Annotated in this window: 85 protein-coding genes and 3 tRNA genes (1 of these 88 cut by a window edge); 44 read left to right on the forward strand and 44 right to left on the reverse strand. The window is 66.2% G+C overall.

The features are described 5' to 3' along the window. Window positions 1-50: the 3' end of a hypothetical protein gene (locus tag SSA01S_RS20130; RefSeq protein ID WP_272867540.1), read on the forward strand. It extends 85 nt beyond the left edge of the window; the window shows 50 of its 135 coding nt (coding positions 86-135); its start codon lies off the left edge, out of view; its stop codon occupies window positions 48-50. A 61-nt stretch (window positions 51-111) separates the two neighbouring features. Here the strand turns inward: SSA01S_RS20130 and dnaE are convergent, their stop codons facing one another. Continuing rightward, window positions 112-3,600, reverse strand: a complete 3,489-nt coding sequence (gene dnaE, locus SSA01S_RS02300; protein ID WP_061779026.1) for a DNA polymerase III subunit alpha — start codon at window positions 3,598-3,600, stop codon at window positions 112-114. 103 nt (window positions 3,601-3,703) lie between these two features. Here dnaE and SSA01S_RS02305 point away from each other — a divergent pair, with 103 nt between their 5' ends. Continuing rightward, window positions 3,704-4,270, forward strand: coding sequence for an HdeD family acid-resistance protein (locus SSA01S_RS02305; protein ID WP_061779027.1), 567 nt, complete (start codon window positions 3,704-3,706; stop codon window positions 4,268-4,270). 58 nt (window positions 4,271-4,328) lie between these two features. On the opposite strand, the gene SSA01S_RS02310 is transcribed toward SSA01S_RS02305, so the two are convergent. From SSA01S_RS02310 to SSA01S_RS02330, 5 genes are all read right to left on the reverse strand, one after another. Then, window positions 4,329-4,808 carry a glutathione peroxidase gene (locus tag SSA01S_RS02310; protein WP_061779028.1) on the reverse strand — a complete coding sequence of 160 codons (480 nt, stop codon included), beginning with the start codon at window positions 4,806-4,808 and terminating at the stop codon, window positions 4,329-4,331. After that, window positions 4,805-5,398 carry a GNAT family N-acetyltransferase gene (locus SSA01S_RS02315; RefSeq protein WP_061779029.1) on the reverse strand — a complete coding sequence of 198 codons (594 nt, stop codon included), beginning with the start codon at window positions 5,396-5,398 and terminating at the stop codon, window positions 4,805-4,807. Before SSA01S_RS02315 ends, SSA01S_RS02310 begins: the two co-directional genes overlap by 4 nt. Further along, the gene (locus SSA01S_RS02320; RefSeq protein WP_061779106.1) at window positions 5,395-6,096 is read right to left on the reverse strand and encodes an ABC transporter ATP-binding protein; all 702 of its coding nucleotides are present in this window, start codon (window positions 6,094-6,096) and stop codon (window positions 5,395-5,397) included. The genes SSA01S_RS02315 and SSA01S_RS02320 overlap by 4 nt, the downstream gene beginning before the upstream one ends. A gap of 25 nt (window positions 6,097-6,121) precedes the next feature. Continuing rightward, window positions 6,122-7,372, reverse strand: a complete 1,251-nt coding sequence (locus SSA01S_RS02325) for a lipoprotein-releasing ABC transporter permease subunit (RefSeq protein WP_058732087.1) — start codon at window positions 7,370-7,372, stop codon at window positions 6,122-6,124. A gap of 530 nt (window positions 7,373-7,902) precedes the next feature. After that, window positions 7,903-10,347 (reverse strand): TonB-dependent receptor, encoded by a 2,445-nt coding sequence (locus SSA01S_RS02330; protein ID WP_061779030.1) that lies wholly within the window; start codon window positions 10,345-10,347, stop codon window positions 7,903-7,905. 246 nt (window positions 10,348-10,593) lie between these two features. Between SSA01S_RS02330 and SSA01S_RS02335 the strand changes: the two genes are divergently transcribed. Next, on the forward strand, window positions 10,594-11,070 hold the full coding sequence (locus tag SSA01S_RS02335; RefSeq protein ID WP_061779031.1) for an Hsp20 family protein: 477 nt from the start codon (window positions 10,594-10,596) through the stop codon (window positions 11,068-11,070). A gap of 307 nt (window positions 11,071-11,377) precedes the next feature. Here SSA01S_RS02335 and pyrG read toward each other — a convergent pair whose 3' ends face one another. Both pyrG and secG read right to left on the reverse strand, forming a co-directional pair. Beyond that, window positions 11,378-13,027 (reverse strand): CTP synthase, encoded by a 1,650-nt coding sequence (gene pyrG / locus SSA01S_RS02340; protein ID WP_058732089.1) that lies wholly within the window; start codon window positions 13,025-13,027, stop codon window positions 11,378-11,380. 106 nt (window positions 13,028-13,133) lie between these two features. Next, on the reverse strand, window positions 13,134-13,508 hold the full coding sequence (gene secG / locus SSA01S_RS02345) for a preprotein translocase subunit SecG (RefSeq protein ID WP_058716762.1): 375 nt from the start codon (window positions 13,506-13,508) through the stop codon (window positions 13,134-13,136). Between the two features lie 255 nt (window positions 13,509-13,763). Between secG and SSA01S_RS02350 the strand changes: the two genes are divergently transcribed. The 8 genes from SSA01S_RS02350 (at window position 13,764) to eda (ending at window position 21,001) form a co-directional block, all read left to right on the forward strand. After that, entirely contained in the window at window positions 13,764-14,084 is a 321-nt protein-coding gene (locus SSA01S_RS02350) for a MarR family transcriptional regulator (protein ID WP_058732142.1), read from the forward strand. Continuing rightward, on the forward strand, window positions 14,020-14,394 hold the full coding sequence (locus SSA01S_RS02355) for an SH3 domain-containing protein (RefSeq protein ID WP_327556018.1): 375 nt from the start codon (window positions 14,020-14,022) through the stop codon (window positions 14,392-14,394). Before SSA01S_RS02350 ends, SSA01S_RS02355 begins: the two co-directional genes overlap by 65 nt. Further along, entirely contained in the window at window positions 14,391-15,317 is a 927-nt protein-coding gene (gene argC / locus SSA01S_RS02360) for an N-acetyl-gamma-glutamyl-phosphate reductase (protein ID WP_061779032.1), read from the forward strand. The genes SSA01S_RS02355 and argC overlap by 4 nt, the downstream gene beginning before the upstream one ends. A gap of 9 nt (window positions 15,318-15,326) precedes the next feature. After that, on the forward strand, window positions 15,327-16,790 hold the full coding sequence (zwf, locus tag SSA01S_RS02365; protein ID WP_061779033.1) for a glucose-6-phosphate dehydrogenase: 1,464 nt from the start codon (window positions 15,327-15,329) through the stop codon (window positions 16,788-16,790). A gap of 96 nt (window positions 16,791-16,886) precedes the next feature. Beyond that, window positions 16,887-17,597, forward strand: coding sequence for a 6-phosphogluconolactonase (gene pgl / locus SSA01S_RS02370; protein WP_058716759.1), 711 nt, complete (start codon window positions 16,887-16,889; stop codon window positions 17,595-17,597). After that, on the forward strand, window positions 17,594-19,411 hold the full coding sequence (gene edd, locus SSA01S_RS02375; RefSeq protein WP_061779034.1) for a phosphogluconate dehydratase: 1,818 nt from the start codon (window positions 17,594-17,596) through the stop codon (window positions 19,409-19,411). The genes pgl and edd overlap by 4 nt, the downstream gene beginning before the upstream one ends. A gap of 22 nt (window positions 19,412-19,433) precedes the next feature. Further along, entirely contained in the window at window positions 19,434-20,399 is a 966-nt protein-coding gene (gene glk / locus SSA01S_RS02380) for a glucokinase (RefSeq protein ID WP_061779035.1), read from the forward strand. Continuing rightward, on the forward strand, window positions 20,396-21,001 hold the full coding sequence (gene eda / locus SSA01S_RS02385; RefSeq protein WP_042482810.1) for a bifunctional 4-hydroxy-2-oxoglutarate aldolase/2-dehydro-3-deoxy-phosphogluconate aldolase: 606 nt from the start codon (window positions 20,396-20,398) through the stop codon (window positions 20,999-21,001). The genes glk and eda overlap by 4 nt, the downstream gene beginning before the upstream one ends. A gap of 123 nt (window positions 21,002-21,124) precedes the next feature. Here the strand turns inward: eda and SSA01S_RS02390 are convergent, their stop codons facing one another. Continuing rightward, entirely contained in the window at window positions 21,125-21,994 is an 870-nt protein-coding gene (locus SSA01S_RS02390) for a LysR family transcriptional regulator (RefSeq protein WP_061779036.1), read from the reverse strand. Window positions 21,995-22,089: 95 nt separating this feature from the next. On the opposite strand from SSA01S_RS02390, the gene bla reads away from it, so the two are divergent. Continuing rightward, window positions 22,090-22,953, forward strand: coding sequence for a subclass B3 metallo-beta-lactamase (gene bla, locus SSA01S_RS02395; protein WP_061779037.1), 864 nt, complete (start codon window positions 22,090-22,092; stop codon window positions 22,951-22,953). Window positions 22,954-22,956: 3 nt separating this feature from the next. On the opposite strand, the gene mltG is transcribed toward bla, so the two are convergent. From mltG to fabD, 6 genes are all read right to left on the reverse strand, one after another. Next, window positions 22,957-23,925, reverse strand: a complete 969-nt coding sequence (gene mltG / locus SSA01S_RS02400) for an endolytic transglycosylase MltG (RefSeq protein WP_061779038.1) — start codon at window positions 23,923-23,925, stop codon at window positions 22,957-22,959. A 253-nt stretch (window positions 23,926-24,178) separates the two neighbouring features. After that, window positions 24,179-25,435 (reverse strand): beta-ketoacyl-ACP synthase II, encoded by a 1,257-nt coding sequence (fabF, locus tag SSA01S_RS02405; protein ID WP_061779108.1) that lies wholly within the window; start codon window positions 25,433-25,435, stop codon window positions 24,179-24,181. A 122-nt stretch (window positions 25,436-25,557) separates the two neighbouring features. After that, a complete protein-coding gene (locus SSA01S_RS02410; RefSeq protein WP_007403554.1) occupies window positions 25,558-25,794 on the reverse strand; it encodes an acyl carrier protein in 237 nt (78 codons plus the stop codon). 143 nt (window positions 25,795-25,937) lie between these two features. Further along, window positions 25,938-26,678: a 3-oxoacyl-[acyl-carrier-protein] reductase gene (fabG, locus tag SSA01S_RS02415; protein WP_058732098.1), complete on the reverse strand. Its 741-nt coding sequence runs from the start codon at window positions 26,676-26,678 to the stop codon at window positions 25,938-25,940. A gap of 12 nt (window positions 26,679-26,690) precedes the next feature. Then, entirely contained in the window at window positions 26,691-27,113 is a 423-nt protein-coding gene (locus tag SSA01S_RS18985) for a GxxExxY protein (protein WP_082794887.1), read from the reverse strand. Between the two features lie 45 nt (window positions 27,114-27,158). Next, entirely contained in the window at window positions 27,159-28,118 is a 960-nt protein-coding gene (fabD, locus tag SSA01S_RS02425; protein ID WP_061779040.1) for an ACP S-malonyltransferase, read from the reverse strand. Between the two features lie 256 nt (window positions 28,119-28,374). Between fabD and rpsF the strand changes: the two genes are divergently transcribed. Genes rpsF through rplI form a run of 3 tightly spaced genes read left to right on the forward strand, consistent with a single transcriptional unit; the run spans window position 28,375 to window position 29,618 of the window. Continuing rightward, window positions 28,375-28,785: a 30S ribosomal protein S6 gene (rpsF, locus tag SSA01S_RS02430; protein ID WP_037567458.1), complete on the forward strand. Its 411-nt coding sequence runs from the start codon at window positions 28,375-28,377 to the stop codon at window positions 28,783-28,785. After that, window positions 28,785-29,009 carry a 30S ribosomal protein S18 gene (gene rpsR, locus SSA01S_RS02435; protein WP_061779041.1) on the forward strand — a complete coding sequence of 75 codons (225 nt, stop codon included), beginning with the start codon at window positions 28,785-28,787 and terminating at the stop codon, window positions 29,007-29,009. Before rpsF ends, rpsR begins: the two co-directional genes overlap by 1 nt. Before the next feature lie 12 nt (window positions 29,010-29,021). After that, complete coding sequence (gene rplI / locus SSA01S_RS02440) at window positions 29,022-29,618, forward strand: 50S ribosomal protein L9 (protein WP_058717660.1); 597 nt, start codon at window positions 29,022-29,024, stop codon at window positions 29,616-29,618. Between the two features lie 384 nt (window positions 29,619-30,002). Here rplI and SSA01S_RS19410 read toward each other — a convergent pair whose 3' ends face one another. Genes SSA01S_RS19410 through mutL form a run of 3 tightly spaced genes read right to left on the reverse strand, consistent with a single transcriptional unit; the run spans window position 30,003 to window position 32,719 of the window. Further along, window positions 30,003-30,344, reverse strand: a complete 342-nt coding sequence (locus tag SSA01S_RS19410) for a hypothetical protein (RefSeq protein ID WP_156477632.1) — start codon at window positions 30,342-30,344, stop codon at window positions 30,003-30,005. Between the two features lie 45 nt (window positions 30,345-30,389). Continuing rightward, window positions 30,390-30,878, reverse strand: a complete 489-nt coding sequence (locus tag SSA01S_RS02445) for a hypothetical protein (RefSeq protein WP_061779042.1) — start codon at window positions 30,876-30,878, stop codon at window positions 30,390-30,392. Between the two features lie 53 nt (window positions 30,879-30,931). Further along, window positions 30,932-32,719, reverse strand: a complete 1,788-nt coding sequence (gene mutL / locus SSA01S_RS02450) for a DNA mismatch repair endonuclease MutL (RefSeq protein ID WP_061779043.1) — start codon at window positions 32,717-32,719, stop codon at window positions 30,932-30,934. A 134-nt stretch (window positions 32,720-32,853) separates the two neighbouring features. Here mutL and SSA01S_RS02455 point away from each other — a divergent pair, with 134 nt between their 5' ends. The 8 genes from SSA01S_RS02455 to SSA01S_RS02490 all read left to right on the forward strand — a co-directional run bounded on the left by SSA01S_RS02455 (window position 32,854) and on the right by SSA01S_RS02490 (window position 40,867). Next, complete coding sequence (locus SSA01S_RS02455; protein ID WP_042482832.1) at window positions 32,854-33,894, forward strand: rod shape-determining protein; 1,041 nt, start codon at window positions 32,854-32,856, stop codon at window positions 33,892-33,894. A gap of 24 nt (window positions 33,895-33,918) precedes the next feature. After that, the gene (locus SSA01S_RS02460) at window positions 33,919-34,788 is read left to right on the forward strand and encodes a rod shape-determining protein MreC (RefSeq protein ID WP_061779044.1); all 870 of its coding nucleotides are present in this window, start codon (window positions 33,919-33,921) and stop codon (window positions 34,786-34,788) included. Continuing rightward, window positions 34,785-35,309 carry a rod shape-determining protein MreD gene (gene mreD, locus SSA01S_RS02465; protein WP_058732103.1) on the forward strand — a complete coding sequence of 175 codons (525 nt, stop codon included), beginning with the start codon at window positions 34,785-34,787 and terminating at the stop codon, window positions 35,307-35,309. The genes SSA01S_RS02460 and mreD overlap by 4 nt, the downstream gene beginning before the upstream one ends. 2 nt (window positions 35,310-35,311) lie before the next feature. After that, on the forward strand, window positions 35,312-37,390 hold the full coding sequence (gene mrdA / locus SSA01S_RS02470; RefSeq protein ID WP_061779045.1) for a penicillin-binding protein 2: 2,079 nt from the start codon (window positions 35,312-35,314) through the stop codon (window positions 37,388-37,390). Next, window positions 37,387-38,499 carry a rod shape-determining protein RodA gene (rodA, locus tag SSA01S_RS02475; RefSeq protein WP_058717655.1) on the forward strand — a complete coding sequence of 371 codons (1,113 nt, stop codon included), beginning with the start codon at window positions 37,387-37,389 and terminating at the stop codon, window positions 38,497-38,499. The genes mrdA and rodA overlap by 4 nt, the downstream gene beginning before the upstream one ends. A gap of 114 nt (window positions 38,500-38,613) precedes the next feature. After that, window positions 38,614-38,689, forward strand: a tRNA-Lys gene (locus SSA01S_RS02480). A gap of 145 nt (window positions 38,690-38,834) precedes the next feature. After that, window positions 38,835-39,515 carry a response regulator transcription factor gene (locus SSA01S_RS02485; protein WP_061779046.1) on the forward strand — a complete coding sequence of 227 codons (681 nt, stop codon included), beginning with the start codon at window positions 38,835-38,837 and terminating at the stop codon, window positions 39,513-39,515. After that, entirely contained in the window at window positions 39,506-40,867 is a 1,362-nt protein-coding gene (locus tag SSA01S_RS02490; protein ID WP_061779047.1) for a sensor histidine kinase, read from the forward strand. Before SSA01S_RS02485 ends, SSA01S_RS02490 begins: the two co-directional genes overlap by 10 nt. Here the strand turns inward: SSA01S_RS02490 and SSA01S_RS02495 are convergent. Next, on the reverse strand, window positions 40,827-41,159 hold the full coding sequence (locus SSA01S_RS02495) for a hypothetical protein (protein ID WP_061779109.1): 333 nt from the start codon (window positions 41,157-41,159) through the stop codon (window positions 40,827-40,829). The two genes, SSA01S_RS02490 and SSA01S_RS02495, sit on opposite strands and share 41 nt — an antisense overlap. 232 nt (window positions 41,160-41,391) lie before the next feature. On the opposite strand from SSA01S_RS02495, the gene SSA01S_RS02500 reads away from it, so the two are divergent. From SSA01S_RS02500 to SSA01S_RS02515, 4 genes are all read left to right on the forward strand, one after another. After that, window positions 41,392-42,072, forward strand: coding sequence for a phosphatase PAP2 family protein (locus SSA01S_RS02500; protein ID WP_244885529.1), 681 nt, complete (start codon window positions 41,392-41,394; stop codon window positions 42,070-42,072). A gap of 31 nt (window positions 42,073-42,103) precedes the next feature. Next, the gene (locus SSA01S_RS02505) at window positions 42,104-44,635 is read left to right on the forward strand and encodes a TonB-dependent receptor (protein ID WP_419836490.1); all 2,532 of its coding nucleotides are present in this window, start codon (window positions 42,104-42,106) and stop codon (window positions 44,633-44,635) included. Window positions 44,636-44,837: 202 nt separating this feature from the next. Beyond that, on the forward strand, window positions 44,838-45,200 hold the full coding sequence (locus SSA01S_RS02510; protein ID WP_061779050.1) for a DUF6481 family protein: 363 nt from the start codon (window positions 44,838-44,840) through the stop codon (window positions 45,198-45,200). After that, window positions 45,197-45,868: a spermidine synthase gene (locus tag SSA01S_RS02515; protein ID WP_061779051.1), complete on the forward strand. Its 672-nt coding sequence runs from the start codon at window positions 45,197-45,199 to the stop codon at window positions 45,866-45,868. Before SSA01S_RS02510 ends, SSA01S_RS02515 begins: the two co-directional genes overlap by 4 nt. 114 nt (window positions 45,869-45,982) lie before the next feature. Here the strand turns inward: SSA01S_RS02515 and SSA01S_RS18990 are convergent, their stop codons facing one another. The 6 genes from SSA01S_RS18990 to SSA01S_RS02540 form a co-directional block, all read right to left on the reverse strand. After that, window positions 45,983-46,159 carry a DUF4169 family protein gene (locus SSA01S_RS18990; protein ID WP_082794888.1) on the reverse strand — a complete coding sequence of 59 codons (177 nt, stop codon included), beginning with the start codon at window positions 46,157-46,159 and terminating at the stop codon, window positions 45,983-45,985. Continuing rightward, a complete protein-coding gene (locus tag SSA01S_RS02520) occupies window positions 46,159-47,613 on the reverse strand; it encodes a phospholipase D-like domain-containing protein (protein WP_439951128.1) in 1,455 nt (484 codons plus the stop codon). The genes SSA01S_RS18990 and SSA01S_RS02520 overlap by 1 nt, the downstream gene beginning before the upstream one ends. 80 nt (window positions 47,614-47,693) lie before the next feature. After that, window positions 47,694-48,728, reverse strand: coding sequence for a sulfate/molybdate ABC transporter ATP-binding protein (locus SSA01S_RS02525; RefSeq protein WP_061779052.1), 1,035 nt, complete (start codon window positions 48,726-48,728; stop codon window positions 47,694-47,696). Further along, a complete protein-coding gene (cysW, locus tag SSA01S_RS02530) occupies window positions 48,725-49,570 on the reverse strand; it encodes a sulfate ABC transporter permease subunit CysW (RefSeq protein WP_061779111.1) in 846 nt (281 codons plus the stop codon). Before cysW ends, SSA01S_RS02525 begins: the two co-directional genes overlap by 4 nt. After that, window positions 49,567-50,397 carry a sulfate ABC transporter permease subunit CysT gene (cysT, locus tag SSA01S_RS02535; protein ID WP_156477634.1) on the reverse strand — a complete coding sequence of 277 codons (831 nt, stop codon included), beginning with the start codon at window positions 50,395-50,397 and terminating at the stop codon, window positions 49,567-49,569. The genes cysW and cysT overlap by 4 nt, the downstream gene beginning before the upstream one ends. A 5-nt stretch (window positions 50,398-50,402) precedes the next feature. Next, window positions 50,403-51,395: a sulfate ABC transporter substrate-binding protein gene (locus SSA01S_RS02540; RefSeq protein ID WP_061779112.1), complete on the reverse strand. Its 993-nt coding sequence runs from the start codon at window positions 51,393-51,395 to the stop codon at window positions 50,403-50,405. 241 nt (window positions 51,396-51,636) lie between these two features. Here SSA01S_RS02540 and SSA01S_RS02545 point away from each other — a divergent pair, with 241 nt between their 5' ends. Continuing rightward, the gene (locus SSA01S_RS02545) at window positions 51,637-53,076 is read left to right on the forward strand and encodes an NAD-dependent succinate-semialdehyde dehydrogenase (RefSeq protein WP_061779054.1); all 1,440 of its coding nucleotides are present in this window, start codon (window positions 51,637-51,639) and stop codon (window positions 53,074-53,076) included. A 35-nt stretch (window positions 53,077-53,111) separates the two neighbouring features. Here SSA01S_RS02545 and SSA01S_RS02550 read toward each other — a convergent pair whose 3' ends face one another. Continuing rightward, the gene (locus SSA01S_RS02550; RefSeq protein WP_061779055.1) at window positions 53,112-53,471 is read right to left on the reverse strand and encodes a winged helix-turn-helix transcriptional regulator; all 360 of its coding nucleotides are present in this window, start codon (window positions 53,469-53,471) and stop codon (window positions 53,112-53,114) included. A gap of 104 nt (window positions 53,472-53,575) precedes the next feature. Here SSA01S_RS02550 and SSA01S_RS02555 point away from each other — a divergent pair, with 104 nt between their 5' ends. Both SSA01S_RS02555 and SSA01S_RS02560 read left to right on the forward strand, forming a co-directional pair. Further along, the gene (locus tag SSA01S_RS02555) at window positions 53,576-54,184 is read left to right on the forward strand and encodes an NAD(P)-dependent oxidoreductase (RefSeq protein ID WP_061779056.1); all 609 of its coding nucleotides are present in this window, start codon (window positions 53,576-53,578) and stop codon (window positions 54,182-54,184) included. A gap of 142 nt (window positions 54,185-54,326) precedes the next feature. Continuing rightward, window positions 54,327-54,402, forward strand: a tRNA-Lys gene (locus SSA01S_RS02560). A 43-nt stretch (window positions 54,403-54,445) separates the two neighbouring features. On the opposite strand, the gene SSA01S_RS19415 is transcribed toward SSA01S_RS02560, so the two are convergent. The 3 genes from SSA01S_RS19415 to SSA01S_RS02570 form a co-directional block, all read right to left on the reverse strand. Continuing rightward, window positions 54,446-54,877, reverse strand: coding sequence for a hypothetical protein (locus SSA01S_RS19415; RefSeq protein ID WP_156477636.1), 432 nt, complete (start codon window positions 54,875-54,877; stop codon window positions 54,446-54,448). 83 nt (window positions 54,878-54,960) lie between these two features. Then, window positions 54,961-56,565, reverse strand: a complete 1,605-nt coding sequence (locus SSA01S_RS02565) for a S10 family peptidase (RefSeq protein WP_061779057.1) — start codon at window positions 56,563-56,565, stop codon at window positions 54,961-54,963. Window positions 56,566-56,966: 401 nt separating this feature from the next. Continuing rightward, window positions 56,967-59,552 carry a M1 family metallopeptidase gene (locus SSA01S_RS02570; protein WP_061779058.1) on the reverse strand — a complete coding sequence of 862 codons (2,586 nt, stop codon included), beginning with the start codon at window positions 59,550-59,552 and terminating at the stop codon, window positions 56,967-56,969. A gap of 142 nt (window positions 59,553-59,694) precedes the next feature. On the opposite strand from SSA01S_RS02570, the gene SSA01S_RS02575 reads away from it, so the two are divergent. Next, the gene (locus tag SSA01S_RS02575; protein ID WP_061779059.1) at window positions 59,695-60,669 is read left to right on the forward strand and encodes an NAD(P)H-dependent flavin oxidoreductase; all 975 of its coding nucleotides are present in this window, start codon (window positions 59,695-59,697) and stop codon (window positions 60,667-60,669) included. A gap of 3 nt (window positions 60,670-60,672) precedes the next feature. Here the strand turns inward: SSA01S_RS02575 and SSA01S_RS02580 are convergent, their stop codons facing one another. Together SSA01S_RS02580 and SSA01S_RS02585 are read right to left on the reverse strand one after the other, a co-directional pair. Then, window positions 60,673-61,134, reverse strand: a complete 462-nt coding sequence (locus SSA01S_RS02580; RefSeq protein ID WP_061779113.1) for a DUF1465 family protein — start codon at window positions 61,132-61,134, stop codon at window positions 60,673-60,675. A gap of 76 nt (window positions 61,135-61,210) precedes the next feature. Then, window positions 61,211-61,408, reverse strand: a complete 198-nt coding sequence (locus tag SSA01S_RS02585) for a YdcH family protein (protein WP_058717638.1) — start codon at window positions 61,406-61,408, stop codon at window positions 61,211-61,213. A gap of 217 nt (window positions 61,409-61,625) precedes the next feature. Here SSA01S_RS02585 and SSA01S_RS18995 point away from each other — a divergent pair, with 217 nt between their 5' ends. Continuing rightward, window positions 61,626-61,781 (forward strand): DUF465 domain-containing protein, encoded by a 156-nt coding sequence (locus SSA01S_RS18995; RefSeq protein ID WP_082670152.1) that lies wholly within the window; start codon window positions 61,626-61,628, stop codon window positions 61,779-61,781. A gap of 137 nt (window positions 61,782-61,918) precedes the next feature. Here the strand turns inward: SSA01S_RS18995 and SSA01S_RS02590 are convergent, their stop codons facing one another. The 5 genes from SSA01S_RS02590 to SSA01S_RS02610 form a co-directional block, all read right to left on the reverse strand. Further along, window positions 61,919-62,323, reverse strand: coding sequence for a PilZ domain-containing protein (locus tag SSA01S_RS02590; RefSeq protein ID WP_082794892.1), 405 nt, complete (start codon window positions 62,321-62,323; stop codon window positions 61,919-61,921). Window positions 62,324-62,502: 179 nt separating this feature from the next. Next, on the reverse strand, window positions 62,503-62,964 hold the full coding sequence (gene dksA, locus SSA01S_RS02595; RefSeq protein WP_061779060.1) for an RNA polymerase-binding protein DksA: 462 nt from the start codon (window positions 62,962-62,964) through the stop codon (window positions 62,503-62,505). A 733-nt stretch (window positions 62,965-63,697) separates the two neighbouring features. After that, window positions 63,698-64,144: a hypothetical protein gene (locus SSA01S_RS02600; RefSeq protein WP_061779061.1), complete on the reverse strand. Its 447-nt coding sequence runs from the start codon at window positions 64,142-64,144 to the stop codon at window positions 63,698-63,700. A 30-nt stretch (window positions 64,145-64,174) separates the two neighbouring features. Beyond that, complete coding sequence (locus SSA01S_RS02605; RefSeq protein WP_061779062.1) at window positions 64,175-64,360, reverse strand: hypothetical protein; 186 nt, start codon at window positions 64,358-64,360, stop codon at window positions 64,175-64,177. A gap of 67 nt (window positions 64,361-64,427) precedes the next feature. Continuing rightward, window positions 64,428-64,859, reverse strand: a complete 432-nt coding sequence (locus SSA01S_RS02610; RefSeq protein WP_061779063.1) for a host attachment family protein — start codon at window positions 64,857-64,859, stop codon at window positions 64,428-64,430. 89 nt (window positions 64,860-64,948) lie between these two features. Between SSA01S_RS02610 and serS the strand changes: the two genes are divergently transcribed. From serS to tyrS, 5 genes are all read left to right on the forward strand, one after another. Then, window positions 64,949-66,226 (forward strand): serine--tRNA ligase, encoded by a 1,278-nt coding sequence (gene serS, locus SSA01S_RS02615; RefSeq protein WP_061779064.1) that lies wholly within the window; start codon window positions 64,949-64,951, stop codon window positions 66,224-66,226. Next, window positions 66,226-66,990, forward strand: coding sequence for a 5'/3'-nucleotidase SurE (surE, locus tag SSA01S_RS02620; protein ID WP_061779065.1), 765 nt, complete (start codon window positions 66,226-66,228; stop codon window positions 66,988-66,990). Before serS ends, surE begins: the two co-directional genes overlap by 1 nt. A 108-nt stretch (window positions 66,991-67,098) precedes the next feature. Next, a complete protein-coding gene (locus tag SSA01S_RS02625) occupies window positions 67,099-68,250 on the forward strand; it encodes a M23 family metallopeptidase (RefSeq protein ID WP_240954553.1) in 1,152 nt (383 codons plus the stop codon). 99 nt (window positions 68,251-68,349) lie between these two features. Beyond that, entirely contained in the window at window positions 68,350-68,796 is a 447-nt protein-coding gene (locus SSA01S_RS19940; protein ID WP_176573038.1) for a hypothetical protein, read from the forward strand. A 93-nt stretch (window positions 68,797-68,889) separates the two neighbouring features. Next, window positions 68,890-70,116, forward strand: a complete 1,227-nt coding sequence (gene tyrS, locus SSA01S_RS02635; RefSeq protein ID WP_061779066.1) for a tyrosine--tRNA ligase — start codon at window positions 68,890-68,892, stop codon at window positions 70,114-70,116. A 225-nt stretch (window positions 70,117-70,341) separates the two neighbouring features. On the opposite strand, the gene SSA01S_RS02640 is transcribed toward tyrS, so the two are convergent. Continuing rightward, complete coding sequence (locus SSA01S_RS02640; protein ID WP_061779067.1) at window positions 70,342-70,782, reverse strand: DMT family transporter; 441 nt, start codon at window positions 70,780-70,782, stop codon at window positions 70,342-70,344. Window positions 70,783-70,812: 30 nt separating this feature from the next. Continuing rightward, window positions 70,813-72,867 carry an ATP-dependent DNA helicase RecG gene (recG, locus tag SSA01S_RS02645; RefSeq protein ID WP_061779068.1) on the reverse strand — a complete coding sequence of 685 codons (2,055 nt, stop codon included), beginning with the start codon at window positions 72,865-72,867 and terminating at the stop codon, window positions 70,813-70,815. Window positions 72,868-72,948: 81 nt separating this feature from the next. On the opposite strand from recG, the gene SSA01S_RS02650 reads away from it, so the two are divergent. Beyond that, entirely contained in the window at window positions 72,949-73,215 is a 267-nt protein-coding gene (locus SSA01S_RS02650) for an FAD assembly factor SdhE (protein ID WP_061779069.1), read from the forward strand. A 55-nt stretch (window positions 73,216-73,270) separates the two neighbouring features. Beyond that, complete coding sequence (gene mfd / locus SSA01S_RS02655; protein ID WP_061779070.1) at window positions 73,271-76,738, forward strand: transcription-repair coupling factor; 3,468 nt, start codon at window positions 73,271-73,273, stop codon at window positions 76,736-76,738. Window positions 76,739-76,753: 15 nt separating this feature from the next. Here the strand turns inward: mfd and SSA01S_RS02660 are convergent, their stop codons facing one another. Further along, window positions 76,754-77,173 (reverse strand): YybH family protein, encoded by a 420-nt coding sequence (locus SSA01S_RS02660; protein ID WP_061779071.1) that lies wholly within the window; start codon window positions 77,171-77,173, stop codon window positions 76,754-76,756. Next, window positions 77,161-78,870, reverse strand: a complete 1,710-nt coding sequence (locus SSA01S_RS02665; RefSeq protein ID WP_156477639.1) for a putative bifunctional diguanylate cyclase/phosphodiesterase — start codon at window positions 78,868-78,870, stop codon at window positions 77,161-77,163. The genes SSA01S_RS02660 and SSA01S_RS02665 overlap by 13 nt, the downstream gene beginning before the upstream one ends. 83 nt (window positions 78,871-78,953) lie before the next feature. On the opposite strand from SSA01S_RS02665, the gene moaA reads away from it, so the two are divergent. The 3 genes from moaA to SSA01S_RS02680 all read left to right on the forward strand — a co-directional run bounded on the left by moaA (window position 78,954) and on the right by SSA01S_RS02680 (window position 80,972). Further along, the gene (moaA, locus tag SSA01S_RS02670; RefSeq protein ID WP_061779116.1) at window positions 78,954-79,967 is read left to right on the forward strand and encodes a GTP 3',8-cyclase MoaA; all 1,014 of its coding nucleotides are present in this window, start codon (window positions 78,954-78,956) and stop codon (window positions 79,965-79,967) included. Next, the gene (locus tag SSA01S_RS02675; RefSeq protein ID WP_061779073.1) at window positions 79,964-80,743 is read left to right on the forward strand and encodes an NAD kinase; all 780 of its coding nucleotides are present in this window, start codon (window positions 79,964-79,966) and stop codon (window positions 80,741-80,743) included. The genes moaA and SSA01S_RS02675 overlap by 4 nt, the downstream gene beginning before the upstream one ends. 154 nt (window positions 80,744-80,897) lie before the next feature. Then, a tRNA-Asn gene (locus SSA01S_RS02680) sits at window positions 80,898-80,972 on the forward strand. A gap of 40 nt (window positions 80,973-81,012) precedes the next feature. On the opposite strand, the gene SSA01S_RS02685 is transcribed toward SSA01S_RS02680, so the two are convergent. The 3 genes from SSA01S_RS02685 to SSA01S_RS02695 form a co-directional block, all read right to left on the reverse strand. Beyond that, window positions 81,013-82,161, reverse strand: coding sequence for a glutathionylspermidine synthase family protein (locus SSA01S_RS02685; RefSeq protein WP_061779074.1), 1,149 nt, complete (start codon window positions 82,159-82,161; stop codon window positions 81,013-81,015). Further along, a complete protein-coding gene (locus tag SSA01S_RS02690) occupies window positions 82,158-82,505 on the reverse strand; it encodes a hypothetical protein (protein WP_244885531.1) in 348 nt (115 codons plus the stop codon). The genes SSA01S_RS02685 and SSA01S_RS02690 overlap by 4 nt, the downstream gene beginning before the upstream one ends. Window positions 82,506-82,635: 130 nt before the next feature. Further along, a complete protein-coding gene (locus SSA01S_RS02695) occupies window positions 82,636-83,004 on the reverse strand; it encodes a glycine zipper 2TM domain-containing protein (protein WP_058716452.1) in 369 nt (122 codons plus the stop codon). Between the two features lie 114 nt (window positions 83,005-83,118). Between SSA01S_RS02695 and SSA01S_RS02700 the strand changes: the two genes are divergently transcribed. After that, complete coding sequence (locus tag SSA01S_RS02700) at window positions 83,119-83,538, forward strand: secondary thiamine-phosphate synthase enzyme YjbQ (RefSeq protein ID WP_061779075.1); 420 nt, start codon at window positions 83,119-83,121, stop codon at window positions 83,536-83,538. Between the two features lie 125 nt (window positions 83,539-83,663). After that, a complete protein-coding gene (locus SSA01S_RS02705) occupies window positions 83,664-84,245 on the forward strand; it encodes a CC0125/CC1285 family lipoprotein (RefSeq protein WP_058751374.1) in 582 nt (193 codons plus the stop codon). A gap of 65 nt (window positions 84,246-84,310) precedes the next feature. Here the strand turns inward: SSA01S_RS02705 and SSA01S_RS02710 are convergent, their stop codons facing one another. Further along, complete coding sequence (locus SSA01S_RS02710) at window positions 84,311-84,664, reverse strand: hypothetical protein (protein ID WP_061779076.1); 354 nt, start codon at window positions 84,662-84,664, stop codon at window positions 84,311-84,313. Window positions 84,665-84,810: the final 146 nt, after the last annotated feature.

The following is an 84,810-nucleotide window of genomic DNA, read 5'->3' on the forward strand; positions in this document are numbered from 1 at the left end:
ACGGCGAGGCCGGTGAGGAAGAGCAGGACCGACGCGAAGTCGGGGGCTGACCCGGCGCAGCCCTATTCTCCGACCCGCAAAGGCCGGGGCGGAGAATAGGGCGATAAGACCTTAGCCGACCAGCGCCAGTCGCGCCTCGGACGACTTCATCGCCACCGCCTTCACGCCCGGCAAGTCCTCGATATGGCTGGCGAGTTCGGCATCGAGCAGGAAGTTGCGACCCAGCGTCAGCAAGGTGTCACCGCCCTCCCCCTCGATCCGCGCACGGACTTCACCACGTCCATTGCGCAAGGGGTCGAGCATGGCGTGCAGCGCCTTGAACGCCACCTTGTCGGTCACCGTCACCTCGACCACGAATTTGGCGGTGCTGGCGAGACCGTCGAACAACTGCACCCGCTTGATGCTGACGCGCGGCGCTTCTTCGCCGGGGCGGCGGTCCAGCTCGACGGTGATGAGCGCGCAATCGCCTTCCTTCGCCGCCTTTTCCAGATCGGCCGCGACCGAATCGTCGAAGCAGGTCGCCAGGAACTGCCCGGTCGCATCCGACAGCTGCGCCATCATGTAACGCTTGCCCCGCGCCGAGGTGCGCCAGCGCGCATCCTCGACCAGCGCCGCCATGGTCGCGCCGATCCGCGCGCCGTCGTCGGGAATGATAAGCTCGGTCAGCGAGGTATAGGTCCGCGCGCCGTGCATCTTGGCGATATGCGCGTGGCGATCGACGGGATGCGCCGAGAAATAGAAACCGAACGCCTCCTTCTCCTGCTCCATCCGCTGCGACAGGGTCCAGCGGGTGCCGGTTGGCAGCTTGATCGCGTCGCCCGCCACCTCGGTTTCGCCGAACAGGCCGCCCTGCCCGCTGGTCCGCCCCTCATGGGTGCGCGCGGCGATGGCGAGGACGGTTTCGGCCACCGCATGGACACCCGCGCGGTTGGGCTCGATCCCGTCGAACGCGCCCGCCGAGGCCAGCGTTTCCAGCTGGCGCTTGTTCATCAGCCGGGGGTCGACCCGCTTGGCCAGCGCATCGAGCGAGGCGAAGGGACCACCCGCCTCTCGTTCGACGACCAGCTTCTCCATCGCGCCCTCGCCCACCGACTTCAGCGCGCCCAGCGCATAGCGGACGGCCAGGCCATCCTCATGCGCCTCGACATCGAACTCGGCCTGGCTGGCATTGATACACGGCGGCAGCATCGTCACGCCCATGCGCCGCGCATCGTCGACGAAGATCGCCAGCTTGTCGGTCAGCGCCATGTCGTAGCACATCGACGCCGCATAGAATTCATGCGGGTGATGCGCCTTCAGCCATGCGGTCTGATAGGCGAGCAGCGCATAGGCCGCGGCGTGGCTCTTGTTGAAGCCATAGCCGGCGAACTTGTCGATCAAGTCGAACAGCTCATTCGCCTTTTGCGCGGGGATGTTGTTCACCTCCGCGCAGCCCTTCACGAAGATGGCGCGCTGCGCGTCCATCTCCGCCTTCACCTTCTTACCCATGGCGCGGCGGAGAAGATCGGCGCCGCCCAGGGAATAGCCCGCCAGGATCTGGGCGGCCTGCATCACCTGTTCCTGATAGACGAAGATGCCATAGGTCTCGGACAGGATCTGTTCGAGCAGGGCGTGCGGGTAGATGATCTCCTCGGTGCCCTGCTTGCGGCGACCGAAGCTGGGGATATTGTCCATCGGGCCCGGCCGATAGAGCGACACGAGCGCGATGATGTCGCCGAAATTGGTCGGGCGGACGGCGGACAGGGTGCGCCGCATCCCTTCCGATTCCAGCTGGAACACGCCGACCGTGTCGCCCTTCTGGAGCAGGCCATAGGTCGCCTCGTCATCCCAGGCGAGCGCGCCCAGATCGACCTCGACCCCGCGCTTGGCGAGCAGCTGCACCGCCTTTTGCAGGACGGACAGCGTCTTCAGGCCGAGGAAGTCAAACTTCACCAGCCCCGCGCCCTCGACGAACTTCATGTCGAACTGCGTGACCGGCATGTCCGAGCGCGGATCGCGATAGAGCGGCACCAGCTGCGCCAGCGGCCGGTCGCCGATCACCACACCGGCCGCGTGGGTCGAGCTGTGGCGCGGCAGGCCCTCCAGCTTGGTGGCGAGGTCGAGCAGGCGGCGGACCTGGTTGTCGTTGGCGTACTCCTTCGCCAACTCGGGCACGCCGTTCAGCGCGCGCTTCAGGTCCCAGGGATCGGTCGGATGGTTGGGCACCAGCTTGGCGAGGCGGTCGACCTGGCCATAGCTCATCTGGAGCACGCGGCCGGTGTCCTTGAGCACGGCCCGCGCCTTCAGCTTACCGAAGGTGATGATCTGCGCGACCTGATCGCGGCCGTACTTCTCCTGAACGTAGCGGATGACCTCACCACGCCGGGTTTCGCAAAAGTCGATGTCGAAGTCGGGCATCGACACGCGTTCCGGGTTCAGGAAGCGCTCGAACAGCAGGCCCAGCTTCAGCGGATCGAGATCGGTGATGGTCAGCGCCCAGGCAACGACCGAGCCCGCGCCCGAGCCACGGCCCGGACCAACGGGAATATCGTGATCCTTGGCCCATTTGATGAAGTCGGCGACGATCAGGAAGTATCCTGGGAAGCCCATCTGGATAATGATGTCGACCTCGAACTTGAGCCGTTCGTGATAGGCCTCGCGCCAGCCGGGTTCGCCCTCTCCCTCCAGCTCGGCGATGCGGTCGAGCCGCGCGTTCAGACCGGCGGTCGCGTCGCGGCGGAGCATCGCCGCCTCGCCCTCGCGGTCGCCCGCGAGGCTAGGGAGGATGGGCTTGCGCCACGGCGCCATGACGGCGCAGCGCTGGGCGACGACCAGCGTGTTCTCGATCGCCTCGGGCAAGTCGGCGAACAGCTGCTTCATCAACTCGGCGGGCTTGAGCCACGCCTCGGGACAGCTCTTCGGACGGTCGTCCATTTCGACATAGGTCGAATTGGCGATGCACAGCATGGCGTCATGCGCGTCACGGAAACCGCTATCGGTAAAACAGCAGGGGTTGGTCGCGACCAGGGGCAGGTCGCGATCATAGGCCAGGTCGATCAACTCCTGCTCGGCCGCCATTTCGATCGCATCGTCGCGGCGCGCCAGTTCGACATAGAGCCGGTCGCCGAAAATCGCCTGAAGCCGGTCGGCATAGGTTTTCGCCCGGTCGGGCTGCCCTTCCGCGAATAGCCGGGCGATACCGCCCTCCCCCCCAGCGGTCAGCACGATCAGGCCCTTGCTGAACGCCTCCAGCGTGTCGAACCCGACATGCGCGGCGAGTTCGATCGGGCGATCGAGATGCGCCGCCGACACCAGCGCGCACAGATTGTCATAACCGGTCATGTCCTGCGCATAGAGCGCGATCCAGTCGACCATCGGCGCGACATTGTCCGGCATGTCCGGCCGCGCGACGCCCAGCATCGTGCCGATGATCGGCTGCACCCCTGCCTTCTTCGCCGCGTCCGAAAAGGCCATCGCGGCATAGAGCCCGTTGCGGTCGGTCAGCCCGGCGGCGGGAAAGGCATTCGCCTTGGCCTGCGCCGCAATCGCCTTGGGATCGATCGCGCCGTCGAGCATCGTGAAGGAGGAAAAGATGCGAAGCGGCACATATCCAGAATGCATGGCATACCCCTAGCCGAGCCCGCGTGATTCGACCAGCGCGGAACCCCGCCATGGGCAAACCGTTACGCCAACAGAAGGACTTTGAACGAAGGGCGCGTAGACCATGACCGATACCGATCGTTCTTTCGCCACCTCAATCCGGCCCGGCGCGGGTTGGGGCTGGATTCTCGCTTACGGTGTTTTGTCGGCGCTGCTTGGGCTGGCCGCGTTCCTGTTCCCGGTGCCCGCAACCCTGGCCGCGACACTGGTCATCGGGGCCTTTTTCCTGGCGGCCGGGATCGTGTCGATCGCTGCGGGGATTTTCGGCAAAGGACATGAAGGGCGCGGCTATGCCATCGGTTTCGGTCTCGTCTCGCTGATCATCGGCCTGATCATGGCGTTCGAGCCTGCGACGGGGGCGATCTCGATCACGCTGCTCGTCGCGGTGTGGTTGGGCCTGCGCGGCGCGCTCGAAATCGGACTGGGCGCGCGGATGCGGCGGCGGCGCGGGCTGATGATCGCGCTGGGGGTGGTGAACATCCTGCTGGCGCTGTTCGTCCTGGCCACCCTACCGCTGAGCGCCATGACCCTGCCGGGCTATATTCTGGGCCTCAGCTTCCTGTTCGGCGGCATCACGGCCATCGCCTCGGCACTGGATCACAAAAAGGGTGCGAGCGCCTTTGCACTCTGACGTCGTCGGAGTGGGGAGCATGCTCCCCACCTTCGCCGAAATCACCCCATGAGGAACGCTAAAGAAGTCCCTCGATGTCCTTGGCCAGGTCCTCGGGTTTCGCAGTGGGTGCATAGCGATCCACCACCTGCCCATCCCGGTTCAGCAGGAACTTGGTGAAGTTCCACTTGATCGCTTTCGTCCCCAGAATACCCGGAGCCTCCGCTTTCAGCCACTGGAACAGCGGCTCCGCGTGATCGCCATTGACGTCGACCTTGCCCATTACGGGGAAGGTCACGTCATAGGTCAGCGAACAGAAATTGGCGATCTCCGCCGCATCGCCGGGTTCTTGCTCACCGAACTGGTTGCAGGGGAAGCCGAGCACGGTCAGCCCTTGCTCCTCATAGCGGCGGTGCAACGTCTCCAGCCCTTCATATTGCGGGGTAAAGCCGCATTTCGACGCGGTGTTGACGATCAGCAGAACGCGTCCCGCATAGCGCGACAGGTCGACGGCCGAGCCGTCCGCCGCCTTGACCGTGAAATCCGTTATACCGCTCATCGGTGCTTCCCCAGCAGATAGTCGAGATTGGCGCGGACGCCTGGCCATTCATGGCGAAGGATCGAATAGACCACGGTGTCGCGAACCCGATCTTCGGCCGTCACCTGATGCCCGCGCAGCACGCCGTCCCGTTTCGCGCCCAGGCGTTCGATCGCCGCCTGGCTGCGCTTGTTGAGCGCATCGGTGCGGATTTGGATGGCTTGGCACTCCATCACGTCGAAGGCGTGGGTCAGCAGCATCCGCTTCGCCTCGGTATTCACGCCGGTGCGCTGGACGCGGGTGGCGTAGAAGGTGCCGCCGATCTCCAGCCGCCGGTGCTGCGGCGCCATCCGCATGTAGCGCGTGGTGCCGACGACATCGCCCTCCGGCGTCTCGACCGTGAACAGCAGGGCCCGTCCGACATCCCGCTCCTTGATCGCCGCCGCCAGCCAGCGGTCCGGCGTCTTCATCATCGAGACATTGGCGTAGAAGATGTTCCACAGCTCCCCCTCGCGCGCGGCGTCGATCAGCGCGGGCATATCGGCTTCGACGAAGGGGCGGAGCGTGACATGGCGACCGGTCAGCGTGGGCGTCTCGGTCCAGACGGTCATTGCAGGCGTCCTTCGTGCAGGCGGACGATCCGGTCCATCTTCAGCGCCAGCCGTTCGTTATGCGTGGCGACCAGCGCCGCCGACCCCTCGCCGCGCACCAGCCGTAGGAACTCGGCCAGCACGACTTGGGACGTATGCTCGTCGAGATTGCCGGTCGGCTCGTCCGCCAGCACCAAAGGCGGCTGATTGGCGAGTGCACGGGCGACCGCCACGCGCTGCTGCTCGCCGCCCGACAGCTGGCTGGGCCGATGGGTCAGGCGATGGCCCAGGCCCAAGGCCGTCAGCAGCCCCTTGGCGCGCGCATCGGCGGCGGCGGGTAGCTTGCCCTGCACCAGCTGCGGCAGGACGACATTCTCGATCGCGTTGAAGTCGGGCAGCAGATGGTGGAACTGATAGACGAAACCCAGATAGTCGCGCCGCGCGATGGTGCGGCCATGCGAGTCGAGCTTCGACACCTCTTCGCCCGCAATGCGGATCGAGCCCGAAAAGCCGCCCTCCAGCAGTCCGACTGCCTGAAGCAGGGTCGACTTGCCGGAACCCGAGGGGCCGAGCAGCGCGACGATCTCGCCGGGCGCGATGGCCAGGTCGACGCCGCGGAGCACCTCGATGGTCTGGCCGCCCTGCGTGAAGCTGCGCGACAGGCCGGTCGTCTCCAGAACCGGCTCGGCGGCGCGGGGCTCGACAGTGCCCGAGGCCATCGCACTGCCCATGCGGATGATGGGATCATTCATAACGCAGCACCTGAACCGGATCCGTGCTCGCCGCCTTCCAGGCAGGGTAGAGCGTGGCGAGGAAGGAAAAGACGAGCGCCATCGACGCGATCACCACGATCTCGACGGGATCGGGCTTGGACGGCAGCTCGGTGAGATAGCGGATCGACGGGTCCCAGAGGTTCTGACCGGTCACGAACTGGACGAAATTCACCACCGCCTGCCGGTAGAACAGGAACAGCGCGCCCAGCCCCAGTCCGGCGACCGTGCCCAGCGCGCCGATGATGGTGCCCACCGTCATGAAGATGCGCATCAGGCCGCCGCGCGTCGCCCCCATCGTCCGCAGGATCGCGATGTCGCGCGTCTTGGCGCGGACCAGCATAATCAGCGAGGACAGGATGTTGAACACCGCCACCAGGATGATGATCGACAGCACGGTGAACATCGCCACTCGCTCGACCGCCAGCGCCTCGAACAGCTGCGCGTTCATCGACCGCCAGTCGGCGATCACCGCACGACCGCCGAGCTTGTCCGCCAGCGGCGCGAGGATCTGGCCTACCCGGTCGGCGTCGACCGTCTGGATCTCGACCATGCCCACCGTGTCGCCCATCAGGAGCAGCGTCTGCGCATCCTGGATCGGCATGATGATATAGGCCTTGTCATAGTCGTATACGCCGATCTCGAAGATAGCGCCGACCGTATAGCTGACGATGCGCGGGACCGTACCGAACGGCGTCGTCTGCCCCTGCGGACTGATCAGCGAAATTTCGGAGCCGACGCTTGCCCCCAGCGCCTCGGCCAGGCGGCTGCCGATCGCGATACGGCCGCTGCCCGGCGTGACGCTGGCCAGGCTGCCCATCACGATCTTGGAGCGGATCGCCGAGTTGCCGCGCATGTCGGCGACACGCATGCCGCGCACCAGCACCGCCTCGACCCGTCCATTATAGCTGGACATCAAAGGCTGCTCGATCATCGGCACCGCGCTGGTGACGCCCGGCGTCGCCTTGGCCTCGCGCACGATATCGCGCCAGTCGGGCAGGCGACCGCCCACCCCCTGGACCACCGCATGGCCGTTCAGCCCGACGATCTTGTCGAACAGCTCGGCGCGGAAACCGTTCATCACGCTCATGACGATGACGAGCGCGGCGACGCCCAGCATGACCGCGACCAGACTGATCGAGGCAACGAGGAAGATGAACGCCTCTCCCTTACCCGGCAGCAGATAGCGCCGCGCGATCATCCGTTCGTAACGAGACAGGATCATTGAGGTCCGATCGATCCATGAAGAAAGCGAATTGCCGAGAGGCTGTAGGAGCGGCGCCGGGTGCTGGCAATGCCACGCCCGGCCCGGCGGACAAAACCGGCGACTCCGGTAATTGTTGCGCCAGCGCCACACAGCCGCGCCAATCGTAGCGCGGATGCCGCAAGAGGGATGACAAGCCGCCCTGCCGTACCGTAACACACTCTTACTGAGACACAGGCAGCAACGGCCGTGGTTCGGGGATTGCTCCAACGCTCACCCAACGAGGTTGATGCGGGAGCGGAAAAAGGGGGCTGACGAGCGATCGTCACGCAGGCGCCCGGATCGGAGACGGTCCGGGCGTTTGTCATTTCGGCCACAGCGCCACGCATCCCCTCAGGAAAAGCCGCCGGAACCGACGAGGAAACGGGGAGCTTCCAGACTCCGTCCCCAGATGCCGGCCCGGCGCCCGTTCACGGGACCTTGGCTATAGCAGATCAAGATGAACCGAATGTGGACGAATCCTGTGATTCGCCCACACCGGCGGCGTGGCCTTAGAACGATTTGGAGATGGTGAACCCATAGGTCCGCGGATCGCCCGGCTGTCCGACGATCAAGCCTGTCGAACCCGACTGGGTGGCGAGCAGCTCGTAATAATCGTGATCGAACAGGTTGCGCACCCAGACAAAGGCGTTCCAGCTGCCCGGTGCCTTGAACCCGGCGCGTATGTTGGACAGGCTGTAACCGTTGATATCGGTATAGGCCGAACGCGACGGATTGGACGAGAATTTGGACCGGTAGCTGCCGTCATAGCCCAGATAGAATTGCCCCTCGGTCCCCGCCACGGTCGCGGGCAGGTCATACTCCGCACCATAGGAAAAGGCCCAGCGCGACACGCCCGGCAGCCACTGGCCCGAGATGTTGCAATAAGGCAGCGACGCCCCCGGCGTGCCCGCGGCCGCCGGGGTCCCGACGATCTGGCCGTTGACGACCGGGAGCGCGGTTCCGCCGGACAGCTCGGGCGGGCAAGGTGCGTTGGTGAAGCGGGTGTAGCGCGCGTCGGTGAAGGCGCCATTGGCATAGACGTTGAATCGCTGCGTCGGGCGGAATGCGGAGTCGATCTCGATCCCGCGCGTCCGCACCCGACCCGCATTGGCGAGGTAACCGCGCAGGACGTTGACCTGCAGGTTGTTCACCGTCGCCTGATAATCGCCGATCTCGGTCCAGAAGCCCGCGATGTTCACGGTGGCGCGGCGGTCGGCGAACTGGGTCTTCAGCCCCAGCTCGAAATGATTGACCTTTTCCGGGCGGACGGTCTGCGTCGCCAGGATCGGATTGTTCTGTCCGTCGAGCGGCAGGCCCGACAGGTTGATACCACCCGACTTATAGCTGCGTGCATAGGTCGCGTAATAATGGACGTTGGGGTTGAACTCGTAGGCGATGGTCAAGTCGCCCGACAGGTTCCAGTTGGTGAAGGACGGCGTGTAGTTCTGCGGCGCGAGCACCCCGCGCTGGTCGCTGGTCAGGGTCGTCGAACCCGCCCCATTGGTCACGGTCGAGACATAGGAGCCGTCCTTGCGGTCATAGTTCAGGCGCAGGCCCGGCGACACCGACAGGCGATCGTTGACATGCCAGGTCAGCTTGCCGAACAGCGCCGCCGAGGTATTGGTGAAGCCGATCCTATTGCGCGAGGTCAGGCCGTTCAGCGTCGCCGGATTGCGCCCGCCCGCGCTCGTGGGATTGAGCAGGAAGGCGCTGGCCGCCGGACCCTGCACCTGCAACCCCTGCGTATCGATCGACTGCCAGAAGTAGAAGGCACCCAGAACATAATCGAGCGTCCGCTTGCCGTTGGAGGCGATGCGAATCTCCTGCGTCACCTGGCTCTGCTGCGACGGGTTGGCCGAGACGGTGGTGATGGGCAGGCCGATAAAGTCACGGTCGTTGGACGGGTCCCAATGCCAGAAGCGCCAGGCCGACACGCTGGTCAGCGTCGCCTCGCCCACATCCCAGTTCGCGACCAGCGACAGGCCGCCCAGTTCCTGCTTGGCGCGCAGATCGGTATCGACGTCGGTCACCCGGTCGAAGGCGTTGGTCGAGGGCACGCTGTAGCCCTGAGCCGCCGCCAGCGCGGCATATTGCCGGTTGATCGGCCGCTGCCTCGCACCGACGCGCGCATAATATTGGACGCAGCAATTGGGATTCTGCCGCGCGTAATCGCCCGACAGGGTCAGGTCGAGGTTCGGCGTCGCATGCCAGAGGAACTGGCTGCGCAGCGACAAATTGTCCTGGCTGTTCTGCCACTCCTGCTGGCGCGTGTTCCAGATGGTGCCGCGCCGCGAGGTGATCGAGGTCGACAGCCGCACTGCCACCTTGTCGTCGACCAGCGGGCCGGACACCGACGCCTTGGCCTGGAAGAAGTCGTAATTGCCCGCGCTCAGCTCGACCCGCGCCTCGGGGCTGAAGCTGGGGGCGCGGGTGATGATGTTGATCGCGCCCGCCGTCGTGTTCTTGCCATAGAGCGTGCCCTGCGGGCCCCGCAGCACCTCGATCCGCTCGGTATCGGTGAAGTCGAACGTCGCCGAAGCGATGCGGCTGTAATAGACCTGATCGACATAGATGCCGACGCCCTGCTCGATCCCGTCATTGGTCAGCCCGAAGGGCGCGCCCAGCCCGCGAATGTTCGCCGCCGAGTTGCGCGGGTTGGTCGAATAGAATTGCAGCGTCGGCTGGATCTGGGTCAGCCGGTTGACATTATAGGTCCCCGTCTCGGCCAGCGCGGTGCCGCCAATCACCGACATGGCGATGGGCACGCTCTGGATCGTCTCGGCGCGGCGGCGCGCGGTGACGACGACATCCCCCCCGCCCTGCTGCGCGGTGCCGAGCCGCCCTTCATCGCGGCGTGCCTCGCTGGCGGGCGCGGTGACCACGGAGGTATCCTGCGGATCGCTGGCAGGCGTCGTGGCTTGCGCCGCCAGGATGAGTGCGAGGGTCAAGGACATGGAAGCTCCCCTTATGATTTCATCCCCCATTCACACATCGTTTTAATAGGCATTCAAGCCAGCCATGGCTTGGGCCGTCGGAAGATTTGCTTTTCGATCCGAAAAGGCTCTTGAAGCCCATTTATGGCGAACCATATCGGTTCGCGTGCGGTGCCTATCATGGGCCGCACGGATGGGCCCTCACCGCCCCGCGCTGGGGTGGACGGGCCGATCCCGTTTCAATTCGCTTCTGATGGAGGTTTTGACATGCGTATCGATCTGACCCCGTATCGCCGTTCGACCATTGGTTTCGACCGGCTGTTCGATCTGCTGGAGGCCAATTCGCGGGCCAATTCGGCGGAGAATTATCCCCCCTTCAACCTCGAGCGTCTGGCCGAGGACCGGTATCGCATCACCCTGGCGGTGGCCGGTTTTTCGCGCGACGAGATCGAGATCACCGCGCAGCAGAACATGCTGCTGGTCACCGGCAAGAAGGATGACAAGGCGAACTCGCCCAACTTCCTGCATGTCGGCATCGCCAATCGCTCGTTCGAGCGTCGCTTCGAGCTGGCGGACTTCGTGTTCGTCGAGGATGCGCGCCTGAACGACGGCCTGCTCGTCGTCGACCTCGTTCGCGAGGTGCCCGAAGCGATGAAGCCCAAGACGATCGCGATCAAGACGGGCCAGCCGCTCGCCGCGGTGGAGCATAACACCGGTGAGGCCGACGAGGCCAAGGCGGCGTAAGCAAGCTCGACGTCTTTCCCTCCCTGAAGACGTCGCGGGGCGTCCGGGCCGACGGGTCCGGGCGCCTTTATCTTTTTCAGGTCGTATCGAATATGATCTTATTCCTCCCCTGTAAGGGGAGGTGGCAGGCCGTCAGGCCTGACGGAGAGGTGTCCCGTTATCGAGAGGGGTGACACCCCTCCACCAGCTTCGCTGGTCCCCCTCCTCTTTTAGGGGAGGAATGGGAGCGAGACGGCATCCACGTTACAGTCAGCCGCCGCCATGATGAAAACCCCGCCTCCATCGTCTGGAGGCGGGGTTTCCGAAATCACACCAACCGGCTCTGCTTCACCGCCGCTTCGACGAAGCTGGCGAAGAGCGGGTGCGGGTCGAAGGGCTTGGACTTGAGTTCCGGGTGGAACTGCACGCCGACGAACCAGGGATGGTCGGGCCGCTCGACGATTTCGGGCAGCGTGCCGTCGGGCGACATGCCGCTGAACACCAGGCCGCCCTTTTCCAGCGCGTCCTTATAGGTGGTGTTCACCTCATAGCGGTGGCGATGACGCTCCGAGATATCCTCGCTGCCATAGATGGACGCGACGACGCTGTTGCCCGCCAGCTTCGCCTGATAGGCGCCCAGCCGCATCGTGCCGCCAAGGTCGCCGCTGGCCTCGCGCTTCTCCAGGCCATCGCGGCCCATCCACTCGGTGATGAGACCGACGATCGGCTCGGAGGTCGGACCGAACTCGGTCGAGGAGGCGTCGGCGATACCCGCCAGGTTCCGCGCACCCTCGACACAGGCCATCTGCATGCCGAAGCAGATACCGAAATAGGGCACACGGCGTTCACGGGCGAAGCGGACCGCCTCGATCTTGCCCTGCGCACCGCGCTCGCCGAACGCACCGGGGACCAGGATGGCGTGGCAGGGTTCGAGCTGCTGCGCGATCTCGCTCTCATCACCCTCGAACAGTTCGGCATCGATCCAGCGGATGCGGACCTTCACCTTGTTCGCGATGCCGCCATGCACCAGCGCCTCATTGAGCGACTTGTACGCGTCCTGCAGGCCGACATATTTGCCGACCACGCCGATCGTGACCTCGCCTTCCGGGTTGAACAGGCGGTCGACGATCTCGGTCCAACGCGACAGGTTGGGTGCGCCCTCTGGCTCGATGCCGAACGCGCGCAGCACTTCCGAATCGAGACCCTCGGCATGATATTGCAACGGCACCGCATAGATGCTCGCCGCGTCCAGCGCCGGGATGACCGCCGAGGGCGGCACGTTGCAGAACAGGCCGATCTTGGCCCGGTCCGACGCGGGCAGCGGATGCTCGCAACGGCAGACCAGCACGTCGGGGGCCACGCCCAGCGCGGCGATCTCGCGCACCGAATGCTGGGTCGGCTTGGTCTTCAGCTCGCCCGCCGCCGCGATGTAGGGCACCAGCGTGACATGGATGCTGATCGACTTGCCGCGGCCCAGCTCGTTCTTCAGCTGGCGGATCGCCTCGATGAAGGGCAGCGATTCGATGTCGCCGACCGTCCCGCCGATCTCGCAGAGAACGAAGTCCAGGTCCTCGCCATTTTCGTCCACCGTATCGGCGCGCGCAAAGGCCTTGATCGCGTCGGTGACGTGCGGGATCACCTGGACGGTCGCGCCCAGATAGTCGCCGCGCCGCTCGCGCTCGATGATCGTCTTGTAGATGCGGCCTGAGGTGACGTTGTCCGACTGGCGCGAGGCCACGCCGGTGAAACGCTCATAGTGACCCAGGTCGAGATCGGTCTCTGCCCCGTCGTCGGTCACATAGACCTCACCGTGCTGATACGGGCTCATCGTGCCCGGATCGACGTTGAGATAGGGATCGAACTTGCGGATGCGCACGCGGTAGCCGCGCGCCTGCAAAAGAGCCGCAAGAGAGGCCGCCATGAGGCCTTTGCCGAGCGACGAAACCACGCCGCCGGTGATGAAGATATACCGCGCCATGGGAAGAATCGCCTAGCTTGGATGGGGTGGATACGACAACAGCAAAGATGCGCGCCGCCGTCATTTTGCGGCGGCACGTTGGCCTAAGCTATGGGAAAAGCCCGGTTTAGCGGGCGAGCGGAACCGCCGAATTGTCGGCCGGAGCCGATGGGGCGGGGGCCGCCGCGTTGCCCGACGGAACCGGAGCGGGCGCAGGCTGGGTGATCGGCGCCTGAGTCGCGGGCGTGCGGGCCAGCGAGGTATCGATGGTCGGCGCGCTGCGGGTCGCGGCCATGACCGCCAGCAGGATCGAGAAGCCGACGAACAGCGTCGCCAGCACCGCGGTCGCCCGGCTGAGGAAGTCCGCCGCGCCGCGCGCCGACATCAGCCCCGACGGGCTGCCCCCCATGCCCAGACCGCCGCCTTCCGACCGCTGCATGAGGATCACCGTGACCAGGGTCGCGGCGATGATGGCGTGGATGACGAGCAGGAATGCGAACATGAGGCGCGTGTGATCCCGATGGAGGGTGTGCGAAAGCGCGCACATAGGCGAGCAAGCCGCGCCGATCAACCTCGGCGGCTTCGCGCCCCCCGCCCCCGCGCCTCGAAAAGATGTGCATCAAAGCGGAACATCCGTGGAAACCAGCACGGTTAAAGGGCGTTATGACCTCGAAACAACGCCCGGCAAAGCCCGGCCCAGCCATTGGAACCGCCACCCGTGTCCAATCCACACGACCCGCAGTCGCTGTTCGCCTGGATGAGCGCTCTTGTCGATTATGTCCGTTCGGGCGAGCCCGACCTGACCAACCGGCAGATGGCCTTGCTGCTCGTCGTTTACCTGCGTCCGGGGCCCCATACGGTGCGCGGTTTGGCGCGCGCTTTGAACGTCTCGAAACCTGTCGTCACCCGCGCCTTGAATAGACTGGGAACGCTGGGCTATCTGCGCCGCCAACGCGATGATAGCGACAAGCGTAACATCTTTGTCGCCAGGACACCTGAAGGGGCGGACTTTCTTGAAGAATTCGGACATTTCATCGGCGCTGGCGACGCCCCTGCCCTCCAGCGAGCCAGCGCGTAAGAGCTTTGCGCTCCAGGGGCGGACCGTCGGTCTCGACCCCCGCACCCATGCGGTCCGGCCCGACCTGGCCGATGTCCGGCTCGCTGAATACGTATTCGCCCCGCATTATGCCGCGCCCCTGCCCTATAGGACGCAGAGCGCCGTGACCTTGCGCGAGGGCCGCCCCCTGGGCAGTGCGGTACTGGCCGAACTGGCGCCGGGCGAGACGTTCGAGGTGCTGGAACTGGCCGGTGGGCACGCATGGGGCATCGCGCCGCATCTGGGCCTGGTCGGCTATTGCGATGCGGGTCTGTTGGAGCGGGTGCAGTGACCAAGACGGTGTTCATCGACGGCGGCGCAGGCACCACCGGCCTGGAGATCGCCGACCGGCTGGCCGGGCGTCCCGACCTGTCGATCCTGACCCTGCCCGATGATCGCCGTAAGGATGCTGGCGCGCGGCGCGAAGCGATCAACGACGCCGATTTCGTCATCCTCTGCCTGCCCGATGATGCGGCGCGTGAAGCTGTCTCGCTGATCGCCAACGACCGGACGCGGGTGGTCGACGCCTCGACCGCGCATCGCACCGCAGCGGGATGGGTCTATGGTTTCGCCGAGCTGGAGCCGGAGCAGCGGGACCAGATCGCTGCGGCGCGTTTCGTGTCCAATCCCGGTTGCTACCCGACCGGCTTTCTCGCGCTCGTTCGCCCGCTCGTACGCGCCGGGATCATCCCCGCGGACTTCCCGGTGACGGTCAACGCCGCCTCGGGTTATTCGGGTGGTGGCAAGGCGATGATCTCCGAATATGAGACCGCGACCGACCGCGCCTTCCGCCCCTATGGCCTCAGCCTCGCGCACAAGCATGCGCCGGAGATGCAGCGTCACTCGGGCCTGGCCCATGCGCCGATCTTCGCGCCTGCCGTGGTCGATACCTATCGCGGCATGGTCGTCGAGGTGCCGCTGCCTCTCTACGCCCTGCCGGGCGCGCCCTCGCTCGATCGCGTGACGGATGTGCTGGCCCAGGCCTATGCCGACAGCCGCATCGTGCGTTTTTCGTCCGATGCCGTAGCGGCGGTGAATATCGAGGAAAATGCCGGAACCGACCGGATGACCTTGCGCGTCTGCGGCAATGCGGCCACGGGACAGGCGCGACTGATCGCCACGCTCGACAATCTGGGCAAGGGTGCCGGGGGTGCGGCGGTCCAGAATTTGAACATCATGGCCGGGCTCGATCCGACCGCCGGCCTCGTGCTCTAAGGAGACGTCATGACGCGCAATCCCGTTAGCAAGCTGCTGCTGTTCGGCGCGACCGGCGACCTGTCGCAGCGGATGCTGCTACCCTCGCTGTTCAACCTGCATTCGGACGGGCTGCTGCCCGAGGGGCTGACGATCACCGGCACCGCCCGGTCGGACCATGACGATGCCAGCTTCCGCGAATTCGCGGCCAAGGCTCTGGACACCTTCCTGCCGGACGACCGCAAGGACACCGACAAGATCGCCAGCTTCCTGGAGCGGGTGCAGTATCAGTCGCTCGACGCCTCATCGACGGACGGCTTCCCGGCGCTGGCGGAGAAGGTCGGCGATGTGTCGAACGGTCTCGCCATCTATCTGTCGACCGCGCCCAGCCTGTTCGAGTCGACCATCAAGGGCCTCGAATCGGTCGGCCTGGCGGGCGAGACGGTGCGGATCGGCCTGGAAAAGCCGCTCGGTTACGACTTGGCTTCGTCCAAGGAGATCAACGACGCGGTGGCGTTCGGCTTCCCCGAGGAGCGGACCTTCCGCATCGACCATTATCTGGGCAAGGAAACCGTCCAGAACATCCTGGCGCTGCGCTTCGGCAATTTCTTCTTCGAGCCGATCTGGAACGCGCACGGCATCGACAATGTGCAGATCACCATCGCCGAAACGGTCGGGCTTGAGGATCGCGCAGGCTATTACGAGGGCGCAGGCGCGCTGCGCGACATGGTGCAGAACCATATCCTGCAGCTGCTCGCGCTCGTCGCGATGGAGCCGCCCGCCCGCTATGACGGCACCGCAATCCGTGACGAAAAGGCCAAGGTCTTCCGTTCGCTGCGCCTGATGACGCCCGAGGAAGTCCCCAACAACACCGTCACCGGGCAGTATTCGGACGGCGCGGTCGGGGGCAAGATCGTCGGTTCCTATGCCGACGAGCTGGGCAAGCCGTCCAAGACCGAGACCTTCGTCGCAATCAAGGCACATGTCGACAATTGGCGCTGGCAGGGCGTGCCCTTCTACCTGCGTACCGGCAAGCGCATGGCCGCGCGCCGCTCGGAAATCGCCATCCAGTTCAAGCCGGTGCCGCACTCGATGTTCGCCGGGCGCGGCGGCCTGCTCCAGCCCAACACGCTGGTCATCCGCTTGCAGCCCGAGGAATATATCCAGCTGCTGGTGATGGCGAAGGAGCCGGGCCTCGACCGCGACGGCATCCGCCTGCGCGAAGTGCCGCTGAACCTGTCGCTTGACGCGGAGTTTGCGGGCACCCGTCGCCGCATCGCTTATGAACGGCTGCTGCTCGACCTGATCGAGGGCGACCAGACGCTGTTCGTCCGCCGTGACGAGGTGGAGGCGCAGTGGACCTGGATCGACGCGATCCGCGCCGGTTGGGACGCCAATGACGTCAAGCCCAAGACCTATCCGAGCGGCAGCTGGGGCCCCTCCTCCGCCATCGCGCTGACCGAGCGCGACGGGGTGCACTGGCAGGACGACTGATCCCCCGCCTCCCACGCGGAGGCGAACGACATCGACGCGGAGCGCGGCACGAAGGCTAGCCTGCTTCGCGCAGAGACTATCTAGGACGTAAGTGACATGACCGACGAAATCGAATGGTGGGATTACGAAGATACCACCGAGATGGCGAACGCGCTGGCGGGCGACATCCAGTTCATCATCGAAAGCGCGATCGAAGCACGCGGCGCGGCGGTGATCGCGCTGTCGGGCGGCAAGACGCCGATCCCGGTCTATGAAAAGCTGGCCCAGGCCAAGCTCGACTGGAAGCGCGTGACCATCGTCCCCGCCGACGAGCGTATCGTGCCGCTGGGCGATCCGCTGTCCAACGTGACGATGATCGGTAAGATCTTCCTGCCCAAGGGTGCGCGCGTCATGCCGATCGTGCCGCAGGCGACGTCCGACTATAAGGCCGCAGGGCGCTCGGCCGATGCGCTGATGCAGGAACTGCACTGGCCGCTGGACCTGGTGCTGCTGGGCATGGGCGCGGACGGGCATACCGCCTCTATCTTCCCCGGCCCAGACTATGACGAAGCGCTCAATGGGCCGAAGGAACGCCGCGCTCTGGGCCTGATGCCTGATCCGCTGCCGCCCGAGGCACCAGTCGCCCGCGTGACGCTCAGCCGTGCCGGGATCGTCTCGGCCCGCTCGATCATGTTCGCCATCTCGGGCCCCGCGAAGAAGAAGGTGCTCGAAGACGCGATTAAGGAAGGCGCATCCTCGCCCTATCCGGTCGGCCGCGTGCTGGCCGAGGTCGAGCTGCCGATCGACATCCACTGGAGCGAGCAATGAGCCTCAACGCCGCCGTCTCTGCCGTCACCGACCGGGTCATCGAACGCTCGCGTCCGGGCCGCCAGGCCTATCTCGACCTGATCGCGCACGAGGCCGAGACGGCGGTGCGCCGCCCCAATCTGGGTTGCGCCAACCTCGCCCACGCCTATGCCGGGACCGAGGAAGACCGCGACGCCATGAAGGCGGATCGCGGCATGAATATCGGCATCGTGTCGGCCTATAACGACATGCTGTCGGCCCATGCCGTCTATTATCGCTATCCCGAACTGATGAAGGTCTGGGCGCGCGAAGTCGGCGCGACGGCGCAGGTGGCGGGTGGCGTGCCCGCCATGTGCGACGGCGTGACGCAGGGTTATGCGGGCATGGAGTTGTCGCTGTTCAGCCGCGACACCATCGCGCTGTCGACGGCGGTCGCGCTGAGCCACGGCACCTTCGAGGGTGCAGCCCTGCTCGGCATCTGTGACAAGATCGTGCCCGGCCTGCTGATGGGCGCGCTGCGCTTCGGCCATCTGCCGATGATCCTGGTCCCCGGCGGCCCGATGCCGACCGGCCTGCCCAACAAGCAGAAGGCCGCCGTCCGCGAAGCCTTTGCCGAGGGCAAGGCTGGCCGCGACGAACTGTTGGACGCCGAGATCGCGGCCTATCATTCGAAGGGCACCTGCACCTTCTACGGCACCGCCAACACAAACCAGATGATGATGGAGGTGATGGGCCTGCATATGCCGGGCGCCGCCTTCGTCAATCCGGGCACCAAGCTGCGCCAGGAACTCAGCCGCGCCGCCGTCCATCGCCTCGCCGCGATCGGCCAGCGTGGCGACGATTATCGCCCGCTGGGGGCTTGCGTCGATGAGAAGGCGATCGTCAACGCGGCGGTCGGTCTGCTGGCGACCGGCGGCTCGACCAATCACCTGATCCACCTGCCCGCCATCGCGCGCGCGGCGGGGATCATCATCGACTGGGAGGATATGGACCGGCTCTCGGCCGCCGTGCCGCTGATCGCGCGGGTCTATCCCAACGGCTCGGCCGATGTGAACGGGTTCGAGGCGGCGGGCGGTATGCCCTATGTCATCCGCGAACTCCTGTCCGCCGGGCTGCTCCATCGCGACATCATGACCGTCGCGGGCAAGGACCTGTCCGATTACGGCCAGACGGCGGTCATCGCCGAGGACAAGCTCAGCTGGACCCCGGTCGGCGACAGCGGCGACGAGACGATCCTGCGCCCCGCCGCCGCCCCCTTCTCCGCCGATGGCGGCATGCGCATCCTGTCGGGCAATCTCGGCCGCGCCTGCATCAAGGTGTCGGCGGTCGAGCGCGAACGCTGGATCATCGAGGCGCCGGCGCGCGTCTTCTCCGATCAGTCCGAGGTGCAGGCCGCGTTCAAGGCGGGCGAGCTGGAGCGCGACGTGGTCGTCGTGGTCCGCTTCCAGGGCCCGAAAGCGAATGGCATGCCCGAGTTGCACAAGCTGACCCCGCCGCTGGGCGTGCTCCAGAACCGGGGCTTCAAGGTCGCGCTCGTCACCGACGGCCGCATGTCGGGCGCGAGTGGCAAGGTGCCCTGCGCCATCCATCTCAGCCCCGAGGCGATCGGCGGCGGCGCGATCGGCCTGATCCGCGACGGCGATATCGTCCGTTTGGACGCGGTCGAGGGCACACTGAACGCGCTGGTCGATCCGACCGAATGGGCCGCCCGCGAGCAGGCAGCGACGCCCGCTCCTGCCCAGGGCATGGGCCGCGAGCTGTTCGCGCTGTTCCGCCAGGCCGCCGACGAAGCCGAGAAGGGCGCATCGCCCATTCTCGCGGGCGCGGGCCTGTAAGAAGACAAGGGGGGAGGACATTATGGAAATCGTAGCCGTCGACATCGGGGGCACCCATGCGCGCTTCGCCATCGCCGAGGTCGAGGACGGTCGCGTCGTCAAGCTGGGCGAGCCGTGCACGCAGAAGACCGCCGAGCACGCCTCGCTCCAGACCGCGTGGCAGGCGTTCGAGGCGCATCTGGGCCGCCCGCTGCCCAAAGCCGCCTCGCTCGCCATCGCCTCGCCGATCACCGGCGACGTGATCCGCATGACCAACAACCCCTGGGTCATCCGCCCCTCCCTCATCCCCGAGCGGCTGGGTGCGGACGTCTACACGGTCATCAACGATTTCGGCGCGGTCGGCCATGCTGTCGCGCAGGTGCCGGAAGAGGACTTCCTCCATATCTGCGGCCCCGAAGAACCGATGCCTGAACAGGGCGTCGTCACCGTCTGCGGTCCCGGCACCGGCCTGGGCGTCGCGCAGGTGCTGATGACCCCCAACCGCTACCACGTCATCGAGACCGAGGGCGGGCATATGGACTATGCCCCGCTCGACGGCATCGAGGATGCGATCCTGAAGCGCCTGCGCCGCACCTATACCCGCGTGTCGTGCGAGCGGATTTGCTCCGGCCCCGGCATCGTCGCCATCTATGAGACGCTGGCTACGCTCGAAGGCCGTGCGGTCCCCAGCCGCGACGACCGCGAAATCTGGACCGAGGCGCTCGAGGGCACCGATTCGATCGCGCTCGCCGCGCTCGACCGTTTCTGTCTCGCGCTTGGCGCGGTGGCGGGCGATTTCGCATTGGCGCAGGGGGCCAAGACCGTGGTGATTGCAGGCGGTCTCGGCTACCGAATCAAGGACAAGCTGCTGCGTTCGGGCTTCGACCAGCGCTTCGTCGCCAAGGGACGGTTCCAGTCGCTGATGGCGCGCATCCCCGTCAAGCTCATCACCCATCCCCAGCCCGGCCTGTTCGGTGCAGCCGCGGCCTTTGCCCAGGAGCATTCATGACCGACATCGCCACCATCATGCGCACCAGCGCGGTCATCCCCGTGCTGGTCATCGACGACGCCGCCACCGCCAAGCCGCTGGCCGAGGCGCTGGTCGCGGGCGGGCTCAAGGTGCTGGAGGTGACGCTGCGCACCCCCGCCGCGCTGGAGGCGATGGCCGAGATGAAGAAGGTCCCCGGGGCAATCGTCGGGGCCGGCACCGTGGTCAACGAACAGCAGCTGCGCGACGTGGCCGATGCGGGCGCGGAGTTCATCGTCTCGCCCGGCCTGACCGACCGTCTGGGCGCGGCGGTGATCGAGAGCGGCATTCCCTATCTGCCCGGTATCGCCAATGCGGGCGACATCATGCGCGGGCTGGACCTGGGCCTGACCCATTTCAAGTTCTTCCCCGCCGAGACGAGCGGCGGGCTGAAGGCGCTGAAGGCGCTGGCCGCCCCCTTCTACCAAGCACGCTTCTGCCCGACCGGCGGCATCACCGAAGCGAGCGCCCCCGACTGGCTGGCCTTCGACCGCGTGCTGTGCGTCGGCGGCAGCTGGGTGACGGGCGGATCGATGGCCGATGTCGAGGCCAAGGCGCGCGCGGCGGCTGCGCTGCGGGGCTGATCAAGGACGAACACCCTCACCCTTCCCACCCGCTATCGCGGGCGGGCCCCTTCCCTCTCCCATTGGGAGAGGGAGGGAGGCGCAACGCGCCGGAAGGGTGAGGGTGTTCGGTTGCTGGCAAGCTCAGGCGCTAATGGCCCCCATCAGCCACTGGCGAAACGCCTTCATCGCCAGTCCTTCCTTGCGCGACAATAACCGCGTCAGCCAATAACGCCCGGCATCGATCTCGACGGCAAAGGGCTGGACCAGCCGTTCCGTCGTGAGTTCATGGCCGAACATCGCCTTGGGCGCGAGCGCCACGCCGAGCCCCGCCATCGCCGCGCCGACCATCAGCGCCGAGCTATCGAACATCGGCCCGCGCAGGTTGGGCGGCAGGATACCCACCGCCGCGAACCAGCTTTCCCATTCGCTGACCCGGTAGGATCGCAGCAACCGCTCCCGCACCAGATCGCCTGGCCCCTGCAACCGCGCGGCGACCAACGGCGCGCAGAGCGGTGTCAGCGGCGCGGCCATCAGCGGTTCGGCATGCGTCCCATGCCACGCGCCGTCGCCGAAGCGTATCGCGCAGTCCAGCCCCTCACCCGCCAGGTCGACCCGGTTGTTGTTGATCGACACGCGCAAGTCGATGTGCGGATGGGTCGCCGCGAAATCATCCAGCCGCGCCAGCAGCCAGCCGGTGGCAAAGGTCCCCACAACCCCGATATTGACCACATGCTGGAAACGCCCATCGGCAAACCGGTCCAGCGTCGCCCCGATCCGGTCGAACGTTTCGGCCAGCACCGGCACCAGTGCCTGGCCGTCATCGGTCAGCGCCAGCCCGCGCGGCAGACGGTGAAACAGCCGCGCGCCCAGCCTCTTCTCCAGCGCCGCGACCTGATGGCTGACCGCACCCTGGCTGACGCACAGCTCGATCGCGGCACGGGTAAAGTTCAAATGCCGTGCCGCCGCCTCGAAGGCGCGCAGGGCATTGAGGGGAAGTTGGGCGCGGTCCATGCCCCCATCATGAAATCGGCTCATGGCTCTGTCGAGGGAAGATGCTTTGTGGTGCGAGACAAAGCCATCCATCTTGCCGGGCGAGGAGACACGCCATGCTCGCCAGACCGACCCTGCTCTCGTTGATCGCCATCGTCACTGCGCCCGCCACCCCGCAGACACCCGACCCGCTGACCAAGCCGATCATGACCGAACATACGGCCGAATGGCTCGCCCCGCGCCCGCCGATGAAGGTCTTCGGCACCACCTATCTGGTCGGTTTCGGCGGGCTGAACGTCGCGCTGATCGATACGGGTAAGGGCCTGATCCTGATCGACGGCGCGCTACCGCAAGCCGCGCCCGCCATCCTGGCCAATGTCGCCAAGCTCGGCTTTCGGCCCCGCGACATCAAATATATTCTCAGCACCGAGCCGCATTTCGACCATGCGGGCGGCCTTGCCGCGCTGGCCCGCGATACCGGCGCGACGGTTGTCGCCAGCCCTCGGGGCGCGGAAGGTCTCCGCACCGGACGGTTGGCAGTCGATGATCCGCAGCGTGGTTATGACAGCCGCTTCCCCGCCGTCCGGTCCGTCCGCGTCATCCGCGACGGAGAAAGGCTGACGCTCGGCAATACCGTCGTCACAGCGCGCGCAACGCCGGGCCACACCATGGGCAGCATGAGTTGGAGTTGGCGCGCCTGCGAAGGCCAGCGGTGCAAGGCGATCGTCTTCGCCGCCAGCCTGAACCCCGTGTCAACCGACGATTATCGCTTCTCGGCCCCCTCGCACAAAGCCGTCGTGGCCGCCTTCGCACGCGGGCAGGCGGCGATGCGCGCCCTGCCCTGCGACATCCTGATCACCGCCCACGCCGATCAGGACGGCGCGACCGAGCGGTTTCTGACGACGCCCGGCGCTTGTCGCGCCTATGCGGCATCATCGCAGCGGAAACTCTCGCAACGCCTCATGCAGGATGCGCGCTGATCGTCACATTTCCCCGCGCTGGCGACGGATCGCGTACCATTTCTGCACATTGGCGTTATGTTCCGCCAGCGTGTCGGCAAACACATGGCCACCCGATCCGTCCGCCACGAAATACAGCGCCTTGCTGTCGGCCGGGTTCAGCACTGCGTCGATCGAGGCCCGGCCCGGATTGGCGATCGGCCCGACCGGCAGGCCGGGGCTGGCATAGGTGTTGTAGCCGTTCTTCGCATGAAGCTCCGAACGCAGAATACGGCGGCCGAGCGGACGCCCCTTGGTGATCGGATAGATCACGGTCGGATCGGCTTGGAGCGGCATGCCGATACGCAGACGGTTGCCATAGACCGCCGCGACGGTGCGGCGCTCGGAGGGCTTGCCGGTTTCCTTCTCGACGATCGAGGCCAGGATGATCGCCTCTTGCGGCGACTTGACGGCAATACCCGGCTTCCGGTCGACCCAGGCCTGGGCGAGATAGTCTTTCATCGCCTTCTGCATCCGCGCGACCACCGAGGCGCGGGTGTCGCCCTTCTGATAGGCATAGCTATCCGGCAGGACCGACCCTTCCGCCGGGACGGGCACATCGCCGGTCAGCCCGTCGGCACGCATCAGGGCATCGTGGACGAGGACCGAGGGATAACCCTCTGGCACCGGCACCAGCCGCTGGCGGACCTTGCCCTCTTGCAACAGGGTCAGGACATCATGCGCGCTGGCATGTTCGGGGATGGCGTATTCGCCCGCCTTGATCGCCCCGCCGTCACCGAAGACCCGGGCGTACAGGCGGAAGCGACCGGCCGAGCGAATCGCGCCCGCCTTTTGTAGTTCGTTGGCGGCGCGCGCCAAACTCGCCCCCTCGGGTACGACGACCGCAAGCGGTTTGTCCGCAGGCCCGCTGCCCGCCCAGTCATGCGCGACCCAGGCGAAGACGGCGATGCCGATCAGCCCCAGCAGCAACCCGATACAGCCGACCTTGCGCATATCTCACCCGGTTATGACGAGGGCGCTGGGCCCCGGACAGGAAACAACCCCGGCGATGATCCGGGCCCGTTTGCCATTCCGCCCGATGACGCGAGCCGAATGAATTTGCAACCGGACCCGGCCATCACCGGGGTTGGAATTTTGCTCTGCCACCCACTCCGTTCGCAAGAAGCGAAGCCGAAATGGGTGCCTGGGCCTCCCCTCAAATCCCGTGGCCTGCGCCTTCACGCAGGCCGAACGGGTATCGAGGGGTTTAGATCGCCTTCATGACCAGCGAGGCATTGGTGCCGCCGAAGCCGAACGAATTGTTCAGCACCGCCTTCACTTCCCGCTTCTTGGCCGTGTGCGGCACCAGGTCGACGCCCTCGGTGCCCTCATCGGGGTTGTCGAGGTTCAGTGTCGGCGGAACGATCTGGTCTCGCAGCGCGAGGATGCAGAAGATGCTCTCAACCGCCCCGGCCCCGCCCAGCAAATGGCCGATCGCCGACTTGGTGCTCGACATCGACGCACCCGACAGATCATCGCCGAACACGCGCTTGGCCGCAGCCAACTCGATCGTGTCGGCCATGGTCGAGGTGCCATGGGCGTTGATATAATCGATGTCCGACGGCTCCATGCCTGCCTTGCGCAGCGCCATGCGCATCGCATTTTCGGCGCCCTTGCCCTCGGGATGCGGCGCGGTGACATGATAGGCGTCGCCGGACAGACCGTAACCGACGACCTCGGCATAGATCTTCGCGCCGCGTGCCTTGGCGTGTTCATACTCTTCCAGCACGACAACGCCCGCGCCCTCGCCCATCACGAAGCCGTCGCGGCCCTTGTCATAAGGACGGCTCGCCTCGGTCGGACGGTCGTTCATGCTCATGTTGAGCGCGCGCGCCTGGGCGAAGCCCGCCACGCCGAGCGGATTGATCGTGCTTTCCGCACCGCCCGCCAGCATGATGTCGGCATCGTCGTCGCGGATCATCCGCGCCGCGTCACCGATCGAGTGCGCGCCGGTCGAGCAGGCGGTGACGACCGCGTGGTTCGGGCCCATCAGGCCATATTTGATGCTGACCTGACCCGAGATCAGATTGATCAGGCGGCCATGGACGAAGTGCGGGCTGACCCGGCCGGGGCCACGCTCGTGCAGGTTGACCGATTCGATCTCGATGCCCGGCAGACCGCCGATGCCCGAGCCGATCGACACGCCCGCGCGCAGCTTCGTCGCCTCGTCCATCTCGGTCAGACCGGCATCTTCCAGCGCCTGTCCGGCGGCGTCGATGCCATAGACGATGAACGGATCGACCTGGCGCTGGACCTTGTGGTCGACGCGCTTGTCGGGATCGAAGCCATATTCATGGTCCTTGGGCTTCACCTCACACGCGATGGTGCATTTCTGCCCCGTCGTATCGAAGCGGGTGATCGTCCCCGCGCCCGACTTGCCAGCAATCAGATTGGCCCAGGCGGTTTCGACGTCCGCGCCCAGTGGCGTGACAAGACCCAGACCGGTGACGACGACGCGCCGCATATTCCACTCCATTCCCAAACGAAAACGGCTCCCCGCCCGCTATGTCGGGGTCGGGGAGCCGCTTGAATCCTGGCCTTGGCGGCCCGTTCGGCCCGCATCACCTGCGGGCCGAGGCCCCGGAATTAGGCCTTGTTCTCGTCGATATAGGTGATCGCGTCCTTGACGGTCGTGATCTTCTCGGCGGCATCGTCCGGGATTTCGACACCGAACTCTTCCTCGAACGCCATGACGAGCTCGACGATGTCGAGGCTGTCGGCACCGAGGTCGTCGATGAAGCTCGCGTCCTCGGTCACCTTGTCGGCTTCGACGCCGAGATGCTCGACGACGATCTTCTTCACGCGGTCGGCGGTCTCGCTCATGGTAATCCCTTCTCGTAATTCATCGGGGGTTGATACTTCCTGAACGCACGTAGAACGCGCGTCCAAGTCTGGCAAGCCCGTCCAGCGACGGACTTACCGACAGATCGGATCATTCGTGCGAATTAAGCCCTTTACAGGCCCGGTTACAGCATCGCCATGCCGCCATTGACGTGCAGCGTCTGGCCGGTGACATAGCCCGCTTCCTTCGAGGCCAGATAGACGACGGCGGCACCGATATCCTCGCCCTTGCCCAGGTCGCCCGCCGGGATTTTGCCCAGCAGCGCGGCCTTCTGCGCCTCGGGCAGAACGTCGGTCATCGCCGAGCGCATGAAGCCGGGCGCGACGCAGTTGACCGTGACGTTGCGGCTGGCGAGCTCCTGCGCCACCGCCTTCGACATGCCGACGATGCCCGCCTTGGACGCGGCATAGTTCGCCTGGCCGGGATTGCCGGTCGCGCCGACGATCGAGGTGATCGAGATGATCCGGCCGAAGCGCGCCTTCATCATCGGCTTGGCGGCGGCACGGATCAGGCGAAAGGTCGCCTCGAGGTTCACGCTGATGACCTGATCCCACTCCTCATCCTTCATCCGCATGGTCAGGTTGTCGCGCGTAACACCGGCATTGTTGACCAAGATGTCGAGCTTGCCGCCCAGCGCCTCGACCGCCTGCGGGATCAGCGCATCGACGGCGGCGGGGTCGGATAGGTTGCACGGCACCGCGACATGATCGCCGCCCAGCTCGGCGCGAAATGCCTCCAGCTTGTCGATATTGGAGCCGGACAGCGCCAGCTTCGCCCCCTGCGCCGCCAACGCCTTGGCCACCGCCGAGCCGAGGCCACCGGACGCGCCGGTCACGAGGGCGGTCATTCCAGTCAGGTCGAACATTTGAGAAACTCCCTAGAATTTTTGTTCGCGCAGAGGCGCGGAGGACGCAGAGGGGTTATGGTTGTTGACGAGGCGACGTATGCCCTCGCGCAGCGTCTCCCCTCCGAAGTTGATCAGCAGCCCAACGGGCTGACCAGTAAGACGCAGATACGTCAGAAGTTGTTTGGCGTGAACCGGGGCCAAGCGTTCCACCGATTTGATTTCGACCACAAGACGCTCGTCGACCAGAAGGTCGATCTTAAAGGCTCCTTCAATACGCACATCTTCAAAGTCGATGTCTATGCTGCGCTGACGCGCGACGGAGTAGCCCATGGCCGCCAATCTGGCGGCCAGGACAATCTCATAGACGCTTTCGAGTAGGCCGGGACCGAGCTCATGATGCAATCGCAATGCGACATCGATCACATCCCCACTCACGAGATCGATATCCCGCATGGCCCCCAATACCCCTCTGCGTCCTCCGCGCCTCTGCGCGCAAAATCAGAGCTTGGCGAGAAGCCCCTCGATATCGTCCATCGTCACGACGCTGACCGCATCGACGTCGGGGGCTATGCGCTTGACCATCGGACCCAGCACCTTACCACCGAACTCGACGCACTGCGTCACGCCCGCGTCCTCCATCGCCAGCACCGATTCGCGCCAGCGGACCATGCCGGTCACCTGCGCGACCAGAAGCGCGCGGATCGCGCCCGGGTCGGCAACCGGCGCAGCCTCGACATTGGCATAGACCGGCACCAGCGGCGCGCGGATCGTCGCCTTAGCCAGCGCGGCGTCCATCGCATCGGCGGCGGGCTGCATCAGCGGGCAGTGGAACGGCGCCGACACAGGCAGCAGGACCGCGCGCTTCGCGCCCAGGTCCTTGGCCAGCGCCACCGCCTTCTCGATCGCCGCGCGGTGGCCGGAGATCACGACCTGGCTCGGGTCATTGTCATTGGCGACCGTGCAGACCAGTTCCTCACCGCCCTCCGCCAGGATCGCATCGACCGCCGCACCCGCGATCGTCTTCGCCTTTTCCAGGTCCGCACCGAGCAAGGCGGCCATCGCCCCCTCGCCCACCGGCACCGCCGCCTGCATCGCCCGGCCGCGCAGCTTCAGCAGGCGCGCCGTCGTCGGCAGGTCGATCGCATCGGCCGCACACAGCGCGGTATACTCGCCCAGCGAGTGGCCCGCGACGAAATCCGCCTTTTCCGACAGACGGACGCCGCCTTCCTTCTCCAGCACGCGCAGGGTCGCGATGGCATTAGCCATGATCGCGGGTTGCGCATTCTCGGTCAGGGTCAGTTCGTCGGCGGGTCCCTCGACCATCAGGCGATAGAGATGCTGGCCCAGCGCCTCGTCGACCTCCTGGAATACCTCGCGGGCGACGGGGCTCGCCTCGGCCAGCGCCTTGCCCATGCCGACGGCCTGGCTGCCCTGGCCCGGAAAGATGAATGCACGCATGTCGGTTCTGCCATCAAACAGTAATAGGATGGCCCGCGCGGTAGAAAGGTCGCCCGCCGCTGGCAAGTCCGGGGCCCTTCCCCGCTTGCCTTTTGGCCGCAATCCGCTATGAGGCAGCGCACCATTGGGCGGGAAGCACCTGCTTCACCCGCCCTCATGCCATTTTTGGCGTGAAGGTATTGAAGTATGGAAGACAGCCGGAGGGGCGTCCCACATGGGGTGGGCGTCAGCGATCGGCCAACATAAGGTAAGCTGCATGGCTCTTTACGAGCACGTGTTCCTTGCGCGCCAGGATCTGGCACAGGCGCAGGTGGACGCGCTGGCGGAAGCCGCCACGAAGATCGTCGAGGACAATCAGGGCAAGGTCGTGAAGACCGAGACCTGGGGCTTGCGTTCGCTGGCGTACAAGATCGCCAAGAACCGCAAGGCGCATTACGTCATGCTCGAAATCGACGCCCCCGCCGGTGTCGTCGCCGAGCTGGAGCGCCAGACCCAGATCAACGAAGACGTGATCCGCTACATGACCGTCAAGGTTGACGGCCATGAAGAAGGTCCGTCGGTGATGATGCGCAAGCAGGAGCGCGACCGCGAGCGTCGTGCCGATCGTGGCGAACGCCCCGACCGCGCTGACCGCCCCCGTCGTGATCGTGAAGAGGAAGCCGCATAATGGCCCGCCCGTTTTTCCGTCGCCGCAAGAGCTGCCCCTTCTCCGCGAAGAACGCGCCCCGGATCGACTATAAGGACGTCCGTCTGCTCCAGGGCTTCGTGTCCGAGCGCGGCAAGATCGTGCCGTCGCGCATCACCAGCGTGTCGGCCAAGAAGCAGCGCGAGCTCGCCCAGGCGATCAAGCGCGCGCGTCATCTGGGCCTCCTGCCCTACGTCGTGAAGTAAGGGGTCTTACAGATGAACGTTATTCTGCTTGAGCGCGTCGAGAAGCTCGGCGCCATTGGCGACGTGGTCACGGTGAAGGACGGCTATGCCCGTAACTTCCTGCTGCCGCGCAAGAAGGCGCTGCGCGCCAACGAAGCCAACAAGAAGGTGTTCGAGGCCAACCGCGCCCGCATCGAAGCCGAGAACGCGAACCGTCGCGCCGAGGCCGAGGTCGAGTCGAAGACCTTCGAGAACGCCACCGTCACCCTGATCCGTCAGGCGTCGAACGTCGGCCAGCTGTACGGCTCGGTCGCGGTGCGTGACCTGGTCGAGGCGCTGGTCGCCGACGGCCACAAGGTGAACAAGAGCCAGATCGTGCTCGACCGTCCGATCAAGGCGATCGGCCTGTACGACGTGCGTGTCGCGCTTCACCCGGAAGTGGCCGTGACCGTCAAGGTCAACGTCGCCCGCTCGCCGGAAGAAGCCGAGATGCAGGCACAGGGCGTCGACGTCATGGCCTCGATGTTCGAGCGTGACGAAGCCGGCTTCACCGAGGATTACGATCCCAACGCAGAGCCCGGCGCCACCGCCGAGGTTCAGCCGGAGCAGGAAGAAGAAGCGCAGGGTTAAGCCCAAGCGCTTCGGCCTTCCGCCGAAACAAGAAGGGCCGCCCGGCATGTCCGGGCGGCCCTTTTTTGCGTCTTGGAAAACGGAAAAGAAAAGCGCGCATTCATCAGCGCACGAGAATCTTCAGGGGCAAGTGACGCAGGCGCCGACGACCGCCGCCAGGGGGATCAGGGCGAAGAAGAGCGGCATGATATGTTTCATGATCAAAACTGCCAAAGCCTATCAATGGCCATTTAATACACGGCCAAGTGCAAAAGTTTCGTTACGATGAACGCACGAACGCGAAATTTTTCAACTCATCGCTCTATGGGCTCGGTTCACCGGCAAAACAAGGGCTGCTTAGCCTGGATCAAGCGCTTTCTTGTGCAGTGCGGCATCCATCGTCGGTTAGGACAAGAGTTCGCAAGCCGCTGCGTCGAACACGAAACTCGCACTTTTTCGCAGCAGGTGCGGCGTGTGACGCCGCCACCACGCCGCAGCATCTGGCCGATGACCTTCAAGACAGTCCACGGCGATCCGCGCATTTACGACAAAGCCATCCACATTGACGGTTCGTCCCCGCAGCAGGGCCCAAATTTGCGGCAAGACGCCACGAGGTCCGGTCAGTACACCGAAGCCTCGCACCATTCGACGGCTTGGAATAAGAAGCGGTATCGACACGCCGATCCAGGCATCCCTGACCCATTCGGGTGCTTCGCCATTCGGGCGCCTGACAATCATGATCCGCATAACGAGATCGTGTCCTCCGACCGGCCTCACCGCAAGCTACGACGACTAATGGAAAGACCGGTTGCCTCGCACAAATGACAGCCAACCTTTCATTCGTTCGCCGATCGACGCTCTCGCATTTCGCACGATCAAACGATGCACGTGGCGCCGACTAATCCCCAGCAGATGAGCCATCTCATCCTCGCTAATATCATGGCGCTCGCGGCGAAGGTCGTCCACCGGACAGAGAAGCGACCAAGCCATGGGGTCGAGAAATTGCCCGGGATGTGAAAGCGTCTGAGCGATGGTCAGGACCGACTCATAGGTGCTGAACGTATCCGGCCATTTCCCAGCATAGAGAACCGCATCCGCGCGCTCCTGCGATATCTTGACCAGAAGATGCTCATCGTAAATCCGCTCTTCTTGCGCCACCAGCCAATTCTGCTGGCATGACCCACACTGGCATAGATAGAGCCACCATCGTGGCTCGCCCGCGTTTCGCAAAACCTTCACTGTTTCAAGGAACTGCTCGTCGCCCCCGCGATGATCACCCATCGGAATATGGGCGAGGTCGGGTAACGATGGGCAAAGACAGTCGGACACGATCGTCACTTCCGCCCGAACAGCTTCTCGATATCGCCATGCTGCAACTTCATCCAGGTCGGGCGGCCATGGTTGCACTGGCCGGAGTGCGGCGTGACCTCCATTTCCCGCAGCAGCGCATTCATCTCGGCGACCGACAGGATACGGCCGGCGCGGACCGAGCCGTGGCACGCCATGGTCGCCGCGACATGGTCCAGCCGCTCGCGCAACGACAGCGCCTGGTCGAACGCCGCGAGTTCATCGGCCAGGTCGCTGACCAGTCCCTTGGGATCGCTCTGTCCCAGCAGCGCGGGCGTCGAGCGGACCAGCATTGCGGTCGGGCCGAAGCGTTCGAGGTCGAGGCCGAACTCGGCCAGTTCCTCGGCGCGCGCTTCCAGCCGGTCGCAGGCGGGCTCGTCCAGCTCGACCACTTCGGGGATCAGCATCGCCTGCGACGCCACCCGCCCGCCGGTCAGTGCGGCACGCATCCGCTCCAGCACCAGCCGTTCGTGCGCGGCGTGCTGGTCGACCAGGACCAGCCCGTCCTCGGCCTCGGCGACGATATAGGTCTTGGCGACCTGTCCGCGTGCCACGCCCATCGGATATTGGCGCACCTCCGGCGGGGGCGCGAAGGCAGCCTCGGCGCGGGCGAGCGGCGGGGGAGCGGCAAAGCCGGGTCGCGGCGCGAACAGCGATTGGCGCTCCATCACCCGCGCCTCCGGGGCGGCATGGCTCCAGTCTTCCGCCACAGGGGCCGTCGCCGCGGGTGCGGCGACGCTCTCGCTCTGCCACATCGCCAGCGCCGAGTCGGGCGCGCGCTGGACGCTGCGATGCCCAGCTTCGTCCAGGGCGCGACGCAGACCGGACACGATCATGCCCCGGATCAGCGCGGGGTCGCGGAAGCGGACTTCGGTCTTGGCCGGGTGGACGTTCACATCGACTTCCGACGGCGGCATGTCGAGGAACAGCGCGACGACCGCATGGCGATCGCGTGGCAACATCTCGGCATAAGCCCCTCGAATCGCGCCCATCAGCAGGCGGTCGCGTACCGGGCGTCCGTTGACGAACAGATATTGATGGTCGGCGATCCCTCGGTTGAAGGTCGGCAAGCCCGCGACCCCGCCCAGCGAGATCGTGTCGCGCACCCAGTCGATCGCGACCGAGTTTTCCGCCAGCGCCCGGTCGGTCAGGCCCGCGACTCGACCCGGCCGCTCCTCGCCGCCCGGCACGGTCAGGACACGCCGCCCATCATGTTCCAGCGTGAAGGCGATATCGGGCCGCGCCATCGCCAGCCGACGGATCGTATCGAGACACGCGGCATATTCCGAGCGGGGCGAGCGCAGGAATTTGCGCCGGGCGGGGACCCGCGCGAACAGGTCCTCGACCACGATCCGGGTGCCCGGCGGCACGGCGGCGGGGCCGTCGCGCAGCACCTCGCCATTGTCGACCACCCGGCCCCAGCCGTCGCGGCCCGCCGGGCGACTCTCGATCGTGACCCGCGCCACGCTGGCGATGGAGGGCAAGGCTTCGCCCCGAAATCCGAGGGTTGCGACCGATTCGATCGCCTCGTCGGGCAGCTTGGAGGTGCAATGCCGCTCCAGCGCCAGCGCCATGTCCTCGGCCGACATACCGCATCCGTCGTCGGCTACCTCGATCCGGCCGATGCCACCCTGCCCGATCGCCACCGCGATCCGGGTCGCGCCCGCATCGATGGAATTTTCGACCAGTTCCTTCAACGCACTGGCGGGCCTTTCCACCACTTCACCGGCCGCGATACGATTGACGAGATGGGGAGGCAGACGCCGTATTGACATGCGGCAAGCCCTAGCCCAAGCGACGGCATCCCGCGACCCCGCAAATGACGGTGCAGGTGCCTGTGACGGCTCTTGGCGGCGGTTCGGGATATGAGTCCACGCCCACCCGGTCCATAGACGGAACGAAAGCCTCGATGCCCCTCCCCCGCTTCCTGAAATTCATGTCGCAAGACATGGCGATCGACCTCGGCACCGCGAACACCGTGGTCTATGTCCGCGGACGCGGCATCGTGCTGAACGAGCCATCCGTCGTCGCGGTCGAGACGATCAACGGCATCAAGCGCGTGAAGGCGGTCGGCGACGACGCCAAGCTGATGATGGGCAAGACGCCGGGCAATATCGAGGCGATCCGCCCGCTTCGCGACGGCGTGATCGCGGACATCGATGTCGCCGAACAGATGATCAAGCACTTCATCCTGAAGGTGCACGGCCCCCGCAAGTTCGCCCGCTGGCCCGAGATCGTAATCTGCGTGCCGTCGGGTTCGACCAAGGTCGAGCGCCGCGCGATCCGCGACGCCGCGTCCAATGCGGGCGCGAGCCAGGTTTTCCTGATCGAGGAGCCGATGGCCGCCGCGATCGGCGCCGACATGCCGGTGACCGAGCCGATCGGCTCGATGGTCGTCGACATCGGCGGCGGCACGACCGAAGTCGCGGTGCTGTCGCTGCGCGGCCTGGCCTATACCACGAGCGTGCGCGTCGGCGGCGACAAGATGGACGAGTCGATCGTCTCCTATGTCCGCCGTAACCATAACCTGCTGATCGGCGAAGCCACTGCCGAGCGGATCAAGCAGGAAGTCGGCATTGCGCGTCCCCCGGCGGACGGCATCGGCGTGACGATCCAGATCAAGGGCCGCGACCTCGTCAACGGCGTGCCCAAGGAAATCCAGATCAACCAGGGCCAGATCGCCGAGGCGCTGTCCGAGCCGGTCGCGACCATCGTCGAGGGCGTTCGCGTCGCGCTGGAGAACACCGCGCCCGAACTGGCCGCCGATATCGTCGACCAGGGCATCGTCCTGACCGGCGGCGGCGCGCTGCTCGAAGGGCTGGACGAGGTGCTGCGTGACGAGACCGGCCTGCCGGTCACGGTGGCGGAAGATCCGCTGACCTGCGTCGCGCTGGGCACCGGCCGTGCGCTCGAAGATCCGATGTATCGCGGCGTCCTGCTGAACGGCTAACCTCCAGCATAAGGGGACCGGCGCATGGCGCCCGCCCGCGACCGTCGCACCGGTTTCTCGCGACGGCGGCAATATGGAGCTTTCCTGGCCTATGTGCTCGCGGTGGCGGGCGCGGTGGTGGGCGCGGTGCTGCTTGTCGCATCGACCTTCAACCCGCCCGCCTTCGGCGCCCTGCGCATGACCCTGGGCAGCGTGACCGCGCCCATCTCCGGCGCGTTCGTCGCGATCGGCGATGCGGTCAGCGGCGTGCCGGATGCGATCGGCCATTATTTCTTCGTCCATTCCGAAAACGAGCGGCTGCGCGCCGAACTCGTGCAGTCGCGCAAGCTACTGCTGACCGCGCGCACCATTTCCTATGACAATGTCCGCCTGCGCCGGCTGCTCGCCGTGCGCGACCGGACGCCCGATACGGTGGCGACCGCGCGGCTGGTCAGCTCGACCGGATCAAGCGGCCGTCGCTTCGCGCTGCTCAACGCGGGCCGCTGGCAGGGGGTGAGCCCCGGCATGGCGGTGCGGGGACCCGAAGGGCTGATCGGGCGCGTGACCGAGGCGGGGCCTGCCGCCGCCCGCGTCCTGCTGCTGACCGATCCCGAAAGCATCGTGCCCGTTCGCCGGACGCGCGACGGCCTGCCCGCCATCGCGGTCGGGCGCGGTGACGGCACGCTGGAGGTGCGGTCGGTCACCACCAACGTACGGCTGGCCAAGGGCGACCTGTTCGTCACCTCGGGCACGGGCGGGCTCTATGCCCCCAATATTCCCGTCGCGCGCATCCAGAGCGACGGCGGGGACGTGGCCACCGCGCGGCCATTCATCCACCCCGACACGCTGGATTTCGCGATCGTTCAGCGTGCCTTCATGCCGATGCCGCCACCTGCGCCGGCACCCCGGCCGTGACCCTCGACACCAGCAACCCCTTCGACCCCGGACTGCCCCCCGCACGCGCCCGCGCGCTGCCCTGGCTGACCGTGATGGCCGGATCGCTCTGCGCCATCGTGCCGGTGGTGGCGATCGTGCCGCTGCAGCCGCCGATGGGGCTGCTGATGCTGCTTGCCTGGCGGCTGGTGGCGCGCTTTGCGCTCCGGCTGTGGGCGGCGGCGCCGCTGGGTCTGTTCGACGATCTGTTGTCGGGTCAGCCGCTGGGCTCGGCGATGCTGCTCTGGTCGCTGACCTCGCTTGCCATCGACCTGTTCGAGCATCGGCTGGTGTTCCGCGACTTCTGGCAGGACTGGCTGATCGCCAGCGGGGCCATCGCCTTCTGCCTGATCGCCGGGCGCTTTTTGGCGGTGCCGGTGGGGGCGCAGGTCGACGCGCCGCTGGTCGTTCAGATCGCCATCACCATCCTGCTATTCCCCGTGGCGACGCGGCTGGTCGCCTGGATCGATCGCAAACGCGGCCGGAATGAGGTAGGGGCGTAAGCATGGATCGCCCGGGGCGGATCATGACGGAGGCCGCGCAGGCCTATAGCTTTTCCAGGCGTGCCTTCGTGCTGGGCACGGCACAGGCAGGCGTCGGCCTGTTGCTGGCCGGGCGCATGGCGTGGCTGTCGATCGCGCAGAACGAGAAGTATAATCTTCTCTCGGAAAGCAACCGGGTCAACACGACGATGATCCCGCCGCGTCGCGGCTGGCTGATCGACCGGCACGGCATTCCGATCGCCAACAATCGCACCGACTTCCGTGTCGACATCATCCCCGACCGGCTGGCTGACGAGGACAAGGACCGCGTCCTGAACCTGCTGCGCCAGATCCTGAAGCTGGATGACGAGGCGATGGAGCGTATCCGCCTCGACCTCGACCGCGCCGCCGGGTTCCAGCCGGTGCAGGTCGCCGAGCGGCTGGACTGGGAACGCTTCGCGGCGGTCAGCGTCCGTCTGCCCGAGCTGCCCGGCGTTCAGCCCACGCGCGGCTTCGCCCGCTTCTATCCGGCGGGGCCCGCCGTCGCGCATCTGACCGGCTATGTCGGCACGCCGACCGCCGAACAGTTCAAGGCGACGCACGACCAGCTGCTCGTGACCCCCGGCTTCAAGCTGGGCAAGGACGGGCTGGAAAAGATGCTGGAGCCGTATTTGCGCGGCAAACCTGGCGCCAAGCGGGTCGAGGTGACGGCGCGCGGCAAGGTGGTGGCCGAACTCGCCACCCGCCCCGACGTGCCGGGCAAGAATATCCGCCTGACCATCGATGCGGGGTTGCAGGAATATGCCGCCCGCCGCCTGGGCACCAATTCGGGGTCGGCAGTGGTGCTCGACTGCCGCACCGGCGAGACGCTGGCGATGGTGTCGATGCCCGCTTATGACCCCAACAGCTTTTCGGACGGGATCAGCCATCTGGAATGGTCGATGCTGTCGGAAAACGACCATGTTCCCTTGATGAACAAGGTCACTCAAGGCCTCTATCCACCGGGTTCGACGGTCAAGCCGATGAACGGCCTCGCGCTGCTGGAAGCGGGCGTGGGCGAGAACGACCGCGTGCTGTGCACCGGCGCGATGCGGGTCGGCACAGGCATCTTCCACTGCCACAAAAGGGGCGGTCACGGCGCGCTGAACCTGAAGGGTGCGATCGAGCAGAGCTGCGACATCTATTTCTACGAGATGATCCGGCGCATGGGTTATGACCGGATCGCGCCGGTCGCTCGCATGGTCGGACTGGGCCAGAAATTCGACCTGCCGCTTAGCACGCAACGTTACGGCACCGTGCCCGATCCGGCGTGGAAGCTGAAGAAATACAAGACGAAATGGACCGTCGCCGACGGCCTGAACGCCTCGATCGGCCAAGGCTATGTGCTGGCCAATCCGTTGCAGCTGGCGGTCATGGCGGCGCGCCTAGCGTCCGGGCGGCATCTGGAGCCGAGCCTGTTGTCGCACCAGGTGCATCTCGACGCCCCCGCCCTGCCCGTCGCCTCCGAACATCTGGCGATCGTGCGCGACGCGATGTTCGGCGTGGTCAACCAGGGTGGCACGGGCGGCGCGGCGCGGATGCTGGTGCCCGGCGTCAGCCTGGCGGCCAAGACCGGCACCGCGCAGGTGCGCCGGATTTCCATGGCGGAGCGGCGCAGCACCGGCGTGCTCAAGAACGGGCAACTGCCCTTCAAGCTGCGCGATCACGCGCTGTTCGTCGGCTTCGCGCCCGCCGACAATCCGCGTTATGCGATTTCCGTCGTCCTCGAACATAACGGCCATACCGTGCGCAACCTGGACGCGCCGTTGATCGGGCGCGACATCATGACCTATCTGTTCGACCGCGACCGTGCGCTGGCCTCGCTGGCGCAAGACGAGCCGACCTGGGGCGGCGACATCGCGACGCGGATGAAGGCCGACGAAGCCGCCTACCGCGCGGCGCACTCGCCCAAGCCCGCCTCCGCCGCGACAAAGACCGATGCGGGCGCGGCAACCGATGCTCCCGCCGTATCGGCCGCCACCAACATGTCGGACGCGCAGGCCGAAGCCATGGCCACGCGCGAGTCCGATCCCAGCGACGAGCCGAGCGACCCCAATCCATGAGCGGCCCCCGCATCATCCCCGAACCCATCGCCCGGCTTCCCTGGCGCGTGATCCTGCTGGTGACCGCGATCGGCTGTTTCGGGCTGGTCGTCCTCTATTCCGCCGCCGGTGGCTCGCTGACCCCCTGGGCCAAGCCGCAGGGGGTGCGCTTCTTCGTGTTGCTCGCCGGGTCGCTGGTCCTGTCGCGCCTGCCCCTCGACCTGTGGCGACGCATCGCCATGCCGGGGTATCTGATCCTGGTGGTTCTACTGGTGCTGGTCGAGCTGCTCGGCGCGGTGCGCGGGGGGAGCCAACGCTGGCTGGACGTCGGTTTCATCCGCCTGCAACCCTCCGAGCTGATGAAGCTGTTCATCGTGCTGGGCGCGGCGCGCTTCTACGAACTGATGCCGCCCGGCGAGACGCGGCGCTTTTCGGGCATATGGCCTGTCGCCGCGATGATCGCGGTTCCCGCCGCCCTTGTCATGAAGCAGCCCGATCTGGGCACGGCGCTGATGATCTGCGCGGGCGGCGCGACCGTCATGTTCCTGGCGGGTGTGCCGCTGAGGCTGTTCATCGGCGGTGCGATGGCGCTGGCGGTCGCGGCTCCGTTGGCGGTCAATTTCGTCTTGCACGATTACCAGCGCAACCGCGTGCTGATCTTCCTCGATCCCGAGAGCGATCCGCTCGGCACCGGCTATCATATCAGCCAGTCGAAGATCGCGATCGGATCGGGCGGCATCTGGGGCAAGGGCTTCCTGAACGGCACGCAGAGCCATCTCGACTATCTGCCCGAAGGCCACACCGATTTCGTCTTCGCGACCATGGCGGAGGAATGGGGTCTGGTCGGCGGGTGCTTCCTGATCCTCGCCTTCCTGCTCGTGATCCGCTGGGGCCTCAACGTGGCGCAGGCCGCGCCGACGCGCTTTGCCCGGCTGACCGCGGCGGGACTGTCGACGACGATCTTCATCTACGTGATGGTCAATCTGATGATGGTGATGGGCCTTGCCCCGGTGGTCGGCATTCCCCTGCCGCTGGTCAGCTATGGCGGGTCGTCGCAGATGACGGTGCTGTTGTGCCTAGGCATATTGATGGCGATCGACCGGGAGAATCGCCGCTCCACCCGCTGGTGAGGAAAAATCGTCACGCCCGCGCAAAAAGCATTTGCAAAGCGGAAACGGCCTGCTAAAGGCGCGCCTCCCGATCGCAAGGCGGGCCGCCGGACGGCCTGACAAGCGTGACGATATGGACGCATAGCTCAGTTGGTAGAGCAGCTGACTCTTAATCAGCGGGTCCTTGGTTCGAGCCCAAGTGCGTCCACCAGTTTCTCTAACGGCCCTGCAGCGATGCGGGGCCGTTGTGCATTCGGGCTTCTCCGATCCGCCCGTGACCGTGCGCGGTTCGCGCTTTGCCTCATATCTGTCATGTCTGCGTGGCAGGGTCGGAGGGCTTAAACCATGGACCCGTCATGCGCCTGCTGATCGTCGAGGACGATCCCGTCATCGCCGAGCAGATCACCCACGGCCTGGGTTCGGCCGACCGGCAGTTGCGCCTGGCGCAAACCGGGGCCGAGGCGCTGCTCGCGCTGAAACAGGAACATTGGGATGCCATCGTGCTGGACCGGATGCTCCCCGACCTGAACGGCCTGTCGGTCATCGACCAGATAAGGCGTGATGGTCATGCGACGCCGATCCTGATGCTGAGCGCGCTGGGATCGGTGAAGGACCGTATCGAGGGGCTGGCGATTGGTGCGGACGATTATCTCGCCAAGCCCTTCGACATGGATGAACTCGCCGCCCGTATCGCCGCGATCAGCCGACGCGGCACGGTGACGAGCGACAATCCCCGGTTGGAGGTCGGCGGCCTGCAACTCGATCCCAGCGGGCATCAGGCCCGGTTTCGCGACCGGGCCGTTGCGCTCAACCGGCGGCAATATTCGCTCCTCGCCCACCTGATGCGCCATGCCGACCGGCTCGTCACCCGCTCGATGCTGCTGGAGGGGGTATGGGGTTATGCCTTCGCCCCCACCGCCAATATCGTAGAAAGCAATCTCAGCCGGTTGCGCACGGCGTTGATGGGCATCGACTGCGACCCGATCGAGACGCAGCGCGGCGCGGGCTATATCCTGCGGTCCGATCGATGCGTCTGACGATACGGCGCGGCCTGGGTCGGCTGCCCATCCAGGTCGGGCTGACCTTTACCGTGATGATGGCATTGGTCGGGGTGATCGGGTTCAGCGTGGCCGACACCTGGATCGCGCGCCGGGTCGACGCATCGCTGCACGCCCATGCGGCGAAATATCTGGGGCTGGGCCATGGCCAGCCGGTGACCGATGCCATCGTCGCCGCGAAGATCGCCGACTGGCAGCAGCGCAAGGTGCTGAGCCAGCGGACCTATGTCCTGTTCGGCGCGGATGGCAGGCGGATCGCCGGGCGGCTGGACATCGCGCCGCCGCCGCTCGGTTATTCCAACGTCCGCTTCCACGCGGGCGGGCGGGCGACGCAGAAGGGGCGCGCGCTGGCGACGCGCCTACCCAGCGGCAGCCTGCTCGTGATCGTCCAGCATAGCGAGGCGGGCGAATCGCTTCATGAACTGCTGCCCTGGGTCGTGGTCGCGCTGTCGCTGACGGCGGCGGTGACGGGGGTCGCGGTGACCCTGGTGTTCGCGCGGCTGATCGCAGTCCGGCTCGCCGCGACACAGGAAACGGCGGACGCGATCGCCGGCGGCGACCTCAGCCGCCGCGTGCCGACGCAAGGGCTGGACGGCGTGTTCGCGGGGCAGGCCGACAGCCTGAACCGGATGCTCGACCGCATGGACGATCTGGTCCGCACCCAGCGACTGTTCGCCAGCAACCTGGCGCATGACCTGCGCACCCCCCTCACCCGGCTGCGCGGCATCCTGCGCGGCGGAACGAACGATCCGACTGTGCTGGAGCGAGCGGAGCGCGAATGCGCCGCGATCATCCGCATTTTCGACGCGCTGCTAAGGCTGGCGGAGATCGAGGGCGGACGGCATCCGGTGGCGCTTACCCCGCTCGATCTCGGCGCGCTGATCGAAGATGTCGCCGAGACGATGGAGCCGGTGCTAGCCGATCATGGTGGCACACTGACGCTCGACGCCGGGGCGCGGCCGATGGTGGCGGGCGATGCCGATCTGCTGGGGCAGATGCTGGTCAACCTGCTCGACAATGTGGTGACGCACACCCCGCCCGGCACCGCCGCGCGCCTGGCGCTGGCGTCGGACCGGGCGTGTGCGCGCATCACCGTGTCGGACAACGGGCCCGGCCTGGCCGAGCCCGACCGCGCCCGCGTGGTCCAGGCGTTCGAGCGGGCGGCACAGGCGGAAACGCAGGGCAGCGGCCTCGGGCTGGCGATCGTCCAGGCGATCGTCCGCTTCCATGGCGGCACGCTGCGGCTGGACAACGCCCGGCCGGGCCTTGCCGTCCAGATCGCGCTGCCGCTTAGGCCGCCCGGCGCCTGCGACGATTTCGCCGCCGGTTGAGCCACATCGTCAGATACATCCAGAAGCCCGAGCCCGCGAAGAACAGCAGCGCCACACCCCCGCCAATGTTCAGCGCAATGCCGACCGGCCCCAGTGTCTCGCCCGAATGGATATGCTTGAACCAGCGATTCCAGCTTTTCATCGTGCTGGTCGGCGCAGGATTGGCCGCCGTAGCCACGCTCGGCGCCGGGCTGTCCAGCAGGTCGGTCGCCTGCGTCGCCAGCCCGGTCGCGGCGAGCAACAGCAGCAGGAGCGCGAACCAGGGGGCGAGCATATGGTGCCAACGGCGCATCGGGCGGATATCCATGATCGGTGAAGCGTGGGCCGCCCTGACACCCGCAATGTGACAGTGCGGCGATGATTGCATTCTAAGTTTGCAATGTTGGCGAGCTTTGGCGGCGAACGCGATCCTTTGTCACGGATCGGTCACGGACCAGACCTAGCGCGCCGCTCGACACGGTCGTGCCCCGACGGGAAGGGGCCGCCGACCAGTGGGGGGAACCATGATGTCGATCCAAAACAGGATGCCGATCGCACTCGCGCTCGGCCTTTGGGCCAGTGCTGCTTTGGCCGAGCATGACGGTCGCCCGGTGGCCGAACTGCTCGATCCCGCCGCCTTTGCGCCCGAGCGGATCGTCGCACCGCCGCCCGCTCCGGGCTCGGACGTGGCGAAGCAGGAACTGGCCTATCTGCGCGCGCTGCATCGGGCCGCGCCCGCCGAGCGCATCGCGCGCGCCGATGCCGATGGGCATGACAAGGGCCCCCATGCCTTCAACGCGGTGACGGGCCGCGACCTGACCGCCCTGCCCGCCACCGCCGCGCTGCTCGCGCGGGTCGATGCCGAGACGGACGCGGTCGTCGATCGCGCCAAGGATCATTTCCGCCGCATCCGCCCCTATCGCACCGATCCCACCCTGCCCCATTGCGGCAAGGGCAAGGGGGTCGACGACAGCTATCCCAGCGGCCACTCGGCGTTTGCCTGGTCGACCGGCTGGACGCTGGCGCAGCTGATCCCCGACCGCGCCGCCGCCATTCTCGGCCGGGCGCGCGACTATGCCGAGGGGCGGCAGATCTGCGCCGTCCACTACCCCTCCGACGTTGAGGCGGGCCATGCGCTCGGCCAGCTGATCGCCGACCGCCTGCTCCACGATCCGCGTCTCGCCGATCAGGTCGCCGCCGCCCGCGCCGAACTCGCCCGCCGCTGAGCCCTTACACCTTTCCTTCGAGGACCCGATGATGACCAAGCTTGCGTTTCGCGCCGCCCTGCTGGCCGCCACCTCACTCGCCCTGCCCACGTTGGCCCATGCCGATCCGGTGGGCGTCGCCGCGAACGATCCCACCAGCGACCCGGCCACCCAGTCGACCACCGCCAACCAAGCGGGCCAGGCCAATGACAAGCAGGCGCTGACCACCTCCGACGTCATCGTCACTGGATCGCGCACCGCCGAGGCCGCGCCGCTCACCGCCTCGCTTACCACCACGCAGCCGCAATCGGCCGTCAGCCGCGACTATATCGAGAATATGGCCGCCACCGCCGATGTGAACGAGCTGATCGCGCTGACCCCCGGCGTATCGATCTCGGGTGCGGGCAATGGCTATGGCCTGTCCGAGACCAAGGCGACGATCCGGGGCTTCCAGGACGGCGAATATAACGTCACCTACGACTCGATCCCCTTTGCCGACACCAACAACCCCACGCACCATTCGACGGCCTTCTTCCCGTCGAACACGATCGAGACGATCGTCGTCGATCGTGGCCCCGGCAATGCCAGCCAGCTTGGCCAGGCCAGCTATGGCGGAAACATCAACATGTATTCCCGCGCCGCTACCCCGGACTCGGAAGTGCGCGGCGAGGCGATCGTCGGCAACTGGAACACGTTTATCGGGCGTGCCCTGTACCAGAGCGGCACCCTGGACAAGCTGGGCGGCGCGCGCGTCGTGCTGACCGGCCAGTATCTGACCTCGGATGGCGCGCTCAGCTACTCGCCGGTCGGCTCGAAAAACCTGTTCGGCAAGACGGTGGTACCGATCGGCAGCGCCAACACGCTGACCGTGATGAGCAGCTGGAACCGTAATTTCTATTACCAGTCGGACGTGCTGAAGGGCGCGACCTGCGGCAGCGCAGCGACCGATGCCTATAACGCCGCCAATCCCAAGGCGATCACGACCACCGCGCTGGGGGCCGATGGCCAGCCGCTGAGCCAGCTGACCGGACAGGGTTGCGGTACGACTTCGCAGATCGGTCAATATGGGCTGAATTACGGCCTGGGCAACGATCCGACCCAGCATGACTATTGGCGGTACAACCGCACCGACAAGACGACCGACTTCTCGTATCTACGGCTGCAGAGCGACCTGGGCGGCGGGCTGACGCTCGACAACCGCGCGTACATGTACGGCTACACCAACAACACGCTGTCCGGGAATGGCAGCTCGTCCTTCGGCGTACCCAAGGGCGGGACGCTGCCGGTGTTCCAGGTCAAGTCGACGGGTGTCGTCACCGGCTTCACCGGCGCCGGGACCGCCGCCTCGCCCTATACGGCGGTGACCAGCGCAACGGACGTGCTGGGTTATGATAAGCTCAACAAATACCGCGTCTTCGGCTATATCGGCCAGGCGGATTACGACTTCGGCTTCGGCAAGCTGCGGCTGGGCGGCTGGTATGAATATGCCGTCACCGATCGCCACAATTTCGACCTGGACCGCACCACTGGCCTGCCCAGCTATAACGAGAAGTTTGCGAGCGGCACGGCGGCGACCAGTGCGCTGCCGCCGATTTCCCAGGCGAACATCAACTTCGCCCAGCATTCGACCTGGCACCAATATCAGCTGTTCGGCGAGATGGAGATCCGCCCGGTCGACGGCGTGTCGATCACGCCCGGCGTGAAATATGTCCACTTCACGCGCGGCGTGGATGCGGCCCTGCAACAGAAAACCCGAACGCCGCTCGATCTCAGCGCGACCTGGACCAAGACCCTGCCCTTCCTGACCGCCAACTGGCAGGTGAAGAGTAATTGGTCCTTCTACGGCCAATATGCGCAGGGCATGTACGTGCCCGACCTGTCGAGCTTCTACTCCGCCTCGGGCCAACTCGTCACCGCACTCGACCAGCTCAAGCCCCAGACGACGACCAACTATCAGATCGGCACCGTCTGGCACGGGCACAGCGTCTCGCTGGACGTCGACGGTTATATCATCAACGTCGACAACAAGATCGGCACCTGCACCACGACAGGCTGCGACCAGTCGCTGCTCGTGAACCAGGGCCAGGTCCGCTACAAGGGCGTCGAGGGGCAGCTGAGCGTCATGCCGATCCGGGGGCTGACCCTGTTCGGCAATGCCAGCTACAACCAGGCGCGCAGCGTGCAGACCGATGCGCAGATCGGCAAGGCGCCGTTCAGCACGGCGGCGGCGGGCTTCATCTTCCGCCGGGACGGCTTTCGCGTCTCGTTCGACCAGAAATATACCGGGCCGCAATATGCCAATGATTACAATGGCAGCCCCGGCTTCCGCCTGTACCGCATCCGTCCCTACAGCATCGGTCAGTTCGCGATCAGCCAACAGGTCGAGGGCGGCCTGAAACTGGGCGTGACGGTCAACAACGTCTTCAACAGCCGCGCGGTGACGCAGATCGCGACCAGCAGCACGGGCGCACCGACCACGACGATCAACGGCACGAAATACCAGTCCGGCTATGGCCAGCTGGACCAGTTCAACTTCCTGCCGCCGCGCTCCTTCCTGCTGACGGCGGGTATTTCCTTCCGCTGACGGGAGACGGGAACAGCCGAAAGGTTGACAGATTTGATAAAAACTCTATGGAAAGCCCTTCGGTGCGCTTGGGACAGGGCCGCTTGATAGCGGTTCTGCGCGATGTCTCCGGTGCGTTCACCAGTTTCTCCAACGGCCCCGCAGCGATGCGGGGCCGTTGTGCATTGGGCCTGTATGGCCCTCCCAATGGGATGAAGGATTGATGGCAGGATATAAGGTTCCCGGTTTCGCCGATCGTGCATCGGCCTCGCGCGACGCCAAGGCGGCCGCGCTGGAAAAGCTGCGCAACAAGGCCGCGCCCGACCCGGCGGTCGTCGCCGCCCGCGCCGCCGCGCGCGAAGCAAAGGAAGCTGCCGAGGCCGAGCGTCGTGCCGCCCACAAGGCCGCGATCGAGCAGGAAAAGGCCGCCCGCGAGGAAGCCCGCGCCAAGGCCCAGGCCGAGGCGGACGCCGCCGCCGAGGCAGCCGCGGCCGCTGCGCGCCCGCCGGTGGTTCCCACCGCCGCCGAGCTGAAGGCCGCACGCGACGCCCGCTACGCCGCTCGCAAGGCGCGCCAGGGCAAATGACCCCGCGCGAGCTGCTGGGCATTGCCGAGGTGCCCGGCGGCGAGCCCCTGCGGCTGTTTCGCCGGGGCAAGGACTTCATGATCGTGCTCGACCGCAACGAGCTGATGAGCACGCGGATGAGCGGCTCGGAAGTGGCGCTCGGCACGATGACCTGCGACCGGCTGGGCGGTCGGTCCGCGCCGCATCTCCTGATCGGCGGCTATGGCATGGGCTTCACCTTACGCGCGGTGCTGGCGCGCTTGGGCCGCGATGCGCGGGTGACGGTGACCGAGCTAGTCCCCGGCATCATCGAATGGGCGCGCGGCCCCATGGCCGAGCTGACTGCCGGTTGCCTGGACGATCCGCGCGTGACGCTGGCCATGGGCGATGTCGGCAATGCCATCTATGCGGGGCGCGGGACCTATGACGCCATCCTGCTGGATGTCGACAATGGCCCCGACGGACTGACCCGCCCGGCCAATGACGGGCTTTATTCCAACCGCGGCCTGGACGAGGCACGAATCGCGCTGCGGCCCGGCGGCGTGCTGGCCATCTGGTCGGCGGCGCCCGATCCGGTCTTCACCCGCCGCCTGTCGCGCGCGGGCTTCCTGGTCGACGAAGTGAAGGTCCGCGCCCGTGAAAACGGCAAGGGCGCGACCCATACCATCTGGTTCGCGACGCCGCGGTAAGAGCGTAACGCGACCCTCACCCTTCCCACCCGCTATCGCGGGCGGGCCCCTTCTCTCTCCCATCGGGAGAGGGAGGGAGGCGCGAAGCGCCGGAAGGGTGAGGGTGTTGGCGGGTCAGTCCTCCCGCTTGGCCCCATCCAGCTCCTTGCGAAGCCGCGCCTGCTCCACCGCATCCCGCTGCTTCTCGGCCTTGGTCCGTCCGAACCGCGCCCGGTTCTCCGCCGCCTGCTGCTCGGCGGCCCTGCGGGCCAGGCCTTTGCGCGCCTGGCGGAAGTTGACGACCTCCCCCATCAGCGCCGCCGCAGCCGCCGGAACAGCCCCTTGCGGCGGCTGAACGCCTCGAACATTTCGTCCGGCCCTTCCGGGTCCAGCACCTCATTGTCCGCCAGCCATTCTTCGACACCCGACAGGTCGGGTACCTCATAGGGGCGCAGGCTCCGCCCTTCCCCGCCGCGCAGCACCTCGACGGCGGCGATCAGCGAGCCGGTGCGTGCGACGGTGGCGGTGACGGCCGCAGGCGCCACCCCCAGGTGCTCGGCGAGCAGATCGTCGCGGATCGCCGCGATCCGCTGTCCGGTCTCACCTCCCGGCTCGACCGCGATGGCGAGATCGCATTCGGTGTCCAATCGCATCGAGCGATTGTTGAGATTGGAAGAGCCCAGGCGGAACACCCGGTCGTCGGCGATCAGAATCTTGGCATGGCAGTAGATCGCCTCGCCCCCCGCCGTGAAGGGATGATAGAGCCGCAACCGTCCATGCCGGTCGCGCCGCCGCAAGGCCTCGACCAGCCGCGCTCGCGCCGTGTCCATCGCGATCGGCTCCAGCCAGCCTTGCGCGGTCAGCGGGTTGATGATGACAAACTCGGGACCATCTTCTTCGTCCAGCCGCCGGGCGATCGCCTCGGCCACCCGGCGCGAGGCGAAATACTGGCTCTCGATATAGACGTATCGTTCGGCCCGCGCGATCTGGGCGAGGAACAGCGCCTCATTCTCGTGCACCGGAGCCTGATCGTCCATCTCGGGCATGGTGCGGGCGATAGCGACCGGCTGGTCGGTAAAGTCGGGCTCCAGCCCCTCGGGCCAGCAGCTGGCGCCCGGCACCGCCGGCTCCATCGGCTTGCCGCCCGCCGCATGCCAGCGCTCACGAAACAGCTCGCCCAGCGCGTGGGTGACGGGTCCCTCCACCGCGCTGACCGCGTCATGCCAGGGCTTATAGGGCTGGCCGCCGGGCCGTTGGCGACCGGGATCGTCGTCGCGGTGTTCGCGCGTGTCCCAGCGTTCGCTGGTCATGTCGATGCCGCCGCAAAAGGCGAGCTGGTCGTCGATGATGACGATCTTCTGGTGATGCGATGCTGCGATGGGGTGATGGCCGTCCAGCTTGGTATGGATGCGATCATGCGCCATCCACTTCAGGACGGTGAAGAAGGTCTTCCCCCGGAATAGCGACTTGATCGCGCCGGTGTCCCAGCGGAGCAGGAATATCTCCAGGTCGGGCTGGCGCTGGACCAGCGAATAGATGAAGTCGCCGACCGTCTCGCCCGGCGCCTCGTCATGGTCGAGGACGATGCGTGCGTCGAAATCCCAGCCGATCAGCAGGATCTGCCGCCGCGCGTTCAGCATTGCCCGCCGGGCCATGCGGAAATATTTCTCCGCATCGATGATGACCGCCATGCGATCGGCCTGCTCGATCCGCCAGCATTCCTGTCCGACCTTCAACGACGATCTCCCCATGTCCGCGCGCGTCATGCCCCGGCGATCCCGCGCTGGCAAATGGCGAAACGGGGGCCGGCGCGAAAACGTCGCGACCGTCCAAACACAAATGGCGCTCAGAAGATGCGATAGCGGACGGGTCGGATCGACAGGGACTGGCCAGGCGTCGCCTCGGTCGAGACAGGCAGGTCGAAGGTCAGCGGTTCGGGCACACCGGCGAGCTTGGCGGTGATCCGGCGGGAGCGGCCGATCGGGCGGCTGGCCAGCACCATGATGGACAGCGCATCCGCCGCGCCGGGTTCGGCCAGTTCGACGTCGTGCGGGCGGATATGGATTTCGCCCGCGCCCTGCCCGCACGCCTCGTCGGCGACGGTGGCGAGCTGCGCACCGATGACCGCGGCACCCGCTTGGCGAGTGACGGGCAGCCGGTTCGTCTCGCCGATGAAGGAGGAGACGAAGGCGGTGGCAGGCGCACCCTGCACCTCGGCAGGCGTCCCCACCTGCTCGATCACGCCGCCGCGCATCACGACGATGCGGTCGGCGATCTCCAGCGCCTCTTCCTGGTCGTGCGTCACGAAGATCGAAGTCAGGCCCGTCTCGTCATGAATCCGCCGCAGCCAGCCGCGCAAATCCTTGCGCACTTGGGCATCGAGCGCGCCGAACGGCTCGTCGAGCAGCAACAAGCGCGGCTCGATGGCCAGCGCGCGAGCGAGCGCGACGCGCTGGCGCTGACCACCCGACAGCTGGGCGGGGTAGCGGTCGCCCAGTTGCGGCAACTGGATGAGTTCCAGCAGCTCGGCGACCTTGGCCGCGATCACCGCCTTGGCGGGGCGGTCGCGCCGCTTGCGCACCGTCAGCCCGAAGGCGATGTTCTGGGCCACCGTCATATGGCGGAACAGCGCGTAATTCTGGAAGACGAAGCCGATGCGGCGCTCGGCGGCGGGCGTCCCAGTCATGTCCTGCCCGTCGAACAGGACATGACCTTCATCCGCGAAGTCCAGCCCGGCGATGGTCCGCAGCAGCGTCGTCTTGCCCGACCCCGACGGCCCCAGCAGCGCCAGGAACTCGCCGGGCTTCGTCTCCAGCGTCACGCGGTCCAGCGCGGTGAAGCCCCCGAACCGGCGGGAGATATTCTCGACAACGATGCTCAATGCGCGGCTCCCGCCCGGTGGATGCCGAAACGCCATTCCAGCACGGTCTTCACTCCCAAGGTCACCAGCGCGAGCGAGGCGAGCAGAGACGCCACCGCGAATGCGCCGACAAAATCATATTCATTGTACAGGATCTCGACATGCAGCGGCATGGTGTTGGTCAGCCCCCGGATATGCCCGGACACCACCGACACCGCGCCGAACTCGCCCATCGCGCGGGCATTGCAGAGCAGCACGCCATAGAGCAGCCCCCAGCGGATATTGGGCAGCGTGACATGCCAGAAGGTCTGCCACCCGTTCGCGCCCAGCGACCGCGCCGCTTCCTCGTCGTCGCGACCTTGTTCGGCCATCAGCGGGATCAGCTCCCGCGCAACGAAAGGAAAGGTCACGAAGACGGTCGCCAGCACGATGCCCGGCACCGCGAAGATGATCCGCACGCCATGCGCGGTCAGCCATGGCCCCAGCCAGCCCTGCGCTCCGAAGAGCAGCACGAAGATCAACCCCGACACCACCGGCGACACCGAAAAAGGCAAATCGATCAAGGAGATCAGCAGGCTTTTTCCGCGATAGTCGAACTTGGCGATGGCCCAGGATGCCGCGATGCCGAACACGGCGTTGACCGGCACGGCAATGGCCGCGACCAGCAGGGTCAGGCGGATCGCCGCCAGAGCATCCGGGTCGACCAGCGCGTCGACGAAGACGTGCCATCCCTTGGCAAGACCACCTGCAAACACCATGACAAGTGGTAGAAAAAGGAACAGCGCCAGAAACACGAAGCCCAAGCCGATCAAGGCCCGGCGAGCCCAGGGGCTTTCGACGGTGGTAGGATTGGTGCCGCTCATCGCGTCCCCCGCTTGGCGCGCCACGCCTGGAGCAGGTTGACCACCAACAGCATCGCGAAGGACAGGACCAGCATCACGCAGGCGATGGCCGTCGCACCGTCATAATCGAACTGTTCCAACTGGGTGATGATCAACAGCGGCGCGATCTCCGAATGAAAGGGCTTGTTGCCCGCGATGAAGATGATCGAGCCATATTCGCCCACGCCACGCGCGAAGGCGAGCGCGAAGCCAGTCAGCAGCGCGGGCGTGATCGCGGGCAGGATGATGCGGGCGAAGGTCTGAAGACGCGACGCTCCCAAGGTCGCGGCGGCTTCCTCGACATCGCGGCCCAGGTCGGCCAGAACCGGCTGGACCGAGCGAACAATGAACGGCAAGCCTATGAAAATAAGCGCAATCGCAACACCCAGCGGCGTGTAGGCCACCTTGATGCCCAGCGGCGCGAGCAGCGACCCGACCCAGCCGTTATCCGAGTACAGCGCCACCAGCGCGATACCCGCCACCGCCGTGGGTAGCGCGAACGGCAGGTCCACCGCCGCGTCAATCAGCTTCTTGCCCGGAAAATCGTAGCGCACGAGAATCCAGGCGATCAGCAACCCGAACACCGCATTGACCGCCGCCGCCGCCAGCGCCGCGCCGAAGCTGAGGCGATAGGCGGCCAGCGCCCGGGGCGAAAGCCCGGCCGCAGCAAAACCCTCCCACCCCATGCCCGCTGCACGGATGACCAGCGCGGACAGGGGCAACAAGACGATCAGGCCGAGCCAGAACAGGGTCATCCCCATGGTCAGGCCAAAACCGGGCAGCGCCGAGCGGCGCTTCGTTCCGAACACCGCGATCAGCGCCGCGTGCCGCCGGCATAGATGGCGTCGAACACCCCGCCATCGGCGAAGAACCGCTTCTGCGCGGCACCCCAGCCACCGAAATCCTTGATCGTCACCATATCGACCTTGGGGAAGGTCGCGGCATATTTGGCGAGCACCGCCTGGTCACGCGGGCGGTAGAAGTTGCGCGCGGCGATCTCCTGCCCTTCCGGCGTGTAGAGGAATTTCAGATATTCAGTCGCGACCTGTTCAGTACCATGCGCCTTGGCATTGGCGTCGACCACCGCGACCGGCGGCTCGGCCAGGATCGAGATGGAGGGCACGACGATGTCGAACTTGCCCGCTCCCAGTTCCTTTTCGGACAGCAAGGCCTCATTCTCCCAGGCGATCAGCACATCGCCCAGCCCGCGCTCGACAAAGGTCGTCGTCGCCCCGCGCGCACCAGAATCAAGCACCGGCACATGCGCATAGAGGCTGGCGACATATTTCTGCGCCGCCGCGTCCGATCCGCCCGCCTTCTTGCCATAGGCCCAGGCCGCCAGGAAATTCCACCGCGCGCCGCCGCTTGTCTTCGGGCTCGGCGTGATGACCTGCACGCCCGGCTTCACCAGATCGGCCCAGTCGCGAATGCCCTTGGGATTACCCTTGCGGACCAGGAACACGATCGTCGACGTATAGGGCGAGCTATTGTCGGGCAGACGGCTCTGCCAATTGGCGGGCAGCAGCTTGGCACGCTCGGCGATCGCGTCGATGTCATAGGCCAGCGCCAGCGTCACCACATCGGCGGACAGCCCGTCGATCACCGAGCGCGACTGCTTGCCCGATCCGCCATGGCTCATGCGGAAGGATACGGTCTTGCCGGTCTTGGCCTGATAGTCCTTGGCGAAGGCGGCGTTGACGTCCTTGTACAGCTCACGCGTCGGATCATAGCTGACGTTCAGCAGCTCGACCGTGCCCTTGCCGTTCCCGCCGCCCGAACAGCCGGACAGGCCAATCGTACCGATCATCAAGGCGGCCATCATGGCCGGAAATGGTGCTCGCATCTGGACCCGTCCCTTTCGTTTCGCCGCACACCCTATCTCGATCCCCCCGATAGGAAATGCCGGAAAGCTTGGGACGCACAAAGCCCTGCTTTTGCTCCCCCGATCCCGACAGACGCCCTGTTTGGCACGACCGGCCCTTGTAACGGCACGGGTGAGGGACGATCTTCCGCCCGCATCAATCGCTTACCATTGTGAAAGGACGCGCATGACCGCCCCCAATTTCGACGTGAAAACCGGCCTTTATATCGGCGGCGAATGGCTGGGTGCGGAAGGGCGCGAGACCCAGGCGGTACTGAACCCGGCCACCGGCCAGCCGCTGGGCGATCTGCCGCTGGCCACCACCGCCGATATGGACCGCGCTTTGGAGGCCGCCGCACGCGGCTTCGAGCAGTGGCGCAAGACCGCGCCGCAGGAGCGGGCCGCCGTGCTGCTTCGTACCGCCGCGCTGGTCCGCGAGCGCGCCGAAGACCTCGCCACCCTCGCCACGCTGGAGGAAGGCAAGCCGATCGTCGAGGCGCGTGGCGAGGTCGCCGCGACCGCCGCGCTGCTGGAATTCCATGCGGGCGAGGCGGTCCGTATCTATGGCCGCGTGCTGCCGCGTCCGACCGGCACGCGCTCGCTGGTGCTTCACCAGCCGGTCGGCCCGGTCGCGGCCTTCTGCGCCTGGAACTTCCCCGTCATGAACCCGGTGCGCAAGATTTCGCCCGCCATCGCGGCGGGGTGCTCGGTCATCCTGAAGCCCAGCGAGGAAACCCCCGCCAGCGCCATCGCGATCATGCGCTGCTTCCAGGATGCGGGCCTGCCGGGCGATGTCGCCCAGCTGGTCTTCGGTGTGCCCGATGCGGTGTCGCGCCACCTGCTAGCCTCGCCGGTGACCCGCAAGCTCAGCTTCACCGGATCGGTGCCGGTCGGCAAGCATCTGCTCAAGCTCGCCGCCGACACAGTGATGAAGTCGACCATGGAGCTGGGCGGGCACGGACCCGTGCTGGTGTTCGACGATTGCGATCTCGACAAGACGCTCGATACGCTCGTCACGCACAAGTTCCGCAATGCGGGTCAGGTGTGCGTCGCGCCCACCCGCTTCCATGTCCAGGAGGGCATCTATGAGCGCTTCGCCAAAGGCTTTGCCGAGCGTGCCGCCGCGCTGAAGATCGGCGACGGCCTGTCGAGTGACACGCAGATGGGCCCGATGGCCAATCCGCGTCGCCCCGAGGCGATCGGCGCGATGATCGAGGATGCGGTGAAGAACGGCGCACGCAAGCTGACCGGCGGCGAAGCCCAGGGCGGTAACGGCTTCTTCTTCGCGCCCACCGTGCTCGCCGATGTGTCGCTCGACGCCAAGGCGATGAACGAAGAGCCGTTCGGCCCGATCGCGTTGATCCGCCCCTTCGCCACCACCGAGGACGCGATCGCGGAAGCCAACCGCCTGCCCTTCGGCCTGGGTGCTTATTGCTTCACCGAGAATGGCCGCCGCCAGAACCAGCTCGGCGACGAGATCGAGGCGGGCATGATCGCGATCAACACCGTGCGCCTCAGCTGGGGCGACGCGCCGTTCGGCGGGGTGAAGGAAAGCGGTTATGGCTCGGAGGATGGTCCCGAGGGTATCGCCAACCATATGATCACCAAGGCGGTTCACATCACCTGATGTTCCCAAGGCCCGGCGGTTCCGATCGCCGGGCCTTAGTCCTGGCCGCGCGCCCGATAGGCCGCCCGCGCCGCCTCGACCTCCGGCTGATGACGGTCCGCCCAGCGGATCAGCCCGCGCATCGGCTCCAGAAACGAGCGCCCCAGATCGGTCAGGCTATATTCCACACGCGGCGGCACCTCGGCATAGACGGCCCGCGCGACTAGGCCGTCCTCCTCCAGCCGCCGGAGCGTACGCGACAGCATCTGCTTCGACACATCGCCGATCCGCCGCAGCAGGACATTGAACCGCAACGTCCCCGGCTCCAGCGCGGCGAGGACCAGCAGGCTCCACTGGTCGCCGATCCGATCCAGCACCTCGCGGATCGGGCAACCTCCCTCCCCGGTCAGCGTCATGGTCACATCGGCGTGACCTGGTCCTTTCAAAAGGACGTCTTGTGGGGCGGCGTGGCTCTGCATAATTCGACGGTCTACAAAGTGGACCATAGAAAGGAAAGACCATGAAGATCGCGCTGATCGGAGCCTCGGGCAATGCAGGCTCGCGTATCCTGAAGGAATTGTCGGACCGCGGCCATGCGGTGACCGCCATCGCGCGCCATCCCGATCGGATCGCCGCCCTGCCCGGCGTCACCCCCGTCGCCGGCGACCTGAGCGATACCGCCGCGCTGGCCGAGACACTGCGCGGGCATGATGCGGTCGTCAGTTCGGTGCACTTCCTCGTCACCGATGCAAAGAGTCTGATCGACACGGTGCGGGCTTCTGGCGTGACGCGCTATCTGGTCGTCGGCGGCGCGGGCAGCCTGGAGGTCGCGCCCGACCAGCGCCTGATCGACCAGCCGGGCTTCCCGGAAGAGTATCGGGCCGAAGCGAGCGCGGGCGCCGCGTTCCTCGCTCTGCTGCGGGGCGTCGAGGATCTGGAGTGGACCTATCTCTCGCCCTCCGCAGCCTTCATCCCCGGCGAGCGGACCGGCCGGTTCCGGCTCGGCACCGACCAGTTGATCGCGACCGAGAACGGCAGCAGCATCTCGTTCGAGGATTACGCCATCGCGCTTGCCGACGAGATCGAACAGCCGCGCCATATCCGCCAGCGTTTCACCGTCGGCTATTAAGGCCGCTCCTGGCCGGGATCGCCCTTTTGATCCCGGCCGCAAGAAAAATGTCAAAAACCCTCTTGGCAGGTCGGACATGCCCAGCTAATAGCGCCCCACCAGACGGGGACCTCGCTTCCCCGCCATGCCGCAGACCGGCATCGGACGCATAGCTCAGTTGGTAGAGCAGCTGACTCTTAATCAGCGGGTCCTTGGTTCGAGCCCAAGTGCGTCCACCATATTCAGTATCGTAGATCTGTTTTGTTAGCCTAGTTTGGCTGCTTATACGAGTTCCGCCACATTTGCTCCGACGCCTGAGGCCCAGAGCTTCGCACGGAAATCTTCACGCGGTCCGGGCGCATCTCCCAAATCAAACCGGATCTCCCATACGAGTTCTGACCACAACTGATCATGTCGTTTTTGCGTGAAAGCAGCAGCGTTGCCCTCTGATATTTCATCCGTGAATCGATGAAGCGACGAGATCACGTCCTGTGAGGCGATCAGGTGCAAGTTATTAACCGCATTGGCAAAACGCACCTTAGCATCAAGTGGCGTGGCAGCACCTACAATGCCGCTCGCCGCTCCAAAAAATTCCTCATAGTACGTAAGCTTCTTGGCACGCCAAATTGCGTCCCGTTCTTTCGCCTTCGTGAGAATTATCGCACCTGCAGAAGCAATAATGGCTGCCAACGCTGATATTATCGCCGCAGCCATAAACTTTCTTTTCCTTCCATCTTTTTCCGGTAAGGTGATCGACGCGACAACGACTTAGCAGTTGGTAAAAATGCTATTGTCGATCACCGCGCCCCCTGCCCCGACGGCGGCACCGGCGGGGTCGCAGACTTCGCGTCGCTGACCGCCTCGTCATACCAACCGGCCAGGTCGGCCTTCATGCTCCGCAGCGCATCCGGGTTGAGGTAGGTCATGTGCCCCGCCGGATAATAGGTGAAGCGCAAATTCGCCTGTTGCGCAGGCTCCAGCATCATATGGCCTAGGTCGTTCTCGGTGCCAAAGAACGGCGTGGCCATGTCGTAATAGCCGTTCATCGACAGCACCTTCAGATACGGGTTCGCCCGCATCGCGGCGGCGAGGTCGATCGCGGTGTTGGGATTATTCTGCGACCCGTCGGGCGACTTGTGCTTCCAGTTCCAGGTCCAGCCCGCCGCATCGCGTGCCGACAGGCGGTAGGGAAGCTCGGTCTTATAGCCGAGCGTCGATTGCAGATAATCCTGGAAGGACGCGATATAAGCGCCTGAAATCGCGTCCGAAGAGGCATCCGTCTCCGGCGCCTCACCCGCTGCGTCGGTGTCGATGCCGAGATAACGCGAGTCGAACCGCCCGACCGTGCGCGCCGATCCGCGCAGCAACTCCTTCTGAAAGCGCGGCAGGTCGATGCGCAGATTGGCGCGCTTGATATAATCGGGCGAGATGCCGATCAGGCGGCTCATCTGCTCGGCGATCTGGTCGCGCTCCTGCGGCGAGATAGTCTGTCCCTTGGCCAGCGCCGACATGTACGGCCCGACCGCGAAGGCCCGCGCCTGCGCCACCACGGTCGCGACATCGGCGGGGCGGTCGGCCAGGCGGTTGTGATACCAGGCGGTCGCCGCATAGCTGGGCAGGTAATTGAGATAGACCTGATCCAGCCCCGGCTGGCGATAACCGTAATTCATGATCGAGCTGAGCAGGATGACCCCGTTCAGCGCCATGCCCCGCTCCTGCAACTGATAGGCCAGCGCGCCCGAGCGCAGCGTGCCATAGCTTTCGCCGAGCAGGAATTTGGGGCTCATCCAGCGGCCATATTTGGTGACGTAGCGCTGGATTGCGCCTGCAAAGACGTCGACATCCTCGTCCACGCCGTAGAATTGCGCGGGCTTCATATCGCCCAGCGGCCGTGAATAGCCGGTGCCGATCGCGTCGAGGAACACCAGGTCTGTCTTGTCGAGCAGCGAGTCCGGGTTGGGCCCGACATCGTAAGGAGCGGGCCGCACGAATTCCGGGCTGGTCGTGCGGATACGGATGGGCGCGAACGACCCCATGCGCAGCCAGAAGGACGGCGATCCCGGCCCGCCATTGTACAGGAAGGTCACCGGCCGCTTGGTACCCGGCTTCACGCCGTCGAGCGTATAGGCGGTGTAGAACATCGAGGCGGTCGGTTTGCCCTCGATATCGCGGATGGTCAGCGTGCCCGCCGACGCGACATACGGGTAAGAGCGGCCGCCGATGGTCACGCTGTCGCGATGGCGTACCTCGGTCTCGTCGAGCGGCGCGCGGGCCCAGGCAGCCTCCACCTCGGCCTTGGCGGCTTCGTGGTGCGCGGCCTTCTTCTCCCCCTCCTCCTGCGCGGCGAGCGGCGCGGTCAGGGCAGTGGCGGCGAGGAGCAGGACAAGGCTGTTGCGGATCACGAAGCGCTCACGAAAAATCTGACGAGGCCGTCATCGTTCCCGCGTTTCGGAATGGGAAGCAAGGGGTCGAAGGGCCTGGGCGGCGATTATCGTTTGCCCCCGTTCGCACCAAGCGTGGCCGAAGGCCACGCTTATGCCTTGATACAGACGGTTCCCCGGCGAAGGCCGGGGTCCAGCTTCCACTTGGATGCGTTGGCATGGTGAATGTGAGGGGGAGGCAAATAGGCTGTGATCGGCCTAGCCTCCCACTCGCCGTTCTTATTCCCTCTCAACCTCACCGAAACTGGGCCCCGGCCTTCGCCGGGGAACAGTTTGGACTTCGGAGGCGCGCACGGGCTTCGATATCGTTGGGGCTGGACGGAGACTGGGCTGGCGGGGAACGGCCCCCGCCAGCCCTTCGATCATCGCGCCAGCCAAGCCTGGACGGCAGGCTTCAGGCGGTCGGCGACCGCCTTGCGCACCGCGATCTGCGCGATGGAGCGCTTGGCCCCGCCGCGCGAGCCCTCGGGCAGGTTGGCGGCGGCCCAGGCTTCGATCTTGCCGGGCATCGCCGGATCATTCGAGCCTGCGCCCAGCCCGACGATGAAGGTCGAACGGTTGCTCTCCTCCAGGAAGCTGTCGACCAGCGGCTTGTTCGCCACCGCCCAGTCGAACGCCAAGTCGGGATGCGCGCCCGCGATCGAGCGGAGCAGCGACGCGCGCTGCGGCGGGGTGAAGGTGTTGTCCTTCAAGACGCTCAGCGCCCGGCGCGCCGCCCCCTCGTCCTCGGCATAGCCCAGCAGCGAGACATAGCGGTTCTTGACGACCGGATTGCGCTCCGCCTTGGCCAGTTCATACAGCCGGTCCCATTCCGACAGCGTCGCGCGAGTGGCGTAGGTGGCCAGGATCGGCTGGCGGATCGCCGCCGGAATAGCGTCCGGGTTCTTCGCCAGCGCGGTGACATAGCCCCGCGCACGGGCCGCGACCATATCGTCGCCGCTGGTGCCCAGGCGGCCGATCAGCGTCTCGCGCAGGTTGGAGACGGGTGCCTCCTCGCCCGGCTTCGCCTCGAACCCGACCCGTGCCAGCACCGGCGACAGGATCGCCGCGATCTTGGCGCGCAGCGGCTTTTCAAGCGGCGTGCCCTCATACAGGCCGTCCAGGCGCGACAATTCTCCGGTTACGGTCTGCCACTCCAACGGATCGGCCTCGGGCTGGACCTGCGCCATCAGGTCGAACCAGCGGGCCAAGCTCTGATAGCCGCCCGCCGCCAGCGCATAATCGTCGCCCAGCGTACCCAGCCGGTCCTCCAGCGACAGCTTGGCATAGTCGCGTACGATCGCGGCATGGCCCGCATCGTCATACATGACGCGCGTGTAAGAGCCCTTGCCCTGGTTCAGGACCAGCGTGCCGCAGCCGCCGACGGTGACCGGCGCCGGGGTCGCCCCGGTGACGATGGTGCTGGTTTCACCGCCACCGATTGTCGCGACGCGGATCGGCACGTGCCAAGTCTGCGCGGCCTTCGACGCCTCGTCCAGGCCGAACCGGCCCTGCGACAGCATCGCCACCGTCTTGCCGCCCTCGCACCGCGTACCCGACAGGGTGATCAGCGGCACGCCGGGCTGCAGCGTGAAGTCGTGCGCAATGGCCGCGACGTTGGTGCCCGACGCCTTGGACAGTTCCTCCCACAGCTGCTCGGTCACCGTGTTCTGATACTTGTACTTGGCCATGTAGGACCGGATGCCCTTGCGGAACACGTCCGGGCCGAGCGTCGATTCCAGCATTCCGATGACCGCCTGGCCCTTCAGATAGGTGATGCTGTCGAACGCCTCGCCGATCTGGTCGACCGTCTCAACCTTGCGGATGATCGGATGGGTCGCGGCGGTGGCGTCGATGCCCATCGCCGATTCCCGCTCGCCCGCGATGTTGGCCGCGGCAGCCTTCCAGCTCGGGTTGAGGTCGTTGGACGCCTTGCCCTCCATCCACGACGCGAAGCCCTCGTTCAGCCAGAGATCGTCCCACCAGCGCGGGGTGACGAGATCGCCGAACCACTGGTGCGCCATTTCATGCGCGACGACGGTGTAGATGCGCTGGCGATTGCTCTCGGTCATGACCTTGGGATTGAAGAGCAGTTCGTTCTCGAAATAGAAGATCGCGCCCCAATTCTCCATCGCGCCGAAGAACTGGCTGGAGCCCGGCCCTGCGATCATGTCCATCTTGGGCAGCGGATAGGGGGTGCCGAAATAGTCGTTGTAATAGGACAGCAGCCTGGACGCGGAAGCCAGCGCATAATCGCCCTGGTCGACCACGCCCTTGCGGCTGACCACGCCGATCTGGACGCCGTTGGCATCCACCGTCTTGCGGTCGAGATTGCCCGAGCCGAAATAGAGCAGATAGCTCGACATGACCGGCGTCTCGTCGAAGCGATAGAGCTGGCTGCCATCGGCCTGGGTGGTGATGGAGGCGGCGGGCATGTTGCTGATCGCGCGCTGGCCCTTGGGCGCGGTGGCGCTCAGGCGGAACTTGGCCTTGAAGGCGGGCTCGTCCCACATCGGCGCGAAGCGGCGCGCATCGGGGGCCTCGAACTGGGTCGCCAGCATCCGGTCCGGCGTGCCGTCGGCATTCGTATAGTCGATCGCGAACAGGCCGTTGGCCGAACGGTTGATCGTGCCGGTCCAGGCCAGGCCGACCTTGTGCCGCCCGGCGCTCGCCGCCTGCGGCAGCGTCAGGGTCAGCGTCTGCGCGGTCTTGTCGAGCGCGAAGGGCACCGGCTTGCCGTCGAAGGTGGCGCGGGTCACCGTCAATTCCGCGGCGTTCAGGACGATGGTCGCGGTCGCCTGGCGCACATCGACATCGACCGTTTCCTCGCCCGCGAAGGTCATCGCCTTCGCATCGGGGCGGACGGTGATGTCGTACAGGACCGGCGCAACGGTCTGGGGCAACTGCCCGGCGGCAAGGGCGGGCGCGGAAACGGTCAGAGCAAGCAGGACGGACAGGGCGGACTTCATCGCGTTCAAGGCCTTTCGACGGAGAATGGCCAAGCTCTACGCCGTCAACGGCGCAAAGCAAATGACGCCTATGTCACTTTATTACATTCGCCGATCTCTCAGCCTCTCTGGACAGACCTTACGTTTACGTTATCGTCAAGCCATGAGCCTGCCCCCTGCCCTGAGTCGCCCGCCCTTCGACCGTTTGACGCTGCCGGTCATCGGATCGCCGTTGTTCATCATCTCCAATCCCGATCTGGTCATCGCCCAGTGCAAGGCGGGGATCGTGGGGTCCTTCCCGGCGCTGAATGCGCGGCCCGCCAGCCTGCTCGACGAATGGCTGCATCGCATTACCGAGGAGCTGGCGGCGCATGACCGGGCGCATCCCGACCGTCCGGCCGCGCCCTTTGCGGTCAACCAGATCGTCCACCGCTCCAACGATCGGCTGGAAGCCGATCTGGCGGTCTGCGCCAAATGGAAGGTGCCGATCGTCATCACCTCGCTGGGTGCGCGCGAGGACCTGAATGCGGGCGTGCGCAGCTGGGGCGGGATCACGCTGCACGACGTGATCGACGACCGGTTCGCGCACAAGGCGGTCGAAAAGGGCGCGGACGGCTTGATCGCGGTGGCAACGGGCGCGGGTGGCCATGCCGGGCGGCTGTCGCCCTTCGCACTGGTCCAGGAAATCCGGGCGTGGTTCGACGGCCCCCTCGCGCTGGCGGGCGCCATCGCGACCGGCGACGCGATCCTGGCGGCGCAGGCGATGGGCGCCGACTTCGCCTATATCGGCTCCCCCTTCATCGCGACGCAGGAAGCCAACGCGGCCGAGGCATACAAGCAGGCGGTAGTCGACGGCGGGGCGAGCGACATCATCTACTCCAGCCTGTTTACCGGGGTGCACGGCAATTATCTGCGCGCCTCGATCGTGGCTGCGGGGCTGGACCCTGATCACCTGCCCGATGGCGATGCCCAGACGATGAACTTCGGCGGCGGCCAGGCAGCCAAGGCATGGCGCGACATCTGGGGTGCGGGCCAAGGCATCGGCGCGGTCGACAGGATCGTCCCCGCCGCCGAGCGGATCGCGACCCTGGCCCAGCAATATGCGGCGGCGCGGGAACGCCTGTCGCTGAGAGGCTAAGCCTTAAAAGGCTTGGTCGAGCCGGGCGTGGAGCAACTGTACCGGGCCGACCTCCGGCATATGCTGGTCGGCCAGTTGGTCCAGCCGCTGGACCCGCCGATGCAGGTCCAGGCTGGCCCAGGTCAGCGTCCGGGCATGGGGCGGCAGCTCGACCACATCCCGCTCCTCCGACTCAGGTGAACTGCCCAGCCGCCGCACGGGCTCGCGCGCCTCGGTCCAGCCCATCTCACCCGCCTCCACGGCCCGCTGGGTCAGGACCCACGCGATGACGTGCATCAGCCGCGTCGTCACTTTCAGGGATTCGCAGGAAAAGGCGACGCGTGCGACCGGGTCGAGCGATTCGCGTTCCTGCCGTCCGATCCCATCGAAATAGCCGCGCGCCGCCTCCGCCAAGGTCATGGCCTCGCTGAAAAGGCCATCGATCAGCTTCGATTGAAACGGGGAGTCGGACAGGGCGAGGATCATGACCATATCGCTCGCATGAGGCGGAAGGGTCGGACAAGGGCCTGGATCGGCACGCCTGTCCCGATACGATGCGGGGTCAGGCGATGATGTCGGGGATCAGTCGATCTTCCAACTCGGCCAGCTCGTCGCGCAGGCGCAATTTACGTTTCTTCAGGCGCGCGATCTGCAACTGGTCGGGGGTATTGGACTGCAACAACGCCGCGATCGCATCGTCCAGATCACGATGCTCCATGCGCAACAGGTCGATCCGCGCGCGCGCCAGCGTGATGTCCATCCTGCTCTCCCTGCCGGGTCGGCGCGGGGAAAGCCCGACACCACATGCGCCCCTGTAGCAAGCCTGTGTCCGCGCGGCGAGAGGCGGTAGCACGTCCCATCGCGTCGTCCCGCCAAATCGCTCGACCGGTCGATTCTGACCAAAATGTGGGGGGACAGACAGGCGATTTGGTGATTTACTGACTCTCCCGAAGCAAACGACAGGAGGTTGAAGCCCTATGCATACGGCGCATCAAACGGCCCTGGAGACCAAGCACGCCACGCTCGACCGGCGAATCAGCGCCGAATCGCAGCGTCCCGTGCCAGACGCCTTAGTCCTGGCGGATCTGAAAAAGCAAAAGCTGAAGCTGAAGGAAGAATTGCAAGGCCTATAGGCCCTGTCCGGCCGCGCGGGTCACCGGACCCGCCGCGGCCCTTGCGGGGGCGCTATGCGATATCGCCCGACATCGCAAAACAAACGCGGAGTGTACGAGCCCCGCACCAAAAATTCTGTTTTCCCGAATGCGCGACCTTAGCGGCCGAACGGCTTGGTCTTCGGCACCGTGGCGGACTTGGCATAATCCGGGGTCAAGGCGCCCCCACCTACCGGTTTGCGAACCATCTTCGGATCGATCTGCCGATCGAAGGCGACGCCGACGCGGCCCTGGGTACACCAGGCGATACGGCCCGAAATCGCGCCCACACCGCGCAGGTCGAGCGCCACCGGCGAGCCGATTTCCGCCGACACCGGAAGTTCGGCCATCAGCCCGCCCTCGGAGATATTGCGGACCCGCACCTCGCGCGGCGCGGTCTCACCGTCCAGCGTCATGTGCGCCATCAGCAACAGGCTGTCACGCTGGCCCGCCCGGTCGCTCTGATCCTGTTCGTTCTCGGTCATCGCTGATCCGGTTTCAGGGGTGCGGTTGATCGCGTCCATATCGACTTCCGTGTTCGACGATTATGCGGCCAAGCGGATTACGCAAATCCACATTGCCAATCTATTAATGCAAACCGGACGGCACAGGATCGCCACCCAGGACAAGCCCTTTTGCGCTTATCCTGAGCGGTGGGTCGATCACGGCTCCGACAAGCCGAACCGCGCCGACCGTCGTCGCATCAATCGTCGCGCGAAACCTTTTCGTTGCGCTCGTGCCGCTCCTGCGCCTCGACCGTCATGGTCGCGATGGGACGCGCCTCCAGGCGGCCCAGGCTGATCGGCTCGCCGGTCACTTCGCAATAGCCATATTCGCCTTCGTCGAGGCGGCGAAGGGCCGCATCGATCTTGGATATCAGCTTGCGCTGGCGATCGCGGGTGCGCAGCTCGATCGACCAGTCGGTTTCGCTCGACGCACGATCGGTCAGATCGGGTTCGCGCAGCGAATCAATCTGAAGCTGCGACAGGGTGCCCTGCGCCTCGCGCTGGATCGATTCCTTCCATTCGATCAGCTTGCGCCGAAAATAAGCCTGCTGCTTCAGGCTCATGAACGGCTCGTCCGCGCTCGGACGATAATTCTCGTCGATATCGTTGGCCACATCCGGCCCAGTGGAATCCGTCACGCGATTAAACACCGTCGCCATACCACTCTCCCAAAGGGCCCGTCGGTGCGACGTTCGGCACCGTAATAATCGGGACCGCCCCCTGATGGTCGAGAGGGCCTATAGTCGGTGCCACCTTCTGCCGCAAGCGACCACCATTTCATCGTAACTATCATTTCTATAATAATATTGCGGCATGAACCGAATATGGACGCAACGCCTCGTAATCGGAGTATTTCCACACCCGATCATCGAATCTCCCATCGGACCAAGGTGGATTGCGTATCCGACAGAAAGTTCCCCGCGACCGAATCCCAAAGCCGGACGTTATCCAGAACTAGGGGGTTGGAGCTTAAGGCTTTCTTGGTCACTATGATGACATAGGCGTACCGATAAGCGCGTGCGGGCCGTCGGGCGGCCAGACCGCGTGACGGGCGCGGCGGTTGGGATGGCACCGTGTTGAGGATGTGAGAATGTCAGTGCGAATGGCCTTGGCGAAGCTGACGGCATGTGCCGCGGGCGGTGCCGTGATCGGCGGAGGGGCCGTCCACATGGTGGACCATCCCCAGCGCCCTGCGCTGGTCAAGCAGACCAAGGTGAAGAAGAAGCGGATCGTTCACCGCGATCCGCCGCGCGTGCCGCGTCGTTTCGTCACGCGCCGCGTCGCCACCACCACGACCACGCCGCCGCCCACCATCGTGACCGTGACTACCGAAGCGCCCCCGGTTCCCATTCCCCTGCCCCCTACCGGCCCGTCGCTGGCATCGGGCGGTGGCTATGTCCCCGCCGTGATCGGCGGCTGGGGTGGCGGCTTCGGCGGAGGCTGGGGCGGCGGCTTTGGCGGGGGCTTCGGCTTTGGCGGGGGCGGCTCCAGCGGCAGCGTGGTGATCTCCTCGACCAGCAGCGGCGGATCGACATCCACCTCGTCCGCCTCGGGTGGATCGGGCGGATCGTCCAGTTCCAGCTCTACCGGCGGGGTCAGCAGCACGTCGTCCAGTGGAAATGTGTCGAGCACGTCGTCCAGCGGAAACGTATCATCCACGTCTTCGACCGGAGGTTCATCCACTTCCTCGGGCAACGTGTCGTCGACATCCTCGACGGGCGGCTCTTCCACCTCGACCGGGGGGTCGTCCACCTCGTCGGGCAACATCTCCTCGACCAGCGCGTCTTCAGGCAATGTGAGTTCGTCGAGCGCGTCGAGCACCTCCTCGGCTTCGTCCACGTCCTCGGCATCGTCCGCTTCGTCCAGCGGCTATGGGTCGAGCAGCGATGGCTGGTCGTCCAACGGCTCCTCGGCCAGTTCGGCGTCGAGTGCGTCCAGCGCTTCGTCGGCGAGCAGTGCGTCCTCGTCGGGCAATGACGATCCGCCGCCGCCTACCCCGGTGCCCGCTCCGCCGATGGTGCTGCTCTTTGGCGGCGCGGCAGCGGCGCTCGTCATCCGGCGGCGACTGGCCAGGCCCAAAGCGGCCTGAACCTGACACCGCCGCCGAACGCGGGGCGGCGCTTTACGCCTTTTGCAGTGCGGCCTCGATGTCCGGCACGGGATGGCCGGTCAGGTCCTTGGCGAGTTCGCCGACCAGCCGGTCCTCGACCGCCTTGTGATAATGTTTGCGCAGTTCGCCCAACGTCTTGGGCGGGGCAACGACGATCAGCGACTCGAACTCGTTGGCGAGCGCGCGGCGCTTAAGCATCTCGGCGGTCTCGGCCGCGAAGCGATCTTCCTCCTGCTGGTGGAAATCGGTCTCGCCCATCGTGCCGCCGGTGGTTGAGGACGCCTGGCCTGCCCGGTCGGTTTTCTGGTCGTGGTCGGCAGGATTGGGATGTTCCACCGCCTGCTCGACGATCAGATTGGGATATTCGGCATCCCCATCGTTCCGAAAGAACAGGCTCTTGCGGCCATCTACGACCAGCACGAAGCTGTTATGCGGCACCTGCATCGCGTTTCTCCTTCTATGAGCACCGGGATAACGCGGAGGCTTCGCCACGGGTTGCGTGTCGGCGGAGCGGAGGCCATAGCCTCGACCCCATGCACGACATCCAATCGATACGGAAAGAACCCGCCGCCTTCGACGCCGCTCTTGCCAAGCGGGGCGCCGTCCCCCAGGCTGACAGCCTGATCGCGATCGACCAGCGTCGCCGCACCGTCATCGACGAAGCGCAGGCCGCGCAGACCCGCCGCAACGACCTGTCCAAGCAGATCGGCCAGGCCAAGGCGGCGGGCGACCATGCCCGCGCCGAGGCGCTGATGCAGGAAGTGGCACAGATCAAGGCGCGCCTGCCCGAGTTGGAGGAGCAGGAGCGCATCGTCGCGGCCGAGCTGAACACCGCGCTTGCCGCCATTCCCAACCTGCCCGCCGCCGATGTGCCGGCAGGCGCGGACGAGAATGACAATGTTCTGGTTCATCAGAAGGGCGAGCCTGCGACCTTCTCTTTCGAGGCGCGCGAGCATGACGTGATCGCCCCCGCCCTGGGCATGGATTTCGAGACCGGCGTCGCCCTGTCGGGCGCACGCTTCACCCTGCTGCGCGGGGCGATGGCACGGCTGTCGCGTGCGCTCGGCCAGTTCATGCTCGACCGCATGACCGAGGAAAACGGCTTCGAGCTGGTCCAGCCGCCGCTGCTGGTCCGCGACGAGGCCGCGTTCGGCACCGGCCAGCTGCCCAAGTTCGCCGACGACCTGTTCCGCACCACCGACGGCCGCTGGTTGATCCCCACGGCCGAAGTCTCGCTGACCAATATCGTGCGCGAGGCGATCCTGAGCGAGGCGGAGCTGCCGCTACGCTTCACCGCGCTGACCCCCTGCTTCCGCTCGGAAGCGGGCGCGGCGGGACGCGACACGCGCGGTCTGATCCGCCAGCACCAGTTCGACAAGGTCGAGATGGTGTCGATCACCACGCCCGAACAGTCTGACACGGAACATGAGCGGATGACCGTCTGCGCCGAGGGCGTGCTCGAGGCACTGGGCCTGCCCTATCGCCGGATGCTGCTGTGCACCGGTGACATGGGCTTTTCGGCCGCGCGCACCTTTGATCTGGAGGTCTGGCTGCCCGGACAGGCGCGCTATCGCGAGATTTCGTCCTGCTCGACCTGCACCGATTTCCAGGCGCGGCGGATGATGGCGCGCTATCGCCCCACCGAGGGCAAGGGCACCCGCTTCGTCCACACCCTCAACGGCTCGGGACTTGCGGTCGGCCGGACGCTCGTCGCGGTGATCGAGAATTACCAGCAGGCCGATGGCTCGGTCGTCGTGCCCGAGATTCTTCGGCCTTATCTCGGCGGACAGGCGGTGCTGGAGCCGCGCTGATGCGCATCCTGCTCACCAACGACGATGGCTATCATGCGCCGGGGCTTGCCGCGCTGGAGCGGATTGCCGTCGCGCTGTCCGACGATGTCTGGATCGTCGCCCCGGCCGAGGACCAGTCGGGAACCAGCCGCTCGCTGACCCTGACCCGCCCGATGCGGCTGCGCCAGTTCGGCGAGCGGCGCTTTGCCGTCACCGGCACGCCGACCGATTCGGTGCTGTTGGCGCTGGGTGAAGTGATGAGGGACAAAAAGCCCGACCTGATCCTGTCCGGCGTCAATCGCGGCGCCAATCTGGGCGAGGACGTGTTCTATTCCGGGACGGTTTCGGCGGCGATGGAAGGCGCGCTGGCGGGCATCCGATCCATCGCGCTCAGCCAGCGCTACCCTGCGCAAGGGGTCGGCGACCGCGTGTCCTTCGCCACGGCCGAGGCCTGGGGCGAACGCGTGCTGCGGCCGTTGCTGGCCCAGGATTTCGCGCCCCGGACGCTGGTCAATGTGAACTTCCCGCCCGTCGCGCCGGAGGCGGTGAAGGGCATCAGCGTCACCCGGCAGGGTTTGCGCGACTATGGCCGCGCCACGCTGGAGAAGCGCAGCGATCCGCGCGGTTACGACTATTACTGGCTGGCGCTCGGTCGCCTGCCGCATCAGCCGGGCGACGATACCGACTTGGATGCGGTGGCCGATGATCGGATCGCGGTCACGCCGCTGCATCTCGACCTGACGCACGCGGCTTCGCTTGCTATGCTTAACGAAGCGTATCGCTGAGTTAAGAGCCGGGGGGACTAAGGCGTGGGGCGGATTGTGACATCCATCGGCGGGGTGATCGGGGCCGGGTTGCTGTTATCCGCCTGCATTCCGAACATGGAGCCTCCGATGAGCGCGGCCGAGCCGGTCGCCCCGCCGCCGCCGCTTCCGCAGGCGAGCAGCGTCCCGCCCCGCCCCGTCACGCGCCCCGCCCCGACGCGACCGACGGCGCAGCGCCCCGGCACCGGTCGCCCCGCCCTTCGTCGTTCGGTGCCGGCCACGATCACCCAGCCCATCACGCGTTCGCCGCTGACGCCGCCGGTGGTCGACATCCCGCGCCAGCCGGTCTCCACCCTGCCCGCGCCGCGCCCATCCTGGGAGGTGCGCCCGGTCACGCCCGACGCACGCGAGATCGCCGACACCACCTATCTCGTTCGCCCCGGCGACACGCTGCGCGGCGTGGCCGATCGGACGGGTGCGGGATCGGAGGCGATCGCGCGCGCCAACGGCCTGACCCCGCCTTATGTCATCAAGGCCGGGCAGACGCTGACCATCCCCGGCGGCCGCTATCACCTCGTTCGCTCGGGCGAGAGCGGCATCGCCATCGCCCGCGCCTATGGCGTCGAATGGTCGCGTATCGTCGAGGCCAATGGCCTGACCGAGCCCTTCGTGCTGCGGGCCGGACAGCGCATCGTCATTCCGGGCGCCGCCACCAGGACCGCGACCGGCGCACCGGTCAGCAGCGCGGCCGAGCGTGCGGCGGCCTTCAAGCTGGACGTTGACGACATCCTGACCGGCGGCGAACCCGCGCTCGCCACCAACCAGGCCCCCGCCAAGCCCAGCCCCACGCCCAGCCGGGTCCTGCCGCCGACCGCCGTGGTCGCCGCCCCCACCCGCCTGCGCTCGGGCTTTGCCTGGCCGGTCGACGGCAAGGTGGTGAAGCGTTTCGGCGCGGGTTCCAGCGGGGAGCGCAATGACGGCATCAAGATCGCGGTGCCGATCGGTACGCCGATCAAGGCGACCGCCGACGGCGTCGTCGCCTATGTCGGTGACGGCATCGCCGCGCTGGGCGGCTTGGTCATCGTCAAGCATGGCGATGGCTGGACCAGCGTATATGGCCATGCCTCGAAACTGATGGTCCAGCGCGGCCAAAGCGTGAAGCGCGGCCAGACCCTGGCGCTGTCGGGCCAGACCGGTTTCGCCGACCGGCCCGAGCTGCATTTCGAGCTGCGTCGGGGCCGCCAGCCGGTCGATCCGCTCAGCCAGTTGCCTGGCCGCTAATGATGAACGCTGCCTAACGGGCGGTTCAGGATTCGGAACGCCACGACCTGTCATAGGTTGAAAACGAACTTGGGGCCGGTGCCCCTGGGAGTTGGCGTTATGAAGAAGATGTTTCAGGCCCTGGCCATGATCGGCCTTTCGGTGGTGGGCGTCGCGACGACGACGGCCCTTCCCCTGTCCTCGGCGCAGGCGCAGTCCTGGCGCGACGATGGTCCGCGCGGTGATCGCGACCGTTATGATCGCGAGCGCCGCGATTGGCGTCAGGATCGCCGTGACGACCGCCGCGACTGGCGTCAGGATCGCCGCGACGACGGTCGCGACTGGCGGGGCGAGCGGCGCGGCTGGCGCGACGATCGCGGCTGGCGCGGGGACGACTGGCGCGCGCGCCGCGAAGCCCGCACCGCGCGCGAATATGAGCGCGCACGGCGCACGCCGGGTTATGTCGATCCGCGTTCGCAGGGCGACTATACCAACTATACCGGACGCGGATCGGGCTATCGCCCCTGCAACTATGTTCGGCAGAACGGGCGCACCCTCTGCCGGTAAGCGATTATGAGGCGGCGCGGGCATCGGGTCCGCGCCGCTTTGCCGTTACCGGAGGGTGACGAACGCGGATCGGCGGTGTAACGAGCGCCGGTTATGGCATACACCTCCGATCTGCTTCGCACCCTGGATGAACGGGGTTACGTCCACCAGATGACCGACGCCGCGTCGCTCGACCGGCTCGCGACCGGGGGCGTGGTGCCCGGCTATATCGGCTTCGACCCCACCGCGCCGTCGCTTCACGTCGGCAGCTTGGTGCAGATCATGCTGCTGCGCCGGATGCAGCAGACCGGCCACAAGCCGATCGTCCTGATGGGCGGCGGCACCGGCAAGATCGGCGACCCCAGCTTCAAGGATGAAGCACGCAAGCTGCTCGGCGAGGACGGGATCAAGGCCAATGTGGCCTCGATCAAGCGCATCTTCGAGCGTTTCCTGACCTTTGGCGACGGCCCCACCGATGCGGTGATGGTCGACAATGCCGACTGGCTCGACAAGCTGGAATACATCCCCTTCCTGCGCGAGGTGGGCCAGCATTTCTCGGTCAACCGGATGCTCTCTTTCGATTCCGTGAAGCTGCGCCTGGACCGTGAGCAGTCGCTCAGCTTCCTCGAATTCAACTATATGATCCTGCAAGCCTACGACTTCCGCGAGCTGGCGCAGCGTCATGGCTGCCGCCTGCAGATGGGCGGGTCGGACCAGTGGGGCAATATCGTCAACGGCATCGAGCTGGCCCGCCGCATGGACGGGACCGAGGTGTTCGGCGTCACCACCCCGCTGATCACCACGGCCGATGGCGGCAAGATGGGCAAGACGATGGCCGGTGCGGTCTGGCTGCACGAGGATCAGCTGCCGCATTTCGATTACTGGCAGTTCTGGCGAAATACCGACGACCGCGACGTGGGCCGCTTCCTGCGCCTGTTCACCGATTTGCCGCTGGACGAGATCGCGCATCTCGAAAAGCTGGAAGGCGCGGAGATCAACGAAGCGAAGAAGATCCTCGCCAACGAAGCCACCGCCATGTGCCGTGGCCGCGCGGCGGCGGACGAAGCGGCGGAGACGGCACGTCGGACCTTTGAGGAAGGTTCGGCGGGCGCGGCATTGCCGAGCTTTGCGGTCGAGGGCGGATCGGTTTCCATCGTCGATGCGCTGATCGGCCTGGGCTTTGCCAAGTCTAAGGGCGAAGCACGGCGGCTGATCGCAGGCGGCGGCGCGCGGGTCGATGGCGAGAAGGTGGCGGACGAGAATGCCGTCATTGCCGTAGGTAGTGAGCCGGTGAAGCTGTCGTCGGGCAAGAAGAACCACGGTTTGCTTACGGCGGGGTGATGCCCTTCGACCTCACCGAGACTGAACAGAGGTTGGGACCTCCTTGCTCTCCATAAAAGCTGTACCCCGGCGAAGGCCGGGGCCCAGTTTCTACCAAGTCGCCGAAGCGGGATGACAATGCGTGGGAGGCTGTTCATCGCCCCCGCTCAGCGCCCCACAGACCGCTGGCAACTGGACCCCGGCCTTCGCCGGGGTACGGCTTAGTTGACCGGCCAATCCTGCAACTCACCCCCGCCGCACGACCACCGCCCCTGCGATCACCAGCACGACCCCGATGACCTTTCCCATAGTCACCGGCTCGACCCGCACGCCAAACAGCCCGAAGTGGTCGACGATCAACGCCGCCACCAGCTGGCTGGCGATCGCAGCGGTCAACGCCACCGAAATCCCCAGCCGCGGCGCGGCATAGGCCAGTACCGCCACGAACCCGGCGCCATAAAATCCGCCCAGCCACGCCCAACTCGGCGCGCCTTTCAACGCGGCCGGGCTGGTCCGGTCGATCGCGGCCCAGGCCACCGCCAGCACCACCGTGCCAATGAGGAAGGACGTCAGCGCCGCCAGCACCACCGACCCCGAAGCCTTGGCGAGCGCGGCGTTGGTCGGTGGCTGGATCGCCAGGCCGAGACCCGCGATCAGAACGAGAATAAGGGGAAAGACAGCCGCCATACGCGCCCAACGCCGCCCAAGCCGCTTCGTTCAGCCCGAACGCAGCAGCGCCACGCCCGCATCCCGCTCGAACAGATATAGCGCCGTCCGCGCTGCCTGCCCGCGCGGTGCCTCCAGCCCGCCGTCACGATCGATCAGCAGCCGGGCATCGTCCTGCGCGCACTGCATCAGGTCGGCCATGTTTTCGGGCGTGGCGAGCCGGAACGCCATCTCCCCCGACTGCCGCGTGCCGAGCAGTTCGCCCGCCCCGCGCAACCGCAAATCCTCCTCGGCAATGCGGAAACCGTCATTGGTCTCGCGCATCAGGGCAAGCCGCGCCCGCGATGTTTCCGACAAATGCGAACCGCGCAGCAGCAGGCAGCGCGACAGCCCCCCGCCCCGCCCGACGCGCCCGCGCAACTGGTGCAACTGCGCCAAGCCGAAGCGGTCGGCATGTTCGATCACGATCAGCGTGGCGTTGGGCACGTCCACCCCGACTTCGATCACCGTCGTCGCGACCAGCACGCCCAGCCGACCGCCCGCAAACGCCTCCATCACGGCGTCCTTCTCGGCAGGCTTCATCTTGCCATGGACCAGGCCCACCCGCTCGCCGAACCGGGCGCGCAGGGTCTCGGCGCGCATCTCGGCGGCGGCAAGGTCGGACTTCTCGCTTTCCTCGACCAACGGACAGACCCAGTATGCCTGCCCGCCCTCCGACAGATGACGGCCAAGGGCGTTGACTACCTCGTCCAGCCGGTCCTCGGACACCACGCGAGTCTCGATCGGCTGGCGGCCAGGGGGCATCTCGTCCAACCTGCTGACATCCATCTCGCCGTAATTGGCGAGCGTCAGGGTGCGCGGGATGGGCGTCGCGGTCATCGCGAGCAAGTGCGGCGGGGCCTTGCCCTTGGCCGACAGCATCATCCGCTGCGCCACGCCGAAGCGGTGCTGTTCGTCCACCACCACCAGCGCGAGGTCGCGGTAGGTCACGGTCTCCTGGAAGATCGCATGGGTGCCGACCAATATGTCGATCTCGCCCGCCGCCAACGCCATCAGCGTGGCTTCGCGCGCCTTGCCCTTGTCGCGGCCGGTCAGCACCGCGATTTCTAGCGGCAGCCCGGCCAGCGTCTTGCGGAGCGTCTCATAATGCTGGCGCGCCAGGATTTCGGTCGGGGCTAGCATCGCCGCCTGCGCCCCGGCCTCCACCGCGATCAGCATGGCCATCGCCGCGACCAAGGTCTTGCCCGCGCCCACGTCACCCTGGAGCAGGCGCAGCATTGGCGCGTCCTGCGCCAGATCGCCCTCGATCTCGCGCACCGTCCGGCTCTGCGCGCCGGTCAGCATATAGGGCAGCTTGAGCAAGTCCCGCAGCCGCCCGTCGCCGTTCAACGCCCGCCCGCGCCGCTTACGGGTATCGGCACGGACCAGCGTCATCGCCAGCTGGTTGGCGAACACCTCGTCATAACCCAGCCGCTCGCGCGCCTTCGCATCCGCCGGATCGGCATGGACCCGCGCCAAGGCCTCCCGCCAGTCGGGCCAGCCGCGCTGCGCCTTCAGTCCCGGCTCGATCCATTCGGGCAAATCCGGCGAACGCTCCACCGCCTGCGCCGCCAGCGCGCCCAGCCGCCGCGAGGTGATCCCCTCCGACAGCGGATAAATGGCCTCGCGCTCGCGGAAATCCTCTGTGCTATCGCCTAGGTCCGGGTGCACGATCTGCAAGTCCTGGCCGTAGAGGTCGAGGCGACCCGACACGATTTTCGTCTCGCCGATCGGCAGCAGCTTCTTCACCCAGCCCGAATTGCCGCCGAAATAAACGAGCGCGACGCTGTTGCCCGCCGCATCCTCGGCCCGCACCCGCGTCGGCCCACGCGGGGAGGATGACACGCGGTGCTCCTTCACGGTCAGCGAAATGGCGATCACCCGGCCTGCGTCCGCCATCATCAGCTCGTCGCGCGGGAAACGGTCGATATGCCCGGTCGGCAGGTGGAAGGCGACATCGACCACCCGCGCGATGCGCAGGCGCTCGAGCGGCTTGGCGAGGCCGGGGCCGACGCCTTTCAGCGACGTGACTTCGGCGAACAGCGGATTGAGGATATCGGGACGCATGACTAGATGGGTGCGTATAGCCTCAAGCCCCCGCGCGCCGCCAGAGCATGTGGGGCCAATTCTCGTCGGATCGGAATTCCCATGGACCACGAAACCCGTATCAAGCGCCTTCGCTTTCGCGCATGGCATCGCGGCACCAAGGAAGCCGACCTGATGATCGGTGGCTTTTTCGACGCGCATCACGAAACCCTGAGCCCCGAAGAGCTCGACTGGTTCGAGGCGCTGCTGGAGGAGCAGGATGTCGACATCATGGCCTGGGCGATCGGCACGCAGCCCTGTCCGCCGCAATGGGACGGCCCGGTGATGCAGCGGATGCGCGCACTGAATTTCGTGCCGATCGCACGGTAACTTACGCCCGCGCAGGCGTTTCGCTCTCGCGTCCTTCCCCCACTTTCGGAACCCCATGCCCGATATCAAGACGATCCTGTCCGCCCAGAGCCCGCTGACCCTCTCGGGCGTTCCGGCGGGGTTCCTGCCCGTGCTGCTCGCCGACCTGTCGCGGGCGGCCACGACGCGCGCGGTCTTCATCTGCGCCGACGATGCGCAGATGCGCGAGCTGGCCGCGACCGCGACCTATTTCGCGCCCGAGCTGGAAATCCTGCAGATTCCTGCCTGGGACTGCCTGCCCTATGATCGCGCCTCGCCCACCTTGCGCGTCATGGCGGAGCGGATCGCGGGGCTCCACCGGCTTCAGGCCAAGCCGAAGACGCCGCAGCTGGTCCTGACCACCGCCAACGCCGCGACCCAACGCGTGCTGACCCCGTTCCGCATCCGCCAGCTGGTCGCGCGCCTCGCTCCCGGCGAGCGGATCGGTCTGGAGAAGCTGTCCGCGCTGCTCCAGGCGAACGGCTATGTCCGCACCGAGACGGTGCATGACCAGGGCGAGTTCGCGGTGCGCGGCGGCCTGGTCGACCTGTTCCCCAGCGGCGAGGACCAGGCACTGCGCCTCGACTTCTTTGGCGACGAGATCGAGAGCGTCCGCACCTTCGACCCCGCCGACCAGCGGACCACGGGGCGGATCGAAGGCTTCACCCTGCTCCCCGCCTCCGAAGCGCTGCTCGACGAGGAATCGATCAAGCGTTTCCGGACCCGCTATCGCGAGACCTTCGGCGCGACGGCGACCGGCGATCCGCTCTACCAGGCGGTGTCCGAAGGGCGGCGCATGGCGGGCATGGAACATTGGCTGCCGCTGTTCGAGGACAAGCTGTCGACGCTGTTCGACCATCTCGGCGATGGCACCGTGGTGGTGCGCGACAATGGCGTCGCGGCGGCGGCGAGCGGGCGGTTCGATGCGATTGCCGACTATTATGAGAACCGCAAGCGCGCCGAGGCGGCCCAGCCGGGCAGCTTCCGCCCCCTGCCCGCCAAGTCGCTCTATCTGACCAACAAGGAATGGGAGGCGGGGCTGGAGTCCGCGACCACGCATCTGGTCACGCCCTTCCACGAACCGGAGAGCAAGACCGTCCTCGATTTCGAGGTCGACGGCGCACGCGACTTCGCGCCCGAACGCGCGGCGCACGCCAATGTCTATGAGGCGGTGGTCGATCACCTCGAAGCGCTGCGCAAGGACGGCCGCAAGCCCGTCCTCGCCAGCTATTCCAACGGCGCGCGCGAACGTCTTGGCAGCCTGCTGAAGGATCATGGGCTGAAGGGCGCCAAGGCGGCCGAGACCTGGCAGGAGGCGCTCGGCATCGCCGATACGTCGAAGAGCTTCGGCGTCGCACTGGTCGTCCTGCCACTCGACCATGGCTTCACCGCGCCGGGCATCGCGGTACTGACCGAGCAGGACATGCTGGGCGACCGGCTGGTCCGGCGGCAGAAGCGGCGCAAGTCGGCCGACGCTTTCCTGGCGGAGCTGGCGACGCTCTCGCCCGGCGATCTGGTCGTCCACTCGGATCACGGCATCGGCCGGTATGAGGGGCTGACCTCGATCCCGGTCGGCAAGAGCCCGCATGACTGCGTCGCGCTCTCCTATGCCGGCGGCGACAAGTTGTACGTGCCGGTCGAGAATCTCGAGGTCCTGACCCGCTACGGCTCGGGCGAGGACGGCGCGAGCCTCGACCGGCTGGGCGGCGAAGCGTGGCAGCGGCGCAAGTCCAAGATGAAGGAGCGCATCCGCGAGATCGCGGGTGAGCTGATCGCGGTCGCCGCCGAGCGCGCGCTGCGCCAGGGCGAGGTCGCCGAACCCGACAGCGCGGGCTATCCGGCCTTTGTCGACCGCTTCCCCTATGAGGAAACCGACGATCAGGACCGCGCCATCGACGATGTGCTGGGCGACCTGACCGCGGGCAAGCCGATGGACCGGCTGATCGTCGGCGATGTCGGCTTCGGCAAGACCGAGGTTGCCCTGCGCGCCGCCTTCGTCGCGGCGATGGCGGGCATGCAGGTGGCTGTCGTCTGTCCGACTACGCTGCTCGCGCGCCAGCATTACAACCAGTTCGTCCAGCGGTTCGAGGGTTTCCCGATCAAGATCGGCCGCCTCTCCCGCCTGGTTACCGCGACCGAGGCCAAGAAGACCAAGGACGGCGCGGCGTCGGGCGATCTCGATATTGTCGTTGGCACCCATGCGCTGCTCGCCAAGGGGGTGGAGTTCAAGCGGCTGGGCCTGGTCATCGTCGACGAGGAACAGCGGTTCGGCGTCACCCACAAGGAGCGGCTGAAGGCGCTGAAGGCCGATGTCCATATGCTGACGCTGACCGCGACGCCGATCCCTCGCACGCTGCAAATGGCGATGTCGGGCCTGCGCGAGCTGTCGGTGATCCAGACGCCGCCGGTCGACCGGCTGGCGGTGCGTACCTATGTCATGCCCTGGGACCCGGTGGTGCTGCGCGAGGCGCTGCTGCGCGAGCATTATCGCGGCGGGCAGAGCTTCCTGGTAACCCCGCGCGTCGCCGACCTGCCGGATATCGAGGAGTATCTCCGCAAGGAAGTGCCCGAGGTCCGCTATGTCGTCGCGCACGGCCAGATGTCGCCCACCGAAGTGGAAGAGCGCATGTCCGCCTTCTACGACCGCAAGTTCGAGGTGCTGGTCTCGACCACCATCATCGAAAGCGGCATCGACATTCCGTCCGCCAATACGATGATCGTCAACCGCGCCGACCGCTTCGGCCTGGCCCAGCTCTATCAGCTGCGCGGCCGCGTCGGCCGGTCAAAGACCCGCGCCTATGCCTATATGGTCACCCCGCCCGAGCGGCAGATGACCGAGGCGGCGGAGAAGCGGCTGAAGGTTCTGTCCGACCTCGACTCGCTGGGCGCGGGCTTCCAGCTGGCCAGCCATGACCTCGACATTCGCGGCGCGGGCAATCTGCTGGGTGACGAACAGTCTGGGCATATCAAGGAGGTCGGCTACGAACTCTACCAGTCGATGCTGGAAGAGGCGATCCTGGAGGCCAAGGCGGGCGGCGCGTTCGAGAAGAAGCGCGACTTCAGCCCGCAGATCACCGTCGACGCACCCATCCTGATCCCGGACGATTATGTCCCCGATCTCGACCTGCGCATGGGGCTGTATCGCCGCCTTAACGACTTGGAACAGCAGCAGGAGGTAGAGGAATTCGCTGCCGAGATGATCGACCGGTTCGGCCCTCTGCCCGAGGCGACCGACAATCTGATCCAGGTCATCAAGATCAAGCTGAATGCCAAGACGGCCTGCATCGCCAAGATGGATGTCGGCCCGCGCGGCGTGCTGGTCAGCTTCCACGACAATCGTCCGGCCAATGTCGACGGGCTGTTCGCCTATGTCGAGCGGCTGGGCGAGCTGGCGAAGCTGCGCCCCGATGGCAAGCTGGTCCTCAATCGCGCCTGGCCGGACGCCAAGGCACGACTGCACGGTGCGCTGCAACTATCGAAGGGGTTGGCGAAGGCGGCGGGATAACGCCCCGCCCCACCTTCAGCTGCTATGGTCGGCGACGATCTTCCAGCCATCGGCGCGGCGCTCGAACAGGAGCGAGGTCATCCCGCTCTCGCCGCCCGACAAATTCCACCGCGCGATCAGGAAGCGGCGTTCGCCCAGCCGCTTCCATTCGAGGAAATCGAAACGCAGCTGCCCCCGGCTGTTGCCGTCGCCGGTGAAGCTGCGCTGGAAATTCTGGGTGATCGCGACCTTGCCCCGTGTCACCCCGCTCTTGCCGACGAAGACCGCGTCGGGCGCGTAGATGCGGACGAAGCGGTTCAGATCACCCCTGTTCCACCCCTCCGCGCTGTCCAGCATCGCGGCGCGGATGCCCGCTTCGGCCGGATCGACGGCCGGGGTCGCCGCATGGACCGCAACCGGTGCCAGCGCGATCATCGCCAAGCTCAGGCCGCGCATGCCAGCTCCTCCTCGACCATCGTCCGCAGCGCCTCTTCATCGAGCGGCGCGGCGCGCAGGAAGCCCTGATAGGTCTCGCAACCCAGCCGTCCCAGCAGCGCCGCCTGTTCGTGGGTCTCGACACCCTCGGCGATGATGCCCATGCCGAGATGCGCGGCGATACGGATGATGCCGCGCACCACCACCCGGTCCCGGCGCGAGGCGTCGACCTCCGTCACCAGCGCCCGGTCGAGCTTGATATAGTCGATCGGCAGGCTCGTCAGATAGGCCAGGCTGGAATAGCCGGTGCCGAAATCGTCGATCGCGATCCGTACCCCCGCCTGACGCAAGCTATCCAGCACGACAGCGGCGCGGTCGAGTTCGCGGATCAGGCCCGTCTCGGTAATCTCGGCGGTAAGCCGCTCGATCGGAAAGCCGCTGCTCGCCACCCGATCGAGGAACAGCCGGGCGAACCCGGCACGCCCGACATCGGCCGCGGTGATGTTGATCGACAGCCGCAGGTGCGACAGCCCCTTGGGCCAGCGCGCCGCGCGTTGCAGCGCGACCTGCTGGATATGATCGGACAGCGCCAGCCCCAGGTCCGCTCGCTCCGCCGCCGCGAACAGCGGATCGGCCCCCAGCGGCCCCAGAGTCGGGTGCCGCCAGCGGGCGAGCGCCTCGACCCCGGTGATCCGCCCGGTCTTGATCGCGACCTGGGGTTGAAACACGATGTCGATCTCGCCGCGCTCGATGGCGTGGTGAAGATCGGCGGCCAGAACGTCGAGCGGCGTGACGTCGCCCGGATGCGCGAATCGCAGCATGGCGCCGTCGCCGACCTGCGCCTGACGCAGCGCTTCTCCCGCACGCGCGAGCAGCCCGGCCGGGTCCTCATTCGGTTGCGCCGCCGCCAGGCCCAGCCGGACGCCCAGCCTCATCGGCACCGCCCCGGCCTGGAACGGCAAGGCGAGTAGCGATTCCAGGGTCTCGGCGATGGCACGGGCCCGCGCCGGATCGGCGACGCCCGCCATCACGAACTCCGACCCGCCAGAGCGCGCGACGATGGCGCTCTCGCCGAACGCCGCCGCGGCAACCGCCTGCATCCGCGCCTCGACCGACCGGAGCAGCATATTGCCCGCCGGGCGACCATGGGCGGCGTTGATCAGGTCCAGCCGCGACAAGGCGACGATGATGGTCAGGCACGGATCGCCCCGGTCCATCGCATCCGCGATCCAGCGATGTATTTCGCCCACTTCGCCATCGGCATGACTGCGCCGCCGCCGGACGTCGAGCGTCCGGCGGGCATGACGCTCCGCCAGCTTCAACGAAGCGCCGAGCATCACGTCATCGGCGTCGGGTGCCAGAATATGGGTCGCGCCCGCCGCGACGAACGCGTCCAGCGTCTCGGACAGGGAATCGGGCACGGCCACCAGCATCGCCGCGCCCGTCGCCGCGATCACCGCGCCCAGTGCCTGGGCCGCACGCAGGCCCAGATCCCCCGCCTCGCGCGCGTCGATCAGGGCGACCCGCGCCTCGCTCGCCAGGAACGATCCCACCAGCATGTCGCCCGACGGCGGCTCGCCATCGCGCGGCGCCATCGACCAGATGGCCCAACCGGCGCGGATGATCGCCTCGTCCAGCATCGCAGGATGGTGGAACGAAAGCGCAAAGACCGCCGTTCCTCTGCGGTGGGCGTTAAAACCGAATTCATCCTGCGTCATGCGCGCATCCTATCCACCGACTTGGGGATCACCAACGGCAATCCGCCTTGCCCGCGTCCCGCCTTGGGGCTAGCTTTATGACGATGGGCAGTGCCAAAGCCTCGACTGCCGGATCGCTGGTCGATCAACATGGCCGCACGATCCGATATTTGCGCATCTCGGTCACCGATCGCTGCGACCTGCGCTGCCGCTATTGCATGGCCGAGCAGATGACGTTTCTGCCGCGTGCCAAGTTGCTGAGCCTCGATGAGATCGCGATCATCGCCGAACGCTTCATCGCGCGCGGCGTGACCCGCATTCGCCTGTCGGGTGGCGAGCCGCTCGTCCGGCGAGACGTGGTCGATCTGGTCAAGCGGCTGGGTGGTCATGTCGGGCATGGGCTGGACGAGCTGACCATGACCACCAACGGCACCCGCCTGGCCGATCATGCGGGCGCGCTGGTCGATGCGGGCGTCAGACGAATCAATGTCAGCCTGGACAGCCACGATCCCGAACGGTTTCGCTACATCACGCGCCACGGCGATGTTGCCCAAGTGATCCACGGCATCCTCTCGGCACGCGACGCGGGGTTGGACATCAAGATCAACATGGTCGCGCTCAAGGGTCTTAACGAAGACGAGATCGATTCGATGCTCGCCTGGTGTGTTTCCGAAGGGCTGGACCTGTCGCTGATCGAAACCATGCCGCTGGGCGCGATCGATGAGGATCGGGTGGACCGCTTCCTGCCGTTGACCACCGTCTTCGACCGGCTGGCGGCGGCGTTCCCGCTGGTCCGTGCCGGACATCGTACCGGCGGGCCTGCACGCTATTGGCAGGTAGAGGGGAGCAAGACCCGGCTCGGCCTGATCTCGCCGTTGACCGCGAATTTTTGTGACGGCTGCAACCGCGTGAGGCTGACGACCGAGGGCAAGCTGTATATGTGCCTGGGTCATGAGGATCAGGTGGATTTGAAGGCCGCGCTGCGCGACGGCGGTATCGCAGGGCTGGATGCGGCGATCGACATGGGGCTGGCCGCCAAGCCCGCCCGGCACGACTTCCGTATCGAAACGGGCTCTGCCCCGGCCGTGTCGCGTCACATGAGCGTGACCGGCGGATGACCCAATCCCTCCGGCGGGCGATCGTCGCCTCGCCTACCGCCCCTGCCCAAGCGGCGGTCGCCGATCTGCAGAACAGCGCCGATTGGGTCGATTTCGACGATGCCGATTACGTCATAGCCTTGGGCGGTGACGGCTTCATGCTGCAGACGCTGCACCGGATGCTGGAGCGGCGGCGCGGGCCGGTGCCGGTGTTCGGCATGAACCTGGGCACGGTCGGCTTCCTGATGAACGAGTGGCGCAGCTATGGGCTGGAGGACCGGCTGGCCCGTGCCAAGCCATTCCGCGTCACGCCGCTTCAGATGACGGCGACCGGCATCGATGGTCGCGTGCACCAATTGCCCGCGATCAACGAGGTCTCGCTGCTGCGCGAAACCCGCCAGACCGCCAAGCTGGAAGTCGCGGTCAACGGCCGCATCGTCCTACCCGAACTGGCCTGTGACGGAATCCTCGCCGCGACCCCGGCGGGCTCGACCGCCTATAATTTCTCGGCACAGGGCCCGATCCTGCCGCTTGGCTCGGCGTTGATCGCGCTGACCCCGATCAGCCCGTTCCGCCCCCGGCGCTGGCGCGGTGCGATCCTGCCCGACAAGGCGCGGATTTCGATCAAGGTGCTCGATCCGGGCAAGCGCCCCGTCTCCGCCGTCGCCGACCAGCGCGAAGTACGCGACGTGGCGCAGGTGGATATCTGCATGGACCGATCGCGCGAGCTGACGCTGATGTTCGATCCCGAGCACGCGTTGGACGACCGCATCACGATGGAACAGTTCGTCGCCTGATGGGCGACGGGGGGAGCAGTTCACCGCCTGAGCCTGTCGGGGCAGCCCAGGCATTTATCCACAACTTTGGCGGCCAAACTTACGCAAGACCGTCAAAAAGGGGGTTGCGGCTTTTTCCGAGCCCTTTATAGGACCCCTCCACAGCGCCGGACATTCCCTGATAGCTCAGCGGTAGAGCTCTCGACTGTTAATCGAGCGGCCGTAGGTTCGAATCCTACTCAGGGAGCCACCGGCGCTGTCTTCCCCCAGACAGCGCCAGCCATGACCGATCAGCCGTCGATCACATGCGGCACGAACCGCGCCGTGTTCGAGGTGATCAGCCCGTCTTCGCGGATACCCATCCCAACGGCCGCGCCGTCGACCACCCAGCTTCCCAGCACCGGGAAACACCCCAGCGCCGTTTCCGGCAGTCGGTAGAGCGACTGGTAGATATAGCCCTCCTCACCATAATCCCCCGCCGTCTCGGCGACGATGCAGCCTGCCTTGCGGATCGAGACGTTGGCGCCCTCGCGCGACAATAAGGGCTTGGCGACCGCATCGCCCTGCGGGATGGAAAAGCTTGCGGGCAACAGGTTCGGATGGCCCGGAAACAGGTCCCACAGTACCGGCAGGATCGCCTTGTTCGACCAGATCATCTTCCACACCGGCTCGATCCATGTCAGGTCGCCGCGCTCGAGATTGTGGAGCAGCGGCACGGCGAACTCTTCCTGAACCAGCCATTCCCAGGGATAGAGCTTGAACATCGCCTCGATCCGCATATCCGCCTCGTCGACGAAGCAATGCGCCTCGTGGTGCCAGCCGATACGCTCCATCAGGATGGGCACGGTGGTGATGCCCGCCGCCTCGGCCGTGTCACGGATATAGGCGGCGGTGACGGCATCCTCGCCCGCCCTGTCCGCGATATGCGCGACGTGCAGCGTCGAGGGCAGATCGGGCGCGATCTCCGCCCAGCGCGCGACCAACGCCTCGTGCAGGCTGTTGAACTGGTCGAGCGCGGGGAAACACTCTTCCTTCCACGCCCATTGCACCACCGCCGCTTCCAGCAGCGAAGTCGGCGTATCGCAATTGAACTCGAACAGCTTAGGCGGCCCCGATCCGTCATAGCCCAGGTCGAAGCGCCCAAAATTCAGCGCGGGCGGCTCGGCTTCCCAGGCTTCGCGGATCGGATCATGAAAGGCGGGCGGGATTGCGAAGCGGGCGAGTAGCGCGGGATCGCTGACCACCGCCTCCCCCGCCGCCAGGAACAGGCGATAGAGTTCGGCGGTCGCACTCTCGATGCTATCCACCTGCGCACGGGTGAAGCGATAGCAGGCGCTTTCGTCCCAATAGGGCCGGTCACCGCCGTCATGCCAGATCAGGCCTAGCGCCTCGACCTTGGCCTGCCAGTCGGGACGGGGGGACAGGCTCTGGCGGATCATGCGCCAGCACCACCGAAACGCGACGCCGATGCACCGAAGCCCCCGCGACTGATCGCCATCGACCGAGTCATCGCACTGCCGGAGGGGGCGGCGACATAGCGCGCACCCGTTGCGGGGCGGAAGCTACCACCGGTGGCGCGTTCGCCGTAGAAAGGAATGGGGCGCCCTCGCCCCAGGAAATACCAGAAGGCCGCACCGCCCATGCCGACACGTGTCTGGCGACACCGATCATCGGGCAGGCGCTTGCCCTGCGCGTCGGTGCAGATCGCGGTATCCTGATCGGCGGTCCAGTTGTCGTCCGCCTTGGCACGATTGCAACCGCTGGCCAGCAAAGCTGCGGCCATCGCCGTCGTCCATTTCAGATATTGCGCCATCATCATTCTCCCGCCGCGCATCATGCGGCAGGGCGATCCCCTTTGGCTAGGGGTGGTTGGGGATACCGGTGGCACCAGCCACCGGCATCCCCAGCCTCCGTCAGCGGCAGCGCACCTTGCCGCGATCGATCGAGCGGCCGAGCAGCGCACCGCCGCCCGCGCCCAGCAGCGTGCCCAGCGTACCGCCGCCGATCACATTGCCCAGCACACCGCCGCCCACCGCGCCGATGACCAGGCCGGTGGTGCCGTCATTGCGCTTGCAATAGGTGCGGCCGTCACGACCCCGGAAAATCTGGTCGTCGCGGGTCAGGCGACGCTCGCGATGATTGCCGCGACGATAATCGCGCGAAGCATCCCAGTCGTTGCGGTCGCCGTGCCAGCGATAGTCGCGGTCCTGCGCGACAGCGGGGGTGGCGGCGATGGGGGCGGCAACGGTAACGACGGCCAAAGCGGCGAGCAGGGCTTTCATGGCAGGTCTCCTTTTCCTCAAGCCCGCACAACGCGCGCCGATCAAAGCCGTTCATTTCAGGGCGTATGACCGAGCACGCTGGCACCGATCCCTACGCTCGGGCATTAATCGGTCATGCGCCAAGCCACCACCATCCTGTCCGTCGATACCCAGGGTCAGGGCCTGACCGAAATTACCCGCCCGGTTTTCGCCTGGGTCCGGGAACAGGACATGGAGGAAGGTCTGCTGACCCTATTCTGTCGGCACACCTCGGCCTCGCTGATCATCCAGGAAAATGCCGCGCCGGAGGTGAAGACCGACATCCTAGCCTATTTCGCCCGGCTCGCACCGGAGGACGCTCGTGCCTATGCCCATGACGACGAAGGGCCTGACGACATGCCCGCGCATCTGCGCGCCATCCTGACCGGCATCCACCTGTCCATTCCGCTGATCGGCGGGCGGCTGGCGCTGGGCACATGGCAGGGCATCTACCTCTTCGAGCATCGCCGCGCACCGCATCGTCGGCAAATTGCAATCCATATGGCGGGCGTGTGACGCACTATTCATCGCGGGAGCCAAACCGTTCATCGACCGTTCTGGAGAGATGAGCTAAACGGGCACCAGCTACAGGGCTGTTGCCGTCCGGCTCGGTCGGGCGGCAAGGAAAGGAAGAAGTGTCCATGCAATTCGGTCGGAAGATCGCGCTCGCGCTGCTCGGCGCCAGCACCTTGATGGTCGCGGGATGTGCGACCGAAACCACCTATCGTCCGGCGACGGGTTCGGGTTTTTATCGCACCGGTTATTCCGACCAGCAGCTGGAGCCCGGCCGCTTCATCGTCAGCTTCGCGGGCAACACCGTGACGTCGCGCGATACCGTCGAGCGTTACCTGCTGTTCCGTGCGGCCGAGCTGACGCTGGCCAATGGCTATGACTATTTCGTGATGGCCGATCGCGACACGCAGCTGCGCTCGCGCACCTATTCGACGCCCGGCGCCTTCGGTCCGGGCTTCGGCGGCTGGGGCGGCGGCTGGTGGGGCCCGTCGTGGCGCTATTATGGCCGCGGCTTCGGTTGGCGCAGCTGGGACCCGTTCTGGGGTGATCCCTTCTTCGGCAATAACATGGATATCAACACTATCGACCGGTACGAGGCGACCGCCGAGGTCGTGATGCGCAAGGGCCCGATCCCGCGCGACAATCTCCGCGCCTTCGACGCCCGCGCGATCGTCAGCACGATCGGGCCTACGGTGGTGATGCCGAAGTAAGTCGGTCTTTCCAACACGTCATCAGGGCGGTCATCCTCCGGGATGGCCGCCCTTTTTCATTGGAATCAGGGCTGTCCGCCGCGCACACGGCGGGCGTTGACCATGCCGCGCAATGCTTCGGTGCGGACCTGCAACTCGCGTTCTTCGGACAAGGATAGCCCGTCCTGGGCGAAACGCTCGCCCAGTTCGCCGATCGCGGCATCCTCCCGCCGAAAGGATCGGGCCTCCGCACGCGATATGTCGCCGCTGCGCTGCCCTTCGCGGATCGAGCGACGGATATCACGCCGGTCCATGCCGGTGTCGGGCTGATGGTTTGGCATGGCGAGGATATCGGTCGGTGGTCCGGCGCGGACAAACTGCGCAGGCGCGGCGGCTGGTGACGCGGCCATGATGACGGCCGAAATTGCACAGCGCTTCATGATTGATCCTCCCTGTCGGCGGAGGATCGCTCTCTGCGACTGAACATTCCCTGTCTATTCCTTCCCTGCAAGGGGAGGTGGCAGTCCGCAGAACTGACGGAGGGGTGTCGCCCATTGCGAGGTCACTCTGCCCCCACCAGCCTTGA

The sequence above is a fragment of the Sphingomonas sanguinis NBRC 13937 genome, assembly GCF_001591005.1.
GTDB lineage: Bacteria > Pseudomonadota > Alphaproteobacteria > Sphingomonadales > Sphingomonadaceae > Sphingomonas > Sphingomonas sanguinis.

Coding starts and splice junctions, on each gene's coding strand:
- dnaE (WP_061779026.1), bottom strand. CDS start 3,600: ATGCATTCTGGATATGTGCCGCTTCGCATCTTTTCCTCCTTCACGATG.
- SSA01S_RS02305 (WP_061779027.1), top strand. CDS start 3,704: ATGACCGATACCGATCGTTCTTTCGCCACCTCAATCCGGCCCGGCGCG.
- SSA01S_RS02310 (WP_061779028.1), bottom strand. CDS start 4,808: ATGAGCGGTATAACGGATTTCACGGTCAAGGCGGCGGACGGCTCGGCC.
- SSA01S_RS02315 (WP_061779029.1), bottom strand. CDS start 5,398: ATGACCGTCTGGACCGAGACGCCCACGCTGACCGGTCGCCATGTCACG.
- SSA01S_RS02320 (WP_061779106.1), bottom strand. CDS start 6,096: ATGGCCTCGGGCACTGTCGAGCCCCGCGCCGCCGAGCCGGTTCTGGAG.
- SSA01S_RS02325 (WP_058732087.1), bottom strand. CDS start 7,372: ATGATCCTGTCTCGTTACGAACGGATGATCGCGCGGCGCTATCTGCTG.
- SSA01S_RS02330 (WP_061779030.1), bottom strand. CDS start 10,347: ATGTCCTTGACCCTCGCACTCATCCTGGCGGCGCAAGCCACGACGCCT.
- SSA01S_RS02335 (WP_061779031.1), top strand. CDS start 10,594: ATGCGTATCGATCTGACCCCGTATCGCCGTTCGACCATTGGTTTCGAC.
- pyrG (WP_058732089.1), bottom strand. CDS start 13,027: ATGGCGCGGTATATCTTCATCACCGGCGGCGTGGTTTCGTCGCTCGGC.
- secG (WP_058716762.1), bottom strand. CDS start 13,508: ATGTTCGCATTCCTGCTCGTCATCCACGCCATCATCGCCGCGACCCTG.
- SSA01S_RS02350 (WP_058732142.1), top strand. CDS start 13,764: ATGAGCGCTCTTGTCGATTATGTCCGTTCGGGCGAGCCCGACCTGACC.
- zwf (WP_061779033.1), top strand. CDS start 15,327: ATGACGCGCAATCCCGTTAGCAAGCTGCTGCTGTTCGGCGCGACCGGC.
- pgl (WP_058716759.1), top strand. CDS start 16,887: ATGACCGACGAAATCGAATGGTGGGATTACGAAGATACCACCGAGATG.
- edd (WP_061779034.1), top strand. CDS start 17,594: ATGAGCCTCAACGCCGCCGTCTCTGCCGTCACCGACCGGGTCATCGAA.
- glk (WP_061779035.1), top strand. CDS start 19,434: ATGGAAATCGTAGCCGTCGACATCGGGGGCACCCATGCGCGCTTCGCC.
- eda (WP_042482810.1), top strand. CDS start 20,396: ATGACCGACATCGCCACCATCATGCGCACCAGCGCGGTCATCCCCGTG.
- SSA01S_RS02390 (WP_061779036.1), bottom strand. CDS start 21,994: ATGGACCGCGCCCAACTTCCCCTCAATGCCCTGCGCGCCTTCGAGGCG.
- bla (WP_061779037.1), top strand. CDS start 22,090: ATGCTCGCCAGACCGACCCTGCTCTCGTTGATCGCCATCGTCACTGCG.
- mltG (WP_061779038.1), bottom strand. CDS start 23,925: ATGCGCAAGGTCGGCTGTATCGGGTTGCTGCTGGGGCTGATCGGCATC.
- fabF (WP_061779108.1), bottom strand. CDS start 25,435: ATGCGGCGCGTCGTCGTCACCGGTCTGGGTCTTGTCACGCCACTGGGC.
- SSA01S_RS02410 (WP_007403554.1), bottom strand. CDS start 25,794: ATGAGCGAGACCGCCGACCGCGTGAAGAAGATCGTCGTCGAGCATCTC.
- fabG (WP_058732098.1), bottom strand. CDS start 26,678: ATGTTCGACCTGACTGGAATGACCGCCCTCGTGACCGGCGCGTCCGGT.
- SSA01S_RS18985 (WP_082794887.1), bottom strand. CDS start 27,113: ATGCGGGATATCGATCTCGTGAGTGGGGATGTGATCGATGTCGCATTG.
- fabD (WP_061779040.1), bottom strand. CDS start 28,118: ATGCGTGCATTCATCTTTCCGGGCCAGGGCAGCCAGGCCGTCGGCATG.
- rpsF (WP_037567458.1), top strand. CDS start 28,375: ATGGCTCTTTACGAGCACGTGTTCCTTGCGCGCCAGGATCTGGCACAG.
- rpsR (WP_061779041.1), top strand. CDS start 28,785: ATGGCCCGCCCGTTTTTCCGTCGCCGCAAGAGCTGCCCCTTCTCCGCG.
- rplI (WP_058717660.1), top strand. CDS start 29,022: ATGAACGTTATTCTGCTTGAGCGCGTCGAGAAGCTCGGCGCCATTGGC.
- SSA01S_RS19410 (WP_156477632.1), bottom strand. CDS start 30,344: ATGCGGATCATGATTGTCAGGCGCCCGAATGGCGAAGCACCCGAATGG.
- SSA01S_RS02445 (WP_061779042.1), bottom strand. CDS start 30,878: ATGGGTGATCATCGCGGGGGCGACGAGCAGTTCCTTGAAACAGTGAAG.
- mutL (WP_061779043.1), bottom strand. CDS start 32,719: ATGTCAATACGGCGTCTGCCTCCCCATCTCGTCAATCGTATCGCGGCC.
- SSA01S_RS02455 (WP_042482832.1), top strand. CDS start 32,854: ATGCCCCTCCCCCGCTTCCTGAAATTCATGTCGCAAGACATGGCGATC.
- SSA01S_RS02460 (WP_061779044.1), top strand. CDS start 33,919: ATGGCGCCCGCCCGCGACCGTCGCACCGGTTTCTCGCGACGGCGGCAA.
- mrdA (WP_061779045.1), top strand. CDS start 35,312: ATGGATCGCCCGGGGCGGATCATGACGGAGGCCGCGCAGGCCTATAGC.
- rodA (WP_058717655.1), top strand. CDS start 37,387: ATGAGCGGCCCCCGCATCATCCCCGAACCCATCGCCCGGCTTCCCTGG.
- SSA01S_RS02485 (WP_061779046.1), top strand. CDS start 38,835: ATGCGCCTGCTGATCGTCGAGGACGATCCCGTCATCGCCGAGCAGATC.
- SSA01S_RS02490 (WP_061779047.1), top strand. CDS start 39,506: ATGCGTCTGACGATACGGCGCGGCCTGGGTCGGCTGCCCATCCAGGTC.
- SSA01S_RS02495 (WP_061779109.1), bottom strand. CDS start 41,159: ATGCGCCGTTGGCACCATATGCTCGCCCCCTGGTTCGCGCTCCTGCTG.
- SSA01S_RS02500 (WP_244885529.1), top strand. CDS start 41,392: ATGCCGATCGCACTCGCGCTCGGCCTTTGGGCCAGTGCTGCTTTGGCC.
- SSA01S_RS02505 (WP_419836490.1), top strand. CDS start 42,104: ATGACCAAGCTTGCGTTTCGCGCCGCCCTGCTGGCCGCCACCTCACTC.
- SSA01S_RS02510 (WP_061779050.1), top strand. CDS start 44,838: ATGGCAGGATATAAGGTTCCCGGTTTCGCCGATCGTGCATCGGCCTCG.
- SSA01S_RS02515 (WP_061779051.1), top strand. CDS start 45,197: ATGACCCCGCGCGAGCTGCTGGGCATTGCCGAGGTGCCCGGCGGCGAG.
- SSA01S_RS18990 (WP_082794888.1), bottom strand. CDS start 46,159: ATGGGGGAGGTCGTCAACTTCCGCCAGGCGCGCAAAGGCCTGGCCCGC.
- SSA01S_RS02520 (WP_439951128.1), bottom strand. CDS start 47,613: ATGACGCGCGCGGACATGGGGAGATCGTCGTTGAAGGTCGGACAGGAA.
- cysW (WP_061779111.1), bottom strand. CDS start 49,570: ATGAGCGGCACCAATCCTACCACCGTCGAAAGCCCCTGGGCTCGCCGG.
- SSA01S_RS02540 (WP_061779112.1), bottom strand. CDS start 51,395: ATGATCGGTACGATTGGCCTGTCCGGCTGTTCGGGCGGCGGGAACGGC.
- SSA01S_RS02545 (WP_061779054.1), top strand. CDS start 51,637: ATGACCGCCCCCAATTTCGACGTGAAAACCGGCCTTTATATCGGCGGC.
- SSA01S_RS02550 (WP_061779055.1), bottom strand. CDS start 53,471: ATGACGCTGACCGGGGAGGGAGGTTGCCCGATCCGCGAGGTGCTGGAT.
- SSA01S_RS02555 (WP_061779056.1), top strand. CDS start 53,576: ATGAAGATCGCGCTGATCGGAGCCTCGGGCAATGCAGGCTCGCGTATC.
- SSA01S_RS19415 (WP_156477636.1), bottom strand. CDS start 54,877: ATGGCTGCGGCGATAATATCAGCGTTGGCAGCCATTATTGCTTCTGCA.
- SSA01S_RS02570 (WP_061779058.1), bottom strand. CDS start 59,552: ATGAAGTCCGCCCTGTCCGTCCTGCTTGCTCTGACCGTTTCCGCGCCC.
- SSA01S_RS02575 (WP_061779059.1), top strand. CDS start 59,695: ATGAGCCTGCCCCCTGCCCTGAGTCGCCCGCCCTTCGACCGTTTGACG.
- SSA01S_RS02580 (WP_061779113.1), bottom strand. CDS start 61,134: ATGATCCTCGCCCTGTCCGACTCCCCGTTTCAATCGAAGCTGATCGAT.
- SSA01S_RS02585 (WP_058717638.1), bottom strand. CDS start 61,408: ATGGACATCACGCTGGCGCGCGCGCGGATCGACCTGTTGCGCATGGAG.
- SSA01S_RS18995 (WP_082670152.1), top strand. CDS start 61,626: ATGCATACGGCGCATCAAACGGCCCTGGAGACCAAGCACGCCACGCTC.
- SSA01S_RS02590 (WP_082794892.1), bottom strand. CDS start 62,323: ATGGACGCGATCAACCGCACCCCTGAAACCGGATCAGCGATGACCGAG.
- dksA (WP_061779060.1), bottom strand. CDS start 62,964: ATGGCGACGGTGTTTAATCGCGTGACGGATTCCACTGGGCCGGATGTG.
- SSA01S_RS02605 (WP_061779062.1), bottom strand. CDS start 64,360: ATGACGAGCGCCGCTGCCGCGCCGCCAAAGAGCAGCACCATCGGCGGA.
- SSA01S_RS02610 (WP_061779063.1), bottom strand. CDS start 64,859: ATGCAGGTGCCGCATAACAGCTTCGTGCTGGTCGTAGATGGCCGCAAG.
- serS (WP_061779064.1), top strand. CDS start 64,949: ATGCACGACATCCAATCGATACGGAAAGAACCCGCCGCCTTCGACGCC.
- surE (WP_061779065.1), top strand. CDS start 66,226: ATGCGCATCCTGCTCACCAACGACGATGGCTATCATGCGCCGGGGCTT.
- SSA01S_RS02625 (WP_240954553.1), top strand. CDS start 67,099: ATGAGCGCGGCCGAGCCGGTCGCCCCGCCGCCGCCGCTTCCGCAGGCG.
- SSA01S_RS19940 (WP_176573038.1), top strand. CDS start 68,350: ATGAAGAAGATGTTTCAGGCCCTGGCCATGATCGGCCTTTCGGTGGTG.
- tyrS (WP_061779066.1), top strand. CDS start 68,890: ATGGCATACACCTCCGATCTGCTTCGCACCCTGGATGAACGGGGTTAC.
- SSA01S_RS02640 (WP_061779067.1), bottom strand. CDS start 70,782: ATGGCGGCTGTCTTTCCCCTTATTCTCGTTCTGATCGCGGGTCTCGGC.
- recG (WP_061779068.1), bottom strand. CDS start 72,867: ATGCGTCCCGATATCCTCAATCCGCTGTTCGCCGAAGTCACGTCGCTG.
- SSA01S_RS02650 (WP_061779069.1), top strand. CDS start 72,949: ATGGACCACGAAACCCGTATCAAGCGCCTTCGCTTTCGCGCATGGCAT.
- mfd (WP_061779070.1), top strand. CDS start 73,271: ATGCCCGATATCAAGACGATCCTGTCCGCCCAGAGCCCGCTGACCCTC.
- SSA01S_RS02660 (WP_061779071.1), bottom strand. CDS start 77,173: ATGCGCGGCCTGAGCTTGGCGATGATCGCGCTGGCACCGGTTGCGGTC.
- SSA01S_RS02665 (WP_156477639.1), bottom strand. CDS start 78,870: ATGACGCAGGATGAATTCGGTTTTAACGCCCACCGCAGAGGAACGGCG.
- moaA (WP_061779116.1), top strand. CDS start 78,954: ATGGGCAGTGCCAAAGCCTCGACTGCCGGATCGCTGGTCGATCAACAT.
- SSA01S_RS02675 (WP_061779073.1), top strand. CDS start 79,964: ATGACCCAATCCCTCCGGCGGGCGATCGTCGCCTCGCCTACCGCCCCT.
- SSA01S_RS02685 (WP_061779074.1), bottom strand. CDS start 82,161: ATGATCCGCCAGAGCCTGTCCCCCCGTCCCGACTGGCAGGCCAAGGTC.
- SSA01S_RS02690 (WP_244885531.1), bottom strand. CDS start 82,505: ATGGCCGCAGCTTTGCTGGCCAGCGGTTGCAATCGTGCCAAGGCGGAC.
- SSA01S_RS02695 (WP_058716452.1), bottom strand. CDS start 83,004: ATGAAAGCCCTGCTCGCCGCTTTGGCCGTCGTTACCGTTGCCGCCCCC.
- SSA01S_RS02700 (WP_061779075.1), top strand. CDS start 83,119: ATGCGCCAAGCCACCACCATCCTGTCCGTCGATACCCAGGGTCAGGGC.
- SSA01S_RS02705 (WP_058751374.1), top strand. CDS start 83,664: ATGCAATTCGGTCGGAAGATCGCGCTCGCGCTGCTCGGCGCCAGCACC.
- SSA01S_RS02710 (WP_061779076.1), bottom strand. CDS start 84,664: ATGAAGCGCTGTGCAATTTCGGCCGTCATCATGGCCGCGTCACCAGCC.